The sequence below is a fragment of the Pseudomonas sp. DTU12.3 genome (genome assembly GCF_004124275.1).
GTDB classification, from domain to species: Bacteria; Pseudomonadota; Gammaproteobacteria; order Pseudomonadales; family Pseudomonadaceae; genus Aquipseudomonas; species Aquipseudomonas helmanticensis.
Window position 1 is genome coordinate 3,462,281 of record NZ_CP027218.1, and the last position, 114,455, is coordinate 3,576,735.

General features: G+C 59.2%; 109 protein-coding genes and 3 tRNA genes (2 of these 112 running past the window's edge). 62 read left to right on the forward strand and 50 right to left on the reverse strand.

Annotated elements, in window-relative coordinates:
• Positions 1-385, forward strand: the final stretch of a protein-coding gene (gene efeO, locus C2E19_RS15715) for an iron uptake system protein EfeO (RefSeq protein ID WP_129393939.1). 440 nt of this gene lie to the left of the window's left edge; the window shows 385 of its 825 coding nt (coding positions 441-825); its start codon lies off the left edge, out of view; it ends in the stop codon at positions 383-385.
• A gap of 123 nt (positions 386-508) precedes the next feature.
• Here efeO and pssA read toward each other — a convergent pair whose 3' ends face one another.
• Positions 509-1,852 (reverse strand): CDP-diacylglycerol--serine O-phosphatidyltransferase, encoded by a 1,344-nt coding sequence (gene pssA / locus C2E19_RS15720; protein WP_129393941.1) that lies wholly within the window; start codon positions 1,850-1,852, stop codon positions 509-511.
• Positions 1,853-2,068: 216 nt separating this feature from the next.
• Between pssA and C2E19_RS15725 the strand changes: the two genes are divergently transcribed.
• Positions 2,069-2,632, forward strand: coding sequence for a TetR/AcrR family transcriptional regulator (locus C2E19_RS15725; protein WP_129393943.1), 564 nt, complete (start codon positions 2,069-2,071; stop codon positions 2,630-2,632).
• 55 nt (positions 2,633-2,687) lie between these two features.
• Positions 2,688-3,167 (forward strand): nuclear transport factor 2 family protein, encoded by a 480-nt coding sequence (locus tag C2E19_RS15730; protein ID WP_129393945.1) that lies wholly within the window; start codon positions 2,688-2,690, stop codon positions 3,165-3,167.
• A gap of 116 nt (positions 3,168-3,283) precedes the next feature.
• On the opposite strand, the gene sfnG is transcribed toward C2E19_RS15730, so the two are convergent.
• The gene (gene sfnG, locus C2E19_RS15735) at positions 3,284-4,366 is read right to left on the reverse strand and encodes a dimethylsulfone monooxygenase SfnG (protein ID WP_129393947.1); all 1,083 of its coding nucleotides are present in this window, start codon (positions 4,364-4,366) and stop codon (positions 3,284-3,286) included.
• A gap of 360 nt (positions 4,367-4,726) precedes the next feature.
• Between sfnG and C2E19_RS15740 the strand changes: the two genes are divergently transcribed.
• Positions 4,727-5,506, forward strand: coding sequence for a TSUP family transporter (locus tag C2E19_RS15740; protein WP_129393949.1), 780 nt, complete (start codon positions 4,727-4,729; stop codon positions 5,504-5,506).
• Here the strand turns inward: C2E19_RS15740 and nudC are convergent.
• The 3 genes from nudC to C2E19_RS15755 form a co-directional block, all read right to left on the reverse strand.
• Positions 5,474-6,304: an NAD(+) diphosphatase gene (gene nudC / locus C2E19_RS15745; protein WP_129393951.1), complete on the reverse strand. Its 831-nt coding sequence runs from the start codon at positions 6,302-6,304 to the stop codon at positions 5,474-5,476. The two genes, C2E19_RS15740 and nudC, sit on opposite strands and share 33 nt — an antisense overlap.
• Before the next feature lie 6 nt (positions 6,305-6,310).
• Positions 6,311-7,123 carry a crotonase/enoyl-CoA hydratase family protein gene (locus C2E19_RS15750; protein ID WP_129393953.1) on the reverse strand — a complete coding sequence of 271 codons (813 nt, stop codon included), beginning with the start codon at positions 7,121-7,123 and terminating at the stop codon, positions 6,311-6,313.
• 177 nt (positions 7,124-7,300) lie between these two features.
• On the reverse strand, positions 7,301-8,071 hold the full coding sequence (locus C2E19_RS15755) for a class I SAM-dependent methyltransferase (RefSeq protein ID WP_129393955.1): 771 nt from the start codon (positions 8,069-8,071) through the stop codon (positions 7,301-7,303).
• A gap of 153 nt (positions 8,072-8,224) precedes the next feature.
• Between C2E19_RS15755 and C2E19_RS15760 the strand changes: the two genes are divergently transcribed.
• The 5 genes from C2E19_RS15760 (at position 8,225) to pncA (ending at position 11,328) form a co-directional block, all read left to right on the forward strand.
• Positions 8,225-8,785: a cytochrome b gene (locus C2E19_RS15760; protein ID WP_129393957.1), complete on the forward strand. Its 561-nt coding sequence runs from the start codon at positions 8,225-8,227 to the stop codon at positions 8,783-8,785.
• A 29-nt stretch (positions 8,786-8,814) separates the two neighbouring features.
• Positions 8,815-9,348 (forward strand): tetratricopeptide repeat protein, encoded by a 534-nt coding sequence (locus tag C2E19_RS15765; protein ID WP_129393958.1) that lies wholly within the window; start codon positions 8,815-8,817, stop codon positions 9,346-9,348.
• A 62-nt stretch (positions 9,349-9,410) separates the two neighbouring features.
• On the forward strand, positions 9,411-9,896 hold the full coding sequence (locus C2E19_RS15770; protein ID WP_372238484.1) for a sigma-70 family RNA polymerase sigma factor: 486 nt from the start codon (positions 9,411-9,413) through the stop codon (positions 9,894-9,896).
• Positions 9,893-10,651, forward strand: a complete 759-nt coding sequence (locus C2E19_RS15775; RefSeq protein ID WP_129393960.1) for an anti-sigma factor — start codon at positions 9,893-9,895, stop codon at positions 10,649-10,651. Before C2E19_RS15770 ends, C2E19_RS15775 begins: the two co-directional genes overlap by 4 nt.
• A gap of 50 nt (positions 10,652-10,701) precedes the next feature.
• Entirely contained in the window at positions 10,702-11,328 is a 627-nt protein-coding gene (gene pncA / locus C2E19_RS15780) for a bifunctional nicotinamidase/pyrazinamidase (RefSeq protein WP_129393961.1), read from the forward strand.
• A gap of 101 nt (positions 11,329-11,429) precedes the next feature.
• On the opposite strand, the gene C2E19_RS15785 is transcribed toward pncA, so the two are convergent.
• Together C2E19_RS15785 and C2E19_RS15790 are read right to left on the reverse strand one after the other, a co-directional pair.
• On the reverse strand, positions 11,430-12,728 hold the full coding sequence (locus C2E19_RS15785) for an ATP-binding protein (protein ID WP_129393962.1): 1,299 nt from the start codon (positions 12,726-12,728) through the stop codon (positions 11,430-11,432).
• A gap of 4 nt (positions 12,729-12,732) precedes the next feature.
• Positions 12,733-13,434 (reverse strand): response regulator transcription factor, encoded by a 702-nt coding sequence (locus C2E19_RS15790; RefSeq protein ID WP_129393964.1) that lies wholly within the window; start codon positions 13,432-13,434, stop codon positions 12,733-12,735.
• Between the two features lie 293 nt (positions 13,435-13,727).
• On the opposite strand from C2E19_RS15790, the gene C2E19_RS15795 reads away from it, so the two are divergent.
• The 4 genes from C2E19_RS15795 (at position 13,728) to C2E19_RS15810 (ending at position 19,368) form a co-directional block, all read left to right on the forward strand.
• Positions 13,728-14,885 (forward strand): efflux RND transporter periplasmic adaptor subunit, encoded by a 1,158-nt coding sequence (locus C2E19_RS15795; protein ID WP_129393966.1) that lies wholly within the window; start codon positions 13,728-13,730, stop codon positions 14,883-14,885.
• 15 nt (positions 14,886-14,900) lie between these two features.
• Positions 14,901-17,996: an efflux RND transporter permease subunit gene (locus C2E19_RS15800; protein WP_129393968.1), complete on the forward strand. Its 3,096-nt coding sequence runs from the start codon at positions 14,901-14,903 to the stop codon at positions 17,994-17,996.
• Between the two features lie 69 nt (positions 17,997-18,065).
• Positions 18,066-18,707: a DUF1345 domain-containing protein gene (locus C2E19_RS15805; RefSeq protein ID WP_129393970.1), complete on the forward strand. Its 642-nt coding sequence runs from the start codon at positions 18,066-18,068 to the stop codon at positions 18,705-18,707.
• A 163-nt stretch (positions 18,708-18,870) separates the two neighbouring features.
• The gene (locus C2E19_RS15810; RefSeq protein WP_129393972.1) at positions 18,871-19,368 is read left to right on the forward strand and encodes a hypothetical protein; all 498 of its coding nucleotides are present in this window, start codon (positions 18,871-18,873) and stop codon (positions 19,366-19,368) included.
• A gap of 67 nt (positions 19,369-19,435) precedes the next feature.
• Here C2E19_RS15810 and C2E19_RS15815 read toward each other — a convergent pair whose 3' ends face one another.
• From C2E19_RS15815 to C2E19_RS15825, 3 genes are all read right to left on the reverse strand, one after another.
• The gene (locus tag C2E19_RS15815) at positions 19,436-21,877 is read right to left on the reverse strand and encodes an autotransporter outer membrane beta-barrel domain-containing protein (protein ID WP_129393974.1); all 2,442 of its coding nucleotides are present in this window, start codon (positions 21,875-21,877) and stop codon (positions 19,436-19,438) included.
• Positions 21,878-22,131: 254 nt separating this feature from the next.
• Positions 22,132-24,207, reverse strand: coding sequence for a hypothetical protein (locus tag C2E19_RS15820; RefSeq protein WP_129393976.1), 2,076 nt, complete (start codon positions 24,205-24,207; stop codon positions 22,132-22,134).
• 99 nt (positions 24,208-24,306) lie between these two features.
• Complete coding sequence (locus C2E19_RS15825; protein ID WP_129393978.1) at positions 24,307-25,155, reverse strand: hypothetical protein; 849 nt, start codon at positions 25,153-25,155, stop codon at positions 24,307-24,309.
• A 208-nt stretch (positions 25,156-25,363) separates the two neighbouring features.
• Here C2E19_RS15825 and C2E19_RS15830 point away from each other — a divergent pair, with 208 nt between their 5' ends.
• From C2E19_RS15830 to C2E19_RS15850, 5 genes are all read left to right on the forward strand, one after another.
• Positions 25,364-26,389: a LacI family DNA-binding transcriptional regulator gene (locus tag C2E19_RS15830; protein ID WP_129393981.1), complete on the forward strand. Its 1,026-nt coding sequence runs from the start codon at positions 25,364-25,366 to the stop codon at positions 26,387-26,389.
• 151 nt (positions 26,390-26,540) lie between these two features.
• Complete coding sequence (locus C2E19_RS15835) at positions 26,541-27,323, forward strand: sugar phosphate isomerase/epimerase (RefSeq protein ID WP_129393983.1); 783 nt, start codon at positions 26,541-26,543, stop codon at positions 27,321-27,323.
• A complete protein-coding gene (locus C2E19_RS15840; protein WP_129393985.1) occupies positions 27,316-28,335 on the forward strand; it encodes a sugar kinase in 1,020 nt (339 codons plus the stop codon). The genes C2E19_RS15835 and C2E19_RS15840 overlap by 8 nt, the downstream gene beginning before the upstream one ends.
• 56 nt (positions 28,336-28,391) lie before the next feature.
• Positions 28,392-29,690 carry an MFS transporter gene (locus C2E19_RS15845; RefSeq protein WP_129393987.1) on the forward strand — a complete coding sequence of 433 codons (1,299 nt, stop codon included), beginning with the start codon at positions 28,392-28,394 and terminating at the stop codon, positions 29,688-29,690.
• A 13-nt stretch (positions 29,691-29,703) separates the two neighbouring features.
• Positions 29,704-30,681 carry a D-glycerate dehydrogenase gene (locus C2E19_RS15850; RefSeq protein WP_129393989.1) on the forward strand — a complete coding sequence of 326 codons (978 nt, stop codon included), beginning with the start codon at positions 29,704-29,706 and terminating at the stop codon, positions 30,679-30,681.
• Between the two features lie 118 nt (positions 30,682-30,799).
• On the opposite strand, the gene C2E19_RS15855 is transcribed toward C2E19_RS15850, so the two are convergent.
• The 4 genes from C2E19_RS15855 to C2E19_RS15870 form a co-directional block, all read right to left on the reverse strand.
• Entirely contained in the window at positions 30,800-31,987 is a 1,188-nt protein-coding gene (locus tag C2E19_RS15855; RefSeq protein ID WP_129393991.1) for a pyridoxal phosphate-dependent aminotransferase, read from the reverse strand.
• A 41-nt stretch (positions 31,988-32,028) separates the two neighbouring features.
• A complete protein-coding gene (locus C2E19_RS15860; RefSeq protein WP_129393993.1) occupies positions 32,029-33,654 on the reverse strand; it encodes a methyl-accepting chemotaxis protein in 1,626 nt (541 codons plus the stop codon).
• A 289-nt stretch (positions 33,655-33,943) separates the two neighbouring features.
• The gene (locus C2E19_RS15865; protein ID WP_129393995.1) at positions 33,944-35,083 is read right to left on the reverse strand and encodes a glycerate kinase; all 1,140 of its coding nucleotides are present in this window, start codon (positions 35,081-35,083) and stop codon (positions 33,944-33,946) included.
• Positions 35,084-35,336: 253 nt separating this feature from the next.
• Positions 35,337-36,452: a sugar diacid recognition domain-containing protein gene (locus C2E19_RS15870; RefSeq protein ID WP_129393997.1), complete on the reverse strand. Its 1,116-nt coding sequence runs from the start codon at positions 36,450-36,452 to the stop codon at positions 35,337-35,339.
• A gap of 171 nt (positions 36,453-36,623) precedes the next feature.
• Between C2E19_RS15870 and C2E19_RS15875 the strand changes: the two genes are divergently transcribed.
• The 3 genes from C2E19_RS15875 (at position 36,624) to rarD (ending at position 40,208) form a co-directional block, all read left to right on the forward strand.
• Positions 36,624-37,934, forward strand: coding sequence for an MFS transporter (locus tag C2E19_RS15875; protein ID WP_129393999.1), 1,311 nt, complete (start codon positions 36,624-36,626; stop codon positions 37,932-37,934).
• A 165-nt stretch (positions 37,935-38,099) separates the two neighbouring features.
• On the forward strand, positions 38,100-39,113 hold the full coding sequence (locus tag C2E19_RS15880; RefSeq protein WP_129394002.1) for an aldo/keto reductase: 1,014 nt from the start codon (positions 38,100-38,102) through the stop codon (positions 39,111-39,113).
• A gap of 213 nt (positions 39,114-39,326) precedes the next feature.
• Positions 39,327-40,208, forward strand: coding sequence for an EamA family transporter RarD (rarD, locus tag C2E19_RS15885; protein WP_129394004.1), 882 nt, complete (start codon positions 39,327-39,329; stop codon positions 40,206-40,208).
• A gap of 131 nt (positions 40,209-40,339) precedes the next feature.
• On the opposite strand, the gene hppD is transcribed toward rarD, so the two are convergent.
• Positions 40,340-41,416, reverse strand: a complete 1,077-nt coding sequence (hppD, locus tag C2E19_RS15890; protein ID WP_129394006.1) for a 4-hydroxyphenylpyruvate dioxygenase — start codon at positions 41,414-41,416, stop codon at positions 40,340-40,342.
• A gap of 244 nt (positions 41,417-41,660) precedes the next feature.
• On the reverse strand, positions 41,661-42,608 hold the full coding sequence (locus C2E19_RS15895) for a DMT family transporter (protein WP_129394008.1): 948 nt from the start codon (positions 42,606-42,608) through the stop codon (positions 41,661-41,663).
• 77 nt (positions 42,609-42,685) lie between these two features.
• On the opposite strand from C2E19_RS15895, the gene C2E19_RS15900 reads away from it, so the two are divergent.
• From C2E19_RS15900 to C2E19_RS15910, 3 genes are all read left to right on the forward strand, one after another.
• A complete protein-coding gene (locus C2E19_RS15900) occupies positions 42,686-43,558 on the forward strand; it encodes a LysR family transcriptional regulator (RefSeq protein WP_129394010.1) in 873 nt (290 codons plus the stop codon).
• A gap of 115 nt (positions 43,559-43,673) precedes the next feature.
• Positions 43,674-45,209 carry an EAL domain-containing protein gene (locus tag C2E19_RS15905; protein ID WP_129394012.1) on the forward strand — a complete coding sequence of 512 codons (1,536 nt, stop codon included), beginning with the start codon at positions 43,674-43,676 and terminating at the stop codon, positions 45,207-45,209.
• Between the two features lie 235 nt (positions 45,210-45,444).
• Positions 45,445-45,810, forward strand: coding sequence for a histone-like nucleoid-structuring protein, MvaT/MvaU family (locus tag C2E19_RS15910; RefSeq protein WP_105706642.1), 366 nt, complete (start codon positions 45,445-45,447; stop codon positions 45,808-45,810).
• A gap of 218 nt (positions 45,811-46,028) precedes the next feature.
• Here the strand turns inward: C2E19_RS15910 and C2E19_RS15915 are convergent, their stop codons facing one another.
• Positions 46,029-46,547 carry a DUF4946 domain-containing protein gene (locus tag C2E19_RS15915; RefSeq protein ID WP_129396135.1) on the reverse strand — a complete coding sequence of 173 codons (519 nt, stop codon included), beginning with the start codon at positions 46,545-46,547 and terminating at the stop codon, positions 46,029-46,031.
• Positions 46,548-46,685: 138 nt separating this feature from the next.
• Between C2E19_RS15915 and gloA the strand changes: the two genes are divergently transcribed.
• Positions 46,686-47,207: a lactoylglutathione lyase gene (gene gloA, locus C2E19_RS15920; protein WP_129394014.1), complete on the forward strand. Its 522-nt coding sequence runs from the start codon at positions 46,686-46,688 to the stop codon at positions 47,205-47,207.
• 124 nt (positions 47,208-47,331) lie between these two features.
• Here the strand turns inward: gloA and ahpF are convergent, their stop codons facing one another.
• The 3 genes from ahpF to C2E19_RS15935 form a co-directional block, all read right to left on the reverse strand.
• Entirely contained in the window at positions 47,332-48,894 is a 1,563-nt protein-coding gene (ahpF, locus tag C2E19_RS15925) for an alkyl hydroperoxide reductase subunit F (RefSeq protein ID WP_129394016.1), read from the reverse strand.
• Between the two features lie 123 nt (positions 48,895-49,017).
• Positions 49,018-49,581: an alkyl hydroperoxide reductase subunit C gene (gene ahpC / locus C2E19_RS15930; protein WP_007912224.1), complete on the reverse strand. Its 564-nt coding sequence runs from the start codon at positions 49,579-49,581 to the stop codon at positions 49,018-49,020.
• A 136-nt stretch (positions 49,582-49,717) separates the two neighbouring features.
• Positions 49,718-50,656 carry a site-specific integrase gene (locus C2E19_RS15935; RefSeq protein WP_129394018.1) on the reverse strand — a complete coding sequence of 313 codons (939 nt, stop codon included), beginning with the start codon at positions 50,654-50,656 and terminating at the stop codon, positions 49,718-49,720.
• A 177-nt stretch (positions 50,657-50,833) separates the two neighbouring features.
• On the opposite strand from C2E19_RS15935, the gene C2E19_RS15940 reads away from it, so the two are divergent.
• Positions 50,834-51,850 (forward strand): DNA-binding protein, encoded by a 1,017-nt coding sequence (locus C2E19_RS15940; protein ID WP_129394020.1) that lies wholly within the window; start codon positions 50,834-50,836, stop codon positions 51,848-51,850.
• On the opposite strand, the gene gorA is transcribed toward C2E19_RS15940, so the two are convergent.
• Together gorA and galU are read right to left on the reverse strand one after the other, a co-directional pair.
• Positions 51,847-53,205, reverse strand: coding sequence for a glutathione-disulfide reductase (gene gorA / locus C2E19_RS15945; protein WP_129394022.1), 1,359 nt, complete (start codon positions 53,203-53,205; stop codon positions 51,847-51,849). The two genes, C2E19_RS15940 and gorA, sit on opposite strands and share 4 nt — an antisense overlap.
• 129 nt (positions 53,206-53,334) lie before the next feature.
• Positions 53,335-54,174, reverse strand: a complete 840-nt coding sequence (gene galU, locus C2E19_RS15950) for a UTP--glucose-1-phosphate uridylyltransferase GalU (RefSeq protein WP_129394025.1) — start codon at positions 54,172-54,174, stop codon at positions 53,335-53,337.
• Positions 54,175-54,432: 258 nt separating this feature from the next.
• Here galU and C2E19_RS15955 point away from each other — a divergent pair, with 258 nt between their 5' ends.
• Entirely contained in the window at positions 54,433-54,618 is a 186-nt protein-coding gene (locus C2E19_RS15955) for a hypothetical protein (protein WP_129394027.1), read from the forward strand.
• A 146-nt stretch (positions 54,619-54,764) separates the two neighbouring features.
• Positions 54,765-55,046, forward strand: coding sequence for a hypothetical protein (locus C2E19_RS15960; protein ID WP_174823971.1), 282 nt, complete (start codon positions 54,765-54,767; stop codon positions 55,044-55,046).
• 3 nt (positions 55,047-55,049) lie between these two features.
• On the opposite strand, the gene C2E19_RS15965 is transcribed toward C2E19_RS15960, so the two are convergent.
• Positions 55,050-55,280, reverse strand: a complete 231-nt coding sequence (locus C2E19_RS15965) for a hypothetical protein (RefSeq protein ID WP_064390226.1) — start codon at positions 55,278-55,280, stop codon at positions 55,050-55,052.
• A gap of 72 nt (positions 55,281-55,352) precedes the next feature.
• Positions 55,353-55,709 carry a hypothetical protein gene (locus C2E19_RS15970; protein ID WP_129394030.1) on the reverse strand — a complete coding sequence of 119 codons (357 nt, stop codon included), beginning with the start codon at positions 55,707-55,709 and terminating at the stop codon, positions 55,353-55,355.
• 211 nt (positions 55,710-55,920) lie between these two features.
• On the opposite strand from C2E19_RS15970, the gene C2E19_RS15975 reads away from it, so the two are divergent.
• The 5 genes from C2E19_RS15975 to ada all read left to right on the forward strand — a co-directional run bounded on the left by C2E19_RS15975 (position 55,921) and on the right by ada (position 59,051).
• The gene (locus tag C2E19_RS15975) at positions 55,921-56,223 is read left to right on the forward strand and encodes a DUF1883 domain-containing protein (RefSeq protein WP_016984992.1); all 303 of its coding nucleotides are present in this window, start codon (positions 55,921-55,923) and stop codon (positions 56,221-56,223) included.
• Positions 56,224-56,250: 27 nt separating this feature from the next.
• A complete protein-coding gene (locus C2E19_RS29010; protein ID WP_164979434.1) occupies positions 56,251-56,424 on the forward strand; it encodes a hypothetical protein in 174 nt (57 codons plus the stop codon).
• 93 nt (positions 56,425-56,517) lie between these two features.
• On the forward strand, positions 56,518-57,228 hold the full coding sequence (locus tag C2E19_RS15980) for a 2OG-Fe(II) oxygenase (RefSeq protein ID WP_129394032.1): 711 nt from the start codon (positions 56,518-56,520) through the stop codon (positions 57,226-57,228).
• A 5-nt stretch (positions 57,229-57,233) separates the two neighbouring features.
• A complete protein-coding gene (gene alkB, locus C2E19_RS15985) occupies positions 57,234-57,914 on the forward strand; it encodes a DNA oxidative demethylase AlkB (RefSeq protein ID WP_129396136.1) in 681 nt (226 codons plus the stop codon).
• A 72-nt stretch (positions 57,915-57,986) separates the two neighbouring features.
• Positions 57,987-59,051, forward strand: coding sequence for a bifunctional DNA-binding transcriptional regulator/O6-methylguanine-DNA methyltransferase Ada (gene ada, locus C2E19_RS15990; protein ID WP_129394034.1), 1,065 nt, complete (start codon positions 57,987-57,989; stop codon positions 59,049-59,051).
• Here ada and C2E19_RS15995 read toward each other — a convergent pair.
• On the reverse strand, positions 59,048-59,506 hold the full coding sequence (locus tag C2E19_RS15995; protein ID WP_129394035.1) for a GyrI-like domain-containing protein: 459 nt from the start codon (positions 59,504-59,506) through the stop codon (positions 59,048-59,050). The genes ada and C2E19_RS15995 overlap by 4 nt on opposite strands.
• A gap of 63 nt (positions 59,507-59,569) precedes the next feature.
• On the reverse strand, positions 59,570-60,553 hold the full coding sequence (locus tag C2E19_RS16000; protein ID WP_129394037.1) for an MDR family oxidoreductase: 984 nt from the start codon (positions 60,551-60,553) through the stop codon (positions 59,570-59,572).
• A 187-nt stretch (positions 60,554-60,740) separates the two neighbouring features.
• On the opposite strand from C2E19_RS16000, the gene C2E19_RS16005 reads away from it, so the two are divergent.
• From C2E19_RS16005 to C2E19_RS16050, 10 genes are all read left to right on the forward strand, one after another.
• On the forward strand, positions 60,741-63,191 hold the full coding sequence (locus tag C2E19_RS16005) for an autotransporter (protein WP_129394039.1): 2,451 nt from the start codon (positions 60,741-60,743) through the stop codon (positions 63,189-63,191).
• Between the two features lie 96 nt (positions 63,192-63,287).
• Positions 63,288-64,346, forward strand: coding sequence for a nitronate monooxygenase family protein (locus C2E19_RS16010; RefSeq protein ID WP_129394041.1), 1,059 nt, complete (start codon positions 63,288-63,290; stop codon positions 64,344-64,346).
• Between the two features lie 178 nt (positions 64,347-64,524).
• Complete coding sequence (gene modA / locus C2E19_RS16015; RefSeq protein ID WP_129394043.1) at positions 64,525-65,292, forward strand: molybdate ABC transporter substrate-binding protein; 768 nt, start codon at positions 64,525-64,527, stop codon at positions 65,290-65,292.
• A complete protein-coding gene (gene modB, locus C2E19_RS16020) occupies positions 65,293-65,973 on the forward strand; it encodes a molybdate ABC transporter permease subunit (protein WP_129394045.1) in 681 nt (226 codons plus the stop codon).
• 3 nt (positions 65,974-65,976) lie between these two features.
• Positions 65,977-67,056 (forward strand): molybdenum ABC transporter ATP-binding protein, encoded by a 1,080-nt coding sequence (modC, locus tag C2E19_RS16025; protein ID WP_129394047.1) that lies wholly within the window; start codon positions 65,977-65,979, stop codon positions 67,054-67,056.
• Between the two features lie 72 nt (positions 67,057-67,128).
• Positions 67,129-68,166 carry a DNA topoisomerase IB gene (locus tag C2E19_RS16030; protein ID WP_129394049.1) on the forward strand — a complete coding sequence of 346 codons (1,038 nt, stop codon included), beginning with the start codon at positions 67,129-67,131 and terminating at the stop codon, positions 68,164-68,166.
• A gap of 145 nt (positions 68,167-68,311) precedes the next feature.
• The gene (locus tag C2E19_RS16035; protein WP_129394051.1) at positions 68,312-69,949 is read left to right on the forward strand and encodes an ATP-binding cassette domain-containing protein; all 1,638 of its coding nucleotides are present in this window, start codon (positions 68,312-68,314) and stop codon (positions 69,947-69,949) included.
• Positions 69,950-70,020: 71 nt separating this feature from the next.
• Positions 70,021-70,251 (forward strand): hypothetical protein, encoded by a 231-nt coding sequence (locus tag C2E19_RS16040; protein ID WP_129394057.1) that lies wholly within the window; start codon positions 70,021-70,023, stop codon positions 70,249-70,251.
• Between the two features lie 121 nt (positions 70,252-70,372).
• Positions 70,373-70,603 (forward strand): hypothetical protein, encoded by a 231-nt coding sequence (locus tag C2E19_RS16045; RefSeq protein WP_129394059.1) that lies wholly within the window; start codon positions 70,373-70,375, stop codon positions 70,601-70,603.
• Between the two features lie 110 nt (positions 70,604-70,713).
• Entirely contained in the window at positions 70,714-70,998 is a 285-nt protein-coding gene (locus C2E19_RS16050; RefSeq protein ID WP_129394061.1) for a hypothetical protein, read from the forward strand.
• An 80-nt stretch (positions 70,999-71,078) separates the two neighbouring features.
• Here the strand turns inward: C2E19_RS16050 and C2E19_RS16055 are convergent, their stop codons facing one another.
• The 6 genes from C2E19_RS16055 to C2E19_RS16080 all read right to left on the reverse strand — a co-directional run bounded on the left by C2E19_RS16055 (position 71,079) and on the right by C2E19_RS16080 (position 76,823).
• Positions 71,079-72,398, reverse strand: coding sequence for a cytosine permease (locus tag C2E19_RS16055; protein WP_129394063.1), 1,320 nt, complete (start codon positions 72,396-72,398; stop codon positions 71,079-71,081).
• A 111-nt stretch (positions 72,399-72,509) separates the two neighbouring features.
• On the reverse strand, positions 72,510-73,484 hold the full coding sequence (locus tag C2E19_RS16060) for a biotin-dependent carboxyltransferase family protein (RefSeq protein ID WP_129394065.1): 975 nt from the start codon (positions 73,482-73,484) through the stop codon (positions 72,510-72,512).
• Complete coding sequence (locus C2E19_RS16065; protein ID WP_129394067.1) at positions 73,481-74,353, reverse strand: allophanate hydrolase subunit 1; 873 nt, start codon at positions 74,351-74,353, stop codon at positions 73,481-73,483. The genes C2E19_RS16060 and C2E19_RS16065 overlap by 4 nt, the downstream gene beginning before the upstream one ends.
• Positions 74,350-75,723, reverse strand: coding sequence for an acetyl-CoA carboxylase biotin carboxylase subunit (locus tag C2E19_RS16070; RefSeq protein ID WP_129394069.1), 1,374 nt, complete (start codon positions 75,721-75,723; stop codon positions 74,350-74,352). Before C2E19_RS16070 ends, C2E19_RS16065 begins: the two co-directional genes overlap by 4 nt.
• A gap of 10 nt (positions 75,724-75,733) precedes the next feature.
• Positions 75,734-75,979, reverse strand: coding sequence for an acetyl-CoA carboxylase (locus C2E19_RS16075; protein ID WP_129394071.1), 246 nt, complete (start codon positions 75,977-75,979; stop codon positions 75,734-75,736).
• An 82-nt stretch (positions 75,980-76,061) separates the two neighbouring features.
• Complete coding sequence (locus C2E19_RS16080) at positions 76,062-76,823, reverse strand: 5-oxoprolinase subunit PxpA (protein ID WP_129394073.1); 762 nt, start codon at positions 76,821-76,823, stop codon at positions 76,062-76,064.
• A gap of 125 nt (positions 76,824-76,948) precedes the next feature.
• Between C2E19_RS16080 and C2E19_RS16085 the strand changes: the two genes are divergently transcribed.
• Both C2E19_RS16085 and C2E19_RS16090 read left to right on the forward strand, forming a co-directional pair.
• Entirely contained in the window at positions 76,949-77,866 is a 918-nt protein-coding gene (locus tag C2E19_RS16085) for a LysR family transcriptional regulator (RefSeq protein ID WP_129394075.1), read from the forward strand.
• 142 nt (positions 77,867-78,008) lie between these two features.
• Complete coding sequence (locus C2E19_RS16090) at positions 78,009-78,584, forward strand: hypothetical protein (protein WP_129394077.1); 576 nt, start codon at positions 78,009-78,011, stop codon at positions 78,582-78,584.
• Between the two features lie 238 nt (positions 78,585-78,822).
• Here C2E19_RS16090 and C2E19_RS16095 read toward each other — a convergent pair.
• From C2E19_RS16095 to C2E19_RS16130, 8 genes are all read right to left on the reverse strand, one after another.
• Positions 78,823-78,909, reverse strand: a tRNA-Leu gene (locus C2E19_RS16095).
• A gap of 195 nt (positions 78,910-79,104) precedes the next feature.
• Positions 79,105-79,178 (reverse strand) — tRNA-Cys (locus tag C2E19_RS16100).
• 47 nt (positions 79,179-79,225) lie between these two features.
• Positions 79,226-79,301: transfer RNA gene (locus tag C2E19_RS16105), tRNA-Gly, on the reverse strand.
• Positions 79,302-79,361: 60 nt separating this feature from the next.
• Positions 79,362-79,922, reverse strand: coding sequence for a CDP-diacylglycerol--glycerol-3-phosphate 3-phosphatidyltransferase (gene pgsA, locus C2E19_RS16110; protein WP_008080159.1), 561 nt, complete (start codon positions 79,920-79,922; stop codon positions 79,362-79,364).
• Between the two features lie 32 nt (positions 79,923-79,954).
• The gene (uvrC, locus tag C2E19_RS16115) at positions 79,955-81,778 is read right to left on the reverse strand and encodes an excinuclease ABC subunit UvrC (protein WP_129394079.1); all 1,824 of its coding nucleotides are present in this window, start codon (positions 81,776-81,778) and stop codon (positions 79,955-79,957) included.
• 2 nt (positions 81,779-81,780) lie between these two features.
• Positions 81,781-82,422, reverse strand: coding sequence for a UvrY/SirA/GacA family response regulator transcription factor (uvrY, locus tag C2E19_RS16120; protein ID WP_024012761.1), 642 nt, complete (start codon positions 82,420-82,422; stop codon positions 81,781-81,783).
• 127 nt (positions 82,423-82,549) lie between these two features.
• Complete coding sequence (locus C2E19_RS16125; protein ID WP_129394081.1) at positions 82,550-82,993, reverse strand: N-acetyltransferase; 444 nt, start codon at positions 82,991-82,993, stop codon at positions 82,550-82,552.
• Complete coding sequence (locus C2E19_RS16130) at positions 82,990-83,751, reverse strand: carbon-nitrogen hydrolase family protein (RefSeq protein ID WP_129394083.1); 762 nt, start codon at positions 83,749-83,751, stop codon at positions 82,990-82,992. Before C2E19_RS16130 ends, C2E19_RS16125 begins: the two co-directional genes overlap by 4 nt.
• A gap of 616 nt (positions 83,752-84,367) precedes the next feature.
• On the opposite strand from C2E19_RS16130, the gene C2E19_RS16135 reads away from it, so the two are divergent.
• Positions 84,368-85,444 (forward strand): 3-deoxy-7-phosphoheptulonate synthase, encoded by a 1,077-nt coding sequence (locus tag C2E19_RS16135; RefSeq protein ID WP_129394085.1) that lies wholly within the window; start codon positions 84,368-84,370, stop codon positions 85,442-85,444.
• Between the two features lie 62 nt (positions 85,445-85,506).
• On the opposite strand, the gene C2E19_RS16140 is transcribed toward C2E19_RS16135, so the two are convergent.
• Entirely contained in the window at positions 85,507-86,676 is a 1,170-nt protein-coding gene (locus tag C2E19_RS16140; RefSeq protein WP_256661208.1) for a hypothetical protein, read from the reverse strand.
• A gap of 337 nt (positions 86,677-87,013) precedes the next feature.
• Between C2E19_RS16140 and C2E19_RS16145 the strand changes: the two genes are divergently transcribed.
• The 10 genes from C2E19_RS16145 to C2E19_RS16190 all read left to right on the forward strand — a co-directional run bounded on the left by C2E19_RS16145 (position 87,014) and on the right by C2E19_RS16190 (position 100,074).
• Positions 87,014-87,892: a triacylglycerol lipase gene (locus C2E19_RS16145; RefSeq protein WP_129394088.1), complete on the forward strand. Its 879-nt coding sequence runs from the start codon at positions 87,014-87,016 to the stop codon at positions 87,890-87,892.
• 96 nt (positions 87,893-87,988) lie between these two features.
• A complete protein-coding gene (locus C2E19_RS16150) occupies positions 87,989-88,270 on the forward strand; it encodes a peptidylprolyl isomerase (protein ID WP_028622714.1) in 282 nt (93 codons plus the stop codon).
• Between the two features lie 133 nt (positions 88,271-88,403).
• Complete coding sequence (locus C2E19_RS16155; RefSeq protein ID WP_129394090.1) at positions 88,404-90,272, forward strand: extracellular solute-binding protein; 1,869 nt, start codon at positions 88,404-88,406, stop codon at positions 90,270-90,272.
• Positions 90,272-91,333 (forward strand): microcin C ABC transporter permease YejB, encoded by a 1,062-nt coding sequence (locus C2E19_RS16160; protein ID WP_129394092.1) that lies wholly within the window; start codon positions 90,272-90,274, stop codon positions 91,331-91,333. Before C2E19_RS16155 ends, C2E19_RS16160 begins: the two co-directional genes overlap by 1 nt.
• Entirely contained in the window at positions 91,333-92,355 is a 1,023-nt protein-coding gene (locus tag C2E19_RS16165; RefSeq protein WP_129394094.1) for an ABC transporter permease, read from the forward strand. Before C2E19_RS16160 ends, C2E19_RS16165 begins: the two co-directional genes overlap by 1 nt.
• A gap of 9 nt (positions 92,356-92,364) precedes the next feature.
• Positions 92,365-93,939, forward strand: coding sequence for an ABC transporter ATP-binding protein (locus tag C2E19_RS16170; RefSeq protein WP_129394096.1), 1,575 nt, complete (start codon positions 92,365-92,367; stop codon positions 93,937-93,939).
• A gap of 167 nt (positions 93,940-94,106) precedes the next feature.
• Entirely contained in the window at positions 94,107-95,522 is a 1,416-nt protein-coding gene (locus tag C2E19_RS16175; protein WP_129394098.1) for a sigma-54-dependent Fis family transcriptional regulator, read from the forward strand.
• Positions 95,523-95,808: 286 nt separating this feature from the next.
• Positions 95,809-97,200 carry a GntP family permease gene (locus C2E19_RS16180; protein WP_129394100.1) on the forward strand — a complete coding sequence of 464 codons (1,392 nt, stop codon included), beginning with the start codon at positions 95,809-95,811 and terminating at the stop codon, positions 97,198-97,200.
• 7 nt (positions 97,201-97,207) lie between these two features.
• The gene (hbdH, locus tag C2E19_RS16185; protein ID WP_129394102.1) at positions 97,208-97,981 is read left to right on the forward strand and encodes a 3-hydroxybutyrate dehydrogenase; all 774 of its coding nucleotides are present in this window, start codon (positions 97,208-97,210) and stop codon (positions 97,979-97,981) included.
• Positions 97,982-98,118: 137 nt separating this feature from the next.
• Positions 98,119-100,074, forward strand: a complete 1,956-nt coding sequence (locus C2E19_RS16190; RefSeq protein ID WP_129394104.1) for an acetoacetate--CoA ligase — start codon at positions 98,119-98,121, stop codon at positions 100,072-100,074.
• A gap of 6 nt (positions 100,075-100,080) precedes the next feature.
• On the opposite strand, the gene C2E19_RS16195 is transcribed toward C2E19_RS16190, so the two are convergent.
• Entirely contained in the window at positions 100,081-101,187 is a 1,107-nt protein-coding gene (locus tag C2E19_RS16195) for a PilT/PilU family type 4a pilus ATPase (RefSeq protein WP_129394106.1), read from the reverse strand.
• 130 nt (positions 101,188-101,317) lie between these two features.
• Here C2E19_RS16195 and C2E19_RS16200 point away from each other — a divergent pair, with 130 nt between their 5' ends.
• Entirely contained in the window at positions 101,318-103,855 is a 2,538-nt protein-coding gene (locus C2E19_RS16200; RefSeq protein WP_129394108.1) for a PAS domain-containing sensor histidine kinase, read from the forward strand.
• A gap of 51 nt (positions 103,856-103,906) precedes the next feature.
• Positions 103,907-104,182 carry a peptidylprolyl isomerase gene (locus C2E19_RS16205; protein ID WP_007912322.1) on the forward strand — a complete coding sequence of 92 codons (276 nt, stop codon included), beginning with the start codon at positions 103,907-103,909 and terminating at the stop codon, positions 104,180-104,182.
• A gap of 9 nt (positions 104,183-104,191) precedes the next feature.
• Here the strand turns inward: C2E19_RS16205 and C2E19_RS16210 are convergent, their stop codons facing one another.
• The 8 genes from C2E19_RS16210 to C2E19_RS16245 form a co-directional block, all read right to left on the reverse strand.
• The gene (locus C2E19_RS16210; protein WP_129394110.1) at positions 104,192-105,136 is read right to left on the reverse strand and encodes a sugar kinase; all 945 of its coding nucleotides are present in this window, start codon (positions 105,134-105,136) and stop codon (positions 104,192-104,194) included.
• A gap of 129 nt (positions 105,137-105,265) precedes the next feature.
• On the reverse strand, positions 105,266-106,480 hold the full coding sequence (locus C2E19_RS16215; protein ID WP_129394112.1) for an amino acid deaminase: 1,215 nt from the start codon (positions 106,478-106,480) through the stop codon (positions 105,266-105,268).
• A 39-nt stretch (positions 106,481-106,519) separates the two neighbouring features.
• Positions 106,520-107,284 carry an IclR family transcriptional regulator gene (locus C2E19_RS16220; RefSeq protein WP_129396138.1) on the reverse strand — a complete coding sequence of 255 codons (765 nt, stop codon included), beginning with the start codon at positions 107,282-107,284 and terminating at the stop codon, positions 106,520-106,522.
• A gap of 226 nt (positions 107,285-107,510) precedes the next feature.
• A complete protein-coding gene (locus C2E19_RS16225; protein WP_007912330.1) occupies positions 107,511-107,900 on the reverse strand; it encodes a RidA family protein in 390 nt (129 codons plus the stop codon).
• A 31-nt stretch (positions 107,901-107,931) separates the two neighbouring features.
• A complete protein-coding gene (locus C2E19_RS16230; protein ID WP_129394114.1) occupies positions 107,932-108,729 on the reverse strand; it encodes an amino acid ABC transporter ATP-binding protein in 798 nt (265 codons plus the stop codon).
• A complete protein-coding gene (locus C2E19_RS16235; protein ID WP_129394116.1) occupies positions 108,726-109,388 on the reverse strand; it encodes an amino acid ABC transporter permease in 663 nt (220 codons plus the stop codon). Before C2E19_RS16235 ends, C2E19_RS16230 begins: the two co-directional genes overlap by 4 nt.
• Before the next feature lie 9 nt (positions 109,389-109,397).
• Complete coding sequence (locus C2E19_RS16240; protein ID WP_129394118.1) at positions 109,398-110,060, reverse strand: amino acid ABC transporter permease; 663 nt, start codon at positions 110,058-110,060, stop codon at positions 109,398-109,400.
• A gap of 51 nt (positions 110,061-110,111) precedes the next feature.
• Positions 110,112-110,963, reverse strand: a complete 852-nt coding sequence (locus C2E19_RS16245) for a transporter substrate-binding domain-containing protein (protein ID WP_129394120.1) — start codon at positions 110,961-110,963, stop codon at positions 110,112-110,114.
• A 390-nt stretch (positions 110,964-111,353) separates the two neighbouring features.
• Between C2E19_RS16245 and C2E19_RS16250 the strand changes: the two genes are divergently transcribed.
• From C2E19_RS16250 to nrfB, 4 genes are all read left to right on the forward strand, one after another.
• Positions 111,354-111,758 (forward strand): hypothetical protein, encoded by a 405-nt coding sequence (locus C2E19_RS16250; protein ID WP_129394121.1) that lies wholly within the window; start codon positions 111,354-111,356, stop codon positions 111,756-111,758.
• A 96-nt stretch (positions 111,759-111,854) separates the two neighbouring features.
• Complete coding sequence (locus C2E19_RS16255) at positions 111,855-112,286, forward strand: thioredoxin domain-containing protein (RefSeq protein WP_129394123.1); 432 nt, start codon at positions 111,855-111,857, stop codon at positions 112,284-112,286.
• A 176-nt stretch (positions 112,287-112,462) separates the two neighbouring features.
• Positions 112,463-113,617: a non-hydrolyzing UDP-N-acetylglucosamine 2-epimerase gene (gene wecB / locus C2E19_RS16260; RefSeq protein WP_129394125.1), complete on the forward strand. Its 1,155-nt coding sequence runs from the start codon at positions 112,463-112,465 to the stop codon at positions 113,615-113,617.
• Positions 113,614-114,455: the 5' end (the start) of a cyclic di-3',5'-guanylate-activated glycosyltransferase NrfB gene (gene nrfB / locus C2E19_RS16265; RefSeq protein ID WP_129394127.1), read on the forward strand. 1,333 nt of this gene lie beyond the right edge of the window; 842 of the gene's 2,175 nt are visible here — the first part of the coding sequence; the start codon lies at positions 113,614-113,616; the stop codon falls past the right edge of the window. The genes wecB and nrfB overlap by 4 nt, the downstream gene beginning before the upstream one ends.

Consider the following 114,455-nt stretch of genomic DNA (forward strand, 5'->3'; position numbering starts at 1 on the left):
CGTCGCCGGCCTGACCTTCCCGCCTGAGAAAGTCGTCGGTGGCGCAGCTGCGCTGCTGGAAGAAGTCGCCGCGACCAAGATCTCCGGTGAAGAAGACCGCTATAGCCACACCGACCTGTATGACTTCCAGGGCAACATCGACGGTGCGAAGAAAATCGTCGATCTGTTCCGTCCGCAAATCGAAAAACAGGACAAGGCTTTCGTAGCCAAGGTCGACAAGAACTTTGCCACCGTCGACAAGATTCTGGCCAAGTACAAGACCAAGGATGGCGGGTTCGAGACGTATGACAAGGTCAAGGACAGCGACCGCAAGGCGCTGGTCGGGCCGGTTAATACTTTGGCGGAAGACCTGTCCACGTTGCGTGGGAAGTTGGGTCTGAATTAACGTTTTGTAGCGCCTGGTCTGGCCCCTTCGCGAGCAAGCCCGCTCCCACATGGGAATGCATTCCAACTGTGGGAGCGGGCTTGCTCGCGAAGGCTTTATCAGCAGCACTAGATCATTTTGATTTTAGAGAATCCGGTAGAGCAACCGCTCGATCCGCACCCGGCTCACGCGCTTGAGAAACTTGGCCACCGCGCCTGGGTACTCCGGCAGCGTCTCCAGATTCTGAAAGCTGTCGATCCGCGTGGTATGGCGGAAAATCTCTTCCAGCTCCTTCGCCCGTGGCGCCAGCCATTCTCCTTTCGGATCATCGATCAGCAAGGCATTTTCCAGATCGAGACGGAACGCCCGGGGATTGAGGTTGTTGCCGGTCAGCAGGGTATAACGCTGGTCGATCCACATGCCTTTGAGGTGATAGGTGTTGTCGCCATCACGCCACAGGTGCAGGTTCAACTGCCCGCTGTCGATCGTGCGCTGATGCCGCTTGGCAAACCGGCGCAGGCTGATTTCGTAGAGATACGGCAACGCCGCGATCACCTTGAACGGCTCGCTTGGCGGGATGTAGAAGTCGTTGGCGGTCTTGTCGCCGACCACGATGTCGATCTTCACGCCACGAGCCAGCGCGCGGTTGATCTCGCGGATCACCCCCAACGGCAGGTTGAAATATGGCGTGCAGATGGTCAGCTGCTTTTGCGCGCTGGCGATCAGTTCGATAATCGCGCGGTTCAGCGGGTTGTTCTTGCCGACACCCAGCAACGGCGTAACCGACAAGCCATCTCTGGCGGTGCTGCCAGTGGCCGTGTCGTAGGTCGCGTATTTGAGGCGACTGCGCAAATCACCGATGTCATTGCGCAGGCTGCGCGTGGTCGGCAGGTTCGGCAGGTCGAGACGATGCACGGCTTTCGATTCAATCAGGCCATGCTTGACCAGGTGATGCATCGAGTCTGCCAGCTCGTGGCTTTGCAGAACGTGATAACGGTCGAAGCGGTACTTGTCGAACTTGTGCAGGTAGACGTTGTTCAGGCTCGCACCGCTGTAGACCACACAATCGTCGATCACAAAGCCTTTCAGGTGCAGGACGCCAAACAGTTCGCGGGTTTGCACCGGGACGCCGTAGACCGGCACTTCGCTCTGGTGCGTGCGGGTCATCTCTTGATACCACGCCGCGTTACCCGGCTGTTTGCCGGCACCGATCAAGCCGCGCTGGGCGCGCAGCCAATCGACGACCACGGCGATTTCCAGCTCGGGGCGCTTGAGCCTGGCAGCGTGCAGGGCATCGAGGATTTCCTGACCGGCTTCGTCTTGCTGCAGATACAGCGCGACGATGTAGATGCGCTGGGTCGCCGTGGCGATTTTCTCCAGCAGGCAACGACGAAACTCGGCGGCGCCGGACAGAATGGTCACGGCCTCGGCGGTCAGCGGAAAGCTGCGCAGTTTGGGCAGCAAGGAACGTTTGAAAAGCAACGGCATAGGGCTCGCAATGGGTCGAATCCGAAGAACCCGAGAGCTTACACCATCACATCCTTCGGGTCTTGTTAGTGTCTGTAATAACCTCTTCGCGAGCAAGCCCGCTCCCACGTTTGAAATGCATTCCCATGTGGGAGCGAGCCTGCTCGCGAAGGCAATTTCACGGCCGATAAAAATGCCAGCTTGACCAAGAAGAACAACCGTTCTACTGTTTGCCGCATGAACGAAACCTCTAGCAACGACACACGTAACATCATCCTCGACGTCACCGAAAAGTTGATCTACAAAAGTGGCATCGCTGCCACCAGCATGGATCTCCTGGTGAAAACCGCCGGCGTCTCGAGAAAAAGCATTTACCGCTACTTCGCCGACAAGGACGCGCTGACCGTCGCCGCCCTGCAACGCCGCGACGAGCGCTGGATGCACTGGTACAGAAATGCTGTCGATCAGGCCGAAACCCCGGCCGGTCGCTTGCTCAACCTGTTTACCGTACTCAAGAGCTGGTTCGCCTCGGAAGGCTTCCGTGGCTGCGCGTTCATCAACACCAGCGGCGAGACCGGTGATCCACAGAACCCGGTACGGCGGGTCGCCAAAGAACACAAACAGAAGCTGCTCGACTACGTGTGCGAGTTGTGTACCGAACATGGCGCCGAAGATCCGCAACAGTTAGCCAGACAGTTGCTGATTCTGATTGACGGGGCCATTACCGTCGCGCTTGTCATGGGTGATCACAGTGCCGCCGATAATGCGCAATGCATGGCGCGTAAGTTATTGGACCTGTAACGCCTGAATAAGCCGGACTTGTTGTTGAATCGAAAATTTTATCGGGAGATCTGACATGTCTACTGCAGCCCAGGTACGTCCGCCATTGCCGCCCTTCAATCGTGAATCGGCCATCGACAAAGTTCGTTTGGCCGAGGATGGCTGGAACTCCCGCGATCCGGAAAAGGTATCGCTGGCTTACACCCTCGACACGAAATGGCGCAACCGCGCCGAGTTCGCCGACAACCGCGAAGAAGCCAAGGCTTTCCTGACGCGCAAATGGGCAAAAGAGCTGGATTACCGTTTGATCAAGGAGCTTTGGGCGTATTCGGACACGCGCATCGCCGTGCGTTACGCCTATGAATGGCACGACGATTCGGGCAACTGGTTCCGCTCCTATGGCAACGAGAATTGGGAGTTTGATGAGCAGGGCTTGATGTTCCAGCGCTATGCCTGCATCAACGACCTGCCGATCAAAGAGAGCGAACGCAAGTTCCGTTGGCCACTGGGCCGCCGCCCGGATGATCACCCGGGCCTGTCCGACCTCGGCCTGTAAGCCAAGCGCATGACCTCACCCTCTGTAGGAGCTGCCGAAGGCTGCGATCTTTTGATGTTGTTTTCAAGATCAAAAGATCGCAGCCTTCGGCAGCTCCTACAGGGGATGTGTTGCGATCAGGCTACTGCTGCGGTTTTTTTGGATTCAAGTTCGCGCACCAATGGCAACACGCGCTGGCCGAAGTATTCCACCTCTTCCTGAAAATGCAGAAAGCCCGCCAACACCAGATCCACCCCCACCGCTTTCAGCGCGACAATCCGCTCGGCAATCTGCAACGGTGTACCGATGAGGTTGGTCTTGAAACCATCGTTGTACTGCACCAGATCCTCGAACGTCGATTTCGCCCAGTTACCCTCTCCCTCCGGTGACGCCCTGCCCGCCTGTTTCGCTGCGTCGCCAAAGGCATTCACCGCTTCCGGATCGGCCTGATCGATGATCTGCGCCAGCACTGCCCGCGCCTCTTCCTCGGTGTCACGGGCGATGACGAACGCGTTGACGCCGATCTTCACCGAATGGTTATTCGCCGCCGCTTTGCCACGAATATCGTCAACCTGCGCCTTGATCCCTTCAACGCTATTGCCGTTGGTGAAATACCAGTCCGAAACCCTTGCGGCCATGTCCCGCGCCGCACGCGAGCTGCCGCCCTGAAAGATTTCCGGACGGCCCAGTGGTTTTGGCTTGAGGGTGTAATTGTCGAAACGGTAGAAGTCGCCGCGAAAGGTGAAGTTGTCCTGACTCCAGACACCCCGCAACGAGCGAATGAACTCCTCGGAACGGCGGTAGCGCTCGTCGTGCTCCAGCCAGTGTTCGCCGATGGCCTGGAACTCACCTTTGAACCAGCCGCTGACGATGTTTACCGCGATGCGCCCGTTGGTGAGTTGATCGATGGTCGCCAATTGTTTCGCCGCCAGCGCCGGTTGCCACGGCCCGGGCAGAATCGCCGCGATCACTTTGAGTTTGCTCGTTGCGGCCAGCAGGGCATGGCTGAACGCAACCGACTCGTGCTGGAACTCGGCGCCGTAACCGGCGGTGAAGCGGATCTGCGTCAGCGCGTATTCGAACCCGGCGGCTTCAGCGATCTGTGCGAGTTTGCGGTTGTAGTCGATGCCCCAGTCGGTGCGCTGTTCAATCTTACTGACCACCAGCCCACCGCTGACGTTCGGCACCCAGTAGGCAAATTTCACGGCTTGCTGACTCATTGGCGTGTCCTCGGGACATTTGGGGGAGATGGGAGTGATAGAGCAGCAAGCGTGCCAAGGCTGGAGTGCCTGATTTTTTTGGGTTTCCCGGCTATCAAGATGTTTTTTTAAGGGGGATTTGTTGGCTGGATGTTGAGTGGGCAACAGTAGGTTTTGCATTGGCTGGGATGCCGCCTTCGCGAGCAAGCCCGCTCCCACAGGGGATTTTTGGTGAATATTGATTTTGTGACCAACCCAAAAACTGTGGGAGCGAGCCTGCTCGCGAAGGCGTCAGACGGGTCGCCGCAAAAGTTGGATACAGGTAACATGACCGCCCTCCCCGCAGCTCCCGTTCTGCGCCCTGCCGAATAAGCCGATTCCATGCCTTTCGAACTCAGCGTTGACCTCACCACCCTGGCCATTCTGGCTATCGTCGCTTTCATTGCCGGTTTCATCGATGCCATCGCCGGCGGTGGCGGTCTGTTGACCACGCCTGCGCTGCTGACCGCCGGCCTGCCACCGCACCTGGTGCTGGGCACCAATAAACTCAGCTCGACGTTCGGCTCGGCCACCGCCAGTTTCACCTTCTACAAACGCAAGCTGTTCCATCCACGCCAGTGGGTGCACGCGATTGTCGGCACGCTGGTCGGGGCATTGACCGGCGCCATCGTCGCCCATTACCTGCCGGCGGAGTGGCTGAACAAGATGCTCCCGGTGATCGTCTTCGCCTGCGGTTTGTATTTGCTCTTCGGCGGTACGCCAAAAGCGCCGCTGGACAGCGACGCGCCGATCAAGAAGAAATGGCAATCGACCCAAGGCTTCAGCCTCGGTTTCTACGACGGTGTGGCCGGCCCCGGCACCGGCGCGTTCTGGACAGTGAGCAGCCTGCTGCTCTACCCGATCGATCTGGTCAAGGCCAGCGGCGTGGCGCGCAGCATGAACTTCGTCAGCAACATTGCGGCGCTGTCGGTGTTCGTGTTTTCCGGGCAGGTGGACTGGATCATCGGCCTGAGCATGGGCCTGTCGGTGATGGTCGGCGCATTCTTTGGCGCGCGCACCGCGATCAGCGGCGGCGCCAAGTTCATTCGCCCGGTGTTCATCACCGTGGTGCTGGGTTTGACCGTACGCTTAGCTTGGCAGCACTGGTTCAGCGTGGCCTAAGCGCCGCGCCACGTAGACGTCGATCAGATAACGGGCAATCGATTTGGACGCCGGCAACGGCGGCAGGTCGTGCACGTTGAACCACTGGGCGTCTTCGATCTCGTCTTCCTGACAGACAATCTCGCCACCGGCGTACTCGGCATGGAAGCCGAGCATCATCGAATGCGGGAAAGGCCAGCACTGGCTGCCGAGGTATTGAATGTTCTGCACCTCGATCTGCACTTCCTCGCGCACTTCGCGAATCAGGCAATCCTCGGCCGACTCGCCAGGTTCGGCGAATCCGGCCAGCGTGCTGTAGACCCCGGTGACGAAACGCGGTGAGCGCGCCAACAGAATCTCGTCGCCACGGGTAATCAGCACGATCATGCTCGGCGAAATCCGCGGATAACTGCGCAAATCACATGGCTGGCAATACATCGCCCGCTCACGTGGCACTTGCGTCATCGCCTGACCGCAATTGCCGCAGAAACGATGTTCGCGCGCCCAAGTGCCAATCTGCGCGGCGTAACCGAGGACTTTGTAGACCGTCTGATCGCCATCGAGCATGAACGCCCGCAGGCCTTTCCAGCTGCAACCCGGCACCTCGCTGGCACTGCGCAACTCCAGCAAATACACCGGCTCGCCATCGAGATGGCCGATGCCATGCTCGGCGAGGACTGACAAGTCCTGACGCTTGAGCCATTCGCGCGGGAACAGCGCGCCGTTGTCATCGAACAGAAAGCCTTCCGGGCCGCGCGCCACGGCCCAGCCGCCCGGTTGATCGGTGTCGAGTACTGCAGTGGTCCAGCGAGCTGTCATGGTTTCTCAGTCCAGAAATTCGGGTTTCTGTTTGCTCATGTGGGCGGCCATGGCCACGCGCAAATCGGTGGATTGCAGCATGGCGGCGTTCCAGGTGGCAACGTATTCGAGGCCGTCGTCGATGCGATGGTCGCGCATGTAGCTGATCATTTCCTTGGTGCCGGTCACCGCGATCGGCGACTTCGAAGCGATCTCGCGAGCGATGTCGATCACCCCTTCGAGCAACGCGTCCTTGTCGCTGTAGACGCGATTGACCAGGCCGATGCTGCGCGCTTCGTCAGCGCCAAAGGTGCGACCGGTGTAAGCCAGTTCACGCAGCATGCCGTCCCCGATGATCCGTGGCAACCGTTGCAAAGTGCCAACATCGGCGGCCATGCCGATATCGATTTCCTTGATCGAGAATTGCGCGTCTTCGGCGGCATAACGCATGTCGCAGGCCGCGATCAGATCGATCGCACCGCCCAGGCAGTAACCCTGAATCGCCGCGAGCACCGGTTTGCGGCAGTTGTCGACGGCATTGAACGAGGCTTGCAGGGTGAGGATCTTGCGGCGCAGCAGGCGCGCGTTGCGGCCGACGTCCTTGCCCAGTTCATTGGCGACGCCGGCGAGCATCATCAGGTCGATGCCCGAGGAGAAATGTTTGCCGTTGCCGCTGAGCACCACCACGCGCACTTCGTCGGTGTCGTCGATCCACTGGAAAATCTCGACGATCTCGCTCCAGAACGCCGCGTTCATCGAGTTGATCTTTTCCGGGCGATTGATCTGCACATGGGCGATGTTATCGGCCAGTTCGACGCTGAAGGCGGAGTATTGAGTCATGGCAGTGATCCTTTACCGGGCTGAAAATGAGGCCCGAACTATAACAAGGCATCACAGTGGCGGTTCAGCCAAATGCGGGACTCTCACACCGCCCCCTGTAGGAGCTGCCGCAGGCTGCGATCTTTTGATTGTGATTTTTAAAAGACCAGATCAAAAGATCGCAGCCTGCGGCAGCTCCTACAGGGATTTTTGCGTGACGAAGGCGGCGGTTTCGTAGGGCACCGTCACCACATCCCTGCCGCGCAGCTGCGGCTCGGACGCGATCAACGCGCGAATCTGCTCATCAACCTTCGCCCGTTGTGCGTCCGGCAGTGCGGCAATGAAACTGGTCGAACGCACTCGATTGAAAATCACGTCCTCCGTTGAGCCGGTATGGCCGTTGTGGAACTGCTGCAATTGCAACGGGCCGAAGCGCGGATGGGGGAACGCCTTGCGCCATTCGCCGGTGTAATAACGCGGCGTATCACCCTCCAGCGCATTGACGATGGCATCGAGTTTCGGCACCCAGCTCGCCTGCGTATCACGCAGGTTCCAGATCAGTCCAAGCTTGCCACCGGGCTTGAGCACCCGGGCGATTTCGGTCAACGCCGCCTGACTGGCAAACCAGTGAAACGCCTGAGCGCAAACCACCACATCGACCGACGCGTCCGGCAATGGCAGATCCGTCGCAGTACCGCTGACGGCCAGCACATCGGGCCATGCCTCATAGAGTTTCTCAAGCATCTGCGGCACCGGTTCGACGGCAATCACCTGCGCGCCCGTCGCCACGAGTCGGCCGGTGAATTTGCCGGTGCCGGCGCCGAGATCAATCACGGTCTTGTGAGCATCCAGCCCCAACGTCGCGGTCAGCCAGTCGGCGACCTGCGGCGGATATTCCGGCCGTCCTTTGACATAGGTGTCGGCAGCAGTCTTGTAGCCGGCGGCGGAGTGATGGAGCTGTTCGTTCATGGCAGTTTCCCCTTATGGCGAAGCATCGGATCGACGGCGGATGTTCACGAGCATAGCGCTTGAATTTACCGCGACCTTGAACAGTCACTGACAATGCAATGAATAAAAATTCACCCTCGGGTGTTAACCCTATATTGCCCACGAGGATGACCCATGAGCGTTACGACCACTGATATGCCCGTCCGTTACGACCGACTGACCATGACCCTGCACTGGCTGACTGCCGCGCTGGTGATCGGCCTGTTTGCCTGCGCGCAGATTTGGGAGCAATTGCCCAAAGGCACGCCATTGCGCAAAGAGCTGCAGGCATTGCACATCTCGTTTGGCATCTTGCTGGCCGTCATTGTTGTCGGCCGGGTGCTCTGGCGTTTGTTCAAGGGGCGGCGCTTGCCGCCGGCGAACAAGGGTGCACTGAACATTCTGGCGAAAACCGCACACCTGGCGCTGTACGCGCTGCTGTTGAGTCAGATCGTGCTGGGGTTCTTCTTGCGCTGGGCGCAGGCCGAACCGTTCAACTTCTTCGGGCTGTTTGATGTCCCAACCCTGATTGCCTTCGATAAAAGCATGAAGTCGGTGTTTGGCGGCCTGCATGAACAAGTAGCGTGGGCCATCATTATCCTCGCCTCTTTGCACGCGATCGTCGCACTGGTGCATCACTACGGCCTGCGTGACAACACCTTGCGGCGCATGTTGCCGGGACGTGTTTCCAACTGAAACGACACTTTCACTCTGGAGCCTTGCCCATGACTATCCGTTCCGTTATGTTCGCCGCCCCGCTGCTACTGGCGGCTGCCATGTCCAGCCATCTGGCCTTCGCCAATGGTGACGACGACGAGCCGGTGCAGAAGCCTGAATGCCCGAAAGGCCAGGTCTGGGACAGCAAAACGCAAAAATGCGTCTTGCAGACCAGCAGCCTGTTGCCCGATGCCGACCGCACCGATTACGCCTATCGTCTGGCCAAGGCTGGCCGCTACGAGGAAGCACTGGCGTTGCTCGACACGCTGAAACAGCCGAACACCGCCAAGGCGCTGAATTATCGCGGGTACGCCACGCGCAAACTCGGACGTACCGACGAAGGCATCAGCTATTACCTGCAATCGGTGAAACTCGATCCGCAGTACGCGCAAGTGCGCGAATACCTCGGCGAAGCCTACGTGATCAAGGGCCGCGTCGACCTCGCGCAAGAACAGTTGCAGCAGATCCGGTCGATCTGCGGCACGGCGTGCGAGGAATACCAGGACCTGGCGCAAGCCATTAACGACTCATCGAAAACCTGACATCAATAGCGGAGGCCATCATCGTCAGCGATCAGGCATTCAGAGCGGAACTCGGACAGCATCTGGCGCGATTGTGGCGCTACGGTCTGCTGCTGTCGCGCAATCGGCATGTCGCCGAGGATCTGGTGCAGGCGACCTGTGTGCGCGCGCTGGAGCGTTCTGCTCAATACATCGCCGGCACGCGCATGGACCGTTGGCTGCTGAGCATTCTGCATTCGATCTGGCTCAATGAAGTACGCGCGCGGCGTGTGCGTCAAGGCGCGGGCCAAGTCGATGCCGACGGCCAGTTGGCGTTCGATGGCGAATACGCCGCGCAAACCCATGTGCTGGCCGCGCAAGTGATACGCCGCGTCGATGCCCTGCCCGAGACCCAGCGTGAAACCGTGTATCTGGCTTATGTCGAAGGCTTGTCCTACCGCGAAGTCGCCGAGGTCCTGCAAGTGCCGATCGGCACGGTGATGAGCCGCCTGGCCACCGCACGCCTGAAACTCGCCGAATACCCGCCGCTGCAAGCGGTGCCGAAAACCACCGAAGGAGACCGGTCATGAACACACCTTCGGATGAACAACTGGTCGCGTACCTGGACAATGAACTCGACCGCGAACAGCGCAGCCAACTCGACAATGCGATCGCCGACGATCCGCTGCTCAGCCTGCGTGTGCAATGGCTCAGTCGCAGCAATCTGCCGTACAAAGCGGCCTACGATGAACTGGCGCAGCAAGCGCCATTGGAACGCTTGCAGGCTCGACTCGACGGCATTGCGTCACCGGAACATCCGGGCCTGAGCCGACGCCGGTTTATCGGCGCGACGGCCGCCACTCTGGTGGCTGGCGGCGTGTTGGCCGATCGACTGTTGCTCGGCTGGCAAGCGCAGCAAGACCACAACTGGCGTGAATTGGTCGGCGACTACATGGCGCTATATGTCCCGCAGACGCTCGATCATCTGCCGGCAGACGAGGCGAGTCAGCGCGCGCAGTTGCGTACGGTGGACGCGCGGCTGGGCCTGAGCCTCGCACCGGCTACGCTAAAGCTGCCCGGCGCCGAGTTCAAGCGCGCGCAAATGCTTGAATACGATGGCGTGCCGATCGCGCAAATAACCTATCTCGATGCCAGGCATGGCCCCATGGCCTTGTGCGTCACCCGTTCCAACAGCGGCAGTCAGCCGCTGGCTCACGAACGGCGGCACGCCATGAACGTGGTGTACTGGACCGAACGCGAGCACGCGTGGATGTTGATCGGGCATAACCCGGCGCCGGAGCTAGAGGTTCTGGCCAGGCATTTGATCGAACGACTGAGCGCATGACGGCCTCTGCCACTATCCTGTGCGGGTGATTATCCAAGGAGGACATACCGATGCAGATTTCCCCACGCAGCGCGCTGCTGGTCATCGACGTACAGAACGACTTCACCCCCGGCGGGCAATTGGCCGTACCTGAAGGCGATCAGATCGTCCCGCTGATCAACCGACTCGCCGGCCTTTTCAAGCAGGTCATCATTGCCCAGGACTGGCACCCTGCCGGGCATGCCTCGTTCGCCTCGAGCCATCCCGGGCGCAAGCCTTACGATGTGATTGAGTTGCCCTACGGCCCGCAGACGCTGTGGCCGGATCATTGCGTACGGGCCACACCCGGCGCCGGGTTCCATCCAGAACTGGACCTGCCCCACGCGCAACTGGTGATTCGCAAAGGCTGCAACCCGGACATCGACAGTTATTCGGCGTTTCTCGAAGCCGACCGCACCACGGTCACCGGGCTCGCCGGCTATCTCAAGGAGCGTGGCATCGACACGGTCTATATGGTCGGACTGGCGCTGGATTTCTGCGTGATGTTTTCCGCGCTGGACGCACGCACGGCGGGCTTCAACGCATTTGTCGTGCTGGATGCCTGTCGGGCGATCGATCTGCAGGGCTCGCTGGCAGCCGCGACCGAGCGCATGCAACTGGCCGGGGTCGGCCTGATCCAGTCAAACGACCTCATCTAACCCGGGTAGGAGCTGCCGCAGGCTGCGATCCTTTGATCTTAAAAACAACATCAACAGATCGTCCGATCGCGGCCCGAGCCTGCGGCAGCTCCTACATGGTTTCAGGGAGTGGGTAGCCATAGCCGGAAGCGGGCGCCGCCCAATGGGGAGGATTCAACGGTCAACGTGCCGCCCTGCGCTTCCAGTGCCCGGCGGCTGATGGCCAGCCCCAGGCCAAACCCACCGGTGGCCCGATCGCGGCTGCGGTCCAGGCGGTAGAACGGCTCGAAAATCCGTTCGCGCTCATCATCCGGGATGCCGATCCCGTCGTCGTCGACCCAGATCTCACACCCTTCGCCATTCACCTGCACGCCAATCTGGATGCGTTTTTCGCAATAACGCATGGCATTGCGCAGCAGGTTCTGGATAGCGCGGGCGGTCAGGCGCGGGTCCAGCGAGAAGCGTTCGAGCTGGCCATGCAGCAACACGTCAATGACGATTTCCGGCGACTCCAGTTCCTCGTCGACGCTGCCGAGAATGCTGTCGATGAATTCGTCCAGCGAGACTTCTATCTGCTCTGGCAATTGCGCCGGGTTTTGCAAGCGGCTGTAGGACAGCAGCTCAAGCACTAGCTCATCGAGTTCACGAATGTGCGCGACCAGACCCTGCAAACGCTCGCGGCTTGCGGTCGGCAAGTCGTCAGACAGCGCCAGCGCAAGGCCGAAATCGAGGCGCGTCAGCGGTGTACGCAGCTCATGGGAGACGGCGTTAAGAAGGTCGCGTTGCTGATTCAGGAGGTTTTCGATGTCGCCGGCCATGGTGTCGAAGACGTTGGCCAGACTGCCGATGTTGGAACTCTGGGCGATTTTCGTGCGTTCGCTCAAATGGCCTTTACCGAAGCGTTCGGCGGTGCCCTTGAGGCGTTCGAGATCGCGCCAGTGCGGGCGCAACCACAGCAGCAGGCACGCCAACAGGCTCGCGCCGATCAGCACGTTGATACTCCAGTACAACAGATTGACGTCCATCGGGTCCGGCGGCACGACCATTTGCACCGCCATGTCGTCATTCAGCGGCGTCACCGCTAACGTGCGCCAGCCCCAGTCACCGATGCGCACCACGTTTTCGCCACGGCGCAGGCGTTGCTGCTCGATCGCAGTGAAGTCGGCGTCGTCGATACGCGCGAGGACGATGTGCAACGGCTGGAAATCCTTGTCCATCGACGCCGCAATCGCCGGCCACTGATCGTGCGGCGCAGCATGGAACTGCTTGGTGATCAGCGATTGCAGGCCGCGCGAATAATCGAGGTTGTAGGTGACGAAACGATCACGGAACGCCATGACCACCAGGTCCGGGACCAGATAGATCGCCGCGCTGTACGAGATAATCGTCACCAGATACAGGCGAAACAGGATGCGAAACATCAGCTCAGCATTCCCACTCGGAACGGCTGAACAGATAACCCTTGCCCCACACGGTCTTGATCTTGCGTGCCTCGCCGGCGTGGTCGTCGAACTTGCGCCGCAGCTTGGAGATCGCGACGTCTACCGAACGGTCGGTGCCGTTGAATTCGATGCCGCGCAAACGTTGCAGAATCTGGTCACGGCTCAGTACTTCGCCGGCATGCCGGGCCAGCACGACCAGCAAGTTGTACTCGCCGCTGGACAGTTCGACCAACTGCTCGCGCCAGGTCACGGTGCGCTCGGACAGATCAATGCACAGGTTGCCCATGACGATGCGATCGTTGACCGTCAACGGCTCGCCGAGGCTGCTGCGGCGCAACAAGGTACGCACCCGCGCCAGCAGGACACGCGGCTCGCAAGGCTTGGTGACGTAATCGTCGGCGCCCATTTCCAGGCCCAGCACCTGATCGTGGCTGTCATCGCGGGCGGTGAGCATCAGGATCGGCAGCGTCGCCGAGTCGGCACGCAGCAAGCGGCACACTTGCAAGCCGTCGAGGCCCGGCAGCATCAGGTCGAGAATCACCAGATCCGGCGGATTGACTCGCGCCCGCTCCCGTACGTGATCGCCACGGCCGATGACGCTGACGGAATAGCCATTGCGCTCCAGATAGCTGGAAATCAGTTCGGCGAGGGCGGTGTCGTCTTCGACCAGGAGGATGTTGGGCATGGAGGTGTTCCAGAAAGTGCGGTGGCGACATTGAAGGCCTCATCGCGGGCAAGCCCGCTCCCACAGTGTTTTCGGTTGTTCACATGATTTGTGTCCACAACCGATCCCTGTGGGAGCGGGCTTGCCCGCGATGGCGATGCAACTGTCGCAATAAATTTCAAGGGCTAAAGGATATACGCCCTCACCCGTCCCTGAGTAAAACCCTTACACAATTTCACACAGCGCCTACAAAGCTTCACCGCTACTCTGCGCGACTGGCCGTAGGATGCGCGCATCAATATTGGGGGTGGTAAATGTCGAACAAACTGTTGGCCGGGCTCGGCCTGATCGCAATGGCGCTGACGCTGAGTGCCTGTGACTCGTCCTCGAAAGCCGAGGAACAGGCGCCACCGGCCACCGTGCGCATCGAAACCATCGAGGCCCATCCCCTGTCGATCAGCAGCGAACTCAGCGGCCGCGTCGCGGCGCCGCGCATTGCCGAAGTGCGCGCACGGGTTGCCGGCGTGGTGCTGCAACGGACCTTTCGCGAAGGCAGCGACGTGAAAAAGGGCGACGTGCTGTTCCGCATCGATCCGGCGCCATTCAAGGCTGACCTCGACAGCGCCGAAGCCGCGCTGCGCAAAGCCGAAGCCAATGCCTTCCAGGCGAAATTGCAGGAACAACGCTACGCGCAATTGATCGACGACAAAGCCATCAGTGCTCAGGACTACGACAACGCGCGCGCCAATGCCCGGCAAACCGCCGCCGATGTCGCGGCGAACAAAGCCGCCGTCGAACGGGCGAAACTCAATCTCGGCTACGCCACCGTCGTCGCGCCGATTTCCGGGCGTGTCGGTCGCGCACTGGTCACCGAAGGCGCGTTGGTCGGGCAGAACGAAACCACGCCGCTGGCGTTGATTCAACAGCTGAACCCGATTCACGCCGACGTCACGCAATCGACCCGCGAGCTCAACGAACTGCGTCGCGCGTTCCGCTCCGGGCAGTTGCAGGAGGTCGGTCAGGATCAGGTCAAGGTCACGCTGATTCAGGATGACGGCAGTCTCTATGCGTTACCGGGCAAACTGCTGTTCAGCGATATCACGGTTGATCCGGGCACCGGCCAGATCATCCTGCGCAGCGAATTCCCAAACCCCGATCTGGACCTGCTGCCAGGCAGTTTCATCCGTGTGCGCATCGAACAGGCGAAGATCCAGAACGGTATTACCGTGCCGCAACGCGCCGTTCAACGTGACAGCGCCGGCATCGCGCAAGTGCTGACCGTCGACGCGCAAATGCGTGTGGCGCAGCAACCGGTGCAACTGGGCGCGGTGCAAAACGATCGCTGGATCGTCACCGGCGGACTCAAGCCCGGCGACCGCATTGTCATTGAAGGCCTGCAGCACGCCCGTGCCGGCGAAAAAGTGCAGATCGACGACACCCCTCTTCCACTTGCCCAGACTTCTGGTCAGTAAGCAGGACGCTTTTCTATGCCGCAGTTCTTTATCGACCGCCCGGTATTTGCCTGGGTCGTCGCGCTGTTCATCCTGTTGGCCGGTGCGCTGGCCATCCCGCAATTGCCGGTGGCGCAATACCCCGATGTCGCGCCGCCGCAGATCGAAATCTATGCCGTGTACCCTGGCGCGTCGGCGCAAACCGTCGATGAAAGCGTGGTCAGCCTGATCGAAGAAGAGCTCAACGGTGCCGATCACCTGCTGTACTTCGAATCGCAGAGCAGCCTTGGCAGCGCGACCATCAAAGCGACCTTCCAGCCCGGCACCCATCCGGAACTGGCGCAGGTCGACGTGCAAAACCGTCTGAAAGTGGTCGAGTCGCGCCTGCCGCAAGCGGTCAATCAGCAAGGCTTGCAGGTGGAGAAGGTCTCTTCCGGTTTCCTCTTGCTGATCACCCTGACGTCCAGTGACGGCAAGCTTGATGACGTCGCGCTCAGCGATTATCTGGCGCGCAACGTGATGAACGAGATCAAGCGTCTGGATGGCGTCGGCAAGGCGCAGCTGTATGGCGCCGAGCGAGCGATGCGCATCTGGATCGATCCGCAGAAACTCATCGGTTTCAACCTGACGCCGGCTGACGTCAACGCCGCCATCGTCGCGCAGAACGCCCAGGTTTCCGCCGGCAGCATTGGCGATTTGCCAAACCCGTCCAGCCAGGAAATCACCGCGACGATTCTGGTCAAGGGCCAGTTGTCGACGCCGGAAGAATTTGCCGACATCGTGCTCAAAGCCAATCCCGACGGCTCGACCGTGCGCATCGGTGACGTCGCCCGGGTCGAGGTTGGCAGTCAGGAATATCAGTTCGGCACGCGCCTCAACGGCAAGCCGTCGACCGCCGTCGGCGTGCAGCTGTCGCCGGGTGCCAACGCGCTGAACACCGCGACGCTGGTGCGGGCGAAGATGGATGAGCTGGCGCGCTACTTCCCGGCGGGCGTGGAATACAAGATCCCGTACGACACTTCACCGTTCGTCAAAGTCTCGATCACCAAAGTGGTCTACACCTTGGGTGAAGCAATGTTGCTGGTGTTCGCAGTGATGTTCCTGTTTCTGCAGAACGTGCGTTACACGCTGATCCCGACACTGGTGGTACCGGTGGCATTGATGGGCACGTTCGCGACCATGCTGGCGCTGGGTTTCTCGATCAACGTGCTGACCATGTTCGGCATGGTTCTGGCCATTGGCATTCTGGTGGACGACGCGATTGTCGTGGTCGAGAACGTCGAGCGGATCATGGCCACCGAGGGTTTGTCGCCCAAGGAAGCCACACGCAAGGCGATGACGCAGATCACTGGCGCTATCATCGGCATCACGCTGGTGCTGGTGGCGGTGTTCATTCCGATGGCGTTCATGCAGGGTTCGGTCGGGGTGATCTACCAGCAGTTCTCGCTGTCGATGGCCACCTCGATTCTGTTCTCGGCGTTCCTCGCCCTGACCTTGACCCCGGCGTTGTGCGCGACACTGCTCAAGCCGATCGCCAAAGGCGAACACCACGAAAAACGCGGGTTTTTCGGTTGGTTCAACCGCCGCTTCGAACAGCTGACCGAGCGCTATCAGGGCTGGGTCGGTTATGCGCTGAAACGCACCGGTCGCTATCTGCTGATCTACGGCGTGTTGCTGGTCGGTCTGGGTCTGCTTTTTGCGCGCCTGCCCTCCTCGTTCCTGCCGGTCGAAGACCAGGGTTACACCATCACCGATATTCAGCTGCCACCCGGCGCGACCAAGAACCGTACGGTGCAGGTGGCCGAACAGTTCGAGGCGCATAACGCTGGCGAACCGGGGATCAGCGACAGCGTGGTGATTCTCGGTTTCAGCTTCTCCGGCAGCGGGCAGAACGCAGCCTTGGCGTTTTCGACCTTGAAGGACTGGTCGCAGCGCGGCAGCGACGACTCGGCAAGCTCGATTGCTGATCGCGCCAATATCGCCCTGAGCCAGATCAAGGACGCCATGGCTTTCGCCGTGCTGCCACCGCCGGTCGACGGCCTGGGCACATCGAGTGGTTTCGAATTCCGCTTGCAGGATCGCGGCGGCCTCGGCCACGCAACATTGATGCAGGCGCGCACCGAGCTGCTAGCCGCCGCCGAGAAAAGCCCGGTGCTGATGAACGTGCGTGAAAGCGCACTGGCCGAAGCACCGCAAGTGCAACTCGAAGTGGACCGCAAACAGGCCAATGCGTTGGGCGTGTCGTTTGCCGACATCGGCAGCGTGCTGTCTACCGCCGTCGGCTCGAGCTACATCAATGACTTCCCCAATCAGGGACGGATGCAGCGCGTGGTCGTACAGGCCGAAGGCAGCCAGCGCAGTCAGGTCGATGACCTGCTGAAGATGCACGTACGCAACAACAACGGAAAAATGGTGCCGCTGTCGGCATTCGTGCAGGCCAAATGGATTCAGGGCCCGGCACAGTTGACCCGTTACAACGGTTATCCGGCGATTGCCATTTCCGGCGAGCCGGCACCGGGGCACAGCACGGGCGAAGCCATGGCCGAGATTGAACGTCTGGTTGCCCAAGGCCCGAAAGGCCTGGGCCAGGAATGGACCGGGTTGTCGTTGCAGGAGCGTTTGTCCGGCAGTCAGGCACCGATTCTGCTCGGGTTGTCGTTGCTGATCGTATTTCTCTGCCTGGCGGCACTGTATGAGAGTTGGTCGATTCCAACTTCGGTGTTGCTGGTGGTGCCATTGGGTGTGCTCGGCGCAGTACTCGCGGTGACACTGCGCGGGATGCCCAACGATGTGTTCTTCAAGGTCGGCCTGATCACCATCATTGGCCTGTCGGCGAAGAACGCGATCCTGATCATCGAGTTCGCCAAGAGCTTGTATGACGAAGGGCACGACCTGATCGATGCGACGTTGCAGGCAGCGCGTCTGCGTCTGCGTCCGATCGTGATGACGTCGCTGGCGTTCATTCTCGGCGTGGTGCCACTGGCCATCGCCACTGGCGCCAGTTCCGCGAGCCAACAAGCCATCGGCACCGGCGTGATCGGCGGAATGATCACCGCGACGCTGGCAGTGATCTTCGTCCCGGTCTTCTTCGTCGTCGTCATGAAGCTCGTACAACGATTCACCAGGCACTGATGCGGCAGCGCCTACAAAAGCAAGGTTGTGTGAGCTATGGTGCTGGGACAGTCCACCAAGTGAGTCGCCATGCGCTTTCTCGCCCGTACCCACCCTCGCCTCTCCGCCGCCGCGCTGGTCGGTCTCGCCACCGGGCTGCTCGCTCCCGCTGACTCGATCGTCAGCAAAATCCTCATCGGCTGGAATGCCGGGGTCTGGACGTACCTGATCCTGATGCTTTGGCTGACCATCCGCGCCAAAGCGCCGGACGTCAAACGCATTGCCGAAGTCGAGGATGAAAATGCCGGACTGGTGCTGTTCGTCGTCTGCATCGCCGCTTTGGCCAGCCTGGCCACCATTACTGTCGAGCTGGCTGGCAGCAAGGACCTGGAGACCACCCGTAAACTGCTTCACTACGGTTTTACCGCGCTGACGGTGATCGGCTCATGGATGCTGATCGGGGTGATTTTCTGCGTCCACTACGCCCGGCTGTTTTACACCTGGGACGGCAAGGAACCAGCGCTGCGCTTTGCCGAAGGTCTGACGACGCCCAACTACTGGGACTTTCTGTACTTCTCGTTCACCATCGGCGTGGCGGTTCAGACGGCGGATGTCGGCGTGGCAACGCGGGATATACGCAAGATCGTGCTGGCGCAGTCGTTGATAGGTTTCGTATTCAACACAGCGATTCTGGGGTTTTCGATCAATATTGCGGCGGGGTTGTTCGGTTAAAAACCCAAGCGTTTCGCGAAGTCAAAAATCACAGAAAAAAGGCGCTGTAAACTGTCAAAGCTGACAGTTTACAGCGCCCCTGAGTTCAGGCTTCCATACAACATCCAGAAGTAGGACGGGTCAGTCTTTGGATGTCCTTAACCATTATGTATGGAGAAAAAACATGAGCTTCGCAGCCCGAGCCTACGCGGCAATCCTTCCGACTTCAGCCCCAGCCTATTTGTCCGCCACGATCAATGGCGATGCCAATCCGAGCTTCAGGTTTGTCAAAATTCCTGAATTCAAGGAGTTTCGCTCAACCTCTATCCCTTCTCTCAAGCTGGAGCACTACCCCGAGGGCAAGTTTTACGTACTGACTGCAGGACAGACCGAAAATGGCAAGACGCAGACGATCCAGTTTGTTTTCGCCACCAGTCCTCAAACAGGCACCTATTCACTGTCGAAGGACATCGACGATGTGAGAAGTACCTACTACTCTGATCCTGCGAATGGAAGTCTTCACGTCTGTGAAAGCGGAAGCATCACAGTGCAATATGACGACATCGAAAAAACCCTGAGCGGAACCTGGACCGGCGCTTATGACCATGGTGGCGCGGATGGCGATCAACTCTTCCCAATCACTGGGGAATTTACCGCTGACGCCGATCTGAATCGAAAATGAATCACCGGTTACAATCAATAAAAAAGGAAGCTGTAAGGCTTCCTTTTCTTTGTAACGCGGATCAGCCTCAGAGGCTAATGCTCAACCCGACACTCCCTCCCAACTCCTGATCAACCTTGCTACCACTGCTGGTTCCAACTTCGGCATACACCTGCCATTTGCTATTGGCTGGAATCCAGTTCAGGCCGCCGGTGAATTCAAGGCTGGTACTGGACAAGTCATTATTGAAATCAGTGTCGTTGACGCTGACGCGGTTGTTATTGACGAACTCGTGGCTGACGGCGGCGCGAAGTCGCGGCTGCAGCTTGCTGCCATTGTCCAGCGTGAGCTCACGTCCCACCGTCATGCCGACCTTGCCAAGTACCGAGCGAGTCTCGTCGCTGTCTACTTGCAAGCCATTGTCCAGGTGGTAACGCTTGCCCTCAACGGCCGCTACACCCAATTGTGCGGAAGGCTCGATGAAATAACCGCGGTTCAAGGGAATGTGCTTGCCGACTTCGACGGACCCACTCAAACCCAGGTTATCGAAATTGCCTTTGGTTCGAGTGTCATCGCTCAAGGTGACTTTGACATCGTTTTTGAATCGGTTGATTTTGCCAACGGTATCCACGTAATACCCTGTCGCTTGATCAAACCAGGTCAAGTAAAGACCTGCATAACCGCTGTCAATCTTACCGGAACTGCCTCGCGCCAGATCCAGACGCGTACTGCTGTACCCGCCAAAGACACCGATCAACCACTGACCATCCCAAAATGGCAATGCTCGATCCAACCCCACCGAGACACCTGTCTGGTTTTGATTGAAGCCGTTACCGTAGGCGCCTTTGACGTTGTACTGATTGCCGTAGGTTCGAACCCAGAGGCCTGATGAAGAATCTTGAGCATTAGAGTTCAGTGCCCCGGCCGATTGTGCCCTTGGCTGAGTGCCGGCCATGCGCCGGTCGCCCAGACGGGTATTGAGGGTGGTCATTTCGGAATAAATGACCGTGGGCGCGGTGCCGGCAATGGCCATTGCTGTTTGTGAACCTGTGCTCGGAGTTGTCGCATCGGGTCGCAGGAAAAGTCCTTCGCCCTCCCTCACCAGTTTGTAGGCCAGAGCGCCAACATCCACCTGCCCGTTCCTCAGGGAAAACTGCGCATCCCCAGCAGCAATGTTGGCCACTCGGACTTGCGTACCGTTGACAGCCTCGCTCGCAGTAGCAGCAACCACCAGTTCGTGCTGGCCGGTGGCGGATTGCGTGACATTAAGAAAGTCAGTTGCGCCCGTGGCTACGTCGGCATCCATGAGGAATCGACCGTTGCCGGAAAGGTTGGCTATATCCAGGCGGGTGTACTCCAACGGCGCACCAAAACGCACGCTGCCCCCCTGCATTGCAAGGTTTGCCAACGAATTGTTGCCGATCATGTGCCATTCCGCACCACGGCTGATGGACATGGCACTCACGCCGGTAACTGCACCGTGCAGGAGCGAGTTGTTGTCCAGCGTCACCACACTGTTTCCGGAACCCTGAATATTACCGGTGAGTGTGCTTTGAGTTTCGAGCGAAACGGAGGCAACGTTGAGCAGATTGCCGTCAAGACTGGCATTATTCCGCAAGAAAACCTCGGCGCTTCCACCGTCAGCGACATCTATGTTGCCAGCCAAAGTACTGTTATCGACCTGAAATCGAGCCGCTGCCCCATCGATGACCTCGAGGATATTGCCGTTGCCGCCGATCAAGCTCGAGCGGTTACTTATTTCAATCAACACGGGTTGACCGGCGGGCGTCGCAAAATCGACATTGATCGCTGCGCCCGTGCGGCCTTGTACGGTTGAACCATCCACCTTCAGTACGCTCTGTGCAGTCACATCGGCGGGGTTCAACAAAGTGTCCTGCCCGAACATGACGCCGTTAAGCTCGCCAATGACCCGACTGCCCGCACTGACGTTGGCGTTGCCGCCGTACAACTCCAGGCCAATCCCATCGGCATCGGTTCCTTCTGCATGGGTACCGACCAGATTCAATGTGCTGAGAGATGTAACCGCTGCACCGGATGCTCCCCCTAGCAGCGTACTCCCCGTAACGGTTGCAGTTGATCCAACCGGAATTTGCAGATCACGAGCCAGCGACATGGCCCGGCCATCGCTGGTCAGCGTACTACCGGTCACGGTCGCTGTGCTGTCGGTCAAGCTAAGCGCGGAGTCGAAATTGCTACCGGTCACCGTGGATCCGTCCAGGGTCACACGGGTATTTGCAGAGGCGTCAATCTGAGAAGTGATGGCGGAAACGGCATTTAATGCGCCACCGCTGGCAACGATGTTCAGTGCGCCAGCACCATCGATGTTGAGAGTGGCGGTAGCAGGAATAAACCAGGCTTCCGGTATGGTGCCGGCGGAGACGGTTTCCACCTCGCCAGGATTAAGATTTCGTGAAAAGGCAGACGCTGAAAGCGCCATTAGCATCGCCGCGTACGAAAGCATGCCAGTAAATTTTAAAACTGTCGGCCTTAGTCTCTTTTCAAACGTCATAGTCACTACTCTTTGAGTTCTATCGGGACGGAAGAAAGAAGGGTTCAAAAATGCACTCCATCGGACGACCGTCGTTCGCGGCGTCGGAGGATACCTACAAACTAGAACCATCTATGTAGGACTAATCCTTTTTATAGGTGGGTTTAATCCTTCACCCTCGAAACACACTGCGTAATTTTATCCAGCAGAGAGATAGCACCGCCGGAGAAAGCCCTTCTCCCCCCGGCGAATGCAGTCAGTTTTTTGACTTTGGATTATGGAGCAGGCTCCCAGCCTGGTTCCGATTCGCAGTACAAGAAGTCCGCGTTGAGCAAGTAAACAATCATCTCCGCGACCTCCGACGTAGGCACGGTCGGTGTAGAGTTCCAGACCTTCACATAACCAGCATAAAACTCGGAGGGATCCGGAGTGGCATCAGGTGGTCGTGGAAGATCGCGGACATTGGGCTTATACGGCACTTTGAAAAGCATACCCGCCGTCAGTTCTGGCCCGGTGATAGCGCGGGTCTCGGTGAATACCGTATTCACAGGTGCATCGATTGTATAAGCAGCGTCATGCCATCCTTGCCAATGGAAGGTGATGTCCATTCCATCGACATAATGGGCATTGGGTAGAACTCGAAATACCGCCTCGTGAGTTGGGCCGGGCAAACTTTCGCAAATAATGAGGTCAGGATCCGAGCCATCGGACGGCGGCCGTACGAATTCCGGCTTTTCAAGAACAATCACTACAGTATTGACAATTAACGGCGTTTTAGCCGCCGCCAGAATATTGTTGCGACCAGGATTCTCATACATCCACCAAACTTGTTTCGTCCCCAGCCCGCCTGGGCCGACAATGCTGTACGGCAAAGGCACTCGAATGACGGTGTTGATATTTGTGTCGTCCAGCGGCGTTGAACTGACAACAATTTCGCCCTGGTCCCCCAGGTACATCAAAGTGGCCAGATCACCCGCTTCGGGATCTGGGAACGTCCCGCCACTAGCAGGCGACAGATCGATAAGAGCCGTGGCCGTTTGATTGACGTCCTGTGGGCCGAGTGTGTTGTCCACTACAGGCGGCTGTCCGCGCACGATCAGTGGCCGGAACTCGGGATTGACCTCAGGGGGTGGCGTAGTAGGGTCGACGGTATAAGGTGGGTGCGTCGAAAAGTCCGTTTTTACGGTAATCAAATTGTCATCGATTGATAACCCGGCACGCATCAAATCAGCTTTGACCAGCGCATCCACCTCATAATCCGTGCCAGTCTGATTGGCGAAATACTCGGTGCTCAGATCCGCCCAGGCAATCTGGAAAACCAGTTTGGTGAGGGCGCCGAATGGCAGATCCCGGGCTGGTTGGGCTCCCCACTTGAGGCTCACGACATCAGTGTTCAGTGTATCCACCAACCTCGTGACTTCCACAGTGACACCTGCGCGCGCGTCCTTTAACTCGATCAGACCATCGGCGTTTGCCGGGACGGTCACTACACCCAGTTTGGGAAGTGGCAGGAAACGTACGTTTCTGAAATTCACAGCCCACGCGCTTACGTTGCCCGCGACATCAGTAATGATGAACCAGATGAATACCCTGCCGGTGACCACTTTACGTAGCTCCACAGTCGGAATGACCACCTCACCGTTGGCGGGCATAGGCCCGTCAAAAAAGGGCGCGACCTGCGGAGGGTTGGTACGCTGACCTGCTACGTACAGGGTCACGTGGTCATCTGGTTGAGGGTTGGCGTAAGACCTATCAATCGCTACTCGCAAGCCGGCTGCATTGCCCGGGAGATTCGCCCACGTGTCGTCAAGGTCCCCGGGGGCATTGGGAAACGTAAATACCGGAGGTGTCTTGGCGCCGGGGGTCTGCCCGGGATTCGTACCCGTCTGCAGAGGCTTCGCCTGCCCGACCGCCGTACGGTCGATGAACAGCTGCTTGACAGGGCCGGTCAAAGGATTGAGCCCGTTCTGGTAAAGCACGGAACGGACCCAGATAGGCGTCGGACCTGCCGGAGTGGCATCTTCGCCTAGAAACTGGGTGGGCACTGTGATCGGGAAGTCCAGAGGTCGGCCACTCACGGCACCGAGAGAAACACGCGGCAGCCGCGTGAATTCAGATGGCTGTGGGTTAGCGGATGGCTGGGTTCGCGTGACATCCAGAGCAATCTGATCCCTGTCGACGGGAGCCGACCAGACGTTGGTCTTGACCGTAAGTGTCAGCGCGCCTCCCACGGGAATTGCAGCAATTGGAATGATATCTGCGTTTGGGCCGCGGCCATCCGGTAACTCGGGAGTTGGCGCCACCAATATTGCACCGACCTGCCCCGCAGTTCCAGCTTGAAAACTTGTCATGTGTGTTCTCCAATACTCTGAAAAATGGATTTGAATACTTCCTTCTTCGACAAGGGCGTTATCGCCGACAACAGTCGCCTTTCTGTTACAGCAACATCGTTATGTAATCCAATTTGCATTCGAACAAAAACCACTACTACCCGGAATCACTCTGTCTATTTTCACCGGGCCTGTAAAAGAGCTGAAAATTCCAACTCCATTTCGCACTAACAAATATTTAGCCGTCGCTGAATCGTTCTCACGCATAGGTTCGATGTGTGCAGCGAACGGTCTTATTACAATCAAGACCGGTCGTTTGTTGGCTACATCCGTTACAGGAGCGGTAAATATAAACTCGGGAGTTAAAGCCGCCCCCGATCCGTTCAGTGAATCCCACCCTTGCCAGGCAAGCCTGATCACATCGCCTGGCTGAAACAGGTCATTGAACGGAATCAGAATACGTACTCCCTCCCAGATGAATAATGAATCAGGATCCAGAGGGTTGTTTTTTTTGCAGCCGATATATCCCCAAAGAGTTGCATCGGGAAACGTTGCCTCTTTCAACAACTGCGGAGGCGGTGTAATCGCAAACGTCAGGCGTCGTGATGGCGAAGTTGTCAGGTTGACCGAGCGTACGGTGTAATTAATTACGAATGTAGCCAGATTGGGAAGCAAACCCGGCCCGATCCGAATACGAAACTCGGGGGCATTGTCGGCAGCACCATATTCGGCCCACGCAACGAAGTTCGGATTTCCGACGATAAAGATCTCGACACGGTCAATACGCGTATTTGGAAGTGCAGGAAACGCTGGCCAGATATCGATGATGCAGACAATTCCGTTTTGCTTCGCATCCGGTGGCAATGTCCCGGCCGGATCCGACGGGTCGACCCCTTCAAATCGCGGCAGATCGAGTAAAATGCCCGCGTTGAAGGCGCTGCTTTTGGCATTGGGGTCATTGGCTGACATGGATAATTTCTCGTTCTTCATTCGCCCTTCACATGCAAGAAATTAAGCGCCCGTATCCAGTAGTTGCCTACTGTCAGATCTGACAGGTAAAACCACCGCTCGTCGGAAACGGTAAGCAGATTCAACTTCCCTCCAAACACACCAGTTGACGACTACCGCAACAATGGTGTTTCCTGAAACCGGTTTCAGACAATAAGAAGACCCAATCGTGAACGATTTCTCCGCCGCCCAGCGCAGCCGCGTCACCATGCTCGACGTCGCCGAACACGCTGGCGTGTCCAAGGCCAGCGTCTCGCGTTTCATAGGCGATGACCGTGCCCTGCTCTCCGATGCCATTGCCCAGCGCATCGAGCAGGCGATCGCCGAACTCGGCTATCGCCCCAATCAGATGGCCCGAGGTTTGAAACGCGGCCGCACGCGTCTGATCGGCATGCTGGTGGCCGATATCCGCAACCCTTATTCGATTGCCGTGATGCACGGGGTGGAGACCGCTTGCCGGCGGCACGGCTACAGCCTGGTGGTGTGCAACACCGACCGCGATGACGAGCAGGAACGCCAGCACCTGGCGCTGTTGCGCTCATACAACATCGAAGGGCTGATCGTGAACACCCTTGGCCATCACCGTGACGAACTGCATGAATTGCACCGCGAAATGCCGCTGGTGCTGGTCGATCGCAAGGTCGATGGCCTCGACAGCGATATGGTCGGACTGAACAACCCGCAAGCCGTTGAGATGGCGTTGACGCACCTTGAACAACGCGGCTATCGCGATGTGCTGTTGGTGACTGAGCCGTATGACGGCACCAGTTCGCGGATCGAGCGGGTCAGTAGTTTTCAGGCGCAGGCAGCTCAACGCTCGCGACTGAGCGGGACTGTGCTGGAAACCAGTGATGATCTGGGCACGCGTCTGCAGAACTTCCTCAACACGCCGGCAGTCGGGTCAAAAGCGTTGTTCTGCGCTAACGGCGTAGCGGCGTTGGCCGCGACCCAGGCGTTGCGCGAGATTGGCTGCCGGTTGTTCGAGGATGTCGGGCTGATAGCCCTGGATGATCTGGATTGGTATCCGCTGGTGGGCAGCGGGATTACCGCGCTGGCGCAGCCGACGCAAGAGATTGGCGCGCGGGCGTTTGAGTGTTTGCTCAGGCGTTTGCGTGGGAATAATGAGGTGGCGCAGGTGGTGGATTTCGCGCCGGTGCTGATTGAGCGTGGGTCGACCCTTGGGGTCGGTGGTTGAACTGACGCCTTCGCGAGCAGGCTCGCTCCCACAGGGTGATCGCATTCCATTGTGGGAGCGAGCCTGCTCGCAAAAGGGCCGGCAAGAACATCGCAGAAACATCGAATATTTTTTTGAACAAAAATGAAACCGGTTTCAGAGGTCAATAACAATGAATAAACCCGCCGTTTCCATCAGCCTTTCCAGCTACGGCGCCGACCTGGTGCGCCAGCGCGGCCAAGGCTCTTTCATCGAAATCCTGGCGAGCGCCGGGGCGAATCGCATCGAATGGCGCGAAGAACTGCTGACGCGCGAAGACCCCGCCCAACTGGCTGAGGCCAGCCAATCCCACGGCTTGCAAAGTATCTATTCGTCACCGACCGAACTGTGGCTCGCCGGTCAGGCGCGGCCCAATCCCGAGTTGATCACTGCCCTGCATCAGGCCGAAGCATTCGGTTCGAAATGGCTGAAGGTCTCTCTCGGGTACTTTACCGACAACAATGATTTACAGGCCTTGGCTGAACGCTTGAAGCTCAGCCCGGTGCAGTTGCTGGTGGAAAACGACCAGACCTTGCACGGCGGACGCATCGAACCGTTTCAGCGCTTCTTCGCGGCTGTCGAGCAGCACAATCTGCCGATCAAAATGACCTTCGACATTGGCAACTGGCAGTGGCAGGACCAGTCCGCCGCCAGTGCCGCACGCCTGCTCGGTCGACATGTCGGCTACGTGCATTGCAAAGCCGTGGCGCGCCGCGAGGACGGCAAACTGGTCGCGGTGCCGCCAGCGGTGAGTGACCTGCATCTGTGGGAACAACTGTTGCGGCACATGGCCCAAGGCGTTATGCGCGCGGCGGAATATCCGTTGCAGGGCGATGACCTGCTGCAACTGACGCGCGAACACGTCGCCGCCCTCGCCCGCCTGGGTCAATCGCGTCTGGAGCCTGCTCATGTCTGAGATCGATATTCTCTCGTTCGGCGAAACCATGGCGATGCTGGTGGCCGAGCAGACCGGTGACCTGGCCCGCGTCGAGCAATTCCACAAACGTATTGCCGGGGCGGACAGCAATGTCGCGATCGGCCTTTCGCGCCTGGGTTTCAACGTCGCGTGGCTGAGCCGGGTCGGCAACGATTCACTGGGTCGCTTTGTGGTCGAGACGTTGATCAAAGAAGGTCTGGATTGCCGCCATGTCGATGTTGATAAACAACATCCGACCGGGTTCCAGTTCAAATCGCGCAATGACGATGGCAGCGACCCGCAGGTCGAGTATTTCCGGCGCGGTTCGGCGGCCAGTCATCTGTCGCCGCAATCAATCAGCGCCAGCCTGCTGAGCGCTCGCCATCTGCACGCCACGGGTATTCCTCCGGCACTCTCGGCCTCGGCGCGGAAGATGTCGTTCGAGCTGATGACCCGCATGCGCAACGCCGGGCGCAGCGTGTCGTTCGATCCCAACTTGCGCCCGAGCCTATGGGCCAGCGAGCGCGAGATGATCACTGAAATCAACCGTCTCGCCGCCCTCGCCCATTGGGTACTGCCGGGTTTGAGCGAAGGCCGTCTGCTGACCGGTTTCGACGACCCGGCAGACATCGCCGCGTTTTATCTCGACCAAGGCGCCGAAGCGGTGGCGATCAAGCTTGGGCCGCAAGGCGCTTACTACCGCACACAACTCGATCAAGGTTTTGTCGCTGGCGTGCCGGTGGCCAGCGTTGTCGATACGGTCGGTGCCGGTGACGGCTTTGCGGTGGGGATGATCAGTGCCCTGCTGGAACATCGGAGTTTTGCCGAAGCGGTGCAGCGCGCGAACTGGATTGGCAGTCGCGCGGTGCAGAGTCGCGGGGATATGGAGGGTTTGCCGACTCGCCTGGAATTATCTGTTGAATTTGAGGCCGCCTTCGCGAGCAAGCCCGCTCCCACTGTTGAATCGCATTTCAATGTGGGATCGGGTTTGTTCGCGAAGAGCTCCGCCTAGGCACCGCAAATAATTGAACCTGCTGCGACAAAAACAACAAGCTCAGGAGCAAAACCATGAAAACCGCAACCCTCGCCAGCCGTCGCTGGTGGTACATCATGCCGATCGTGTTCATCACCTACAGCCTGGCGTATCTCGATCGCGCCAACTACGGCTTCGCCGCCGCATCGGGCATGGCTGCCGACCTGATGATCACACCGGGGCTGTCGTCCCTGCTCGGTGCGCTGTTCTTTCTCGGTTACTTTTTCTTCCAGGTACCCGGCGCGATCTATGCGCAAAAGCACAGCGTGAAAAAGTTGATTTTCGTCAGTCTGATCCTCTGGGGCGGGCTCGCGACGTTAACCGGCGTGGTCTCCAACGCCTATTGGCTGATCGTCATTCGCTTCATGCTCGGCGTGGTCGAAGCGGCGGTGATGCCAGCGATGCTGGTGTATCTGTGCCACTGGTTTACCCGTGCCGAACGCTCGCGGGCCAATACCTTCCTGATCCTCGGCAACCCGGTAACGATGCTGTGGATGTCGGTGGTTTCGGGGTATCTGGTGCAGCATTTCAGCTGGCGCTGGATGTTCATCATCGAAGGTTTGCCGGCGGTGATCTGGGCGTTTATCTGGTGGCGTCTGGCCGATGATCGTCCAGCTCAGGCGAAGTGGCTGAGCGATGAGGAAAAGCACGATCTGGAAAGTGCCCTGGCTGCCGAGCAGGTCGGGATCAAAGCCGTGAAGAACTATGCCGAGGCATTCCGGTCGCCGAAGGTGATCATTCTTGCGCTGCAGTTTTTCTGCTGGAGCATCGGCGTCTATGGCTTTGTCTTGTGGCTGCCATCGATTCTCAAGGCCGGCGCGCAAATGGACATGATCGAGGCTGGCTGGCTGTCGGCGCTGCCGTATCTGGCGGCGGTGATCGGCATGCTCGGCGTGTCGTGGGGCTCGGACAAACTGCAAAAACGCAAACGCTTCGTCTGGCCGCCGCTGCTGATCGCCTCCATTGCGTTCTACGGCTCTTACGCCTTGGGTGCAGAACACTTCTGGTGGTCATACACGTTGCTGGTGATTGCCGGCGCCTGCATGTACGCACCGTACGGGCCGTTCTTCGCGATCGTCCCGGAGATCCTCCCGGCCAACGTCGCCGGCGGCGCCATGGCGTTGATCAACAGCATGGGCGCGCTCGGTTCGTTTGGCGGCTCGTATCTGGTCGGCTACCTGAACAGCTCCACCGGTTCGCCCGGCGCTTCGTATCTGCTGATGAGCGGCGCACTGATGCTCTCGGTGGTGCTGACGATTTTCCTCAAGCCCGGCGCCAGTGATCGCGTCGTGGCCAAAGCCGCTGCCACGCGTGTCGTGCCGGCGCACTCTTGAAGAGACTTTTGCCATGAAAAAACACGTCGTGTTGTACAAGAAACTCTCGCCAGCGTTGATGGCGCGTCTGCAAGACCAGTGCGAGGTGACGCTGATCGAACGCCTCGACGCCGACGGCCTGATGCAATTGCGTGACGCCCTGCCCCGCGCCCACGGTTTGCTCGGCGCCAGTCTGAAACTCGATGCCGCGTTGCTGGATCTCGCACCGCAACTGCAGGCGATTGCCAGTGTGTCGGTGGGCGTCGACAACTACGACAGCGACTATCTGAGCCGGCGCCAAATCGTCCTCACCAACACCCCGGACGTGCTCACCGAGACCACTGCCGACACCGGTTTCGCGCTGATTCTCGCGACTGCGCGCCGTGTCGTGGAACTGGCGAACATGGTGCGTAGCGGTCAATGGAGCCGCAACATCGGCCCGGCACATTTCGGCACCGATGTGCACGGCAAGACCCTGGGGATCATCGGCATGGGCCGGATCGGTGAAGCACTGGCGCAGCGTGGGCATTTCGGTTTCGGCATGCCGGTGCTCTATCACAGCCAGTCGCGCAAACCGGCGGTCGAGGCGCGATTCGCTGCGCAATATCGCAGTCTTGAGGACTTGCTCTCGCAGGCCGACTTCATCTGCCTGACCTTGCCGCTGACGGTGCAGACCGAAGGCTTGATCGGTGCCGAGCAGTTTGCATTGATGCGCCCGGAAAGCATCTTCATCAATATCTCGCGGGGCAAGGTGGTCGATGAGGCGGCGATGATCGATGCGTTGCGCAACAAACGGATTCGCGCGGCCGGGCTGGATGTGTTCGAGCGTGAGCCGCTGAATCATGACTCGTTGTTGTTGCAGCTCGATAATGTCGTGGCGACGCCGCACATGGGTTCGGCAACGTATGAAACGCGTGAGGCGATGGCGCGCTGTGCGGTGGAGAATCTGCTCGCGGCGTTGGCTGGGCAGAAGCCGGCGAATCTGGTGAATCCGGCTGCCTGGCAGGGCTGAGGTTTTGTAGCGTTTTTAAGGCCGCCTTCGCGAGCAAGCCCGCTCCCACATGGGAATGCATTTCAAATGTGGGAGCGGGCTTGCTCGCGAAGAGGCCGGTGAAAACAACACACATCTATCAGGCACTACGCGCCTGCAACAGCTGCGCCGCACACAGCGCAATCCGCGCGCAAGCGTCCGCCAGTTTCACCCGGTCCACCACCAGGCCGATGCGAATATGCCCCGCCGCACTCGGCCCGAAGGCCTCGCCGGCCAACACTGAAACCCCGTAACCTTCCAGCAACTGCTCGGCAAACGCCTGCGCACCCAACCCGGTCTCGCGCACGTCGACCATGACAAACATGCCGCCATCCGGGCGGATCGGGTACAGCCCCGGGCAGCCACGCAAACGTTCGCACACCAGATCCCGACGCAAACGGTATTCCTCGCGCATCTGCGTGACTTCCGGCAGATCCGAGGCCAGCGCGACCTCGGCGGCTTTCTGCACGAAGTCCGGCAGACCAAACAGCATGCTCAACGACAGATTGACCAAGTGTTCCGCCAACGGCTTGGGGCCGATCATCCAGCCGATGCGCCATCCGGTCATGGCGTGGGATTTCGACAGACTGTTGATCGTCGCCGTGCGCTCGGCCATGCCCGGCAGACTCGCCGGGCTGATGTGCTGGCCTTCATAGAGAAGTTCGCTGTAGACCTCGTCGCTGATCAGCCACAGATCATGCCGCACGCACAGCGCCGCCAGTTCCTGCCAGATCAACAACGACAGGCTGGCGCCACAAGGATTGTTCGGACTGTTGAGGAGCATGGCACGGGTCTTCGCAGTGATCCGTGCGGCGACGTCGGCGGGATCGACGCGAAAACCGTTTTCCGGCCGCACCGGCACTGGCACTACCGTCGCGCCGCAAGCGCCAAACACGCCTTCGTAGGTGACATACATCGGCTCGGCGACGATCACTTCATCGCCCGGATCGAGCAGGCATTGCGCCACCGAATACACCGCGCATTGCGCGCCGGGCATAACGATCACATGCTCGGCATCGACCGCATGGCCACTGTGGCGCCGATGCCGTTCGGCAATCAGCTTGCGCAGCGCCGCGCGACCGCGCACTTCGGAGTAATGCGTATCGCCAGCCAACAGGCTGTCGATGGCGCCATGAACAATCGGCAGCGGCGTATCGAAATCCGGATCGCCAACGCTCAGCAGCAGGATATCGACACCCTCGGCGCGCAACTCCAGCGCTCGGTCATGAATCTGCCAGGCTGCGGCTCCGTCCCCGGCGATTCGTTGGGTCAAGGCTGAATAGCGCATGCACGTCTCCTGATTGCGCGGTCTCCAGCCTTCACCCTATCTCAAATCACAAAACGCGCCACCATGGCATTCAAATCTACCGCCAGACGCGACAGTTCATGGGTGGCGGCGCTGGTCTGGTTGGCCCCAGCAGCCGATTGCGTGGCCAGATCGCGAATATTGACCAGGTTGCGGTCAACCTCACGCGACACTTGCGCCTGCTCTTCGGAAGCACTGGCGATGACCAGATTGCGCTCGTTGATCTGATGGATCGACTGGGTAATCTGCTCCAGCGCAACGCCGGCCGCACGGGCCATTTCCAGGGTGGACTGGGTGCGCTGGTTGCTCTGCTGCATCGACGAAACGGCTTCACCGGTGCCGTTTTGAATGCCGGCGACCATTTTTTCGATTTCCTGGGTCGACTGCGCGGTGCGATGAGCCAGCGCGCGAACTTCGTCGGCGACCACGGCAAAACCACGACCGGCCTCACCGGCACGCGCGGCTTCGATGGCGGCGTTGAGTGCGAGCAGGTTGGTCTGTTCGGCGATGGCGCGGATCACGTCGAGCACCTTGCCGATATCACGCCCTTGGGCAGCCAGACCTTCGATCATTTGCGCGGTGTTCTGCACGTCGTGGGTCATGGTCTGGATCGCGTCGACGGTTTTCACCACTTGATCGCGACCTAAACGCGCGGCCTGGGTCGACTGGTTCGACGCTTCGGAAGTGGACACGGCATTGCGTGCGACTTCTTCGACAGCGGCGGTCATTTCGTTGACTGCTGTCGCGGCTTGTTCAATCTCGTTGTTTTGCTGTTGCAGGCCACGGGAAGCCTCTTCGGTCACGGCGCTGAGCTCTTCGGCAGCAGCGCCGAGTTGCGTGGCGGAACCGGCGATCTGTTCAATGGTTTTGCGCAGGTTGGTCTGCATCGCGACCAAGGCTTCAAGCAGGCGGGCCGGCTCGTCGTTGCCGTCGACTTCGATGACTTTGCTCAGGTTGCCATCGGCAATCGTTCGCGCGGCAGCCACTGCACGGTTGAGCGGCGTGACGATGCTGCGGGTCAGCAACCAGGCCAGCAGCACGGTGGCCAGTGCGGCAATCACGGCGACAATGATGATGCCGGTGATAGCGCTGTCGTAGTGTTCACCAGCCTGAATCGACGCAGCTTTGGCATCGGCGGCGTTGATCGCGATCAGTTTGTTGAGCTGTTCGCCCATCTGGTCGGTACCGTCCTTGATCCGCGTGTTGATCAGGGTGCGCATGTCATCGAGCTTGTCCTGACGCGACAGCTCCATCATCTGGTTCTGCGCTTGCAGGTAGTTGTCCAGCGTAGTGGCGAAGCTCTGGTACAAGGCACGCTCTTCAGCGCCGGCCGGCAATGCGGCATAACTGGCCTGGGCGCTGCGGACCTTGTCGACCAGGGCGGCGATGCGGGTCTGCGCTTCCTGCAAACCGGACGGCTCACGGTTGACCAGCACGCGGAACGAGAGGATGCGCAAACGCAAGACGTTTTCCGTCACCACGCTGAGTTGGGTCACGCTGGGCAGTTGCGTCGAATCCATGTCGACGGAGGCCTGACGAATGATCGACATGCGATTGACGGCGAACACGCCGAGCACGATCACCAGCAAGGCGATAAAGGCAAAACCGAGGAAAGCACGGGGCGCGATATTGAGGTTACGCAAGGACATAGTTGGACTCTCGGATGATAAGAACTACGAGCGTCCATGCCGTGATCACTGGCCCATGGGCTGGGCTTCAGTCCGGCGTCACTGTTTTGCGAAGGTTTTGTGCGCGCCTGTTAGCTGTATCGGCCAGGCTTTAGGAAGATTGCGGGTCAAGTGCAATTATTTTTCAAGTTGTTACAACAATGCCCCCCCTCGCCCACCGTAGGAGCTGCCGCAGGCTGCGATCTTTTGATATTGCTGTTAAAAACAAAATCAAAAGATCGCAGCCTGCGGCAGCTCCTACAGGGGTGGGTCATGCTCTGATGGCGAGTTGCCAGACGCGGGCGATGTCGGTCGCACGCTCGCGCAGCAGCCGTGGTGCTTCGGCGCAGGCCTGCTCCAGCGACATCGGGCCGCTGGTCACGGCGAATGCGGCATCGATGCCATGCTCGTAGAGTGCCTGATAACCCTCACCCAGCGTCCCGGCAATGACGATCACCGGCACGCCATGTTGCTTGGCAATCCGCGCTACGCCAAACGGGGTTTTGCCACGCAAGGTCTGGGCATCGAAGCGCCCTTCGCCGGTAATCACCAGATCCGCGCCTTTGACTGCTTCGGCGAGACCGACCAGTTCGGCGACCACTTCAACCCCGGCCTGAAACTGTGCAGCGAGAAACGCCTTCGCAGCGAAACCCAAGCCACCGGCCGCGCCACTGCCCGGCTCGTCGCGAACGTCTTTGTGCAATGCCTGCGCGCACCGTTCGGCGAAATGCCCCAAGGCTTGATCCAGCTGCTGAACCTGGGTTGGCGACGCGCCTTTCTGCGGGCCGAAAATCGCCGAAGCACCGTGCGGGCCACACAACGGATTGTTCACATCGGCGGCAATGTCAAAACGCACCTGCGCCAGACGCGGGTCGAGTTCGCTCAAGTCCAGACGCACGAGTTGCGCCAAAGCCAGGCCACCCGGCACTAACGGCTGACTCTGCGCATCGAGCAACTTCAACCCCAAGGCCTGCATCGCGCCGGCGCCGCCGTCGTTGGTCGCGCTGCCGCCAATCGCCAGAATCACCCGTTGTGCGCCAGCATCGAGCGCGGCGCGGATCAATTCGCCAGTGCCGAACGTGCTGCTGATACAGGCATCGCGTTGCCCCGGCGGCACCAGTTGCAAGCCGCTGGCCTCGGCCATTTCGATGATCGCGGTGTGGTTGTGCGGCAACCAGCCCCACGCGGCGTCGACCGGCGCGCCCAATGGGCCACGCACTCGGGTGCGGCGCAGCTCTCCTTCACAGGCTGCAAGAATCGACTCGACCGTGCCTTCGCCACCATCGGCCATCGGGCATTTGACCAGAGCGGCCTGCGGCCAGACTTGCGCCAGGCCCAGGGCAATGGCTTCGGCAACGCCTTGGGCACTCAGGCTGTCCTTGAACGAATCGGGGGCGATGACGATTTTCATACGAATTCTCCAGTTCCAATGCTCCTCATGCTGCCAGTCGGCATGCGCATTGACGCCGGTCCGTTGCACAAGCGGCGCAGGCGTTTATTGTTCATTTCCACAAAATGGATTGCACCCACAACCCACTTACTACTCCACACTCCATCTGTAGGAGCTGCCGAGTGCAACGAGGCTGCGATCTCTTGATCTTCAAAAACAAAATCAAAAGATCGCAGCCTCGTTGCACTCGGCAGCTGCTACAGGGGCGATGAGGTCATGGCTCGGTTTGCGGCAGGAGTTGCACGCCAAGATACAGCGCCAGCATCCCGTCCAGCCGCAGCGGATCAACCCCGCTCAGCTCGGCAATCCGCTCCATCCGATAACGCAGGCTGTTGCGATGGATCCCCAACGCATCCGCGCACGCCTGACTCTGCCCGTCGTGTTCGCACCAACTGCGCAACGTCGCCAGCAACTGACCGTTGCCGTCCTTGGCGATCACTTTGCGCAACGGCTTGAGCAATTCATCCAGCGCGTCATCGTTGCGATGGCGCCACAACATCACCGGCAGGCGATATCGGTTGAGCGTCAGCAGTCGCGAGTGCGGCAACACCTCACGACCATAGGCGAGCAGATCGCCGACCCGTCGATAACAACGGCGCAACCCGATCAGCCCTTCTGCCTGACCGCCGACGGCAATCCGCAGGATCTTCCAGCCCAGGCCATCGAGTTTCTCCAACAGGCGATCATGCTCGACGTTCTGACTCGCCGGCCGACACCAGAGCAGCGACGACTTCGCCGAACTCACGCACCAGCTATCGGGGTAGCGCGACGTCAGCCAGGCGCTCAGTGCCTCGACGGTTTGCCCCGGCGCATGTTCAAGGCCCAGCTCGAACAGATACGGCACCCGCGTCAATTGCGGTTTAAGCCCAAGCTGCTGCGCCTCGTCGACCAGACGCGGCGAATCCCCGGCCTCGCTCAACAGCAAGGCCAGCAGATCATCACAACGCTGGCGCCGCCATTGCTGCTCGGCCTGCTGATTGCGCTGGCCGACGAGCATTTCGGCGGTCATGCGCACCAGTTCGGCGTAAGTGCGCAATTGCTCAGGCTCGCCGGTGATGCCGAGCACACCGATCAGGCGCTGATCGAGCAGTAGCGGCAGGTTGATCCCCGGCTGCACGCCTTTCAGATGCACCGCCGTCTGTGCGTCGATTTCCACCACCCGACCGTTGGCCAGCACCAGTTGCGCACCCTCATGACGGGTGTTGATGCGCTCCGGTTCGCCGCTGCCGAGGATCAACCCCTGGCTGTCCATGACGTTGACGTTGTAGGGCAAAATGGCCATGGCGCGGTCGACGATGTCCTGGGCGAGGTCGTGATCGAGTTCAAACATAGAGGGCAAAATCCTTGAAAACACGCGCGGGCGGTTGTTCACCCGCACAGGGTCTGGCGGCAAACCCTGTGCTCAGGCACAAAGACAATCCGGCCAAAGGTGGCCGAGACTCTCGGGACGATCAACGTTAACCTTTGGATCGCAAAAAATCATAATAAAGAGAGAGCCGCTATGTCGCAGAGCGCCGCAGCTACCCAGACCATCGAAGACGATAAAAATGCCGTTTACAAACGCATCACCCTGCGTTTGATCCCCTTCATCTTCATCTGCTACTTGTTCAACTACCTCGACCGGGTCAACGTTGGATTCGCCAAACTGCAGATGCTCGACGCACTGAAATTCAGCGAAACCGTGTACGGCCTCGGTGCCGGGATCTTCTTCATCGGCTACGTGCTGTGCGGCGTACCGAGCAACCTGGCGTTGACCAAGTTCGGTCCACGGCGCTGGATTGCGGTGATGATGATCACCTGGGGCACGCTGTCGACCTGCCTGTTGTTCGTCACCACACCGACTGAGTTCTATACCCTGCGGCTGTTTACCGGTGCGGCCGAAGCCGGGTTCTTCCCGGGCGTCGTGCTGTATCTCTCGCAGTGGTTCCCGACCTTCCGTCGTGGCCGGATCATGGCGCTGTTCATGTCGGCGATCCCGGTATCCGGTCTGCTCGGCAGCCCGTTCTCTGGCTGGATCCTCAATCACTTCGCCGCAGGCCAGGGCGGTCTGGCCGGCTGGCAGTGGATGTTCCTGCTGCAGGGCATTCCGACGGTGATCCTCGGCGCCCTCGCCTATTTCCTCCTGAGCGACAGCTTCGCCAACGCCAAGTGGCTGACGCCGCACGAGCGCGCGGTACTTGAGGCCGATCAGGCACAGGACCTGGCGAACAAACCGAAAACCACTTCCGACTCGCTGCTGGCGGTATTCAAGAACCCGGCAATCTGGGCGTTCGGCCTGATCTACTTCTGCATCCAGAGTGGCGTGTACGCGATCAACTTCTGGCTGCCGTCGATCATCAAGAACCTCGGCTTCAGCGACAACCTGGTGATTGGCTGGTTGAGCGGGATCCCTTATCTGCTGGCAGCGGTGTTCATGCTGCTGGTGGGTCGTTCGGCGGATCTGCGCAAGGAACGTCGCTGGCATCTGGTGGTACCGATGTTGATGGGCGCGATCGGCCTGGTGATCGCGGTGAATTTCGCCGCCAACCCGGCGATTGCGATTGTCGGCCTGACCATTGCCACCATGGGTGCGCTGACCGGTCTGCCAATGTTCTGGCCAGTACCAACGGCGATGTTGAGTGCAGGCGCTGCGGCCGGTGGCCTGGCGTTGATCAACTCGATGGGGCAGATGGCGGGTTTCCTTAGTCCGTACCTGGTCGGTTGGGTCAAGGACAGTACTGGCTCGACGGATGCGGCGTTGTATCTGCTGGCGGGGGTGATTGTTGGCGGGAGTCTGTTGGCGTTGCGGATGACGCGAACGTTGCGCGCTTAATAGCAAAGATCGCAGCCTTCGGCAGCTCCTACCTTGGAATGTGTTCCTTGTAGGAGCTGCCGCAGGCTGCGATCTTTTTACGTTTAAACGCCACAATAATTCACTTTGCGCCCCGTTACGCATCTGGTATTTGTTGGGGTTTCCCACCGACAAAAGGATTTCGGCATGAGCTATCGCACACTGGGGCAATCGGGGTTGCAAGTGTCTACCCTCACCCTCGGCACAATGATGTTCGGCGAGCAGACCAGCACCGAAGAGTCGTTGCGCATCATCGACAAGGCCTGGGATCAGGGCATCAACTTCATCGACACCGCCGACGTCTACACCAACGGTCGTTCGGAAGAGATCGTCGGTGAAGCGATTGCCGGCAATCGGCATGAGTGGGTGCTGGCGACCAAGGTCGGTTTCGGCCCGGTGGACGGTGTGCCAAACCGCAGCGGCCTCAGCCGCAAGCATATCTTCAATGGTCTGGACGCCAGCCTGACCCGGTTGGGCACCGACTACCTCGACATCTATTATCTGCACCGCGAAGATCACAACACGCCGCTGGAAGTGACGGTTTCAGCGATTGGCGATCTGATTCGTCAGGGCAAGATCCGTTATTGGGGCTTATCGAACTATCGCGGCTGGCGGATTGCCGAGGTGATTCGTATTGCCGACAAACTGGGCGTCGATCGGCCGGTGATCAGCCAGCCGTTGTACAACATCGTCAACCGTCAGGCCGAGACCGAGCAGATTACCGCCGCGCAAACCTACGGCCTCGGTGTGGTGCCTTACAGCCCGTTGGCCCGTGGCGTGCTCAGTGGCAAGTACGCGCCGGACGTGACACCGGATGCCAACAGCCGCGCCGGGCGTCAGGACAAGCGCATTCTGGAAACCGAATGGCGCGTGGAATCGCTGCGCATTGCCCAGCAGATTCAGCAGTACACCGAGCAACGTGGCGTCGGCATCGTCGAGTTCGCGATTGCCTGGGTGTTGAACAACAGCGCGGTGACCTCGGCAATTGTCGGGCCGCGTACCGAAGCGCAGTGGGATGCCTACACCAAGGCGCAGGCGGTGAAGATCACCGCTGAAGATGAAGCGTTCATCGATTCGCTGGTGACACCGGGGCATGCATCGACACCGGGCTTCAACGATGTCAGTCATTTTGTGTCCGGCCGCAAAACCCACTCAGCCTGACGCCTCCATGTAGGAGCTGCCGCAGGCTGCGATCTTTTGATCTGTTTTTTTAAAATCAAAAGATCGCAGCCTGCGGCAGCTCCTACAGTTGAGTATGTGGTGTGTGTGTGTGGGAGTGTCGGAGTGTGGGAAATAATGAGCATCCGGCCAATATTCAGCACAAAAACCACGTATCCTTCGCGCCCCGTTTGATCACCCACCCGCGAGGACAGTTTGTCTAAAGGTATCGCTTTATCGGTTTCAGCCTCGGTGCTGTTTGCCGTCATGTATTACTACACCTCGCTGCTCACACCCTTGAGCGGCGTGGAAATTTTCGGCTGGCGGATGCTGTTGACGGTACCGTGCATGACCGTGTTCATGCTGGTGTCCGGCGAATGGCGACGCGTGCTGGAGCTGGTTCGGCTGATGGTGGCGAAGCCGAAGCTGATCGCCGGCTTGATCGTCTCGGCCGGATTGCTCGGTGTGCAGTTGTGGCTGTTCATGTGGGCGCCGCTCAACGGCTACAGCCTCGATGTGTCGCTGGGCTATTTCCTGCTGCCGCTGGCGATGGTGCTGACCGGGCGGATTGCCTACGGCGAGAGCCTGTCGTACCTGCAAAAAGTTGCGGTGTTCTTCGCCAGCCTCGGCGTGTTGAACGAGTTGTATCAGGTCGGTGGTTTTTCCTGGGCGACACTGGTGGTGGTCATCGGTTACCCGCTGTACTTCGTCCTGCGCAAATACCTGAAAACCGATCACCTCGGTGGGCTGTGGGTCGACATGACCCTGATGCTGCCGGTCGCCTACTGGTTTGTGCACGGTGGCGAGCAAGGCTTGGGCGTGTTCGATCAATACCCGGGACTGATGTGGCTGATTCCGCTGCTCGGGCTGATCAGTGCATCGGCGTTGGTGGTGTACATCATTGCCAGCCGCTTGCTACCGTTCAGTCTGTTTGGGCTGTTGAGTTACGTTGAGCCGGTGTTGTTGCTCGGGGTCGCGTTGCTGCTCGGTGAGAGCATCAAGTCCGGCGAATGGCTGACGTACATCCCGATCTGGATGGCGGTTATTGTGCTGGTCTTCGAAGGCTTCAAACACCTGATGCGCCAGCGCCGGCCATAAAAGCAAAAGATCGCAGCCTTCGGCAGCTCCTACAGGAAAAATGCATTCCAAATGTAGGAGCTGCCGAAGGCTGCGATCTTTTGATCTTGAATGAAGCCCGACCGGCTTAAACAGGCCGGGCTTTTTACTGGTTACTCGGTAGCCAGTACACCACGACGCACCTGATCGCGCTCGATCGATTCGAACAGCGCCTTGAAGTTGCCCTCGCCGAAACCATCATCGCCTTTACGCTGGATGAATTCGAAGAATACCGGCCCCATCAGGGTTTCCGAGAAAATCTGCAGCAGCAGACGCTTGTCGCCCTGATCCGATGCGCCGTCGAGCAGAATGCCGCGCGATTGCAATTGATCAACTGGCTCGCCGTGGTTCGGCAGGCGGCCTTCGAGCATTTCGTAATAGGTTTCCGGCGGCGCGGTCATGAAGCGCATGCCGATCTTCTTCAACTGATCCCAGGTCTTGATCAGGTCGTCGGTGAGGAACGCAACGTGCTGGATGCCCTCGCCGTTGAACTGCATCAGGAACTCTTCGATCTGACCGGCGCCCTTGGACGACTCTTCGTTCAGCGGGATACGGATCATGCCGTCCGGTGCGGTCATCGCTTTCGAGGTCAGGCCGGTGTATTCGCCCTTGATGTCGAAGTAGCGGATTTCACGGAAGTTGAACAGCTTCTCGTAGAAGTTTGCCCAGTAAGCCATACGACCGCGATAGACGTTGTGGGTCAGGTGGTCGATGATTTTCAGGCCGGCACCGACCGGGTTGCGATCGACGCCTTCGATGAACACGAAGTCGATGTCATAGATCGAACTGCCTTCACCGAAACGGTCGATCAGGTACAGCGGCGCGCCGCCAATGCCTTTGATCGCCGGCAGGTTCAGCTCCATCGGACCGGTTTCGATGTGAATCGGCTGTGCGCCGAGTTCCAGTGCGCGGTTGTAGGCCTTTTGCGAATCCTTGACGCGGAACGCCATGCCACAAACGGACGGGCCGTGCTCGGCCGCGAAGTACGAAGCGACGCTGTTGGGTTCGTTGTTGAGGATCAGGTTGATCGCGCCCTGACGGTACAGGTGCACGTTCTTCGAGCGGTGGGTCGCGACTTTGGTGAAGCCCATGATCTCGAAGATCGGCTCCAGGGTGCCAGGCACCGGCGACGCGAGTTCGATGAATTCAAAGCCCATCAGGCCCATTGGGTTTTCGTATAGATCGGTCATGGTGACGCCTCATCATTCTTATCAAATTAACCAGGGTTATTTGTCAGTCTGCGAGGTCGGTGGGTGGCGCACAGGAGATGCCACGCACACTGCGGGCGAGGAAGTCACCGTAGATCAGTTGAAACCCGAATATCTTCATTGTCGACCCAAGGCTCTTGCGGGCGAGGCTTCTGCTGCCAGAAGACGATTATTATTGTATGCGTAACCCGATTCTACACAGCGTAAATAGGCTTGTCTGCCCTCTCTATAAAATCCGCTTTTTTGCCGACGGCGCAAGGGGTTTGTTGCACAGATAAATGCCCGTCAGGATCAATGCACCGCCCAAGCCCATGGTCAGCGTCAGCTGTTCACCGAGCAGCAGCGCGCCCAGCAGCACCGCCGTCAAAGGGTTCAAGGCGATAAATACCCCTGAGCGCGTCGCGCCGATTTTGCGAATGCCATCGTAATAACCGATGTATGCCAGCGCCGAACCGAGCACGCCTAAATAGACAAGGCTCAACCACTGTGGCGTGCCGAGGTTGAGCAACGCCGCCCAGCTCAGCTCGCCACGCACCGCCGCCAACGTCCACAGCATCAGCGTGCCGATCAGGATCGAATACGTCACGGTCTGCACCGGGCCGAGTGCCCGATTGAGACTGCGGGAAAACAATGAATAAACACCCCAGCCCAGCACGCAACCGAGGATCAGCACGTCACCGAGCCAGGCGTCGGGCGTTGCTGCCAACAGTTGTGGATTGCGGCTGACGATCACCACACCTGCACCGACGATGCACACCGCGATGCCAGCGACTTTCACGCGGCCGAGACGTTCTTTGAACAGCAACCACGACGCGAGGCCGATCACCGCCGGATTCAACGCAACAATCAATGAAGCGCGCGAGGCGTTGATGTATTGCAGGCCATAAAAGAAGCACAGGTTGTAGAAGAAAATCCCGAAGAACCCCAGCATTGCCAGTTGTAGCCATTGCCGTGGCGTCGGCCGTGCCAAGGGAATTCGCGCCAGCCACAGGAACCCGAGCAACGCTGCACTGGCGAGCAGGAATCGCAGACTGGCAGCGAACATCGGGCTCAGGCTGCCGGCGAGAAAACGCCCGGCAACGAAGGTTCCGCCCCACACCATGGTGACTGCCGCCAACGTCAGATAGACCGGCATCTCGGCGGCTGTCGTGTGGGTTTGCTCGATATTACGCATAGGGCATGAGACCGGATGACTGGAGGATGGCTTATCATTCACCTCATTCCTGATCATCGTAAAATGAGCAATTACTCATGACCCTTACACAGCTGGAAATCTTCTCGCTGGTGGCCGAGCTGCGTGGATTCACCCTCGCCGCCCATCGCTTGGGCATTTCCCAGTCGGCGGTATCCCACGCGCTGAAATCTCTGGAGCAGGAACTGGGCGTCGAACTGCTGCGTCGACATCAGTCATCCGTTGAACTCAGCGATATCGGCGAACAACTATTGCTGCGCGCCCGGGCCATGCTCGGTCTGGCCAATACGTTGCGTCAGGAGGCTGCCGATGCCCGTGGCATGAAGCGCGGCACGTTGCGCATCGGCTCGTTCGGTCCGACTTCATCGATCAAACTGTTGCCAGGGATTTTGCAGCGCTATCGCGAGGCGCATCCGGGCATCGAAGTGCATATAGATGAAGGACCGGATCGACAGGTGATCCAGTGGCTGGAAGAGCGGCGGATCGACGTCGGTTTCGTGGTCCTTCCCGAAGAGCGCTTCGACACCTTTGCCTTGATTGAAGATCAGATGCTTGCCCTGCTGCCGATCAACCATTCCTTGGCGACACGCTCGGCGTTGAGCCTCAAGGATTTGTGCAACGACCCGTTCGTGCTCACCGAAGCGGGATCTTCCGAGCTGGTGTCGCGACTGTTCAGCGCGGCTCGGCTGCAACCGAACATTCGATTTCGCTGCTCGCAACTGCTCAGTACCCTCGACACGGTCAGTCGTGGCGATGCGATCACCGTCGTCGCCGAAAGCTCACTACCGCAGGCGCAAAATCCGCAGTATGTGAAAGTCGCGCTGTCGCCACAGGTCAATCGTCAGGTCGGCCTCGCAGTCCTCGATCAGCGCCAGGCCTCACCCGCCACACTGGCCTTTATCGAGTTGGCCACGCAGATGAATCATTCATGAGCGGCGCAAGCGGCATCTGCCATCTATCCTCCCCTCTGGCTCAAGTGTTTTTCAGCGGCGCGCCGTTATCCGGCCTGCATTGCGCAGCCCCACTTCATCGCGACAGGATGCGCCCATGCCGTTAACCGTCAGACCTCGCCGCAAACGCAGCACGCGCATCGCAGTGACCTTGCTCAGCGGGTTGCTGCCAGTGGCGCTCGGGAGTGTGATTCTCTATATGCAGGCCGAGCGCACTTTGCAGCAAAACACCGGGCAGACTGCCACCGAGGCGTTGCGCCAGTTCGAGTTGATGCTCGACAACACCGCGCAGGCGGCCAGGGAATTGCTGCCGCTGGCCGGAAAAACCTGCGAAGACGTCAAACTGGCGTTGCGCGAGCAAGTCACCCGCCGGCCGTTCGTGCGCTCGACCAATCTGGTCTGGGACAACAACCTCTATTGCAGTTCACTGTTCGGCGACTACAAGGAAGCGGTCAATTCCGGCGATTACCACGAGGGTAAGTTGTGGCTCATGAACGGCAACCCGGTGACGCCCGATACCGCGCTGCTGGTGTACCGTTTGAGTGACGGTCGCGGCGGTGCGCTGACCACGCTTGACGGTTATCACTTGAGCAACATTCTGCGCTTGATTGGCCGACAAACTTTGTTGTTGCTGCAGGTCGGCGACAACTGGTTGTCCGCCGACGGCAAAGTGCATCAGGACGCCCTGCCCGCGCCGCCAGTTGCACAAAGCATGCTGCAGTCGTCGCGCTATGCCTTCAGTGTCGCCGCTGGTTATCCGCAAGGCGAAACATGGCGCTATATGGCGAAGGAATATCCGCCACTGTTCAGCCTGTTGATGTTCTTTGGCGTGGTCTCCGGTGCGATCGGTCACGTCCTGCAAAAACGCTCGACGTCTCCCAGCCATGAAATGCTCCGTGCGCTGGACGCCGGCGAGTTCATCCCCTACTTCCAGCCAGTCGTGCATGGCGACAGCAAGAAATGGTCAGGGGCCGAGGTGCTGATGCGCTGGAACCATCCGAAAGAAGGCCTGGTACGCCCGGACCTGTTCATTCCGTTTGCCGAACACTCCGGATTGATCGTGCCGATGACGCGTTCATTGATGCAGCAGACCGCCGCCGTACTGGGGCCGCTGTCATCAACCTTCGCCACGCCCTTTCACCTCGGCATCAACATCACGGCGAGTCATTGTCGCGATCTGGAGCTGGTTGACGGCTGTCGCAAGTTTCTCGCGGCATTCGTCCCTGGCAGCGTCAGCCTGATCCTCGAGCTGACCGAGCGCGAATTGATTGAACCCACCGACATCACGCATCAACTGTTCGACCAGTTGCACACCCTGGGCGTGAAGATTGCCATCGACGACTTCGGTACCGGCCACTCAAGCCTCGGTTACTTGCGCAAGTTCAACGTCGATTTCCTCAAGATCGACCAGAGTTTCGTGGCCATGATCGGCATCGACGCGCTGTCGCGGCATATTCTCGACACGATTATCGAACTCTCGGCCAAGCTTGATCTGGGGATTGTTGCCGAAGGTGTCGAAACTCAAGCACAGGCCGATTATCTGACCGCGCATCACGTCAACTTTCTGCAAGGCTATCTTTTCGGCAAACCAATGCCGGCTGCGGACTTCATCAGCGCATTAAGTCACCATTAACTTGCTGGGGTTAAGCTTGAAACGCCGACCAAGCGCACCAAACTGATACAAAACACCGCTGTTGTTACATGAAGACAAGATCAGGATTTACTCTTGGCGCATTAACTACTACAATTTTTTCAACCTGAGCAAAAATTCGCAGGTGAGCCATTTATCACCGAGTCGTTTCAAGGCTCTTGGCTTATAGCTTTGTTTGCGGTTGGTATCAGCCAAACACACTATTGGAGTAAAGATATTGTCCAGACTCGCTGAATTTCGTGCAGCTGAAAAGGCCCTTCAGGAACAGCTCAAGCAGCTGGAGTCGCTGAAGAACGATGCCGGGCTGAAGAAAGAAATCGAATTCGAAGAAAAGCTCCAGGGGCTGATGAAAACCTACGGCAAAGGCCTGAAAGACATCATCTCCATTCTCGATCCGAATCCGGCAAAATCCGCTCTGCAAACCTCTGCAGCACCGAAAACCCGCCGTGCACGCGTGGTCAAGGTTTATCACAACCCGCACACCGGTGAACTGATCGAGACCAAGGGCGGCAACCACCGCGGCCTTAAAGCCTGGAAGGAACAATACGGTGCTGCCACCGTTGATTCCTGGTTGCGCGGTTAATCTCACGCCAACAAAAAAGCCCTGCTCGATGCAGGGCTTTTTTATTGACAATATCTAACAAATGAAATGAATTTCATCGAACAAGTTAGGAATAGTCTGTAACGTTCGTGAGCGGATTGCTAAACATTTCGCTGCGGGATGTTGCCATTCGCGATCAACGTTTAACTTTGTGCTTAATCCGTTCGGGTATCTAGTCACGTCATGCATAGAACAGACGGCTAAAGTTTCAGACTGTTTCTTACCGCCACTATTTCGTCGGCACTCGCCTTATAAACCTCGGCCTGCCCTGCGTAGGAAAGAACATAAGCCTTGTCCGCCTCGACCGCAGCAACCAGGGTTTGCGACAACACGTGTCGACCGTTTTCAGTGATCGTGCAAGTGGTCTCCAGCGCGGACAAAGAACCCAGCGTTGCCGGATGAATTTTGTTACAGACACTCTGGTAGCCACCCTGGAAGAAATCCTTCTGAATGGACTTGCGCATCTCCAGCAACACCCCCTGCAAGTTGACCTGATGGCCGGTCTCGACCTGCGTCATGGTCAACTCCATCACCATCACCTGATTGCCCTCGGTATCGTTTTTTACCGCTCGTTGCCGGGATACCTGCGGCGACGTTTGCGGCAACGCTTCAACCTCCCAGCCAGCAGGCCAGGTCACGCCCGGTGCGTCCGCCAGCGCGCAAGTTGCGGCAAGCGATAAAGCGGATAAAACAAACAGGGATTTGAACAGTCGGATCATTGCCGGGCGCACTCGCGGATTGAGCCGTAAAGTCTGAGCCTCGCCCACGCGCAGGGCAAGCCCGCCTTTCATTTGGCGATGCCGGCAGGCATGCGTATCATTGCGCCCATTCACTCGCCCATAGTTATTGGAGGGCCCATGAGCCTGCACGAACTGAACACTTTCCCCGGCGTCACCGCCACGCCAGACAGCGCAACCCAGCAATTTGTCTTCAACCACACCATGCTGCGTGTGAAGGACATCACCAAGTCCCTGGACTTCTACACCCGCGTGCTGGGTTTCTCGCTGGTCGAGAAACGTGATTTCGCCGAAGCCGAGTTCAGCCTGTACTTCCTCGCACTGGTCGACAAGGCGCAAATCCCGGCCGACGCTGCTGCGCGCACCCAGTGGATGAAGTCGATCCCGGGCATTCTCGAACTGACGCACAACCACGGCACCGAGAACGACGCGGAATTCGCCTATCACAACGGTAATACCGATCCGCGTGGCTTTGGCCACATCTGCATTTCGGTGCCGGACATCGTCGCTGCCTGCGCACGTTTTGAAGAGTTGGGCTGTGATTTCCAGAAGCGCCTGAGCGATGGCCGCATGAAGAGCCTGGCGTTTATCAAGGATCCGGACGGTTACTGGGTCGAGATCATCCAGCCAGCGCCGCTGTAAAAAGATCGCAGGCTTCGCCAGCTCCTACACAATCTCTGTAGGAGCTGCCGCAGGCTGCGATCTTTTACGTCAGGCATAAAAAACCCGTGATCGCTCACGGGTTTTTTCATTTCTGGCCTGACGTTTACGCCGGGGCCGACGTGCGGATCAGGTGATCGAAAGCACTCAGCGAAGCCTTGGCGCCCTCGCCCACTGCAATCACGATCTGCTTGTACGGCACCGTAGTGACGTCGCCAGCCGCGAAGATCCCCGGGATCGAGGTCTCGCCGCGGTTATCGACAATGATCTCGCCCCGTGGCGACAGCTCGATGGTGCCCTTGAGCCAGTCAGTGTTCGGCAACAAACCGATCTGCACGAAAATCCCTTCCAGCTCGACCGTGCGCAGCTCGTCAGTGTTGCGATCCTTGTAGCGCAGGCCGTTGACCTTCTGCCCATCCCCAGTCACTTCAGTGGTTTGCGCACTGGTGATCACAGTAACGTTCTTGAGGCTGTGCAGTTTACGTTGCAGCACAGCGTCAGCCCGCAGTTGCACATCGAACTCCAGCAGCGTTACGTGAGACACGATGCCAGCCAAGTCGATGGCCGCTTCAACGCCCGAGTTACCGCCGCCGATCACCGCGACACGCTTGCCCTTGAACAGTGGACCATCGCAGTGCGGGCAATACGCCACGCCTTTGTTGCGGTAATCCTGCTCACCCGGCACGTTCATTTCACGCCAGCGCGCACCGGTCGCCAGGATCACGCTCTTGGCTTTGAGGGTCGCGCCGCTCGCGAAGCGCACCTCATGCAGCGCGCCGCTCTTGCCCGGGATCAGCTTGTCGGCACGTTGCAGGTTCATGATGTCGACGTCGTACTGTTTGACGTGTTCTTCCAGCGCCATGGCCAGTTTCGGCCCTTCGGTTTCCTGCACGGAAATGAAGTTTTCGATGGCCATGGTGTCGAGCACCTGACCGCCGAAACGCTCAGCGGCGACGCCGGTGCGAATGCCTTTACGTGCAGCGTAAATCGCTGCCGAAGCACCCGCCGGGCCACCGCCGACCACCAGCACGTCAAAAGCTTGTTTGGCGCTGATCTTTTCGGCCTGACGCTCGATGGCGCCGGTGTCGAGTTTGGCGAGAATTTCTTCCAGGCCCATGCGACCCTGACCGAAGTTTTCCCCGTTCAAGTAAATGCTCGGCACGGCCATGATCTTGCGATCGTTGACTTCGTCCTGGAACAGCGCGCCGTCGATGGCGACGTGGCGGATGTTCGGGTTGAGCACGGCCATCAGGTTCAGCGCCTGGACCACGTCCGGGCAGTTCTGGCAGGACAGCGAGAAGTAAGTCTCGAAGCTGAACTCGCCTTTGAGCGAGCGAATCTGCTCGATCACTTCAACGCTGGCTTTCGACGGGTGGCCGCCGACTTGCAGCAAGGCCAATACCAGCGAAGTGAATTCGTGGCCCATCGGGATGCCGGCGAAACGCAGACTGATGTCAGCGCCCGGGCGGTTGATCGAGAACGATGGCTTGCGGGCATCGTCACCGCTGTCGATCAGAGTAATCTGGCTCGAAAGACTGGCAACGTCTTTCAGCAGTTCCAGCATTTCACGGGATTTCGCACCGTCGTCGAGGGAGGCAACGATCTCGATCGGCTGGGTGACCCGTTCCAGGTACGATTTCAACTGGGCTTTAAGATTGGCGTCCAACATACGGGCGATTTCCTTTATTTGAGGCGAAAAAAAGCCCGAGCGAATCTCGCCCGGGCATTTTTTTGGGCGGTGCAGCGTACTTAAGAAGGTGCGGCGTACCGCCCTGAGTTGCGTGTCACAGACTTAGATCTTGCCGACCAGGTCCAGGGACGGAGCCAGAGTGGCTTCGCCTTCTTTCCACTTGGCTGGGCAAACTTCGCCTGGGTGAGCAGCAACGTACTGAGCAGCCTTGATCTTGCGCAGCAGCTCGGAAGCGTCACGGCCAACGCCGCCATCGTTCAGTTCAACGATTTTGATCTGGCCTTCAGGGTTGATCACGAAGGTGCCACGGTCAGCCAGGCCAACTTCTTCGATCAGTACGTCGAAGTTGCGGGAGATGGCGTGGGTCGGGTCGCCGATCATGGTGTATTCGATTTTGCCGATGGCTGGCGAAGTGTTGTGCCAGGCAGCGTGGGCAAAGTGGGTGTCGGTGGAAACGCTGTAGATCTCTACGCCGAGTTTCTGGAAAGCAGCGTAGTTGTCAGCCAGGTCTTCCAGCTCGGTTGGGCAAACGAAGGTGAAGTCGGCTGGGTAGAAGAACACGACCGACCACTTGCCTTTCAGGTCAGCGTCCGAGACTTGAACGAAGTCGCCGTTTTTGAACGCGGTAGCTTTGAACGGTTTTACTTGGCTGTTGATGATAGGCATTGATGACTCTCCGTCAGGGTTGTGAATTCGATGGGTGAATCCTACCCACTCGTTCGACGGATGGCTCATTGGCAAACCTGATGCTGCTGATTTGTTTTCGCTATTAGCGGACTGTATTAATAGAAGAAAACGATATCTACGACGAAGCCGGGTTATCCGTAATCCGAGCCATCCCTTGGAATGGGCTGGCTTCAACATAGCGCATCGCCGACTTCATATCCTTCCAGCCGACGTAACTCATCAACGATTTCAGGTCCCAGCCACTCTGATGCGCCCACGTGGCAAAGCCTCGGCGCAGGGAATGGCTGGTGTAGTTTTCGGCGGCAATCCCGGCGCGCTCCAGCGCCTGACGCAGCAACGGGATGATGCTGTTGGCGTGCAGCCCCTCCTCGTTCAGATTGCCCCAGCGGTCGATGCTGCGAAAAACCGGGCCACGCACCAGCGCCGCTTCGGTGATCCAGTCGATGTAGGCCTGTACCGGGCAAAGCTTGAGCAGCGCCGGGGCTTGATAGGTCTGCCCGAGGTTTTCCCGGTCCCCTTTACTGCGCGGCAAATACAAGGTGATGCCTTTGCCGGCGTGCGCTTGCACGTGTTCGATCTGCATGCGGCACAACTCGTCGCTACGGAATCCACGCCAGAATCCTAGAAGAATCAGTGCGCGATCACGGTAAGCCTTGAGCAGTAATGGTCGATCCTGCTGCTCCCTCGCGATTTGCGCCTCTTGCTCCAGCCAATCGATGACGCGCTGCAGATCCTGCAACTGCAATGGCTCGGCCTGCTTCTCCTGCGCCGGGTGCAGAGCACGAATGCCTTTGAACACCTTGCGCACTACCGGCGCCTTGGTCGGATCGGCAAACCCTTGGCTGTTGTGCCATTGCGCCAGCGCCGACAGACGCAACTTCAGCGTATTGATCGACAACTCTTCGGCGTGCGCCACCAGATACCGCGCGACGCTGTCGGCCGTGGCCGGCAGGAACCCGCCCCACTTCACTTCGAAATGCTCGATGGCCGCGCGATAGCTACGGCGCGTGTTGTCACGGGTGGCGGCTTGCAGATAGCGATCCAGATCGCTCATGGGCTGTTTTCTCGCTGGTGTACGGATACAGGGATGCAGACGTGCATTTTGCCGTCTGACACTGGGTAATACCAGTATATCCCGCCTCTTGTCCTGCAATCATTTACCTTTATTTTCAGCATGGTACACTGCGTACTTTAGTGGCATGTACCACAGTACGTAATCGTAGGAGTTCACATGGCCCGTGGCGGCATTACCAAAGCACTGGTGCAGATCGCGCGCACAGCGATTCTTGCTCGCGGCGAACACCCAAGCATCGATGCAGTACGCATCGAAATGGGCAACACTGGCTCGAAAACCACGATCCATCGGTATTTGAAAGAGCTGGATGACGGCGCGCAACCGGTAGAAGCCTCGGCAGAACCGATCGATGACGAGCTGACCGCTCTGGTATCACGACTCGCGCAGCGCCTCAAAGAGCAGGCGCAAGAGCCCATCGAGCAAGCTCGCGAGCAGTTTGAGGAGCAGCGCGAGGCGCTGGAATCGGAGCTGAAGCAGATTCGCCAGGCGCTGGAAAAGCTTGAACAGGCGCACGACATTCAAGGCGCAGCGCTGGAGCGCGAGTCCGAAGCCCTGAACAGCACGCGCTCAATGCTGCAGACCGAGCAAACCCGTAATGCCGGTTTGAATCAGGCACTGGCTGACTTTGAGCTGCGACTGCAAGACAAGGACGAACAGATTCGCTCGCTGGAAGAAAAACACCTGCACGCCCGCGACGCGCTGGAACATTACCGCAACGCCAGCAAAGAACAGCGCGAGCAGGAACAGAGCCGTCACGAAGGCCAGGTGCAGCAAATTCAGGCCGAACTGCGTCAGGCACAGCAAAGTGCACTGGTTCGCCAGGACGAAATCACCCAGCTGCACCGTGACAACGAACGCCTGCTCACGGAAAACCGTGGCACCCTGCGCGAACTGAATCTAATGCAGGATCAGCTCAAGCAGAGCAATCAGCGTCAGGATCAGCTGCTGGAACAAGCGACCCGTGTCGATAGCGAACGCACCCTTCTCCAGGAACGTTTACGTGTAGCAGGATTGGAAAGTCAGGCACTCAAACAGAGCGTCGATGAGCAAACGCTGCTGAATCAGTCATTGGAAAAGGAATTGAACAAGGCTCAGGCAAGCCTGGAAGAAAGCCAGCGCCTGGCAGCTACCGTAGCGGCAGCGCCAGACTCGGCCAAATCGAAAGACGCTTAAGCGCCAACTGGCGTACGCATGGTGACAAACTCTTCGGCGGCCGTCGGGTGCACCCCGATCGTGTCGTCGAAGTCACGCTTGGTCGCGCCAGCCTTCAACGCAATCGCCAGACCCTGGACGATTTCGCCGGCGTCCGGGCCAACCATGTGGCAGCCGAGGACTTTGTCGGTCTTGCCGTCGACCACCAGCTTCATCAGGGTTTTCTCCTGACACTCGGTCAAGGTCAGCTTCATCGGGCGGAAGCGGCTCTCGAAAATCACCACATCGTGACCTGCTTCGCGCGCCTCTTCTTCGGTCAAACCCACCGTGCCGATGTTTGGCAGGCTGAACACTGCGGTCGGGATCATCTTGTAATCTACCGGACGATATTGCTCCGGCTTGAACAAGCGTCGTGCCACCGCCATGCCTTCGGCCAATGCCACCGGAGTCAATTGCACGCGACCGATCACATCGCCCAGCGCCAGAATCGATGGCTCGCTGGTCTGGTATTGCTCGTCGACTTTGATGAAGCCCTTGTCGGTGAGTTGTACATCGGTGTTTTCCAGCCCCAGATTGTCGAGCATCGGGCGGCGGCCGGTGGCGTAGAAAATGCAATCCGCCTCCAGTACGCGACCGTCCTTCAGGGTGGCTTTCAGGCTGCCGTCAGCCTGCTTGTCGATGCGCGCGATGTCGGCGTTGAATTGCAGATCGAGGCCACGCTTGGTCAGCTCTTCGTGCAAATGCTTGCGCACCGAACCGTCGAAACCACGCAGGAACAGATCACCGCGATACAGCAGCGTGGTGTTCGCGCCGAGGCCATGGAAAATTCCGGCGAACTCGACCGCGATGTAACCACCACCCACAACCAGCACGCGCTTAGGCAACTCTTTGAGGAAGAACGCCTCGTTCGAACCGATCGCGTGTTCGCACCCCGGAATCTGCGGAATCTGCGGCCAGCCACCGGTGGCAATCAGAATGTTTTTCGCGGTGAAGCGCTCACCGTTCACTTCAACTTCATGCGGGCCGACGATTTTCGCGTGAGCCTCATGCAGGGTGACGCCACTGTTGACCAGCAGATTGCGATAAATGCCGTTGAGGCGATTGATCTCGCGATCCTTGTTGGCAATCAGCGTCGGCCAATCGAAATTCGCTTCGCCCAGGCTCCAGCCGAAACCGGATGCCTGCTCAAAATCTTCGGCAAAATGCGCGCCATACACCAACAGCTTTTTCGGCACGCAGCCGACGTTGACGCAGGTCCCGCCCAGATAACGGCTCTCGGCTACCGCCACTTTCGCGCCGAAACCAGCCGCAAAACGCGCAGCGCGCACACCGCCGGAACCGGCACCAATCACATAAAGGTCAAAATCGTAGGCCATTTCTATCTCCTCGGCAGGGGATCAGCATACCCGGAGTCATCCTTTGGGCAAGCGCTGCTATCCATATAGGGGCGGAAAATGAAAAAGCCACCCGAAGGTGGCTTTTTCATGCAGACCAATCAAGCGCTCTTAATAAGCCTTGCCAGTCTTGTAGAAGTTCTCGAAGCAGAAGTTGGTCGCTTCGATGTAGCCTTCAGCACCACCGCAGTCGAAACGCTTGCCTTTGAACTTGTAGGCCATGACGCAGCCGTTCTGGGCTTGTTTCATCAGCGCGTCGGTGATCTGGATTTCGCCGCCCTTGCCTGGCTCGGTTTGTTCGATCAGGTCGAAAATGTCCGGGGTCAGGATGTAACGACCGATGATCGCCAGGTTCGACGGCGCGTCTTCCGGTTTTGGCTTCTCGACCATGCTGTGCACGCGATAGATGTCGTCGCGGATCATTTCGCCAGCGATAACGCCGTACTTGCTGGTTTCCTGCGGATCGACTTCCTGGATGGCGATGATCGAGCAGCGGAACTGCTTGTACAGCTTGACCATCTGGGTCAATACGCCGTCGCCTTCGAGGTTGACGCACAGGTCGTCCGCCAGAACCACGGCAAACGGTTCGTCACCGATCAGCGGGCGGCCGGTGAGGATCGCGTGGCCGAGGCCTTTCATTTCGGTCTGACGGGTGTAAGAGAACGAACACTCGTCGAGCAGCTTGCGGATGCCGACCAGGTATTTCTCTTTGTCGGTACCCTTGATCTGGTTTTCCAGCTCGTAGCTGATGTCGAAGTGGTCTTCCAGAGCGCGCTTGCCACGACCGGTAACGATGGAGATTTGCGTCAGGCCAGCGTCCAGTGCTTCTTCGACGCCGTACTGGATCAGTGGCTTGTTTACCACCGGCAGCATTTCTTTAGGCATGGCTTTAGTCGCTGGCAGGAAGCGAGTACCGTAACCGGCTGCTGGGAACAAGCATTTCTTGATCATATAAGTCCTTGAAAGGGCTGTGTGTACGAGTTTCGGCGCAGTCTAATCAGGCGGCGTGCACCTTACAATGCCCCGCACTGGCTAACCGATGCCATCATAGAGAAATATTCTCGCCGATAGTTCCCTCGGCTTCTGCGCAGAGTCAGAACAGCGTAGCTCAAAGGCGCCGGCAAACTGCACAACCATACGCTCATCACACCCCAATGGGAGCATTTGCCGGTATCATGACGGCTTTGAACCAGCGAACGAGATAGACAGATGGCTGCGGTAAAAATCGTCAATGGGTATGTGATCGACAAGAAGGACGGCAAGTGGACACTGACCACTACCAATGGCGAACACATCGCCGGGCCTTTCGACAGCGAGCAAATGGCGACTGACGTGGCGTCCGTGTTCACCGACACCCCCGCATCGTCGAAGCGCCGCGGCAAAGATCAGGACTGATCTGCTCCGACACGTGCCGAGCCCTGCCTTTGCGCAGGGCTTTTTTGTACCCGCGCAAAAACAAGTGGCCAATCGCTATAACCTTTTCATACCGGCGCTGTCAGAGCGTCTAGTCCCCCTCGCTGAAGACGAACATAACCATGAACATGAACAGATTGCTGCCCCTTCTCGCGGTATTGGCGCTGAGCGGCTGCGCCACGTCCGAAACCACGTACCTGAACAACGGCGAGCAGGGGTTGAGCATCGATTGCTCCGGCGAAGCCAATTCCTGGGCCACCTGCTATGAAAAAGCCGATGCTTCGTGCGCAGGCACCGGTTATCGCATCGTCGGTACCGACGGCACGCCACAGCCCAAGGAAAGCGACAAGACCCTGGGCGTCGACGTCGGCAACTATAAAAACCGCAGCGTGGTGGTGGTCTGCAAGTAAACCTTACATGTGAATTTCGGCGAACTTGATCCCGAGGCCGCGCACCACTTCGATCAAATCGTCGAGCCGGCCGAAAGATTCGACTTCATCGTTGTCATCCACCAGGAAATAACTGCGCCCGGCGCTTTTCTTGAAAAACACGATCCACTCCCCCGGGTTCGCCGGGTTCTGGATTACATGGGTGGCAGAGATCAGGCCCTCTGCGTGGCGTTCCCGTACTTGCTCTCGCTTCATCGCGACTCCAGAAATGAAAATGCCGCCACAGCATCACTGTGACGGCATCGATACTGATGACTGAACAGTCTATCAGCCGGAAATACACGCGTTGGCCGCGTTACGCACATCTCGTGGACGTACCGGCACGTTGGACATGCGCTCATGCAGCTTGATGCTGCTGCCGCCGGAGCGATCTTCAATATCAAATACGGCGGCCGGGCCTGAGGAAAACTTCCCCGGAACGATCACGCGAACGCCGTCCTTGTGCGGCTGCATCTGCAATGCGCCACGGCTGTCCGCGAGTTTTTCGGCCAGGCATTGAGCATATTCATGGGGCTTCTTGCCGGAGATCACGCTCATGGTCGGCAATGTTTCATTGATTTCGGAAACATTCGCACAACCAGCCATAGCCAAAACCAACGGCACACACACCACACCCCACTTCATACAAAACCTCCGTTAAAGACCGTCCGACAGCACAAATGCCGTTTTTCTCCGGGGCCTTCTGCATTTAACCCGCATCCGATTGCGAATATCTGTTCAAAATTGTCAAACCAACGCCCGACGGCCAGATAATAACCCGTGCGGGCTGATAAACTGCGCCCAATCGACAAGCTATCGTTTTGATTTTGTAGAAAAAGCCCTTCTGGAGGCGCCCATGAAATTCATTCACCAGCGCGAACACCTCAACGAAGACGACATCGTCGTCATCCAATGCTCGCAAATGTGCAACATCCGTCTGATGAACGACGCCAACTTCCGCAGCTTCAAGAACGGCGGTCGTCACACCTATCACGGCGGCGCTTTCGACACCTTCCCGGCACGTATCACGGCGCCGAGCACCGGTTTCTGGAACATCACCATCGACACCGTCAACCGTCGGCCAATCAGCGTCACGCGCAAGCCGACCCTGACCCATTCGATCAAGATCATCCGCCGCTCCAGCACCAAACTCAGCTGAGACGCTCTGCCCATTCAAAAGGAATGCATGACCGTGGCCCAAACGACCAAATACGTCATCAAGTACAAACTCAACGGTGAGCGCCGCTTCGAGTTCGCGCAACTGGTAAACGGCACCGAAGCGGAAGCTCGGGCCGAACTCGACAAAATCCACGGGAAGGAAGACCTGATCAGCGAAATTGCTGTGAGCAAAGCGCTGTAAGACACCGACAGCAATTTGACCGCAAGCGGCGGAGTGTTCTGCCGCCCGTCCTCGCTCAGACTGATCGCCTCGACCTTGCGTCAAGGAGTCAGTATGTCGATGTCACCTTCCCGGCTGGATACCCTCGATTGGGCAGACCTGGAACAACAGCTGGATGAACACGGTTGCGCGGTCATTCGCGCGCTGCTGTCGAGTGAACGCTGTGATCGTTTGAGTGCGCTATATCCGCAGACCGAACCGTTTCGCGCGCAGGTAATCATGGCCCGCCACGGTTTCGGTCGTGGCGAGTACAAATACTTCCGCTATCCGCTGCCCGCAACGGTCGAGCGCCTGCGCACGGCCCTGTATCCGCGCCTGGTGCCACTGGCGAATCGCTGGTACCAACGAATGAATCTACCCGGTCAGTTTCCGCCAACGCACGGCGAATTTTTACAGCGCTGCCATGCGGCTGGGCAGTTGCGCCCTACTCCGCTGTTATTGCAGTACGGCCCGCAGGACTACAATTGCCTGCATCAGGATCTGTACGGCGAATCGGTGTTTCCACTGCAAGTGGCGATTCTTCTGTCAGAACCGGGGCTGGACTTTACCGGCGGTGAATTCGTCTTGACCGAGCAACGCCCGCGCATGCAAACACGCCCGCAAGTGCTGGACCTGAAAAAAGGTGACGCGCTGATCTTTGCCGTGAACCAGCGCCCGGTAAAAGGCACGCGCGGCGACTATCGGGTGACCATGCGTCATGGCGTCAGTCGCCTGCACAGTGGAAAACGGCATACCCTAGGCATCATCTTTCACGACGCGTCATGACTCTCATGCAACCGAGCAATTTCGACTTGTTCGCCGACCACGAACCCGAACAACAACCCCGTGCCGAGCAGATTGGCGAACAGTCATGGCTACTGCGCGGTTTTGCCATGCCGGTGGTCGACCTACTGCTGCCGGAACTGGACAGGATTCTGCTCGCAGCACCGTTGCGCCATATGATGACGCCCGGCGGCTTCAGCATGTCGGTGGGCACCAGCAGCTGCGGAAAACTGGGTTGGATCACCGATCGCAGCGGTTATCGCTATGCAAGCGCCGATCCGCTCAGCGGCTTGCCGTGGCCGGCGATGCCAGCGGTGTTTGCCGATCTGGCACATTCGGCGGCAGCGCGAGCGGGGTTTGCAGATTTCGCGGCAGATTCCTGCCTGATCAACCAATATATCCCCGGTGCGAAGATGTCATTGCATCAGGACAAAGACGAAAACTCCTACGCGGCACCGATTGTTTCGCTGTCGCTCGGGTTGCCGGCAATGTTTCTTTTCGGTGGGTTCAATCGCAGTGACAAAAGCCAGCGGATTGCGCTGTTGCATGGCGACATGGTGATCTGGGGCGGCGTTGATCGGTTGCGCTTTCACGGCGTGTTGCCGATCAAGCACGGTCGACATCCACGTCTGGGCGAACAACGGATCAACCTGACCTTTCGCGTCGCCGGCGAAACTCCGAAAGTTTGACCGCAAGGCCCGGAGTGTTGCGCTTGCTGACTCTGGTTAACCTGAATCAAACAGGTCAACGGAAGAATCCACATGAAAACGCTTGCGCCTCTCAACATCGAAAACGATCCACGCTGGGCTGCCGTGGTTGCGCGTGACCCACGAGCAGACGGGCAGTTTGTCTATGCGGTGAAAACCACGGGCATCTATTGCCGCCCAAGCAGCCTTGCGCGGTTGCCGAAACCGCAGAATGTCGAATTTTTCGAGACTGCCGAACAGGCTGAAGCGGCCGGCTATCGGCCGAGCAAACGCCCCAGCAAGGATCAAACCGAGGTCAGCGCGCAACACGCCGCCACTGTGGCAACAGCCTGTCGGCAGATTGAAGCCGCTGACACGCCACCGGCGCTGAATGAACTCGCCGAAACCGCCGGCTTAAGTCCTTTTCATTTTCATCGGGTATTCAAAGCCGCTACCGGCCTGACTCCCAAAGGCTATGCCGCCGCCCATCGTTCCCGCCGCGTGCGTGAGCGCCTGGCAGATGGCGGTTCGGTCACCGACGCGCTATACGATGCCGGTTTCAACTCCAATAGCCGTTTCTACGAATCAGCCGATCAGGTGCTGGGCATGAAGCCCGGTGATTTCCGCGCGGCCGGGCAGAACAACGATATTCGTTTTGCCGTTGGCCAATGCTCGCTCGGGGCGATTCTGGTAGCGCAGAGCCAACGCGGGGTGTGCGCGATTCTGTTGGGTGACGACCCGCACCAACTGGTCTGTGATCTGCAGGATCAATTTCGCAAAGCCAATCTGATCGGTGCCGATAGCGGCTTTGAGCAATTGATCGCCAAGGTTGTGGGATTTATCGAAGCGCCGGCGATTGGCCTGGATCTGCCCCTGGACGTCAGAGGCACCGCATTTCAAGAACGCGTCTGGCAAGCGCTGCGCGAAATCCCGGCGGGCAGCACAGCCAGTTACGCCGACATTGCCCAACGCATTGGCGCCCCCACCTCGATGCGCGCGGTGGCCCAGGCTTGCGGCGCCAACCGTCTGGCCGTGGCGATCCCTTGCCATCGAGTGGTGCGCAGCGATGGCAATCTCTCGGGTTATCGCTGGGGTGTCGAACGCAAGCGGCAGTTGCTTGAGCGCGAAATGCAGCCTTAACGAATGCCGATGTAGACCGCGACTGATTCGGGGCCGGTATAGGCTTCGAAGTCAGTCGCGTAACGCCGTTCAATCTTCGGATTGGCTTCGAAGAACGTCCAGATTTTCCCCCAGGTCGCAATCACCGCGTCGGGCAACGATCCCTGTGCTTCGAACACCAGATAATCGCCAGCTTCAACCACTACAGCATCGAAACCTTCAGCAGGCTGAGTGACAGCAACGCCGGCGGTCACGTCGAACTGACCCGAAGCATCCGATTCGTAAGCTGAGTACACGCCGTAGACCGGAGAATTCACTTGCTTGGCGGGTATGTTGTCAGCCAGTCCGCAAGCGAAAAACTCACCCCACATCGGACCGATTTTTGCTGTCTCGGCCACATGCTCTGCAGCATTGCCGGTGCGGACACGCAAGCCTGAAACCGTGAACGAGTCGATCTGCTGTCGTTTCAAATCCATCGAAAATGCCACTCCCTGTCAATTGAAGTGCAGCGGGTAAGCGCCGCAATGGCGCCTACTCTGTCAGCGATTGACGTCGACCACAACCCTGCCCCGCAGCTTCCCGGCGAGTAGTTTTGGCGCCGCCTCGATGGCTTCGCTCAAGCCGATTTCGTCACTGATCAACGCCAGTAACGAGAAGTCCAGATCCTTGGCCAGACGATCCCAGGCCTCTAACCGGCGCGCCTTGGGCTGGGTCACGCTGTTGATCCCGGCCAGCGTCACACCGCGCAAAATGAACGGCGCCACCGACGCGGGAAAGTCCATGCCCTGAGCCAGGCCGCAGGCTGCGACCGTGCCTTCCGAGCGGGTGCTGGCGCAGGCATTCGCCAGCGTGTGACTGCCGACCGAATCGACGACCGCTGCCCAACGTTCTTTGGCCAGAGGCTTGCCCGGCTCGGACAACGTCGCGCGATCGATGATTTCGACAGCGCCCAACTGTTGCAGATATTCATGCTCGGAGACCCGGCCCGTGGACGCGACCACGCGATAACCAAGCTTGCTCAGCAAGGCGATGGCAAAACTGCCGACACCGCCGTTGGCGCCTGTCACCAGCACTTCGCCCTGATCCGGCGTCACCCCGTTGCGCTCCAGCGCGAGGATGCACAGCATTGCCGTGTAGCCCGCCGTACCGATCGCCATGGCTTGCGCCGCCGTAAAGGCTTTGGGCAATGGAATCAACCAGTCGCCGTTGAGCCGGGCCTTTTGCGCCAGCCCCCCCCAATGGTTTTCACCGACGCCCCAGCCATTGAGCAACACCTGATCACCGACCTTGTAGTCCGGGTGCGAGCTGACCTCGACAGTGCCCGCCAGATCGATCCCCGGCACCATCGGAAACTTGCGCACCACCGGGCTGCTGCCGGTAATTGCCAGGCCATCCTTGAAGTTCAGCGTGCTGTAGGCAACCCGCACGGTGACATCGCCAGCGGGCAACTGGTCTTCGTTGATCTGCTGCAGGCTGGCGCGGTAACCGCTGTCGTCCTTGTCGATCAATATGGCGTTGAACATGACGGCCTCACTTGACTGGTTTGAAGATTTCATCCCTTGAAATAGCACATCGCAACACGTTGCCACACTCGACTTTCCGCCAATCCAGCAATCCGCCGGGTATTTCCATGGCGGGCGGCTATGCTTTTTCGACGGTCGTACTTTCGCCGTTATTCCTTTTGAAATCGGCCTGTCGATGGAGCTGACGATGTCTTACCCGCGTTCGTTGTTTGTGATGTTGATCCTGTGTCTGCTGGCCTTTGGCAAGGCGTGGGCAGCCGCCGACGCTACGCCAGCGCAAACCGCCCCGGCGGCGCCGTCGTGGCCGCAAGTCATCACCAGCGGCAAGGCCAAATTGACGGTGTATCAACCACAACTCGACAGCTGGGATGGATACACCCTCAATGCCCGCGCGGCCGTTGAAGCCACCGGTGCCGATGGCAAGTCCACTTACGGCATCGTCCAGTTCAGCGCCCACACCCTGGTCGACAAAGCCACACGCTGGGTCGCGCTCGATCAATACAAGATCATCAAAGCGGATTTCCCCGCCGATGCCAGTCAGGCCAACACCTGGCTCGCAGCGCTGCAAAAAGATGCCGAAAGCCGCAAGAAAACCATTTCGCTCGATCAGCTGGAAGCCGCTGTCGGCGTACTCTCGGCCGAACAGAAAGCCGACAGCGCGCCAATCGAAAACACGCCGCCGACGATCATCAGTTCCGAGGTTCCGGCACTGCTCGTCTATATCGATGGCGACGCCGCGTATCGCCCCGTCGACGGCACCGCGCTGCAACGCGTGATCAATACTCGCCCGTTGTTGCTGAAGGATGAACAGGGTAAGCACTACCTGCACGTCTTCGATGGCTGGATGGTCGCTGACCGGTTGAACGGCGATTACACGCGCCTGGCTTCGCCGCCGACCGATCTGGAGAAGGCCAAGCAGGCCGCGATCAAGAGCCGGCAAGTGGATCTGCTGACCGGGCAGAGTGATCCGAAAGACAAGATCCCCAGCCTCGCCAAGCCGCCACAACCAAAGATCGTTGTCGCCACCACGCCCACCGAGTTGCTGGTCACCGATGGCGCGCCGCAGTGGTCACCGATTCAAGGCACGGGCCTGTTGTACGTGAGCAATACCACCGGGCACATCTTCAAGGAAATTGGCGACCAGAACAGCTATGTGCTGATTTCCGGTCGATGGTTTCGCGCCAGCGACATGAACGGCCCGTGGACGTTTACCCCGGCGGACAAATTGCCGGCAGATTTTGCCAACATCCCCGATGACAGCCCGAAAGAGAACGTCAAGGCGTCGGTGGCAGGCACCCCGCAAGCCAAGGAAGCGGCGATTGCCGCGAGCATTCCGCAGACCTCGGCGATCAAGAAAAGCGCGGTCGAAATGACCGCGCCGCAGTTCGACGGCGAACCGCAGCTCAAGGCGATCGACAGCACGCCGCTGCAATATGTGGTCAACAGCGCTACGCCGATAATCCGGGTCGACAACAACAGTTGGTGGGCGGTAGAGAACGGTATCTGGTTTAGCGCGACAACAGTGAATGGCCCTTGGGCCGTGGCCAGCTCGGTGCCGGCGGTGATCTATTCGATTCCGCCGAGCTCGCCCATGCATTACCTCACTTACGTCAAAGTCTATGAGTCCAGCGGCGATACCGTGGTTGTCGGTTACACCCCGGGTTATCAGGGCTCGAACCTCGATCCGGCGACCGGCGTCGTGGTCTACGGCACCGGTTATCCGTATACGCCGTGGGTCGGCAGTGTCTGGTACGGCCCGCCAGTCACCTACGGTTTTGGTGTCGCCATCCGCTACACACCCTGGACCGGCTGGACCTTCGGTTTCGGCTTCGGCTGGAGCTGGGGCGGCAGCACTGTCGCGATGGGCTGGGGCTGGGGCGCGTACCCATGGTGGGGCAATTACGGTTGGGGCTACGCCTGGGGGCCGCACTTGTATCCGGCGCCACTGGCCTGGGGCGGCGCCGCTTACGGTTATCACGGCGGCGCGGTGGCATGGGGACCCGGCGGCTGGGCCGGGACGACCGGCAATATCTATCATCAATGGGGTGACCGGGCGACCGTCAGCCGCTCTGGCGCCGGGTACAACGCCTGGACCGGCAATCGCTGGGCCGGTCAGGTCGGATCGTCCTATAACTCTCGCACCGGTGTTGCCGCCGCCGGCCAACGCGGCGCCGTTCACAACGTCTACAACGGCAACTACGCCGCCGGGCGCAGTGGCGAAGTGGTCGGCCCCAACGGCGGCGCCATTGCCGGCGGGCGTGTCACCGCCGGCAATGCCCGTAATGGCAGCCAGGTCACCGCCAATCGCGGCGCCGTGTACAACCCCAACACCGGCAATACCACGCAGTTCGGCGGCATTCACGGGCGCAACGGTGGCGCCGCGCACGTTGGCGACAACGTCTACGCCGGCCACGATGGCAACGTCTACAAACGCACCGACAGTGGCTGGCAATCAATGGTCGGCGGCAACGCTACGCGCACGGCGCCGATCAACAACAACGCACAACTGCAAAACCTCAATCGTGAATCCGCCGCGCGCAACGTTGGCAATCAGCGCACCAACAACTTTCATAACTCGTCGCAATTCATGAACCATTCGTTCGGGGGCGGCGGAGGTGGTGGATTCCATCGACGCTGAAAAACTGCACAGGCTGTTCTGAATTTCAGACTGGCTGCTGAGACGGTTTTGCTGTTAAAAAACTGCCTCCGTTTCGTTGTTCGGAGAACCGCTGTAATGAGCCAATGGCCAGACACCCGCATTCTTGATCTGCTTGGCATTCAATTGCCGATCATCCAGGGCCCGATGGCCGGGGCGACGAACTCGTCCATGGTGATCGCCGTGTGCGATGCCGGGGGCCTCGGTTCGATGCCGGCCGCCATGCTGAGCATCGAGCAATTGCGCGAAGAGCTGAAAACCATTCGCCAGCACACCGACAAACCGTTCAACGTCAATTTCTTCTGCCACCAGCCTCCGGCCGCCGATGAGCAACGCGCACAGGCGTGGAAAAATTTGCTGGAACCGTATTACCGCGAACTGGGCGCCGATTTCGATGCACCGACACCGGTGTCCAACCGCGCGCCGTTCGATGCGGCTGCGTGTGAAGTGCTGGAAGAGTTTCGTCCTGAGGTGGTGAGCTTCCACTTTGGTCTACCGGAAAAGTCCCTGCTCGATCGGGTCAAGGCCACCGGGGCAAAGATCCTCTCGTCTGCGACCACGGTCGATGAAGCCATCTGGCTGGAAAACAATGGCTGCGACGCGATCATCGCCATGGGTTATGAAGCGGGTGGCCATCGCGGGATGTTTCTCAGCGAAGACTTGAGCAGCCAGGTCGGCACGTTTGCGCTGGTGCCACAGGTGGTCGATGCGGTGAACGTGCCGGTGATTGCTGCCGGCGCAATTGCCGATTCGCGGGGGGTTGCCGCAGCGTTGATGCTTGGCGCGGCGGCGGTGCAGGTCGGCACCGCCTACTTGTTTACACCGGAGGCGAAAGTCAGCGCCGCGCATCACCAGGCATTGCGCACCGCCAAGGAAAGTGAAACCGCGATCACCAATATTTTCACTGGGCGCCCCGCACGGGGTATTCTCAACCGCGTCATGCGTGAGCTGGGACCGATGTCGTTGAAAGCACCGGCATTTCCATTGGCCGGTGGTGCGTTGATGCCGCTGCGAGCCAAGCGTGAGGCAGAGTTTGCCAACCTCTGGGCCGGCCAGGCATTCACGCTAGGCAAAGAGCTCGGCAGCGCTGAATTGACCCGGCAATTGGCGGATGGGGCTTTGGCGAAACTCAAGTAGCGACGGGCTTGAGTCGGCGCCGCTGTCCAGCGGCGCTCACCCGTGTTTGAACCAGTACTTCCCGTTTGGCGGCATTTCGCTATATATTTCGCTATATAGCGAATTCACCCCCTCGCATCGGCGCAGTCCACCTCCAACAATAACTGCCCAGTGCACACGCCAACAACGGAGCTGTTACATGACCATTCGTGCCTCACGTTTTGCCCCTACCTGCCTGGCCGCTTTGCTGGCGACCTTCGCCATTGGCGCTGCCCAGGCAGATGAAGTCCAGGTAGCGGTAGCCGCCAACTTCACTGCACCGATCCAGGCGATCGCTGCCGATTTCGAAAAAGACACCGGGCACAAACTGGTTGCAGCCTATGGCGCTACTGGTCAGTTCTATACCCAAATCAAGAACGGCGCACCGTTCGAAGTGTTCCTCTCGGCTGACGACACGACCCCGGAAAAACTCGAAAAAGAAGGCGACACCGTTAAGGGCTCACGCTTCACCTACGCCATCGGCACCCTTGCGCTGTGGTCGGCAAAAGAAGGTTATGTCGACGCCAAGGGCGAGGTTCTGAAAAAGAACGAATACCAGCATCTGTCCATCGCCAACCCGAAAGCCGCGCCATATGGCCTGGCCGCCACCCAGGTGCTGGAAAAACTCAAACTGACCGAAGCGACCAAAGCCAAGATCGTTGAAGGCCAGAACATCACTCAGGCCTACCAGTTCGTTTCCACCGGCAACGCCGAACTCGGCTTCGTAGCGCTGTCGCAGATTTACAAGGACGGCAAAGTCACCAGCGGTTCGGCGTGGATCGTGCCTGCCAGCATGCACGACCCGATCAAACAGGACGCCGTGATTCTCAACAAAGGCAAGGACAACGCCGCCGCCAAAGCACTGGTTGAATACCTCAAAGGCCCGAAAGCCGCTGCGGTGATCAAGTCCTACGGCTACCAGCTCTAAATGTCGCTGACGAGTGCCGATTTCGCGGCGATCTGGCTGACCCTGAAACTGGCGTCCCTGACCACCGCAATCCTGCTGGTTGTCGGCACTCCGATTGCCCTGTGGTTGTCGCGCAGCCGTTCGTGGTTGCGCGGCCCGATCGGGGCGATCGTCGCCCTGCCCCTCGTGCTGCCTCCCACCGTCATTGGTTTCTATCTGTTGCTGATGATGGGCCCGCACGGTTTTCTCGGCCAGTTCACCCAATGGCTGGGGCTGGGCACTCTGACTTTCAGTTTCACCGGCCTGGTGATCGGTTCGGTGATCTATTCCATGCCGTTCGTGGTGCAACCGTTGCAAAACGCGTTCTCGGCAATCGGCACCCGCCCACTGGAAGTGGCCGCAACATTGCGTGCCAATCCCTGGGACACTTTTTTCAGCGTGATTCTGCCTTTGGCGCGCCCCGGTTTTGTCACCGCGGCGATCCTCGGATTCGCGCATACCGTCGGCGAATTCGGCGTGGTACTGATGATCGGCGGCAACATTCCCGACAAGACCCGCGTGGTCTCGGTGCAGATCTATGACCACGTCGAAGCGATGGAATACGCCCAGGCCCATTGGCTGGCCGGGGCGATGCTGGTGTTCTCGTTCCTCGTATTGCTGGCGTTGTACTCCAGCCGCAAAACCCGCGCAGGCTGGAGCTGATCGATGATTGATGCACGTTTGCAACTCGCCTATTCAGGCTTCAGCCTCGACGTCGATCTGCATCTGCCGGGTCGCGGAGTCAGCGCGTTGTTCGGCCATTCCGGTTCGGGCAAAACCACTTGCCTGCGCTGCATCGCCGGGCTGGAACGCGCCGAGCACGGCTTTGTGCAGATCAACGATGAAATCTGGCAGGACAGCGACAACGGCATTTTTGTCCCGCCGCACAAACGCGCGCTCGGTTATGTGTTTCAGGAAGCCAGCCTGTTTCCGCACCTGTCAGTGCTGGCCAATCTGCAATTCGGTCTCAAACGGATAACCAAGTCGCAACGCCGGGTCGACATGGAGCAAGCCACCGAACTGCTCGGTATCGGTCATCTGCTGGAGCGTCATCCGCAACACCTTTCCGGTGGTGAACGCCAACGGGTCGGCATCGCCCGCGCCTTGTTGACCAGCCCGAAACTGCTGCTGATGGATGAGCCGCTGGCCGCCCTCGACAGCCAGCGTAAAAACGAAATCCTGCCATACCTGCAACGCCTGCATGACGAACTGGATATTCCGGTGTTGTACGTCAGCCATGCGCAGGACGAAGTCGCACGGCTTGCCGATCACCTGGTGCTGCTTAGCGACGGCAAAGCCTTGGCCAGCGGACCGATCGGCGAAACCCTGGCGCGCCTCGACTTGCCAATGGCGCTGGGCGACGACGCCGGGGTGATCATTGAAGGTCAGGTCAGCGACTACGATACCGAGTATCAATTGCTCAGCCTGCAACTGCCGGCCACCGAAATTGCCATTCGTGTGACGCACGCACCGATGGCGGTGGGTCAGGCCTTGCGCTGCAAGGTGCACGCACGCGACATCAGCCTGACCCTGCAAAACAATGAGTTCAGCAGCATCCTCAATCGACTGCCGGTGACGGTGGTCAGCGAGCAGGCAGCGGACAACGCTGCGCATGTGCTGATCCGTCTCGACGCTGCCGGCACACCGTTGCTGGCGCGGATCACGCGGTTCTCGCGGGATCAGTTGGGCGTGCATCCGGGGCAGCGGCTTTGGGCGCAGATCAAGGCAGTCGCGGTCCTCGCCTGAATCATTCGGCACGACGGCAACGGCGTGCGGTCAATCGTTTTACAGACCGCCGCGCCACCGAAGGAAGCCGCCATGCCCGACACTGCACTGACTGACGCATTGCCATCCGACCTGCATTACGTCGACGACACCCAGCCGGGGATTACCCGCAAGAAGCTGCGTGGCAAGTTCAGCTATTTCGAGCCGTCGGGCCAGCGCATCAGCGATCCCGATGAAATCAAACGCATCAACGCCCTCGCCGTGCCGCCGGCCTACACCGACGTGTGGATCTGCCCCGACCCGCGCGGTCACCTGCAAGCCACCGGCCGCGACGCCCGCGGCCGCAAGCAATATCGCTATCACTCGCGCTGGCGCGAAGTACGCGATGCCGACAAGTATTCGCGCCTGCGTGAATTTGGCCTGGCGTTGCCGAAACTGCGCAAACAGCTGGAAGCACTGTTGGCCGCACCCGGTTTCAGCCGGGACAAGGTCATGGCCACGGTAATCACGTTGCTCGACGCGACGTTGATCCGGGTCGGTAACACGCAGTACGCCCGCGACAATCGCTCCTACGGCCTGACCACGTTGCGCAGCCGACATGTCGAGATCAACGGCAGCGCGATTCTGTTTCAGTTTCGGGGCAAGAGCGGCATCGAACACCAGATCACCATCAAAGATCGACGTCTGGCGCGCATCATCAAGCGTTGCCTGGAAATTCCCGGGCAGAACCTGTTCCAGTACCTGGATGAAAACGGTGAGCGGCACACGGTCAGCTCTTCCGACGTCAACACCTACCTGCAAACCCTGACCGGCGCCGACTTTACCGCCAAGGACTACCGCACCTGGGCCGGCAGCGCGCTGGCCTTGGCGGTGCTGCGCCAACTGACCCACGAATCCGAAACCGAAGCCAAGCGCCATGTTGTCGAGATGGTCAAAGGCGTGGCCAAGCAGTTGGGCAACACGCCGGCGGTGTGCCGCAAGTGCTATATCCACCCTGCCGTGGTGGAAAAATTCATGCTCGGTGCCCTCGCCGAACTACCGCGACCCCGCGTGCGCAAAGGGCTGCGTGCCGAGGAAGTGGCGCTGGCGATGTTCCTCGAACAGATGAGCGAAATGACCGACGCACCTTGATCATCGTTTCAGCGTGAACTAGGCTAGCCACCTTTCCCCTCTCAGGACGACCGCAGAAGTGAATAACCCGGCCTTCTAAAAATGCCTTCGCGACACGCCGTTTCTGGCGCTTGTCGGTTTTCACGACATTTTTCTGGAGGTGCCGATGACTCACGTCTGGCGTACGCCCGCACTCGTCTCCCTGAATCAATCGAGCTTTCATTTCGCCAATGGCGAGACGATTTTCGACGCCCTGAATCTCAAGTTCGATCATTTGCCGACCGCTATCGTCGGCCGCAACGGTGTCGGCAAAAGCGTGCTCGCGCGCCTGATTGCCGGACATTTGCAGCCTACCACCGGCACGATCACCCGCTGTGCAACCGTGCATTACGTCGCGCAATCATTCATCGCCACGGCCGGGCAAACCGTGGCCGAGGCGACTGGCACCGCCACGGTGCTGGCGGCGCTGCACAGGCTCAATCAGGGCAGCGCCTCGGCCGAGGATTTTGACCTTGTCGGCGAGCGCTGGGATCTGCCGGATCGCTTGCGCCACAGCCTCGACGACGCCGGCCTCCGCGAGATCGCCGCCAACGATCTGGCCGAGCATCTAAGCGGCGGTCAACAGGCAAAAATCGCCCTGATCGCTGCGTTGTTGAGCGACGCGCAATTGCTGGTGCTGGATGAGCCGAGCAATCACCTCGACAGCAGCGGTCGAGAATGGCTGATGCGCAGCCTTGAACAATGGCGCGGCGGCTTGATTGTCGTCAGCCATGATCGACAGATGCTTGAGCAGATGCAGCGCATCGTCGAACTCACGCCGTTGGGCGCGAACGGATTCAGCGGCAGCTATGCGCAATTCGTCGAGCAGCGTCGAATCCACCAAGCGGCGGCGCAGGCTCATCTCGACCAGACGCGCAACGAGCGCCAGCGCGAGCGATCACGGCTGCAACGCGAGCACGACACGATCCAGCGCCACGCTGCAGGCAGTCGCCGTAACGCCGAAACTGCAAACGTCTCCGGCTTCGAACGAGCGGCGCTGAAAGCCGCCGCGAAAGAGATCATGGGACAGGTGAAAGTCGGCCATCAGGCGCGCAAATCTGATCTGGACGCGCGCGTCCGCGAGGCCTACGCGAAAGTACTGCCTGAGGATGGCGTGCTGATCAACCTGCCGGGAAGCGTGGTGCCGAGTACCCGCCAGGTCTGCACGTTGATCGATGCCTGTCTGCCATGGTTGCCTGAAGATGCGCCGACATCCCGCCTGAATCTTGCCATTCATGGGCCGATGCGCATTGCCGTCAGCGGGCCAAACGGTTGCGGCAAATCGACCCTGTTGCGGATGCTCGCTGGAGAACTGCGCCCGGCGAGCGGTGAGTGCGTCACCCACGTGCCTTTGGCTTTTCTCGATCAGCAATTGCGCCTGCTCGATGAACGAACTGCAATTGTCGAACAGTTGCAGGCGCAGCGATCACCGTTGGACGAAGGCACCTTGCGCAGCTACCTGGCCCATCTGCAACTGGATGCCCGGCGGGTGACCCTGCCCTGCGCGTCACTGAGTGGCGGCGAACGCTTGAAAGCCGCGCTCGCCCTGGCGTTGTGGCGCCAGGTACCGGCGCAATTGCTCTTGCTCGATGAGCCGAGCAATCACCTCGACCTGAAATCGGTGGAAGCTTTCGAACACGCCTTGCAGACTTTTCCCGGAGCAATTGTCGCGGTTTCCCACGACAGGGCATTTCTCAAGGCGTTGAATCCCAGCCATGTCCTGAGCTGGCACCCGACTGGCTGGCAGTGGCAACCGACGAGCTGAGCCGGGTATTTTTTGCACGATTGCCGCGGCCTTCTATAGTTGATGTGACACGAATCAGCTGCGGTGACGCCATGGAAGACATTTTCGTCGTGAAGCGTTGCAACAAGATCATCATTCACGGTCGACGCGCCGGAGAAAGCCAGCATGATCCTGCCGAAGCCCACAGCTGGTTCCGCATCTGCGATACGCGTACCGGCGGTTTCATCGGCGACGGCTATGACGCGCAAGAAGATGCCCGGCGCGAATGCCAGCGCCTCAACGCAGCCAGTTCGCCACTACCGGCCCGCCAGTCCTCCGGCTGATGCCGTGCAAAAGCGGGTCTATACTGAAACCAGCTGACGGAGCAGCACCCCAACGGCACAAGGCTCGCGACTCGCGGGCTTTTTGCTGCAGCTCAGGTTTCATGAAAAACGGAGGTGTCCCATGTCCGAAAAAGAGTCCATCACCACCCTCCTCACCCTGCTCGACGCCCGGCAGGCGCGCCTCGCGGCCGCTTGCAAAGAGATCGCCGACTGGGTCGATCACCAAGGCGGGCACCCGACCGCCCTGCGCATCCGCGATCGTCTGAACGACATCGAGAAAGACGCGCCATTGATCCGCAACACGCTGTCGACGCTCAGGCCTGCCGACCGGCCGCTGCCACGGTTCAGGTAAGCGCTGTACGCGCCAGAGTCGCTTGCGGGTGTTCTACCGGTGGTTCATTTTGCTGAACGCCTGCTGTCGTGCGTGGTCGAAAAAGATACACGTCACGAAGGAGGCGTCTGATGGTTATTCATTTCAGTGTTGAAGGACATCTGGCCTGTGGTCACAAGGGCCAACATCTCACGGCGAGCCGCGAACTGAACCGCGTCAAGTGCCGCAGCTGCCGCAATACCGATGCGTATAAACAAGCCCGCAAGGATCAACGCAACGCCGCACGCCGAGCGTCGCGTCAGCCCAAAACCAGCCACAGCCTGGTGAACTGGCGCACCGAGTGGCAGGAACGCCTCTCTGCGATGGGCGGCCGCCAGCGTTTACCGCGCGGCTTTGCTCAACAACGCTTCGTTTAACGCACAAAAAAGGGTCGATTTTTTCGACCCTTTTTTATTCGCCAACAACCCGCGTACCGTCAGTGCGCAATATCCGCCGCTTACACCGCAATCCTGGGCGCCAGAACGCGTCGGGACAGCCCAGCTTGTAACGCAAACGCGACCAACACCGTCGACGGCGCAGAAAAACTGCTCAGCCCGGCCCCGGCAAACATCAACGCAAGCCCCAGCGCCGTAGCGCCAAACCATGCGGTCAACCCTGCCGGATTGAATGCCGTCACCTCCTCAAGCGTTGCAACGTCGTTGCGCCCGTAGAGAATCTGCGCCAGCGCCACTCCGACCCAGGCCACAACGAAAATCCCCTGATAGGCCAGCGCCTTGAGCAAGTAGGCGAACACGTCCGCAAGCATCAAGCCGTACACAATTACCCCGACTACCAGTGCCCAGAGCAAGTACGAACCGCGCACACCAAAACGCCCGAAGAACGCCTGCATGTTCAACGTCGCCAGGTAGTAATTGGCGGTGTTGATCCGGGTTTGTGTCGCCCAGACAAACAGCAGTCCCCACAAGCCCATCAACTGCAGGATCGCCATCACCACCGACACTTCGTTCAACGCACCTTCGTGGGGAATGCTGCTGACCAGATAGATTCCCGCCGCGCCGTTGAGCAGAAACGTCACCGCGTAGAACGGCATGCCGAAGTTCCAGCGACCGTGATACTCGGCGTCTTCAGCCTTGCCGAAACGGGCGTAATCGAAGGTGAACAGCATCAGCACCCAGACGCCCATGTAGGCGACAAAGCAATGCCACCAGCCGAATGCGTCAGGCGTTTGCGGGCCGAAATCCAGCCACTGCGGCTGGTAGCCATAACGACTGATCGACAGCCCCACCGCCACCAGCAAACCGCCGAGGTAGACCGGCAGCAACACGCCGTTGAGCTTGTCCAGCCAGTGCTGCACGCTGCCGAGGATCATCGGCACGCTGTACAACACCACCGCCAGTGCGGCCAATGGATAGACCAACTGCGGGTACAGATGATGCAGCGCCACGGCGATCACCGAACCTTCGAACACGGCGTAATAGATCGCCGTGGAAAAGAAGATCAACGTCGCCAGACACGCACCCGTGCGGCCAAACAACAGTCGCGAGAACAATGCCACCGACAAGCCGCTGCGGATCGCGAAGCGACTGAGCACACTGTTGACCAGGCCGTAGCTGATCACCGACAGAACCATACCGATCAGCGCATTGCGCGCACCGAACGACAACGCCAGCGAAGCGCCGACAACGATGTAGAACATCGCACTGCACACCGCCCACCAGGCCATGGTCAGCGACAGTCGGCCCATGCGTGCTTGCGCGGGTACGGGATGCTGGGCCGGGTCTTGCCCGGTTTGACTCGATTGCGATAAAGCGGCCATATGCGTGAACTCCAGAACCAGTCAGAGGTTGAAGCGCGGGCAGCCGTCACCGCACCGAAGTGCGGCGTTGGCTCACCGTTTGGCATGGCCCGCGCGATGCGGCGGGCAGAATCAGGAAGGGAACAGCTTGCTCAGGCAGCTGAGTTTTTTCTTGTAGGAACGTCGCGCTTCCAGCGCCTCTTCGAGGGTTACCGCGACAAAGCGGGCCTTCTGGTTGGGTTGCATCTGGCCGATCAAATCGAGGTCGGCGCTGATCACTGTGCCGATCATCGCGTAGCCACCACCGGACACCGCATCGCGGTGCAGGACGATGGGTTCGAGCCCGGCCGGCACCTGGATCGAACCGATCGGGTAGCAACTGTCGACGATGTTCGAGGGATCGGAACCGGCACCGAAAGGCTGCTCACGCGGCTGAAAAGTCAGTGCGCTGCCGCCCTTGAAGCGATAGCCGATACGGTCGGCTTCCGAACCGACCGTCCACGGCTCGGCGAAAAAGCTTTTTGCCGCCGCTTCGCTCAGGCGCTCGTAATACAGGCCTGGTACCACCCGCAGGGTGATTTCACCACCCAGCGATTGCCGTAGCGCCATCGGCAAACTGGCGCCAACGCGACCTTTGCCGCTTGCCGTGCCGATCGGCAATTCATCGCCCGCCATCAGCCGCCGGCCTTGAAAACCGCCGAGTGCACCCAGCGCGTAGGTTGAACGACTGCCGAGCACCAGCGGCACATCAACTCCTCCCGCCACCGCCAGATATGTGCGGGCGCCAGCCTTGGGGAAATCAAAACGCAGCACCTGCCCGGCCTTCACCGTGAAGGCCGTGTCGTGGTGCATTTCCACGCCATCGACCCGCGGCGTCATGTGCGCGCCGCACACCGCCACCAAAGCGTCCTGCTGAAACTTCAGTTCAGGCCCGAGCAGCGTGCATTCCAGCGCGGCAAAACCTGCGGAATTGCCAACCAGTTGATTGGCCGCACTCAACGCGTACTGATCAAGCGCCCCGGAAGGTGGAATGCCCAAGTGGTAATAACCTTCGCGACCCAGATCCTGTACTGAGGTGGCGAGACCGGGTTTGAGTACCTTGATCATGCCAGCACCTCCTGCAGCGACTTGGGATATCCGATAGGGTCGGCGAGAAATGCATCCAGCGAAAACTCCACCGGGCGAATCCGTAGATCAAAGCGCCCTGCCTCCACTTCAGCCACGGCGTGATCGTAGGCTTCACGGTCCATCGGCTTGAACTGCACGATGTCGCCCGGACGGAAAAACACCATGTGTTCTTTTAAATAGGCGAGGTTCTGTTGCGGGTCATAAATGGGCGCCGGCGTGACGCCGAACATCTGATAACCACCGGCACCGCGCACCGAGTAAATGCAGCCAAAGCAACCGCCATGACCGAGGGTCAGCTTCGGCGTGTCGGTGCGTGGCCGCAGGTATTTCGGCACCTGCAACTGACGCTCGCGCTCGACCATCTGGAACATGAAGGGCAGCCCGGCGACGAAGCCGACCATCGAGACAAACCACGGTGCTCCGCTGTGTGCGGCAATAAAGGCGTCGACGTCCGCCAGACCGTTGATCCGCGCGGCGTACTCCAGATCCGTGGCGCTGGGATCTTGATGCCGGTCGCGAAAACGCATCAGGGTTTCATGGGTCCACGGATCGTTGTAGAGCACCGGAATCTCGATGATCCGCGTGTGCAACGTGCGCTCGGCTACCGCTTGCGCCTCGGCCCCTTTCACGGCTTCGAGCAAGGTGTGCGGGGCGATGCGATCCGGGTCGAAACGAATCTGGAACGAAGCGTTGGCCAGGCACACATCGAGCACGCCATCCAGCGCCAGCCGTTCCACCGCGCGCGTGACGGCCAGGCCTTTGAAAAACGCATCGAGGGACATGCTGTCGCTGACTTCGGCAAACAAATGCTCGTCGGCGCCAAAGCTGTAACGGATCGGCGTACTCATGCGGCACCTCCGCTGCGGCGCGTGGCCAGCCAGGTTTCCAGGGTGCCGGTATGAAAATCGGCGCTGTGTAGCCAAGGCTGCGCGAGCAGTTCGCCGTGCAGCGCCAAGGTGCTGGCCATGCCGCTCAGCGTGGTTTGCTCGACCGCGAGCCGCGCCCGGGCCAACGCTTCGGCCCGATCAGCACCGTGCACGATCAGCTTGGCCAGCAGCGAGTCATAGTAAGGCGGCACGCGGTAGCCTTGATACAGGTGAGTGTCGACGCGAATGCCCTCGCCTTGCGGCCAGATCAGTTCCTCGACCAGCCCTGGACTCGGGAAGAAGTCGCGCTGCGGGTCTTCGGCGTTCAGGCGCATTTGCACGGCAGCGCCATTCAGGCAAATGTCACTCTGCTGGAGACCCAGCGGCGCGCCGCCGGCAATGCGCAACATCGCCTGCACCAGATCGATGCCGGTGATCAGCTCGCTGATCGGGTGCTCGACCTGAATCCGCGTGTTCATTTCGATAAAGAAGAACTCACCGGTGGCGTCGTCATACAGGTATTCCAAGGTGCCGGCGCCCTTGTAGCCCAACGATTCGGTCAGGCGCACGGCACTGGCGCAGAGGGTTTCCCGCTGTTGTTGGCTGAGGACCGGCGACGGCGCCTCTTCGAAGATTTTCTGTCGGCGACGCTGCAGTGAACACTCGCGCTCAAACAGATGCACCGCGTGTTCACCGTCACCCAAAACCTGCACTTCAATGTGCCGCGCCCGGCTGATAAACCGCTCCAGATAGACTGCGCCATTGCCGAACGCGGCTTGGGCTTCACGCTGCGAGCGAGGAAATTCTTCTGCTAATTGCTGCGCGTTTTCTGCCAGGCGAATACCGCGTCCACCGCCACCGGCCGAGGCCTTGATCAATAGCGGGTAGCCCACGGTTTCGGCAGCTTTCAGTGCCGATTCAGCGTCAAACAGTTCACCCGGCGAGCCCGGCACCACTGGCACGCCGGCCACCTGCGCGGTGCGGCGGGCTTCGGCTTTATCGCCCATACGCCGGATCGTCTCTGCGTTCGGGCCGACAAAAATTGCCCCGGCGGCAACTACCGCTTCGGCAAAATCAGCGTTCTCCGAGAGAAAGCCATAACCGGGATGCACCGCGTTGGCGCCCGTGGCTTTCAGGGCGCCGAGCAATGCCTCGACGTTCAGGTAACTTTTATCAGCACGGGCCGGGCCGAGAACATGCACCTCGTCGGCCATGCGCGCCGCTTGCGAGTCGACGTCCGCCTCGCTGCACGCGGCAACGGTGGGAATCCCCAGCGCTTTGGCGGCACGGATAATCCGCACCGCGATCTCGCCACGGTTAGCGATCAACAGTTTATGAATGCCTTGAGTCATGATCACGCCCTCACTCGTCGTCGAGTGTTGCGATGACTTGACCCGGCTCCACCGGATCACCGTCTTCTACCAGGAATGCACTGAGACGACCGGCCATCCCGGCGGTCAGTTCGGAAAACTGCTTCATGACCTCGATCAGGCCGATCACCGTGTCGGCACTGACTTGCGCGCCCACCTCGACGAAGTTCGCCGATTCCGGTGTGGCTTTGCGGTAGAAGGTCCCTGGCAACGGGGTGATTACAGTGTGTTCGGCCATGTCTGTTCCTTTTTGGAATAGTTGTAGAAAGGCAGGCAAAAAATCCATCGTGGGTACAACCCTGGCGTCTGTGCGCCAAGTGTTAAGGGCGTGGTGCGCGGACGTTGATCCCCGCGTCATCGAGGGCTTTTCGCGTGGCTTCGACCAACGCGAGTGCGCCCGGTGTGTCGCTGTGCAGGCAAATCGAATCGAACTCGATCGGCAGATCCTCACCTTCAACCGTACGTACAACGCCTTGTTGACAGGCGCGCAGTACGCGCGCAGCGACCTGCGCCGGGTCGTAGGCGCGCACATTGCGGGTGAAGACTATGGAGCCGCTGAGGTCGTATTCGCGGTCGGCGTAGAACTCGCGAATCACCGGTTGACCGAGCTCCGTTGCAACGCGCCAGATCACCGAATCGGGCATGCAATACAGCAACAGTTCCGGTTCCAGACGCTGCAGGTTTTCCACCAGCAAACGGGCGGCCTCTTCGTCTCGGGCCAGGTGCATGTAGAGCGCGCCGTGGGGTTTTATGTGTTGCAGGGCTACACCTTGAACCCGGGCGAGTTCACGCAACGCGCCCAACTGGTAAAGCATGTCGTCGACCAGTTCCTGCGCCGGTGCGTTGATGTGGCGACGACCGAAACCGACCAGATCACGAAACCCTGGATGCGCGCCGATGGCCACGCCCAACCGCTTGGCGTGCTCTACGGTACGGCGCATGGTGCCGGGGTCGCCGGCGTGAAAACCGGTGGCGATGTTGGCGGAACTGATGAAGCCCATCAGCTCATTGTCGACACCGTCGCCGATGGTCCACGGGCCGAAGCCTTCACCCATGTCCGAGTTGAAATCTACTGCTTGCATGACGCTTGCTCCTGACGCTTGTGACTTCATGTAGGCCACGTTAGATTCCTGCCAACCCCTTGGGAAGATCTATTATCAGAGGGGCTATCTTCTGAAAAACAGATACTTCAATGCCCGGAGTCTGCATGTCCCTGACCTTGCGCCAAATCCGTTATTTCGTTGCCACGGCGGAGATCGGGCAAATTTCCCAAGCGGCGATTCATTTGAATATTTCGCAATCGGCCGTGACCACGGCGATCAAGGAACTGGAAGGCATACTCGGCACGCTGTTGTTCCAGCGCTCGGCGCAAGGCATGAGCCTGACCGATGCCGGCCGGCACTTTCTCAATCGCGCCTACGTGATTTTGCGCAGCGTCGATGACGCGCTGAACAGTCCGTTGCCGGACATCCGCGCCAGTGGCGTGTTGCGCCTGGCGGCGAGCTACACGGTGATCGGATATTTCCTGCCCCACCATTTGCAACGCCTGGAACACTGGCACCCCGACGTCACCATCGAAGTCCACGAACAGGAACGCCACGCCATCGAACAAGGTTTGCTGGAAGGTCGATTCGACATGGCGGTGGTCCTCACCGCCAACCTCACCCATGCGGACATCGTCTCGGAAACACTGTTCAACTCCGAACGCCGGCTATGGCTGCCCAGCCACCATCCACTGTGCGAACGCTCGGCCATCAGCCTTGCCGACGTGGCGAAAGAACCCTTCATCCTGCTGACCGTCGACGAGGCCGAACAAAGCGCCATGCGCTACTGGGAAAACGCCCGCCAACAGCCAAACGTAAGGGTCCGCACCAGTTCCGTGGAAGCGGTGCGCAGCATGGTCGCCAATGGCAGCGGCGTGGCCATCCTGTCAGACCTCGTGCATCGCCCGTGGTCGCTGGAAGGCAAACGTATTGAAACGCTGACGATCACCGACAAGGTGACGCCGATGAGCGTGGGTTTGGCGTGGCATCGGGAGCGGGAGTTCAGCCCGGCGATGCAGGCGTTTCGGAATTATTTTCACGATGCGTTTTTGGCGCCGCAGCAGCATATGGCGCGGCGTTGAGGTTTGAGGGGTTGCTACGAGAAGCATCCGAATGTGAGTGAACAATACGAATTACTTCGCCGACACCCTCAATCGCGGCGTACTGATCTAGCTAGAATGATGCCGATCTGCCAAAAACGACTAATGGAGTAGTTTTCACAACATGAAGCTAGAAACGATCAAACAATTTACTCGTAAGGGTTACGTCAGAGCCGGGGGGATAATCACGCTTATCGCGGGCATCGCGACAATTTACGCTGCGTTCCATGACTCAGGCCCAGAACACAATCCAGCTTTCCTCGGGCGCTGGGAAAGCAACTACCAACATCCTGTCCCGGGCGGGTCTGTTGCCTTCAACGGTATTACCGAATACTTCCGTAACGGGCGCTACAACGTGAACGGAACCCTGAAATTCTCGGGTGGCGCTGCCGACAAGCCGTTTTCTGCTGTAGTGCTTACAAAGGGGTCAGGAACCTGGACGGCTGACAATAAATTCCTGACCTTTACACTGACAGGCTTACACACTGAACCCACGAGTTTCAAAAGCGGCGAGCTAGAGATGCCGATTCCACTTCTGGAGAAACTGAGCGGTTACTCACTACCTGACCTGAATAAACAGTATGTTCCTGGCAGTTCAGATGAGTACGAAATCGTGAGCCAGGAACGGCAACGAATCGTGCTCGAAGGAAAGGACCCATTCGGCAATCCATTTACAGTGGTAACTTCCAGACCTCAGTGAGCCACACCGGCAGGCATGAAAAATGTCTGCCGATTTAAATGCCAGCGGCTCAAAACTTCACATTTGCGCCTGCTTCAACGGCACAAAATTTCGATCCAGATGAACGAGAGGTACATCTGCAATCGCATGGGCAAGAAGGTTACTCCCGCCAAGTGAATTGCGGACCAACATCAAAATTGCGGACCAGAAACAAACAAGGGTTTGCATCAGCTTTCGCTCGCAAACCCTTGATTTAAGATGGTGCCCGAAGCCGGAATCGAACCGGCACGCCCTTACGAGCGGGGGATTTTAAGTCCCATGCGTCTACCAGTTTCGCCATTCGGGCGGTAGCGCGGTGTTGCACTTTCCAGCTGTTGAGTCGCGATCCTGGCAGGATGCAGGCTTGAACAGCCGAGCGGGAAATATATACATCACGTCCCGGTGAAGCAAGTTCGCAATGGCTGAATTCAAGACTAAATTTTGCAGCGCATTGAAAATAAAAAAGCTCCGTAAATCATGGATCTACGGAGCTTGTTTATAGTGGAGGCCGAGGTCGGAATCGAACCGGCGTAGGTGGATTTGCAATCCACTGCATAACCATTTTGCTACTCGGCCTCAAAACATTTGTCATCAGTAGCACAACAACAAACGCGTTTTTAACTTGGAGCGGGAAACGAGACTCGAACTCGCGACCCCGACCTTGGCAAGGTCGTGCTCTACCAACTGAGCTATTCCCGCTTGGTGATGCGCATTCTATAGAATTAAGAAGCTCCGTCAACCCCTTGATTCAAAAAAGTTTTATTTCTTTTCAACATCGGTCTTCAGATGCGGCCAGGCGGCGCGCAGGTACTGAACCATCGACCACAGCGTCAAGCCGGCGGAGACCATCAGCAAGGCATAACCGAGAACAACCCAGAAACTGAAGTCGCGTGGATTGGCCAACAGGATCACCAACGCGAGCATTTGCGCGGCGGTTTTCCATTTGCCCAGGTTCGACACGGCAACATGTGCACGGGCGCCGAGTTCGGCCATCCATTCACGCAAGGCCGAAACGACGATCTCGCGACCAATGATGACAGCGGCTGGCAGTGTCAGCCAAAGATTGCCGTGTTCCTGAACCAGCAGAACCAGTGCGACGGCGACCATCAGCTTGTCGGCGACCGGATCGAGAAACGCTCCGAACGGCGTGCTTTGCTCCAGTCGGCGAGCCAGATAACCATCCAGCCAGTCCGTTGCTGCCGCGAAGGCAAACACCGAGGCGGAGGCCATGTAACTCCATTGGTAAGGCAGATAGAACAGCAAAATGAAGATCGGAATGAGCAGGACGCGTAGAACGGTAATCAGATTAGGGATATTCATCGGCACAACTGGCTACGAGGTGAAGGGGCATTCTACTCGCTATGCAGGTTTGCATAAATCGACTCTGCGAGCTTTTTACTGATCCCCGGGGCTTTGGCGATCTCTTCGATGCTTGCACGAGTCAGCTCCTGCAATCCACCAAAATGTTTCAACAAATCGCGTCGGCGGGTCGGCCCTACTCCCGCAACGCCTTCCAGCGTTGACGTACGGCGGGTTTTGCCACGACGCGCGCGGTGTCCGGTAATTGCAAAACGGTGAGCTTCATCGCGGATCTGCTGAATCAGGTGCAGTGCCGGCGAGTCGCCGCGTAAGGTGAACTCGTGCGCTGCATCATTCAGATACAGAGTTTCGAAGCCAGCCTTGCGCGTCGCCCCCTTTGCCACGCCGAGCAGGATCAGATCCGGCACGGCCAGTTCGTTGAGCACGTCGCGGGCCATCGACAACTGGCCCTTGCCGCCGTCCACCAGCAGAATGTCCGGCAACTTGCCCTCGCCGTCCTTCAGTTTGCTGAAGCGCCGGGTCAAGGCCTGATGCATGGCAGCGTAATCGTCGCCCGCTGTTACACCTTCGATGTTATAGCGACGGTAATCCGACTTGATCGCCCCTTCCGGGCCGAACACCACGCAGGACGCGACAGTCGCTTCGCCGCTGGAGTGACTGATGTCGTAGCATTCAAGGCGCTGTGGCGGTTCATCCAGGTTCAGCACTTCTGCCAAAGCCTCGAAACGTGCAGCAGTGTGCTGACGGTTGGCCAGCCGCGCACCCAGTGCCTGTTCGGCGTTGGTCACAGCCAATTGTTGCCAGCGCGCTCGTGTACCGCGAACCCGGTGACTGATCGCCAGCTCGCGGCCACGCAACCCGTGAATCGCTTCGATCAGCGTCGGGAAATCTTCGTGGACAACGTTGACGATCAACTCGCTTGGCAGGTCGCGCTCCGGACTGCTGATGAAGTATTGGCCGAGAAACGCCGCCATGACTTCCGAGACGTCCTCTTCTATACCCACTTGCGGGAAGAAGTTCTTGCTGCCCAGCACGCGTCCGCCGCGCACGCTGATCAAATGAACGCAGGCGCCGCCCGGGTTGACGAACGCCGCGATGACGTCGATATCGCCGGTGCCGCCTTCCATGCTCTGTTGATCCTGCACCCGGCGCAGCAGTGCGATCTGGTCACGCAATTCAGCGGCGCGCTCGAACTCAAGGTTGATCGCCGCCTCTTCCATTGCCGTTGAAAGCTCGTTGGTCAGTGCATGACTGCGCCCTTCAAGGAACATCACCGAGTGACGCACATCCTCGGCATACACCTCAGGCTCGACCAGCCCGACACAAGGGGCCTTGCAGCGCTTGATCTGATATTGCAGACATGGGCGGGTGCGGTTCTTGTAATAACTGTCTTCACACTGCCGGACAAAAAAGGTCTTTTGCAGCAGGCTCAGGCTTTCACGAATGGCACCAGCGCTCGGATACGGGCCGAAGTATTTGCCTTTGGCCTTCTTGGCGCCGCGATGGATACTCAGACGCGGGAATTGGCCGTCGGACAGAAACACGTAAGGGTAGGATTTATCGTCGCGCAACAGAATGTTGTACGGCGGTCGCCATTCCTTGATCAGCGTCTGCTCAAGCAACAGCGCTTCGGTTTCGTTGGCGGTGATAGTCGTTTCGACCTGAGCGATACGCCCGACGAGTGCCGCGGTCTTCGGCGCCAGCCCGGTCTTGCGAAAATAGCTGGCGAGACGCTTCTTGAGATTCTTGGCTTTGCCGACATACAGCAGGCGCGCGTCGCTATCGAACATACGATAGACGCCGGGGCGCCCACTGACGGTCGACAGAAAGGCGCCGGAATCGAATACTTCAGTCATGATCAGGCGCTGGCATCAACCATGCCGTGACGCACCGCCAGAAGCGTCAACTCGACGTCACTGCTGATCGAGAGCTTCTCGAATATGCGATAACGGTAGGTGTTGACGGTCTTCGGCGACAGACACAACTTGTCGGAAATGATCTGTACCTTCTGACAGCCGACAATCATCAAGGCGATCTGGATCTCCCGTTCGGACAAGGCATCGAACGGCGAATCGTTGGTCGGCTGGAAGGATTTGATCGCCAACTGCTGAGCGATCTGCGGGCTGATATAACGCTGGCCGGCGAATACCAGGCGAATGGCCTGAACCATCTCCGGCAATCCTGCGCCCTTGGTCAGGTAACCCGCGGCGCCAGCCTGCAACAACCGTGTAGGAAAAGGATCTTCTTCACACACGGTAACGGCAACCACCTTGATGTCCGGGTGACTGCGCAACAGTTTGCGCGTGGCTTCCAGGCCACCGATGCCAGGCATCTTGACGTCCATCAGGACCACGTCCGGTTTCAATTCTCGCGCCTTGATCAGGGACTCTTCACCTGACTCGGCCTGCCCCACCACCTGCAAGCCATCGATATCGGCCAGCATCCGTGTAATGCCTGTACGAACGAGATCATGGTCATCGACCACTAGCACCCTAATCAAGCAGACACCTCGCGATATGGTCTTATTGGGATGCCGGACACCTTAGCAAAAACTGCCAGACAGACCTAGCGGCAAGCAGCATTTAAAAAGTTTCAATTCATCATTGAGGGCTTGCAGGCCGTGGGTTTCAGAGCACAGGTGTACTGATATCGAGCTGCATCCTCAGGAAACACTCGTCCTCGCCCTGCACGACGAAGCCTTTTCTCAGATACAAGTTTTTTGCCAGATTATTTTTGAATACCGTTAGACGCACTGCAGGGTTGCCGTCGCGGCGAGCCATGGCAATAACCTGATCAATCGCCCAGGAACCCGCGCCCTGGCCCTGAAATGCCTGCGCCACCTGCAATTCGCGGATATACAGCGCCCGCGCATCGCGACTGAGGCTGAAGAAACCCAACGCCGCCTTATCACTGATCATCAACCAGTTCTCACGCCCGGCCCAGGCAACGTCGAACGCCTCATCCTGCCACAACAATTCGTAATGAATGTAATAGCTCAGCATGTTCTGGCAGGTCAAAGTTCGCACAAATGCCAGGTCATCCTGCGTGGCCCGGCGCATTTGAAAGGTCATTTATCCCCCGCGAGGCTGACGACCTGCCCCTGCCACGCGCCGGCATTACGACGAGCGATCACCAACTCATCACCAGCACCGGGGGCCGCAACGATTAACGCACCCTCTTCAGACCACACGGCGCTGCGCCCGGCCGATTGCCAGCCTCCGGTAAGACCGCCATGGTTGGCCATCAACACCACCATCGCGTGTTGCCGGGCATACCCCCGCAGCAGAGCGGTGTCAGGCTCATAACCTTTCTCGCTGATCAATACGCCCGCCGCGTACAGGCCGGCGCCGAGTTCGGCAGCCGCCGCCGCGTGGCTAGCGTGAGAAAAATCGGCACAGACTGCCAAAGCCACTGTGTCCGCGCCGATTTGCAGTGCCGCACCACCCTTCCCGGCCGTATAAATAAGCTCTTCACCTGAATGCAGGTGCTGTTTGCTGTACACATCCAGCGTACCGTTGGCGCCCAACACCAAAGCACCAATCAATACTGCCGAACTGCCCTCCTGACGAATCGGCATGCCGACGACAGCCGTGACGCCGCGCTTGTGCGCCAGCCTTCTTAAAGGTTGAAGCACGGCGTCTTGCGGATCGATGGCCAATGCCGCCGCCACTTCGCCCTCATAGCCAGTCAGCGACAACTCGGGAAACACCAATAACTCGACACCGTGTAGCGCCGCCAATTCGATGAAATCCATGTGCCGGGCAATGTTCGCGGCGAGATCACCAGCAATGGAGACCGATTGAGCAGCAGCGATGGTCAGAGTTGACATGTTTCATCCTTGGTTTCAGGCAAAGCGCTGAGTGTGTCACAACTGTTGCAGCGCTCAAGCGATAGGCATTCTGCTCTGCACGCGATAGCATTTTCTGATTGCTGATGCGTATCGGCCTCTAGTAAGCTCGGCGCCTTCATCGGAGACAGACCATGTTCAACACCCCAACTCAGCTACGTACCGCAAGCGCCTCGCGCTCGGTTGCGGCTGCCCGGGTGCATGACGCCTGCGCTCCTGCAAGCTTTTATTTTGGGTATTGGTTTAGCCACTAGCGCGCCTGATACCCCACACGGCGCCCATGAAAACGGGTCGCCACCTGAGAAATCTCAACCCCCGGTCGGCCTCCCGACCGGGGGTTTTGTTTTTTCAGGCACAAATTTTCCAGCAACACACCAGACACTTTGAGGATTTAAGACATGAACTACGCCACTTATTACCGTCACGACAGTTTTTCCGCCTGGCGATTTACCAGCCTCCGCTCGGGACAGCCTGCCGCCTCCGATCGGTCACCTACAGGTGGCAAGCACACACACGTAGCCAATACGGCCAACTGTCGAACACCCCAATAGGGCCGTGCGAGCGGGAAGCACCCGCCGCCTGCCCAGGAAGACTGAACATGAACTCGTCCGTTTCTGCTTTGCCACTGTCAACTCTTGATTCTGCCAACGAAACACTGACCCTGCGTCTGCCCAGCTCGTTGCAACTCAAACAGCAATTGCCTCTGACCAACGCCCTGAGTCAGCAGATTGCCGCCCACCGCCAAGCGGTGCGGGCCATTCTTGATGGCGACGACCAGCGCCTGCTGGTGATTGTCGGACCTTGCTCGATCCACGACCCGCAGTCCGCCATTGAATACGCGGACAAACTCGCACGCCTCGCTGACGACGTCAGCGATGAAATGTTGCTGGTCATGCGCGCCTACGTCGAAAAACCGCGCACCACTGTTGGCTGGAAAGGCCTCGCCTACGATCCGCATCTGGATGGCAGTGATGACATGGCTGCAGGCCTGACACTGTCCCGCGAGCTGATGATCGAAATGATCCGCCGCGGGCTGCCAATCGCCACTGAAATACTGCAACCCATGGCGGCCGGGTACTTCGACGATTTGCTCAGCTGGGTCGCGATCGGTGCGCGCACGACCGAGTCGCAGATCCACCGCGAGATGGCCAGCGGCCTGAGCATGCCGGTCGGCTTCAAGAACGGCACCGATGGCGGCGTCACCGTCGCGGTCGACGCGATGCGCTCCGCCTCCCATCCGCACCGACACTTCGGCGTTGATAGCCAGGGCCATCCGGCCGTTGTCCAGACCACCGGCAATCCTGATACCCACCTGGTGCTGCGCGGCGGTCATCAAGGGCCGAACTTCGACCGGGCAAGCGTCGCCCGGATACACGCCGACCTGACTCGCTTGAAGATTCCGAGCCGAATCATGGTCGATTGCAGTCACGCCAACAGCGGTAAAGACCCACTGCGCCAGCCTGGGGTATTCAACGAAGTGCTGGAGCAGCGGCTTCAGGGCGACCGCTCGCTGATCGGCATGATGATCGAATCTCACCTGTTCGAAGGTTGCCAGCCTCTCAGTGCCTCGTTGCGTTATGGCGTATCGGTTACCGACGGCTGCCTGGGTTTCGCCGCAACGGAACATCTGCTGCTTACCGCTGCGGAACGGCTTCGCACGCAACCTCAGGCCTGACCTCGCCAACAGCCTTTGCGGACACCTCTTCCGCAAAGGCTTGATTGCCAATCAGCACATCGTTACTCACGCACACGGATCCGGGTAACGTCGGAGGCCTGACTGACATCATCCAGTCGTTCCACCGTGTACGATACCTGCACCACCGTTTCCCGGTGCTCTCGCCAGAAACGGTACGGCACGATGAACACCAGCGGCTGTCCGGCGGTTTCTCGGGTGATATCGCGATCATCGCGATGATTGAAGTTCTCACCGTCACAACGCAGGTATACCAACTCGCCCTCCTCTGCCTGGGCACCAACGATGACCACAGTCACGCCATCAATCGAGTCAGCGACGTAGAGTTCGTCATCTTTCGCCTCCAGAACTTGTGGTGCTGAAAGCTCGCCTCGAACCAGGGGAGCGATCAGGATTGGCGCAAGTGCGGACTTCCTCAATTCACCAGCCGCTGATTTAACCTGATAGCTGAGACTCACCGTTTGTCCGGTGTGCGCAGCGAAGAGTTCGTGTGCGATCCAGAAAGAAAGCTCGTCGCGTACGGCAAAAGCTTCGACCGTCAACTCGTCACTGAAAGTCTCTTCGCCTGTTTCACCTTGCCAGCGGAGCAAAACATAATCACCCGTTGCCATTCGCGCATAGGGACGCACGATTACGTTGGTACCTTTATCGACACGTGCCGGATCCAGCGTCCCGCCCACGGTCTCCTCAATAAAGGGCGCCAGCAGATCAGGTTCGGGATCACCTACATTCAGTTGCAGGCGATTGGACGAAATCGGCTCCGGCAGATCTACGCTGTAAAGCGTCCAGTGAATTTCCACCGAACCTCCCTCCAGCAACGCGATGTGCACGCCCTTGATGACGAACACAACCTCCTGCCCAACTTGCGCGGAACTGATTACACGAGAAGTCTCATAATCGTAAGTCAGTCCATCGGCATCGAGCCCGCGCCAACTCAACAGCAGTTTGTCGCCACATTTCATCTGCGGATATGGCGCAACCCGGACGAACGCTCTGTCCAGCGAGGAATCGAGCATTCCACCCTCCAACACCGCGAGAGTCGGCGCGATTAACCGCTTGGCGATGAAGGGTTCTGACACGTTACATGGTCGGTAGCTGAACTCGAGACTCTCTCCCTGCACCCTGAATCTCAGCTTTGCGTGCCGACATGAATCGGCCGGCACCATAGAAGTGTCTGTTGCGAGTGCATCGGTATTAGCGTCATACGTAGTCATTCGTGGCTCCATTCCCTGGATATGACGTCGCTGGACAACGACGTCGAATGAGAACAATTGAATACCCTTCCCTGAAACACCGATGTCAGTCCAGGCATCTACCTATTGGAGGCAAATACGCCGGTGAGCGTAGGTTCCCGACAATGAAAAAACAAAAACAGCGCTATAGATTGCTGAATGTTCCGACCATGCCCGCAAACAGAGCTGAAAAATCGTACATCTCTTAGTCCTTTTTCACCTCAATACTGCGGTGTTTTCAGACACCGACTGCATGACGACGTGATTTACAGTGCTCCGCTGGAATCACCTATGAACGTCTGTAAAAAGAGGTAGGAACATGCAACGGAATGCAACAACTCGCCACCCCATCCTGTTGGTCCACGGTCTGTTCGGTTTTGAACGAATAGGCCGTTTCGAGCTGTTCCATGATGTCAAGCAGGCATTGCAAGATGCAGGCAACCGAGTGTTTGTGCCGCAGCTATCGGCGACCCATGACAACGAAGAACGTGGCCAGCAATTATTGATGCAGATCACGCGGGTGTTGAAAGGCACAGGGGCAGACAAGGTCAATTTGATCGGGCACAGCCAGGGCGCCCTCGCGTGCCGTTACGCTGCGGCGCTGGCCCCGGACAGCGTTGCGTCTGTCACCTCGGTCAGCGGCCCCAATCATGGCTCGGAACTGGCCGATCTATTGCGCAAGGCCCTGGTTCCGGGGCAGATACCGGAGCGTCTGGCCGAGGAAATCGCCACGCAGTTCGCGAATTTCCTGTCTTTGCTCAGCGGGCAGCTCGCGTTGCCGCAAAACGCCATTGCGGCACTCAACGCGCTGACCACGGAAGGTGTTGCGCGTTTCAATCGGAAATACCCGCAAGGTCTGCCTTCGACGTGGGGCGGCCAGGGTGCCGAAGAGGTCAACGGCGTTCGGTACTATTCGTGGAGCGGCACGCTGCCGGAAGATCCACTGGCCAATCCTCGTCCGTTCGACGCTTTACATGCGGTGTGCCGTGCCCTCTCCGGAAACTTTGCCACCGACGCCTGGCAAAACGACGGTTTCGTCGGCCGCTACAGCTCGCATCTGGGCAGCGTGATCCGCTCGGACTATCCTTTCGATCACCTCGACAGTCTGCGCAGGCCCACGGTATTGCGACCACTTACGCCTGATCCGGTGGACCTTTATATAGAGCACGCCATGCGTCTGCAGGCCGTGCACCTGTGAACCGAGGCGAACCCACTGAATGGAACTTTGCCGAGAATTCACCCACTGAATCCGGTAGGCTCCACACTTTACTGAAATAGATCGGAGATTTTCCCCATGGCTAAAGCCACTGCCCGCCACATCCTGGTTGCCAGCGAAGACAAGTGCAACGAACTCAAAACCCAGATCGAAGGCGGCGCTGATTTCGCCGAAGTCGCCAAGGCCAATTCCACCTGCCCATCCAGCCGTCAGGGCGGCGACCTGGGTTCGTTCGGTCCTGGCCAGATGGTCAAGGAATTCGACACCGTGGTCTTCAGCGCACCGATCAACGTCGTGCAAGGCCCGGTGAAGACCCAGTTCGGTTATCACCTGCTGGAAGTCACCAGCCGTCAGGACTGATTCGTCGTCCGACTGCTCTGCAACGGCCCGCCTTTTGGTGGGCCGTTGTGTTTCAGTTACACATACGGCTGGCGACTGGCGCGCCTCTCGCGTACAACTTGCGCTTATCGATTACCCGGTTCCAAGGCTGACAATGCGACTGGTTTTCCCCACATTGATGCTCACCGCCCTCGCTCTGTTGTCGGGCGCCGGCGTTGTAAACGCTGCACCGCAACACGCGCTGACCGTATATGGCGAGCCCGCCAAATACCCTGCCGGTTTCAGCCATTTCGACTACACCAACCCGCAAGCGCCGAAAGGCGGGACGATGCGTCGTTCGGCGATTGAAATCGGTCACTTCGACCATTTGCTGCCGTATATCGACAAAGGCATCGGCGTCACGCAGATCGACGGCCTGCTGTACTCGCCGCTGGCCCAGCGTTCGATGGACGAGCCCTACACCGTCTATGGTCTGGTGGCGCAGAAAATCGAGCGCTCGGATGACGGACTGTCGCTGCGCTTCTTCATCAATCCCAAGGCACGCTTCGCCGACGGCAAAGCGATCACCGCCGAAGACGTGCGTTACACCTACGATCTGTTGATGACCCAGGGCAGCCTGCGCTATCGCACCCAGTTTGCCGACGTCAAAGGCGTCGAAGTGGAAGCGCCGCTGACCGTGCGTTTCGACTTCAAGAACAATGAAAACCGTACCCTGCCGCTGGATATCGCGACCCTGCCGGTATTCCCCGAACACTGGTGGAAGAGTCGCGACTTCGCCGGCGGGGGTGGTTATGAACCGCCGCTGGGCAGTGGACCGTACCGTGTCGGCAAGGTCGACTCCGGACGCAGCATCACCTTCGAACGCAATGCCGACTGGTGGGGCAAGGACCTGCCGGTCAGTCGTGGCCTGTACAACTTCGATCACTTCAGCATCGAGTACTTCGGCGACACCGACGTCGCCCGCCAGGTGCTGCGCGGCGGCGCCTATGACTACAACCGCGAGTTCTCCGCCACCGGTTACTCGATCGGCTACGACAGCCCGGCGTTGAGTGACGGGCGCTTGCAAAAAGCCCACCTGGCCACCGAAGCGCCGCAATCGGCCCAGGGTTTTGTATTCAATCTGCAGAAACCGATGTTCCAGGACCGTCGTGTGCGTCAGGCGCTGGCCATGCTCTGGGATTTCGAGTGGAGCAACCGGCAGATGATGCGCAACCTGTACATCCGCCAGCAAAGCTACTTTTCCAACACCGACCTTGCGGCGCGGGAGTTACCCGATGCCGCCGAGTTGAAAATCCTCGAACCGCTGCGTGGGCAGATCCCCGACGAGATCTTCACGAAAGTCTTCGAAGCGCCGAAAACCGATGGCAGCGGCATCATCCGTGACAAGCAACTGCAAGCCCTGGAATTGTTTGAGCAGGCCGGCTGGAAACCGGATGGCGATCGACTGGTGAATGCCGAAGGTGAGCCGCTCAGTTTCACGTTTCTGGTCAGCCAGAACGGCATGGATCGCCTGCTGCTGCCGTACAAGCGCACGCTGAAACAGATCGGCATCGACCTCAACATCCGCCGGATCGACTCCTCGCAGTACGTCAATCGCATGATGAGCCGCGACTACGACATGATCGTCACCGGTTATCCGGTCACCACCTCTCCGGGCGGTGAGTTGCTTAACTATTTCGGCTCCGCGTCGGCCAACGATCCGGGCGCCAACAACTACATGGTGCTGAAAAATCCGGCAGTCGATACGTTGATCAATGGTCTGATTCGCGCCTCGACCCAATCGGACATGCTGCATTACGCGCATGCCCTCGACCGGGTGCTGCAATGGAATTACTACTGGATTCCCAATTACTACCCGCCGGGCACGTCGACCGTCTGGTGGAACCGTTTCGGCATACCGACGGTTCAAGCCAGCAACGACGAGGCCATCGACAGCTGGTGGGAAATCAGCCCCACGGCGCTGACCAATCAACAGATGACCGCTGAAAAAATCAGTCGAAGCAGACCCGGAGGGCCGCGCTGATGTGGGGTTACATACTGCGGCGCCTGCTGCTGATCGTTCCGACGCTGGTGATTATCCTGCTGGTCAATTTCGTCATCATCCAGGCCGCGCCGGGTGGCCCGGTGGAACAGGCGATTGCGCATTTGCAGGGGATCGGCGGTGGCAATGTCGGCGGCGGCTCGAGCGAGACCATGAGCAGCACTTCGCGCGCCAGCCGTGGCCTCGATCCACAACTGATCAAGGACATCGAAAAACAGTACGGTTTCGACAAGCCGGCCCACGAGCGCTTGTGGCTGATGCTGAAAAACTACGCGCAACTGGACTTCGGCAAAAGCTTCTTCAGAGGCGCCACGGTCACCGACCTGATCCTCGAAAAAATGCCGGTGACCATTTCCCTCGGGCTCTGGGCGACGCTGATCACGTATCTGGTGTCGATCCCGCTGGGCATCCGCAAAGCCGTGCACCACGGCAGCCATTTCGACATCTGGAGCAGTACGGCGATCATCATCGGCTACGCGATGCCGGCGTTCCTGTTTGCGATGTTCCTGATCGTGGTGTTTGCCGGCGGTACGTCGTTGAACTGGTTCCCGGTGCGCGGACTGGTCTCGGACAACTTTGATTCGCTGTCGACCCTGGGCAAGATCGCCGACTACTTCTGGCACCTGGTGCTGCCGGTAACCGCGCTGGTCATCGGCGGCTTCGCGACACTGACAATCCTCACCAAAAACTCCTTCCTCAATGAAATCACCCGCCAGTATGTGGTCACGGCGCGCGCCAAAGGCTTGAGCGAGCGCCGCGTGCTGTACGGGCATGTGTTTCGCAACGCGATGTTGCTGGTGGTCTCGGGCATTCCGCAGGCGTTCATCAGCGTGTTCTTTGCCGGCTCGTTGCTGATCGAAGTGATCTTCTCCCTCGACGGCCTCGGACGCATGAGTTACGAGGCGGCGGTATCGCGGGATTACCCGGTGGTGTTCGGTTCGCTATTCATCTTCACTCTGTTCGGGCTGCTGATAAAACTGATCGGCGACCTCTGCTACACCTTCGTCGACCCGCGTATCGACTTCGCCGCGAGGAATGCCTGATGTTCAAGCTCTCGCCGTTGGGCCGCAGGCGTTTTGAACGCTTCAAGAAAAACCGAAGAGGCTGGTGGTCGTTGTGGCTGTTTATCGGTTTGTTCTTGCTGACGCTGGGAGGTGAATTGATCGCCAACGACAGGCCGCTGATGGTCAGTTATCAGGGCCAGTGGTATTTCCCGGTGTTCAAGCGCCACACCGAACAGGAATTCGGCGGGCAACTGCCGTTCCAGGCCGATTACCGCAGCGACTATGTGCAGAACCTGATTCGCAAGGACGGCGGCTGGCTGTTGTTTCCGCCGATCCCGTTCAGTGACGACACGCCGAACTACGACCTCAACAAGCCGGCGCCAAGCCCGCCTACAGGCGTCAACTGGCTGGGCACTGACGATCAGGCGCGCGACGTGTTGGCGCGGGTGATCTTCGGTGCGCGGGTATCGATTCTGTTTGCGTTGATGCTGACGTTTGTCAGTGCGCTGATCGGCATTGCGGCCGGCGCTTTGCAGGGCTATTACGGCGGCTGGGTCGACCTGCTCGGGCAACGATTACTCGAGGTCTGGTCAGGGTTGCCGGTGCTCTACCTGCTGATCATCCTCTCGGGCTTCGTCGAGCCGAATTTCTGGTGGCTGCTGGGGATCATGGCGCTGTTTTCCTGGTTGGCGCTGGTCGATGTGGTGCGCGCCGAATTCCTCCGTGGGCGCAACCTGGAATACGTCAAAGCGGCGCGCGCGTTGGGCCTGACTGACCGCAAAGTGATTGTCCGGCACATCCTGCCGAATGCCATGAACGCGACGCTGAGTTATCTGCCGTTCATCCTCACGGGGGCGATCTCGACCCTGACGGCACTGGATTTCCTTGGTTTCGGCATGCCCGCCGGCAGCGCTTCGCTGGGCGAGCTGATCGGTCAGGGCAAGCAGAACCTGCAGGCACCCTGGCTTGGCTTGACCGCGTTTTTCACCCTGGCGCTGATCCTTTCCTTACTGGTGTTCATCGGCGAAGCGTTGCGCGACGCGTTCGACCCACGATCCTGAAGCGTGACCATGACTGAAAACCTGATTGAAATTCGTAACCTCAATGTCGCTTTCCATGGCCAGAACGTGGTGCGCGACCTGTGCCTGGATATTCGCCCCGGTGAGTGCCTCGCGCTGGTCGGCGAATCAGGTTCGGGCAAATCGGTGACTGCGCATTCGATCCTGCAATTGCTGCCCGAAAGCGACGCGCAAACCACGGGCAGCATTCGTTATCGCGGCCAGGAACTGGTCGGCGCCGATCCGAAAGTGTTGCGTGAATTGCGTGGTAACCGCATCGCGATGATCTTCCAAGAGCCGATGACTTCGCTCAACCCGCTGCACACCATCGAGAAACAGATCGGCGAAACCCTGTTGCTGCACCGTGGCCTCGGCGGCAAGGCGGCGCAGCTGCGCATCCTTGAATTGCTCGGACTGGTCGGTATCCAGAAACCCGAGGAGCGGCTCAAGGCGTATCCGCATCAGCTGTCCGGCGGGCAACGGCAACGCGTGATGATCGCGATGGCGTTGGCCTGCGAACCGGAACTGCTGATTGCCGACGAGCCGACCACCGCACTCGATGTGACGGTGCAGCGCAAGATCCTGCTGCTGCTCAAATCCTTGCAACAGCGCCTGGGCATGTCCCTGCTGTTGATCAGTCACGACCTCAATCTGGTGCGCAGCATTGCTCAGCGGGTGTGCGTGATGAAGGCCGGGCAGATTGTCGAGCAGGCGCCGTGCGAAACGCTGTTTACCGAGCCGAAACACCCTTACAGCTGCGTGCTGCTCAATGCCGAGCCCGAGGGTGAAGCGTTACCCCGCGATGAGCGCGAGAATGTCCTGCAAGTCGAGGACCTTAAGGTCGAGTTTGTCATCGGTGGCGGGCTGTTTCAGCGCAAGCAATACCTGCGTGCGGTCGATGGCATCAGCCTGAGCATCCAGCGCGGCAAGACCTTGGGCATCGTCGGTGAATCCGGTTCGGGAAAATCGACATTGGGTCAGGCGATCCTGCGCCTGCTCGATTCCGAGGGCAGTATCCGTTTCCAGGGCAGCGCACTCGACGGTTTGAACCAGAAACAACTGCGGCCCTGGCGGCGACAGATGCAGGTGGTGTTTCAGGACCCGTTCGGCAGCCTCAGCCCGCGCATGTCGGTGGCGCAAATCATCAGCGAAGGCCTCGAAGTGCATTGCGAATCGACGGCCGATGAGTGTGATGCGCAAGTGATCCGCGTCCTCAAGGAAGTCGGCCTCGACCCGGAAAGCCGCCATCGCTACCCGCACGAATTTTCCGGCGGCCAGCGCCAACGCATTGCAATCGCCCGCGCCCTGGTGCTGAAACCGGCGCTGATCCTGCTCGACGAACCGACTTCGGCGCTCGATCGCACCGTGCAGAAACAAGTGGTCGCCCTGCTCCGTGATCTTCAGGAAAAGCATGGCCTGACGTATCTGTTCATCAGCCACGACCTGGCGGTGGTACGCGCCCTCGCCCACGACATGATCGTGATCAAGGACGGCAAAGTGGTCGAGCGCGGCGCCAGTCACGAGGTGTTCGAGGCGCCACAGCATCCATATACCAAAGAGCTGTTGGCGGCGGCGCATCAGCGGTAGGCATAATCGCTGTTCGACCTGGAACCGAGTCGCGGCCTTCGCGAGCAAGCCCGCTCCCACAGGTTTCCTCAGTGCACGGCACATTTGTGCACAACCGAAACCCCGTAGGTGCTGGCTGCCAGCGATGAATCCCCCATTAACAACCCGAATTCCGGACCTGCCTGCACATGAACACCACCGAAAGCCTCAAGGACTACCAACGGGTGCGCACCCTGGCGATCCGCTCGCTGTTCGAGATCATCGAGCAATCGAGCGAAGGCACGGTGATTGTCGATCGTGACGCCAATATCGTCTGGATGAACGAGCGTTATGCCCGGCGCTTCGGTCTCGAGTCCGCTGCCGGGGCGATCGGCAAACCCTGCGAAAGCGTGATCCCCGGCAGTCTGCTGCGTGACGTGGTGCGTACCGGACGGCCGATTCTGCTGGACATGCAGGACACGCCGAAAGAGCCGCTAGTGGTGATGCGCCTGCCGATCCACGATGATGCCGGCAGCGTCATCGGCGCGATTGGTTTTGCCCTGTTCGATGAATTGCGCACCCTGTCGCCGATGCTTAAACGCTACCTGAGCATGCAGGAAGAACTGGCCTCGACCCGTTCACTGCTGCGCGCCCGCCAGACCAAATACAACTTCGCGCACTTCATCGGCACCAGTGCGGCCAGCCTCGAAGTCAAACGGCGGGCGCGGCGCAGTGCCAGCGCCGATTCGCCGGTTTTGCTGCTCGGGGAAACCGGCACTGGCAAGGAGTTGCTCGCGCAAGCGATCCACAGCGCTTCGCCACGGGCGCACAAGGCCTTCGTCAGCATCAACAGCGCGGCGATTCCCGAGGCATTGCTGGAAGCGGAGTTCTTCGGCACCGCGCCGGGCGCATTTACCGGGGCTGACCGCAAGGGCCGCACCGGCAAACTGCAGATTGCTCAGGGCGGTACGTTGTTTCTCGACGAGATCGGCGACATGCCGCTGCCGCTGCAAAGCAAGCTGCTGCGCGTATTGCAGGAAAAAGAGTTCGAACCGGTCGGCTCCAACGAAGTGATCCAGAGCGATGTACGCGTGATTGCTGCGACATCGACCGACCTGCAAGCCGCGATTAAACGCGGCGAATTCCGCGCTGACCTGTATTACCGCCTCAACGTGCTACCGATCCAGGTGCCGCCGTTGCGCGAGCGCCTCGATGATCTGCCGGCGCTCAGCGAAGCGATCCTCGAAGAACTGCGCAGCCAGCACGAGTTGCACCGCGACGCGCTGGCATTGCTCGGCCAGCATGCCTGGCCGGGGAACATCCGCGAGTTGCGCAATGTACTGGAACGGGCGGCATTGCTCAGTGATGACCTGATGCTGACCGAGAGCGATATTCGCGCGGCGATCGGCACATTGACCCAGGTTGAACGCAGCTCCACGCCGGTGATTGCAGCGGCGCCCGTGGAAACCTATGCGCAGGCGCGAGAGCGCTTTGATCGGCAGTTGATCCAGTCGATGCTGGCGCAGTGCGCGGGGAAAGTGCCGGAAGCGGCGGTGAGGTTGGGGCTTGGGCGGTCGACGCTGTATAAGAAAATGGTTGCGTTGGGGATTGCTGAGTCTCAATAACGAGACCTGATCTCTGATTTGAGATTGAGCATTTCAGGATCAAAAGATCGCAGCCTTCGGCAGCTCCTACACGGCTTCACACATCCCAATGTAGGAGCTGCCGAAGGCTGCGATCTTTTGATCTGAAGCCACAGTCTCAAAACGGAGACAAATCATCAAAACAACCTTCACAAAAATCTATCTAAACCCATATAAATCAGCACGTTAAGCTTCTGGCACAAATCTCGCTATAGCCTCTCCCACACCCGTTTCAACCACAAAAATAACAATTCTGGAGAGACACACCATGAGTGTGATCATTGCCTTGGCAGCCCTCGCGCTGCTGATGCTGGCGGCCTACCGTGGCTACAGCGTTATTCTCTTTGCTCCGATCGCCGCCCTCGGCGCCGTGCTGCTGACCGATCCTTCTGCCGTCGCCCCCGCCTTCACCGGGGTGTTCATGGAGAAAATGGTCGGGTTCATCAAATTGTATTTCCCGGTATTCCTGCTCGGTGCGGTGTTCGGCAAGCTCATTGAGCTGTCGGGTTTCTCGCGCTCGATTGTTGCGGCGGCCATTCGTCTGCTCGGCACCAAACAGGCGATGCTGGTAATCGTGCTGGTTTGCGCCCTGCTTACCTACGGTGGCGTATCGCTGTTTGTCGTGGTGTTTGCGGTGTATCCGTTTGCCGCCGAAATGTTCCGCCAGAGCAATATTCCCAAGCGCCTGATCCCGGCGACCATCGCCCTCGGTGCGTTTTCGTTCACCATGGATGCCCTGCCCGGCACCCCGCAGATCCAGAACATCATCCCCAGCACATTCTTCAACACCACCGCCTGGGCGGCGCCTTGGCTGGGTGTGATCGGCACGATTTTCGTCTTCTGCACTGGCATGCTGTTCCTGCAACGCCAGCGCAACAAGGCGCAGCGTGCCGGTGAAGGCTACGGGACCGAACTGCGCAACGAGCCGGAAACAGCCGAAGACCTGAAGCTGCCGAACCCATGGATTGCGCTGTCGCCGCTGCTGGCAGTGGGCATCATGAACCTGCTGTTCACTCAGTGGATTCCACAGTGGTACGGCAAGACCCACAGCCTCGCGCTACCGGGCATGGCTACGCCGGTTACCACCGAAATCGCCAAACTCACAGCGATCTGGGCGGTGCAGGCAGCGCTGTTGATCGGCATCCTCATGGTGCTGGTGTTTGGCTTCAAGGCGATTCGCAGCAAATTGGCCGAAGGCAGCAAAAGTGCGGTCAGCGGTGCGTTGCTGGCAGCAATGAACACGGCCTCGGAATATGGTTTCGGTGCGGTCATCGCTTCGCTGCCGGGCTTTCTGGTGCTGGCCGACTGGCTCAAGCAAATCCCCAATCCACTGGTCAACGAAGCGATCACCGTGACGCTGCTGGCCGGCATCACCGGTTCGGCATCGGGCGGCATGAGCATTGCGCTGGCGGCGATGTCCGAGCAGTTCATCAGCGCCGCGCACGCCGCGAACATTCCATTGGAAGTGCTGCACCGTGTCGCGGCGATGGCCAGTGGCGGCATGGATACCCTGCCGCATAACGGCGCGGTTATTACTCTGCTCGCGGTCACCGGCCTGACCCACCGCGAAGCCTATAAAGACATTTTCTGTATTACGCTGATCAAGACCCTCGCGGTTTTCGTAGTGATCGGCACTTTCTACGCCACTGGCATTGTGTGAGGTATTCATGACCACTCTTTCCGGCAAGACCGCACTGGTTACCGGCTCCACCAGCGGCATCGGCCTGGGTATCGCATTGAGTCTGGCCAAGGCTGGTGCCAACCTGATCCTCAACGGTTTTGGCGACGCGTCGAGCGTCATCGCCGAAGTTGGCCAGTTCGGCGGCAAGGTCGGCCATCATCCGGCCGATGTCAGCGACCCGGCGCAGATTGCCGAGATGATCGCCTACGCCGAGCGCGAGTTCGGTGGCGTCGACATTCTGGTCAATAACGCCGGCATTCAGCATGTCGCCGCCGTCGAAGAGTTTCCGGTCGAGCGCTGGGATTCGATCATTGCGATCAACCTGTCGTCGGTGTTTCACAGCACGCGCTTGAGTCTGCCGGGCATGCGCGCGAAAGGTTGGGGGCGGATCATCAACATTGCCTCCGTGCACGGTCAGGTCGGTTCGACCGGCAAGGCTGCGTATGTCGCGGCCAAACACGGGGTGATCGGCTTGACCAAAGTGGTCGGCCTGGAAACCGCGACCAGCAATGTCACGTGCAACGCGATCTGTCCGGGCTGGGTGTTGACGCCGCTGGTGCAGAAGCAGATCGATGATCGCGCGGCCAAGGGTGTCGATCCGCAGCAGGCGCAGCATGACCTGCTGGCGGAGAAGCAGCCGTCGCTGGAGTTCGTCACGCCACAGCATTTGGGCGAGCTGGTGTTGTTTCTGTGCAGTGAGGCGGGTAGCCAGGTAAGGGGGGCGGCGTGGAATATTGACGGTGGGTGGTTGGCGCAGTAGTCCATTGAGAGACCGCGTTATCGTTCATCGCGCGCAAGCCACGCGCCCACAGGTACAGGGTGACATCAAAATCTGCTGACAACCTGTGGAGTGTGGCTGCCCGTGTCTGGATCTGAAGCTAAAACAAGAGGCACACAATGTCCGACATCCTCTGGCAACCCGACGCCAACCGTATCGCCCACTCGCGCATGGACACGTTCCGGCGCGCGGTCAATCAGCGTCATGCGCTGAAGCTCGACGACTACCCTGCCCTGCACCAATGGAGCATCGAGCAGCGTGCGCAATTCTGGCAGGACATCGTCGATTTCTTCGACATCCGCTTTCACACTCAACCTGATGCGGTATTGCGTGAAGGCGCACAAATGCCCAGCGCCGAATGGTTTCCCGGCGCCACCTTGAACTTCGCTGAACACCTGCTGCGCCGGCGTGACGATGCCGTGGCAGTCATTTCTGTGGCAGAAAACGGTCAGCGCGAACAACTGAGCTGGGCCGAGCTGGCCGAACACGTCGCCGGCTTCCAGGCCAGTTTGCAGGCTTGCGGCGTCGGCCTCGGCGATCGAGTGGCCGCGTGCATGCCGAATACCTGGCAGACACTGGTGGCCATGCTGGCGACCACCAGCCTCGGCGCCATCTGGTCGTGTTCTTCGCCGGATTTTGGCACGCATGGCGTCATCGACCGTTTCGGTCAGATCGAGCCGAAGGTGCTGATCACCTGCGCCGGCTATCGCTATGCCGGCAAGGAGATCGACCAGACCAGCAAGCTCAATGAAATTCTCCAACGCCTGCCAACACTGAAGCAGTTGATCGTCGTGCCTTACGCCCGCCCGCAAGCGCACATCGCGGATTACCGGACGCGCGCCGAAGTGACGCTGTGGGATGACTTTTATCAACCCGGCGGCGATCCGGATTTCGTCCCGGTGGCGTTCAATCATCCGCTCTACGTGCTGTATTCGAGTGGTACCACCGGCGTGCCGAAATGCATCGTTCACAGCACCGGCGGCGTGTTGTTGCAACACGTCAAGGAGCACGGCCTGCATTGCGATCTTGGCCCCGGCGAGCGGTTGTTCTACTACACCACGTGTGGCTGGATGATGTGGAACTGGCTGGTGTCGGCCCTCGCGGTCGGCAGCGCGATCGTGCTGTACGACGGCTCGCCGTTCTACCCGGATCACCAACGTCTGCTCGATCTGATCGACGATGAACGCATCAGCGTGTTCGGCACCAGTCCGAAGTATCTCGCAACCCTGGAAAGCCACGGCAGCAAACCGCGCGACAGCCATGATCTGCGCAGCCTGAAAACCCTGCTGTGCACCGGTTCGGCGCTGTCGCCGCAAAGTTATGACTTCGTCTACCGCGACGTCAAAGCCGACGTGTGCCTGGCGTCGATGTCCGGCGGCACCGATATCGTCTCGTGCTTCGTCAACGGCAATCCGCTGTCAGCGGTGCGTCGTGGCGAAATCATGGGCAAAAGCCTGGGCATGGCCGTTGAAGTCTGGAACGACGCCGGCCAACCGGTGGTTGGCGAGAAAGGTGAACTGGTCTGCACTCGACATTTCCCGGCGATGCCGATCGGCCTGTGGAATGACCCGGATGGCAGCAAACTGCAGCAATCCTATTTCAGCCTGTTTCCCGGGGTCTGGGCGCAGGGCGATTACGCCGAACAACTGCATCACGGCAGCATGATGATTCACGGCCGCTCGGATGCCGTGCTCAACCCCGGTGGCGTGCGCATCGGCACCGCAGAGATCTATCGTCAGGTCGACAAAGTCTCGCAAGTGCTGGACAGCGTGGCCATTGGTCAACAATGGCAGGATGACGTGCGCGTGGTGTTGTTCGTGCGCCTGGCAGACGGCGTAACCCTCGACGAAACCCTGCAACAGCAGATTCGTCAGGTCATCCGCGCCAACACCACGCCCCGGCATGTGCCGGCGAAGATTGTCGCGGTCAGCGACATTCCGCGCACGATCAGCGGCAAAGTCGTCGAACTGGCGGTACGTAATGTGGTGCACGGCGAGAAGGTCAAGAACACCGACGCGCTGGCCAATCCCGAGGCGCTGGAACAGTTTCGCCAGCGTGCCGAACTCAACGACTGAGTCCACTCAATCCATCAGGCCCCACTCACCCGAGGTGGGTGGCGCCGGGGCGGCATCGGCCTGCAATTTCAAACGCAGGCGCAGGTTGTTCACCGAGTCGGCATGCTTGAGCGCCTCGTCTTCGCTGATCGCGCCCTCCAGCACCAACGCGTGCAGCGCGCCGTCGAACGTCTGCATGCCGAGCTCGGTGGATTTTTCCATGATGCCCTTGAGTTCGCCCAACTCATTGCGCCGGATCAGGTCGCCGATGGTCGGTGTGCCCAGCATCACCTCGACGGCAGCCCGTCGTTGGCCATCCAGCGTGCGCACCAGGCGTTGAGAAACAAAGGCTTTGAGGTTGTTGCCCAAAGCGTGCAACAACTGCGGCCGGCGCTCCTCGGCAAACAGGTTGATGATTCGCTCGAGCGCCTGATTGGCGTTGTTCGCGTGCAGGGTCGACAGCACCAGATGACCGGTTTCGGCAAATGCCAGCGCATGCTCCATGGTGTCGCGGTCGCGGATTTCACCGATCAGCACCACGTCCGGCGCCTGACGCAGGGTGTTTTTCAGTGCTGCATGAAAACTGCGTGTGTCGACACCGACCTCGCGCTGGTTGATGATCGACCGCTGGTGCCGGTGGATGTACTCGATCGGGTCTTCAATGGTCACGATATGCCCGCTGCTGTGACGATTGCGATGATCGATCAGCGCCGCCAGCGACGTCGACTTGCCGGAATCGGTGGCGCCGACGAACAGGATCAGCCCCTGTTTGAGCATCACCGCATCGAGCAGCACCGGCGGCAGCTTGAGTTCCTCAAAACGAGGAATGTCGAGTTTGACATTGCGGATTACAATCGACACGTCATTGCGCTGTTTGAACAGGTTGACCCGAAAACGTCCGATGCCGGTGCGCGAGATCGCCAGGTTCATTTCCAGATCGCGGTCGAACTCCTGGCGCTGCTCGGCGTCCATCAGTGAATTGGCGATGATCGCGACCTCACCGGGTTTGAACGGCTGCTCACTCAGCGGCGTCAGTACTCCCTGGAAACGCGCACTGGGCGGCGCTCCCGTGGACAAGAACAGGTCCGAGCCGTGCTGCCCGGCAAAACGTGTTAACAGTGCATCGATTTCCATGGCCACAAGCACCCGCGAAGCTTCCTGAATTCAGACATGCCCTGCTGCCGTGACGCAGCAGTACATTGAGCGTCTACCGTCCTGAAGGATAGTAGACGCCGCTTAACGAACGACACGCAGGACAGACGTGATGAATGCCGTACCCACCCACGACGATGCGCAGGCACTGATCGCCCGCACCGATTGGAGCCGTAGCCCGCTGGGCGATGCCAGTGCCTGGCCACAAAGCCTGCGCACCGCGGTGGACATCGTGCTGCACTCGCCAATGCCGATGCTGTTGCTCTGGGGCCCGCAGCTCACGCAGATCTACAACAACGGCTTCGCCATGCTCGCCGGCAACAAACATCCGCATGCTTTCGGACAACCGGCGCACCTTGTATGGCCTGAACTTCGAGACTTTACCGACCCGATTTACAGCGCCGTCCTACAAGGTCAGGTGCGCACCTACAGCGAGCGACGCTTTACCCTGCAACGTGAAGGGCAAGAATCCGACTTCTGGCTGGACTTGACCTACAGCCCGATCCGCGATGAAACCGCGCAAGTGGCCGGCATTCTGGTCACCGCCATCGAAACCAATGAACGGCGACGGATCGCCCTCGAACTGAAGCAACGTTCGGAAGACAGCCTCAAGGCCCAGCGCGAATCCGAGGAGCGCCTGCAATTGGCGCTGGCCGCCACTGACGCAGTCGGCACTTGGGATTGGGACATCGGCGAAGACCGTTTCATCGCTGATGCGCACTTCGCGCAGTTGCACGGCGTCGATCCGGCACTCGCCGATCGGTTGCCGATCAGCGACTACCTGCAAGGCGTGCACCCTGAAGACCGCGCGATGATCGCGCGCAGCATCAAACACTGCATCACCCACGGCACCGAGTACGCCGAGGAGTATCGCCTGCTGAGGCCCGATGGTGAGTTGCGCTGGGTATTTGCCCGAGGCCGCTGCTACAAGGATCATCATGGCCGGCCAGTGCGCTTTCTTGGCGCCGCGCTGGACCTGACCGAGCGCAAACACACCGAGCAGGCGTTGCGCCAGAGCCAGACAGAATTGCAGCTGATCATCAACGCGATGCCGATCCTGATCAGCTATGTCGACCGCGAAGAACGCTTCCGGCTGAACAACGCGGCGTATCTGGACTGGTACGGCCTGACCCCGCAAGAACTCTATGGTCGAACCATTCGCGACGTTATCGGCGAGGAAGCCTACTTCCTGCGCGCGCCGTACATTGCCGAAGCGCTGGCCGGCAGATCCTGTTCGTTCAGCCTGTACACCACGCACCGCGACGGCAGCAATCGACACGCCTTGATGAACTACTTGCCGCGCCACGGCGCGGACGGCGCGGTCAATGGTTTCTACATCTTCGTGATCGATGAAACCGAGCGCAAGAAAACCGAAGAAGCCCTGCGCAACCTCAATGAAACCCTCGAAGAACGGGTCAGCGCCCGCACCGAGCAACTGGCGCAGGCCAATCAGCGTTTGCAGAACGAAATGTTCGAACGCGAACGCGCCGAGGATGCCTTGCGCCATGCGCAAAAAATGGAAGCGGTCGGCCAGCTCACCGGCGGCATCGCCCATGACTTCAACAACATGCTCACCGGAATCATCGGCAGCCTCGATTTGATGCAGCGCTACATTGCCGATGGCCGCGCCGACGAGATCGGCCGCTTTACCGAAGCAGCAGTGTCCTCGGCCAATCGTGCCGCGGCCCTGACCCACCGTCTGCTGGCGTTTTCACGACGCCAGTCGCTGGATCGCAAGCAGCTCAACGTCAATGAGCTGATTCATTCACTGGAAGATCTGATCCGCCGGACCAAGGGCGATCCGATCGAACTGAAGTTGCGTCTGGCCGCTGACCTCTGGCCGGTCAGCACCGACGTCAGCCAGTTGGAAAACGCCCTGCTCAACCTGGTGATCAATGCGCGTGACGCGATGCCTGAGGGCGGTGAGCTGTTGATCGAAACCGCCAACGTCTACCTTGATGGCAGCGACATCACCACGCTGGAGCCGGTCAAGGCTGGTGATTACCTGATGCTCGCAGTCAGTGATAACGGCACGGGCATGACACCGTCGGTCAGGGCCAAGGCCTTCGATCCGTTCTTCACCACCAAACCGATTGGTCAGGGCACCGGTCTTGGCTTGTCGATGATTTACGGGTTTGCCCAGCAATCGGGTGGGCATGTGAGCCTCGACAGTCTGCCGGGGCAAGGCACTTGCGTGCGCCTGTACTTGCCGCGCCTGCATAGCCTGGAGCGGGAGCATCCGGCCGTCGCACCGGTCCGGCAGCCAGTGCCGTCGGCGACCGGTGAAACCGTGATGGTGGTCGAGGACGATCCGGCGGTGCGCATGCTGGTGCTCGACCTGCTCCGGGAATTGGGTTATCAGGCCTTTGAGGCCGAAGACGCGAAAAGCGCATTGCCGCTATTGGAGTCGGATCTGCGCGTCGACCTGCTGGTCACGGATGTCGGTCTGCCGGGCATGAATGGCCGGCAACTGGCGGAGATCGCCCGCCAGCATCGCCCAGGCCTGAAAATATTGTTCATGACCGGTTACGCGCAGAAGGCTGCCGAGCGCCAAGGCTTTCTCGAAGACGGCATGGACATGGTCGCCAAACCGTTTGCAATTGAGCTGCTGGCGAACAAGATCCGCACGATGATCAGTCAAAAGCCGTGACTTGAGGCATAATCCGCGCCCCGCCGTCACCCCGTTATCAGGTACCGCAAGATGAAAGCCCAAGCTCGCCACATTCTGGTGAAAACCGCCGAAGAGGCCGAACAGCTCAAACAGCGCATCGCCAAGGGTGAAGCGTTCGATGTCCTCGCCAAGAAATTTTCGACCTGCCCGTCCGGCAAACGCGGCGGCGATCTGGGTGAAGTGCGGCCGGGGCAGATGGTCGGCGCGATTGACGCGGTGATCTTCAAGAAACCCTTGCGCACCGTGCATGGGCCGATCAAGAGCAAGTTCGGTTATCACCTGGTGCAAGTGTTCTACCGCGACTGACAACATGGGTTATTGCTTCGCTTGCTTGGGGATGAGGGCACCGGGGACTTGAATCACTTGGCTGGCCAATTGATGCCCGGCCTCGGCAGCTTCGACCGGGCTGCCGCCGAGTAAACGACTGGCCAGATACGCGGCACTGAACGAATCCCCCGCCGCCGTGGTGTCGACGACTTTTTCGACCTTGTGCGCTGGCACCGCAAACGCTTCGCCATCACAACGAATCAGACACGCCTCGGCGCCACGCTTGAGGACCACTTCCGGCGTGCCGATCTGCGCATACGCCTCGAACACGGCAGCGTCATCGACATAACCGTACAATGCCTGCTCGTCATCGACCGTCAGCAACGCCAGATCGACATACGGCAAGACACTGCGATAAGCCGCCTGCGCGTCTTCCCGTGAGGCCCACAGACGTGGCCGGTAGTTGTTGTCGAAGACGATGCGGGCGTCACGTTGCCGGGCTTCGATCAGCGTCTGAATCAATTTCTCGCGACCGAGCGCACCCAGTACCGCGAGGGTGATGCCGCTGAAATACAGCACGTCATAGTCGGGCAATGCCGCAAGAATCGGCTCGGCGGCCGGGGTGGTGAAGCAATCGCGCACCGCCGCTTCGTTGCGCCAGTAAAGGAAACGCCGCTCGCCATTGGCGTCGGTCTGAATGCAATACAGGCCCGGCAAGCGTCCGGGCAGGCGCTGCACCCGTTCGAGGCCGATGCCTTCGCTGGTCCAGATCGCGCACATGGCATCGCTGAAACTGTCATCGCCCAGCGCGGTGACGTAATCGACCTGCGCCTTGTCGCCCATGGCGCGGGACAGGTAAACCGCCGTGTTGAGCGTGTCGCCGCCGAAGCTCTGTTGCAGGCTGCCATCGGCGCGCTGCTGGAGTTCGATCATGCATTCGCCGATCAGGGCGATGCGCGGGGTGTTCGGGCCCAAGGGGCTGAGGGTGTTCATCTTGTGGTGTCTCTGTTGTTCGATGGTGTCTGGACTGGCGCCTTCGCGAGCAAGCTCGCTCCCACAGGGGAATGCATTCCAAGTGTGGGAGCGAGCTTGCTCGCGAAGGCCGCGACTCGGTCTCACGCCTTAGAAACAGGTTTCCATGCTTTCGATCACCGACAACTGCTCATCCACCAGCAAGCCCACTCGCCACTTGTCAAACGTCAGGCACGGGTGCGAAGTCCCAAAGGAAATGATATCGCCAACACGCAATTCAACGCCCGGCGCCACGCTCATGAACGCATGCTGATCCATCACCGCCGTCACCTTGCAGGCGCCGACATCGTCGCCCACCGCCGGCACAACGCCCGCCTTGTAGCGCAACAACGGCACCGGCAAGCCAGCGTCGTAAGCGACATCACGCTTACCCAGTGCAATCACCGCAAAGCCCGCTTCCGGCAGCGACTGCACATGCGCCCAGACTTCCAGCGCCGGGCGTAAACCTTCGTGCAGATCGCTGCGGCGGTCGAGCACGCAGCACTGCGCTTCCTTATAGATGCCGTGGTCGTGCGCCACATAACTGCCCGGACGCAACACGCTGAGGAACCGCCCGCCGGCGTTCTGCGCTTCGAACGATTCGGCAATCAGGTCGTACCACGCCGAGCCCGACGCGGTAATGATCGGCTTGCCGATGGCAAACGCGCCGCTGTCCTGCAACTGCACCGCCAGACGCACCAGCGACGCGGCAAACTGCCGAATCCCGCTGACCGCGTGATCGCCGTGAATCACCCCTTCGTAACCTTCGATACCGGTCAGGGCCAGCGCCGGCTGTGCGTTGATCGCCTTGGCCAGTTCGATGACTTCCTTCTCGCTGCGGCAACCGCAACGGCCACCGACCACGCCGTACTCGATCATCACGTTCAACTTCACCCCACGCGAAGCGAAGAACGCCCCGAGATCGGCGACGTTGTCCGGGTGATCGACCATGCAATAGAAATCGAACGACGGATCAGCCAGCAGATCGGCAATCAACGCCATGTTCGGCGTGCCGACCAGTTGATTGGCCATCAGCACCCTGCGCACGCCGTGGGCATAGGCCGCTCGGGTCTGCGTGGCGCTGGCCAGAGTGATGCCCCACGCGCCGGCGTCGAGCTGACGCTTGAACAGCGCAGGGGTCATGCTGGTTTTGCCGTGAGGCGCGAGTTGCGCGCCGCTGTCACTGACAAACTTCTGCATCCAGCGGATGTTGTGCTCCAGCGCTTCGCGATGCAGCACCAGCGCCGGCAGGCTGACGTCGCGCGCCAGGTGTGCGCCGATGGCAGCGTCGCCTTTTTCCCCGGCAGTATTGATGGCAGTCGTCATGGTCGAACTCCTCACTTTCGCGGCCGCAGGCAGCCGCGGTTATTCGTTGATGCGCCGGGCGAGGCTATTGGCGCTCTCGATCAGCACCCGGCGATAGTCGTTGTAATTGTTCTTCGCATCGGCCCGTGGAGCGACGATGCACAGGGTGCAAATGGCCACGCCGTTACGGTCTTTGACCGGGGCGGCGAAGCAATGGGTAAAGGTGTCGGCGACACTGTCGAAGGAGAAAAATCCGTCGATGCCGGCCTGACGGATTTCCGCCAGAAAGCGCTCCAGCGGCAGGCGTTCGCCGTCGGGCAGGATGTAATCGCCTTCGTCGATCAGGTCGATGATCTGTTGATCGCTCAAATGCGCGAGCAGCAAGCGCCCGGAAGCGGTCCAAGGAATTGGCGCGTTTTCACCGATATCAGAGGAAATGCGGAAATGCCGCTCGCCCTCCTTCATCAACGCCACCGTGTATTTGCGCCCGTTGAGCAGGCACATCTGCGCGGTTTCATGGGTCTGGCTGACGATTTCCTGCAAGGCGTGATCGGCCTCGCGACTGAGGTCGAAATGACGCAAATGCGCCTGACCGAGGAAGTACAACTGGCGCCCCAGATAGACATGACCGTCCTTGCCCACCGGCTCGAGAATCCGTCGTTCGAGCAGGGATGCGACCAGTTCGTAGACGGTGGATTTCGGGCTGCCGATGCCGTTGGCGATGTCATTCGGACGCAACGGCTGGCCGATCTCTTTGAGGAAATCGAGAATATCGAACGCCCGGTCCAGACCGCGTGCCCGGCGCTTGATGGTGTCTTCGGTCATTTCATTGGTTCCCATTCAAAGTCGCCGGATGGTAACTGGCCCGTGAGGTTGTGTCAGTTGGATTGCTGCCCTCACCCCCCGCCCTCTCCCAGAGGGAGAGGGAGCCTGACTGTATCGATGCACATGTTGTGATCAGCCGCCAAAACCTGCATCGATACAGATCAGTCCCCTCTCCCTTGGGAGAGGGTTAGGGTGAGGGGCTGCGGCCTAAGCAACGCAGCAATTTTCAAGCCTTTTTCTTGTACGCGATGCAGTCGATCTCGACCTTGCAGTCGACCATCATGCTCGCCTGCACACAGGCCCGCGCCGGTGCGTGCTCCGGTTTGAAGTACTCACCAAACACTTTGTTGAAACTGCTGAAATCCCGTGGATCGTCCAGCCACACGCCGGCACGCACGACATCTTCCAGGCCATAACCGGCCTCTTCGAGAATCGCGATCAGGTTCTTCATGGTCTGGTGGGTCTGCTCGACGATGCCGCCAACGATAATCTCGCCATCAACCGCCGGCACCTGCCCGGAAACGTGCAGCCAGCCATCCGCTTCAACAGCGCGCGCGAAGGGACGTGGCTGGCCGCCAGCGGCGGTGCTGCCGGTGCCGTAACGAGTAATGCTCATGGGTATTTCTCCTGATTACAAAAGTGAAAAGTCAGAACCGCGTGCTTTTCAGAAACTCAGCCAGACGCGGCGATTGCGGGCGTTCGAACAAGTCTTTGGGAGGCCCCTGCTCTTCGATCCGCCCCTGATTCATGAAAACGATCTTGTCGGAAACCTCGAAGGCAAACCGCATCTCGTGGGTCACCAGCAACATAGTCATGCCGTCTTCGGCCAGCCCCTTGATGACGTTGAGCACTTCGCCGACCAGCTCCGGGTCGAGCGCCGAAGTGACCTCATCGAAAAGCATCAGGCTCGGATTCATTGCGATCGCCCGGGCAATCGCCACGCGCTGTTGCTGACCACCGGACAACTGGCCGGGAAAGTGATTGCGCCGCTCCAGCAGGCCGACGCGCTCCAGCCATTTCTCGGCGAGCACCACGGCTTCGTCCTTGTGCATCTTCTTCACCTTCAGCAAGCCGAGGGTGACGTTCTGCAACGCGGTCAGATGCGGGAACAGATTGAATTGCTGGAAAGCCATGCCCGTCATCGCGCGATGCCGAGCGATGACTTTTTCCGCATGACGCACACGCTTGCCGTTGGCCTCGTCATAGCCGATGGATTCGCCATCGAGCAGAATCTGCCCGCCCTGGAATTCTTCGAGCATGTTCACGCAGCGCAGCAGCGTGGTCTTGCCCGAACCGCTGGAACCGATCAGCGTCACCACGTTGCCGCGCTGCATGCTCAGGTCGACACCCTTGAGCACTTCGACCGCGCCGTACTGTTTGTGCAGGCCACGGATATCCAGCAGCGGCTGGACGTTTTCAACGTTGGAAACTTGAGCTTGAGTCATGGCAAGGCCACCCGCTTTTCAATGTGCCGGCCGAGTAATTCGATGCCGTAGTTGATGACGAAGAACAGAAAACCGGCGAACAGGTAGAACTGCAAAGTCATGAAGTTCCGGGCGATGATCTGTTGGGTGCTGAGGAGCAATTCGGCGACGCCGATCACCGAAAGCAAAGTCGAGGCCTTGACGATTTCGGTGGACGAGTTGACCCAGGTCGGGAGGATCTGCCGCAGCGCCTGAGGCAACAGCACGTAGCCGAGGGATTGATAAAACGTCAGGCCGATGGCTTTGCCCGCTTCCATCTGCCCGCGCGGCAACGCTTGCAACGCACCACGGACAATTTCTGCGACGTGCGAGCCGCAGAACAGCGTCAGCCCCAAAGCGCCCGCCTGAAACGCACTGATCTGCCAACCCAACGCCGGGGCCATATAGAAGCAGGCCAGCACCAGCACAAACACCGGCGTGCCGCGAATCAGATCAACGTAAAAGCGGAACGGCGCGCGCATCCAGAACTTGCCGTAAGTCAGCACCAGGCCGGCGACCACGCCAACCATCGTACCGAGCAGAATCGCCAGGGCCGACACTTGCACGCTGGTCAGGAAACCCTGCCACAGCGGCTCGCGCGCGACCCACAATTCATGTAACCAACTGGGAGATTCGTACATCGCAGGCTCCTATCGGCGAATTGCCAGACGCTGCTCGAGGTAACGCAGCAGCAAGGCAATGAGGTAACAAGCCGCGACATACAGCGCCGTGGTCACCAGCCAGGTTTCGATCACCCGGTAGCTCTCGACGTTGATCTTGCGCGCGTAATAGGTCAGCTCCGGCACCGCAATCGCGGCGGCCAGCGAAGTGTCCTTGAACAGTGAAATAAAGTTGTTCGACAGCGCCGGCAGCACGTTGCGCAGCATCACCGGCACGGTGACGTAAGCCTTGACCTGCCACTCGCCGAGACCGATCGCCAGCCCGGCTTCGCGCTGACCTTTGGGAATGCTCAGCAAACCGCCACGAAACACTTCGGTCAGGTACGCCCCGGCATACAGTGACAACGTAATGATGAACGAGGGGATCTTGTCTAGACGGATCCCCAGGCTCGGCAGTGCAAAGTAGATCAACAGAATCAACACCAGAATCGGCGTGTTACGCACCACCGTGACGTACACCGAGGCCAGCACCCGCAAGGCGCGATGCTTCGAGAGCAAGGCAAACGCCATCAGCAGGCCGATCACGCAGCCGATGGCGATCGACACCAGCGCCAGTTCGAGGCCCAGACCGAGCCCCGCCAGCAAGGTGTCGAAATCGCGCCACACGGCGGCAAAATTCAACTGATAGTTCATGGTCAGCAGTACCTTGAGCGGGGCGACGACAATCGCCCCACTCTCACGGGATCATTTGAATTCGACTGGGAAACCGATGGCTGGCGACGGCAGATCGACGCCGAACCATTGCTTGAAGGAGGCGGCGTAGGTCGGGAACTCAACGCCGGTCATGGCTTCATGCAGCGCGGTGTTGACGAAGTTCAGCCAGTCCTGATCGCCGCGTTTCACCGCACACGCGTAGGTTTGCGGACTCCACGCATAGGTCGGGCTGCGGTAGCGGCCAGGGTTCTGCACCATCAGGTATTTCACCGAAGACTGATCGGTGGCGGCGGCATCGGCGCGGCCGGAGTTCACTGCCTGATACATCAGGTCAACGCTGTCGTACTGATCGACCTTGGCCTTGGGTAGTGCCTGATGCACCAGTTCTTCGGCATACACGTTTTGCAGCACCGCCACGGTCACGCCGTCGCCAGCGGCTTGCAGATCTTCGATTTCCTTGTACTTGCTGTTGTTCGGCAGCAACAGGCCAACGCCTTCGCGGTAGTACGGCAGCGTGAACGCGACTTGCTGCGCACGGCTGGCGGTCACGGTGATGAACTGGCAGCTCATGTCGACCTTGTCGGTGAGCAGATTGGGAATCCGCGCATCGGACGACTGCACCACGAACTCGACCTTGCTCGGGTCGTTGAACAGACCTTTGGCGACGATCCGCGCGATGTCGATATCAAAACCCTGCAACTTGCCATCCGCACCCTGGAAGTGCCACGGCGCATTGGTGCTGCCGGTGCCGACAATCAATTTGCCCCGGGCCAGCACACTGTCGAGCTTGCCGTCAGCCGCCTGGGCGGACATGCCCATGACAGCGGACGAAGCCGCGAGAACAAAAACACACGCTTTGAACAAAGAAGGTCGGCGATGCATGGCAAGCACTCCAGGGTTGTTTTATTCCGCTATACCGGAACACGGTTTGTTACTACGGAATAGACAGCAGAAAGTGTGCCACAGGAATTCAAATAAATCCTGAGGCTTTAAATATTAAGAAAATTCAACGGGTTGGAATTAATCTTTGGTGGGGCAAGGCGATTCGGCTCAAACGGTTTTCAATTTGCGAAGCCTGGTCATGGGAAGTAACGCCACATTGAGGTGCAGCAATGTGCGCATTCGAAGCAGATCATGGCCTGAGCCACTCATCGGATTTTCAGTTTGACCTGTCAGAGTTGACAGTTGTCGATGGCGATTTGAGGGGGCTTACTGACCTGGCTTTGAAAGCTCTCGTACAGCTCATTAACCAGATCAATAAGGATGGATGAAATGGCCAACTTGATAAAAAACGGGGATTTTTCCCAGCAAGGCACCCATTGGACGGCAAGCAATCCTGGGAATGTAAGTTACGACTCCGGCGACTGCGTTATTGCCCAGCCAGGTTCAATCAGTCAGGAAGTCCTCACCGCTAACGGACAGGGGGGCAGTTTCATGGTGTCAGCCAGAATGAAGACCATTCTCGGCTCTGCAGGTCGTGTCACCGTGCAGCCAATTCCTTCGGGAACCCCGGTTTTTCTGGATGTCCCAGGCGCTCAGGAATGGATAGTCAAGAGCACCATTATCACCGCACCAACGGCCACTATCGCGTTCAAGGTGACGTTGGCAGCCAATGATGGTGAAAGCGGCAAACCGGGTTCGTACTTCGCCGACCTAACGCTTTCGAAGTTAAATTGATTCCACGGCGAAGCTGAAGCGCGAGTCAGTACCCAGGTCTGACTCGCTTTTTTTGCCCTGTGAACGAGTGGCCGACGTATGAAAAAGGAGATTTCAATGAATTCGAGCGCCCCTTTCGCTGCCCTGCCCCCGACTTATCGCAAGGCCCTGAAAACCTGGCGCCCGGTGATCCTGTATTTCGCCAATGAGCACTGCCCGGCGTGCGAATGGGCGGGGCCAATATTTCGCCAAACAGCCGAGCCCTATCGGCATCGCGCCAATATCTACATGCTCGACACCTGCCAATCGCCGCGCCACCCGCTGGTCACCGGCACTCCCACAGTGCTGTTCTACAAAAACGGCAAACTGCTGAAAAAGCTCAAAGGCATCGGCAATGAAGATACCCTCGCGCGGGATTTCGCCCTGCACATCGGCAAAACCAAAGCACCGACCGCCCCGCGCAAACCACAGCATGATCTGAACTGGTTGCGCCGCACTTTTCGTTCCCTGTGCACCGTCCCGCGTGCACATCGATGGAACTTTTCCTGAAAGTGCCACCTAAGAGCCATCAACCGATGGCACTTTCGTTCCAAATCATCGGTAACAAACTAGCCTGAGGCCGGATTGGACAAGCTCCCATCCGGCTGCTTTCCTTTATTTCTCAGCAACAGAACACACGTCAAAGGTGCTTTTGCCCTGGCGTTGCCATGTCCCAGGAGGGGTCAATGTCTTTCAAAGTCATGATGGTTTTCGGTACTCGTCCGGAGGCCATCAAAATGGCCCCGCTCGCTCGGGTTCTGCGTCAGTGGCCGGACATCCAACTGAACATCTGTTCTACCGGCCAGCATCGCGAGATGCTCACGCAAGTACTCGATGCCTTCGAACTTTCGGTCGACGAAGACCTGCAAGTGATGACTCAGGGTCAGACCCTCAACGGTCTTTCGCAAAATCTGCTGGCGCAGCTGGATCAAGCCTATGCACGGGTCAAACCCGACATCGTGCTCGTCCACGGCGACACCACCACCAGCTTCATTGCCGCCCTCGCCGCCTTCAATCGGCAACTGCCCATCGGTCACGTTGAAGCAGGCCTGCGTACCGGCAACCTGCGCGCGCCCTGGCCGGAGGAAGCCAATCGGCGCCTGACCGGTGTCATCGCTGACCTGCACTTTCCGCCGACCTCGAAATCCGCCGCCAACCTGCTGCGCGAAGGCGTGCCTGAGGACAACATTGAAATCACCGGTAACACCGTCATTGATGCCTTGCTGTGGATGCGCGCGCAACAGCAGCAAACCGGTTGGCACCCGGCAGCGGATTCGCCGTTGGCCGTACTCGATGATCAGCGCAAGATGATTCTCATCACCAGCCATCGACGGGAAAACCTCGGCGACGGTTTCCGCAACATCTGTGAGGCGCTGGCCGAACTGGCCGAGCGCTATCCGCAGGTGCAATTCGTTTATCCGGTACACCTCAATCCGCTGGTGCAGGAAGTGGTGTACGGCATGCTCGCCAATAAACCGAACATCTATCTGGTTGCGCCGCAGGACTACCCGAATTTCGTCTGGCTGATGGGCCGTGCGCACTTCATCCTCACCGATTCCGGCGGTGTACAGGAAGAAGCGCCGGCGATCGGCAAACCGCTGCTGGTGCTGCGCGATGTCACTGAACGGCCATCGGTGCTGGAAAGCGGCACCATGCTGCTGGTCGGCACCGACAAGGCCCGCATCGTCAAGGAAGCCGCACAACTGCTCGACGACGAAGAGACCTATACGCGCATGAGCCGTGTGCATTTCCCTTATGGCGATGGCCACGCCAGCGAATTGATTGCCACCCGCCTCCACGCCTGGCTGAGCACTCGCTCGGCGGCGGGTGAAGGGGTATGAGTCTGGGTTGGGTCGACTTTTTTGCGTATGTGCTGTTCGGTCTCAAATATGTGGCGATTGCCCTCGCCCTGCTGATGTTCGTCCTCGGTCTCGATGATCTGTTCATCGACCTCGTGTACTGGTCCCGCAAGCTGATCCGGCGCTGGCGGATCTACGAAAAATTCGACCGCGCCGATGAAGAGCGCCTGTACGCAATCCCGGAAAAACCACTGGCGATCATGGTGCCGGCATGGAATGAAGTCGGTGTGGTCGGCGAAATGGCGCGCCTGGCCGCCTCGACCATCGACTATGAGAACTACCAGATTTTTGTCGGCACCTATCCCAACGACGCCGAAACTCAAGCGGACGTCGATGCGGTCTGCCAGCACTACCCCAACGTGCACAAAGTGGTCTGCGCGCGCCCCGGCCCGACCAGCAAGGCCGACTGCCTGAACAACATCATCGACGCGATCCTGCGCTTTGAAAGCGAGGCGAAAATCCAGTTCGCCGGGTTCATCCTGCACGACGCCGAAGACGTGATTTCCCCGATGGAATTGCGCCTGTTCAACTATCTGCTGCCGAACAAGGACCTGATCCAGATCCCGGTCTACCCGTATGCACCGGAGTGGAAAGGCTTCACTGCCGGCCACTATGTCGATGAGTTCGCCGAGAACCACGGCAAGGACGTCATCGTCCGCGAAGCCTTGACCGGTCAGGTGCCCAGCGCTGGCGTCGGCACCTGCTTCAGCCGCAAGGCCATCAGCGCCCTGCTCGAAGACGGCGACGGTATCGCTTTCGATGTGCAAAGTCTCACCGAGGACTACGACATCGGTTTCCGTCTTAAGCAAAAAGGCATGAA

Coding starts and splice junctions, on each gene's coding strand:
- C2E19_RS16240 (WP_129394118.1), bottom strand. CDS start 110,060: ATGAACTATCAGTTGAATTTTGCCGCCGTGTGGCGCGATTTCGACACC.
- C2E19_RS16055 (WP_129394063.1), bottom strand. CDS start 72,398: ATGGCCGCTTTATCGCAATCGAGTCAAACCGGGCAAGACCCGGCCCAG.
- C2E19_RS15955 (WP_129394027.1), top strand. CDS start 54,433: ATGGCTGCGGTAAAAATCGTCAATGGGTATGTGATCGACAAGAAGGAC.
- C2E19_RS15760 (WP_129393957.1), top strand. CDS start 8,225: ATGAGCGTTACGACCACTGATATGCCCGTCCGTTACGACCGACTGACC.
- C2E19_RS15810 (WP_129393972.1), top strand. CDS start 18,871: ATGAGCTTCGCAGCCCGAGCCTACGCGGCAATCCTTCCGACTTCAGCC.
- C2E19_RS15880 (WP_129394002.1), top strand. CDS start 38,100: ATGAGCTATCGCACACTGGGGCAATCGGGGTTGCAAGTGTCTACCCTC.
- sfnG (WP_129393947.1), bottom strand. CDS start 4,366: ATGAGTCAGCAAGCCGTGAAATTTGCCTACTGGGTGCCGAACGTCAGC.
- C2E19_RS15750 (WP_129393953.1), bottom strand. CDS start 7,123: ATGACTCAATACTCCGCCTTCAGCGTCGAACTGGCCGATAACATCGCC.
- galU (WP_129394025.1), bottom strand. CDS start 54,174: ATGATCAAGAAATGCTTGTTCCCAGCAGCCGGTTACGGTACTCGCTTC.
- C2E19_RS15730 (WP_129393945.1), top strand. CDS start 2,688: ATGTCTACTGCAGCCCAGGTACGTCCGCCATTGCCGCCCTTCAATCGT.
- C2E19_RS15935 (WP_129394018.1), bottom strand. CDS start 50,656: ATGAGCGATCTGGATCGCTATCTGCAAGCCGCCACCCGTGACAACACG.
- C2E19_RS15875 (WP_129393999.1), top strand. CDS start 36,624: ATGTCGCAGAGCGCCGCAGCTACCCAGACCATCGAAGACGATAAAAAT.
- modB (WP_129394045.1), top strand. CDS start 65,293: ATGTCGCTGACGAGTGCCGATTTCGCGGCGATCTGGCTGACCCTGAAA.
- C2E19_RS15865 (WP_129393995.1), bottom strand. CDS start 35,083: ATGAAAATCGTCATCGCCCCCGATTCGTTCAAGGACAGCCTGAGTGCC.
- C2E19_RS16205 (WP_007912322.1), top strand. CDS start 103,907: ATGAAAGCCCAAGCTCGCCACATTCTGGTGAAAACCGCCGAAGAGGCC.
- C2E19_RS16200 (WP_129394108.1), top strand. CDS start 101,318: ATGAATGCCGTACCCACCCACGACGATGCGCAGGCACTGATCGCCCGC.
- C2E19_RS16215 (WP_129394112.1), bottom strand. CDS start 106,480: ATGACGACTGCCATCAATACTGCCGGGGAAAAAGGCGACGCTGCCATC.
- C2E19_RS15940 (WP_129394020.1), top strand. CDS start 50,834: ATGGCCCGTGGCGGCATTACCAAAGCACTGGTGCAGATCGCGCGCACA.
- C2E19_RS16220 (WP_129396138.1), bottom strand. CDS start 107,284: ATGACCGAAGACACCATCAAGCGCCGGGCACGCGGTCTGGACCGGGCG.
- uvrC (WP_129394079.1), bottom strand. CDS start 81,778: ATGACTGAAGTATTCGATTCCGGCGCCTTTCTGTCGACCGTCAGTGGG.
- C2E19_RS15970 (WP_129394030.1), bottom strand. CDS start 55,709: ATGAAGTGGGGTGTGGTGTGTGTGCCGTTGGTTTTGGCTATGGCTGGT.
- C2E19_RS16090 (WP_129394077.1), top strand. CDS start 78,009: ATGAAGCTAGAAACGATCAAACAATTTACTCGTAAGGGTTACGTCAGA.
- C2E19_RS15895 (WP_129394008.1), bottom strand. CDS start 42,608: ATGCGTAATATCGAGCAAACCCACACGACAGCCGCCGAGATGCCGGTC.
- gorA (WP_129394022.1), bottom strand. CDS start 53,205: ATGGCCTACGATTTTGACCTTTATGTGATTGGTGCCGGTTCCGGCGGT.
- C2E19_RS15805 (WP_129393970.1), top strand. CDS start 18,066: ATGCGCTTTCTCGCCCGTACCCACCCTCGCCTCTCCGCCGCCGCGCTG.
- C2E19_RS16005 (WP_129394039.1), top strand. CDS start 60,741: ATGTCTTACCCGCGTTCGTTGTTTGTGATGTTGATCCTGTGTCTGCTG.
- wecB (WP_129394125.1), top strand. CDS start 112,463: ATGTCTTTCAAAGTCATGATGGTTTTCGGTACTCGTCCGGAGGCCATC.
- C2E19_RS15840 (WP_129393985.1), top strand. CDS start 27,316: ATGTCTGAGATCGATATTCTCTCGTTCGGCGAAACCATGGCGATGCTG.
- C2E19_RS16000 (WP_129394037.1), bottom strand. CDS start 60,553: ATGTTCAACGCCATATTGATCGACAAGGACGACAGCGGTTACCGCGCC.
- C2E19_RS16225 (WP_007912330.1), bottom strand. CDS start 107,900: ATGAGCATTACTCGTTACGGCACCGGCAGCACCGCCGCTGGCGGCCAG.
- C2E19_RS16160 (WP_129394092.1), top strand. CDS start 90,272: ATGTGGGGTTACATACTGCGGCGCCTGCTGCTGATCGTTCCGACGCTG.
- C2E19_RS15845 (WP_129393987.1), top strand. CDS start 28,392: ATGAAAACCGCAACCCTCGCCAGCCGTCGCTGGTGGTACATCATGCCG.
- C2E19_RS16155 (WP_129394090.1), top strand. CDS start 88,404: ATGCGACTGGTTTTCCCCACATTGATGCTCACCGCCCTCGCTCTGTTG.
- C2E19_RS16130 (WP_129394083.1), bottom strand. CDS start 83,751: ATGTCAACTCTGACCATCGCTGCTGCTCAATCGGTCTCCATTGCTGGT.
- C2E19_RS15995 (WP_129394035.1), bottom strand. CDS start 59,506: ATGGATTTGAAACGACAGCAGATCGACTCGTTCACGGTTTCAGGCTTG.
- C2E19_RS29010 (WP_164979434.1), top strand. CDS start 56,251: ATGACCGTGGCCCAAACGACCAAATACGTCATCAAGTACAAACTCAAC.
- hppD (WP_129394006.1), bottom strand. CDS start 41,416: ATGACCGATCTATACGAAAACCCAATGGGCCTGATGGGCTTTGAATTC.
- modC (WP_129394047.1), top strand. CDS start 65,977: ATGATTGATGCACGTTTGCAACTCGCCTATTCAGGCTTCAGCCTCGAC.
- C2E19_RS15740 (WP_129393949.1), top strand. CDS start 4,727: ATGCCTTTCGAACTCAGCGTTGACCTCACCACCCTGGCCATTCTGGCT.
- C2E19_RS16235 (WP_129394116.1), bottom strand. CDS start 109,388: ATGTACGAATCTCCCAGTTGGTTACATGAATTGTGGGTCGCGCGCGAG.
- C2E19_RS16050 (WP_129394061.1), top strand. CDS start 70,714: ATGGTTATTCATTTCAGTGTTGAAGGACATCTGGCCTGTGGTCACAAG.
- C2E19_RS16195 (WP_129394106.1), bottom strand. CDS start 101,187: ATGGAAATCGATGCACTGTTAACACGTTTTGCCGGGCAGCACGGCTCG.
- nudC (WP_129393951.1), bottom strand. CDS start 6,304: ATGACAGCTCGCTGGACCACTGCAGTACTCGACACCGATCAACCGGGC.
- C2E19_RS15870 (WP_129393997.1), bottom strand. CDS start 36,452: ATGTTTGAACTCGATCACGACCTCGCCCAGGACATCGTCGACCGCGCC.
- C2E19_RS16145 (WP_129394088.1), top strand. CDS start 87,014: ATGCAACGGAATGCAACAACTCGCCACCCCATCCTGTTGGTCCACGGT.
- C2E19_RS16070 (WP_129394069.1), bottom strand. CDS start 75,723: ATGACTCAAGGCATTCATAAACTGTTGATCGCTAACCGTGGCGAGATC.
- C2E19_RS15775 (WP_129393960.1), top strand. CDS start 9,893: ATGAACACACCTTCGGATGAACAACTGGTCGCGTACCTGGACAATGAA.
- C2E19_RS15855 (WP_129393991.1), bottom strand. CDS start 31,987: ATGCGCTATTCAGCCTTGACCCAACGAATCGCCGGGGACGGAGCCGCA.
- C2E19_RS16080 (WP_129394073.1), bottom strand. CDS start 76,823: ATGCAAGCAGTAGATTTCAACTCGGACATGGGTGAAGGCTTCGGCCCG.
- C2E19_RS15800 (WP_129393968.1), top strand. CDS start 14,901: ATGCCGCAGTTCTTTATCGACCGCCCGGTATTTGCCTGGGTCGTCGCG.
- C2E19_RS15765 (WP_129393958.1), top strand. CDS start 8,815: ATGACTATCCGTTCCGTTATGTTCGCCGCCCCGCTGCTACTGGCGGCT.
- C2E19_RS16140 (WP_256661208.1), bottom strand. CDS start 86,676: ATGACTACGTATGACGCTAATACCGATGCACTCGCAACAGACACTTCT.
- C2E19_RS16245 (WP_129394120.1), bottom strand. CDS start 110,963: ATGCATCGCCGACCTTCTTTGTTCAAAGCGTGTGTTTTTGTTCTCGCG.
- C2E19_RS16135 (WP_129394085.1), top strand. CDS start 84,368: ATGAACTCGTCCGTTTCTGCTTTGCCACTGTCAACTCTTGATTCTGCC.
- C2E19_RS15755 (WP_129393955.1), bottom strand. CDS start 8,071: ATGAACGAACAGCTCCATCACTCCGCCGCCGGCTACAAGACTGCTGCC.
- C2E19_RS16060 (WP_129394065.1), bottom strand. CDS start 73,484: ATGATCAAGGTACTCAAACCCGGTCTCGCCACCTCAGTACAGGATCTG.
- C2E19_RS15835 (WP_129393983.1), top strand. CDS start 26,541: ATGAATAAACCCGCCGTTTCCATCAGCCTTTCCAGCTACGGCGCCGAC.
- C2E19_RS15815 (WP_129393974.1), bottom strand. CDS start 21,877: ATGACGTTTGAAAAGAGACTAAGGCCGACAGTTTTAAAATTTACTGGC.
- C2E19_RS15975 (WP_016984992.1), top strand. CDS start 55,921: ATGAAATTCATTCACCAGCGCGAACACCTCAACGAAGACGACATCGTC.
- C2E19_RS16250 (WP_129394121.1), top strand. CDS start 111,354: ATGGCCAACTTGATAAAAAACGGGGATTTTTCCCAGCAAGGCACCCAT.
- ada (WP_129394034.1), top strand. CDS start 57,987: ATGAAAACGCTTGCGCCTCTCAACATCGAAAACGATCCACGCTGGGCT.
- C2E19_RS16035 (WP_129394051.1), top strand. CDS start 68,312: ATGACTCACGTCTGGCGTACGCCCGCACTCGTCTCCCTGAATCAATCG.
- C2E19_RS16085 (WP_129394075.1), top strand. CDS start 76,949: ATGTCCCTGACCTTGCGCCAAATCCGTTATTTCGTTGCCACGGCGGAG.
- C2E19_RS15915 (WP_129396135.1), bottom strand. CDS start 46,547: ATGATCCGACTGTTCAAATCCCTGTTTGTTTTATCCGCTTTATCGCTT.
- alkB (WP_129396136.1), top strand. CDS start 57,234: ATGCAACCGAGCAATTTCGACTTGTTCGCCGACCACGAACCCGAACAA.
- C2E19_RS15790 (WP_129393964.1), bottom strand. CDS start 13,434: ATGCCCAACATCCTCCTGGTCGAAGACGACACCGCCCTCGCCGAACTG.
- C2E19_RS15860 (WP_129393993.1), bottom strand. CDS start 33,654: ATGTCCTTGCGTAACCTCAATATCGCGCCCCGTGCTTTCCTCGGTTTT.
- C2E19_RS16075 (WP_129394071.1), bottom strand. CDS start 75,979: ATGGCCGAACACACTGTAATCACCCCGTTGCCAGGGACCTTCTACCGC.
- C2E19_RS16065 (WP_129394067.1), bottom strand. CDS start 74,353: ATGAGTACGCCGATCCGTTACAGCTTTGGCGCCGACGAGCATTTGTTT.
- C2E19_RS16255 (WP_129394123.1), top strand. CDS start 111,855: ATGAATTCGAGCGCCCCTTTCGCTGCCCTGCCCCCGACTTATCGCAAG.
- pssA (WP_129393941.1), bottom strand. CDS start 1,852: ATGCCGTTGCTTTTCAAACGTTCCTTGCTGCCCAAACTGCGCAGCTTT.
- C2E19_RS15980 (WP_129394032.1), top strand. CDS start 56,518: ATGTCGATGTCACCTTCCCGGCTGGATACCCTCGATTGGGCAGACCTG.
- C2E19_RS16125 (WP_129394081.1), bottom strand. CDS start 82,993: ATGACCTTTCAAATGCGCCGGGCCACGCAGGATGACCTGGCATTTGTG.
- C2E19_RS16230 (WP_129394114.1), bottom strand. CDS start 108,729: ATGACTCAAGCTCAAGTTTCCAACGTTGAAAACGTCCAGCCGCTGCTG.
- C2E19_RS16165 (WP_129394094.1), top strand. CDS start 91,333: ATGTTCAAGCTCTCGCCGTTGGGCCGCAGGCGTTTTGAACGCTTCAAG.
- gloA (WP_129394014.1), top strand. CDS start 46,686: ATGAGCCTGCACGAACTGAACACTTTCCCCGGCGTCACCGCCACGCCA.
- C2E19_RS15905 (WP_129394012.1), top strand. CDS start 43,674: ATGCCGTTAACCGTCAGACCTCGCCGCAAACGCAGCACGCGCATCGCA.
- C2E19_RS16180 (WP_129394100.1), top strand. CDS start 95,809: ATGAGTGTGATCATTGCCTTGGCAGCCCTCGCGCTGCTGATGCTGGCG.
- modA (WP_129394043.1), top strand. CDS start 64,525: ATGACCATTCGTGCCTCACGTTTTGCCCCTACCTGCCTGGCCGCTTTG.
- C2E19_RS15965 (WP_064390226.1), bottom strand. CDS start 55,280: ATGAAGCGAGAGCAAGTACGGGAACGCCACGCAGAGGGCCTGATCTCT.
- pgsA (WP_008080159.1), bottom strand. CDS start 79,922: ATGAATATCCCTAATCTGATTACCGTTCTACGCGTCCTGCTCATTCCG.
- C2E19_RS16010 (WP_129394041.1), top strand. CDS start 63,288: ATGAGCCAATGGCCAGACACCCGCATTCTTGATCTGCTTGGCATTCAA.
- C2E19_RS15850 (WP_129393989.1), top strand. CDS start 29,704: ATGAAAAAACACGTCGTGTTGTACAAGAAACTCTCGCCAGCGTTGATG.
- C2E19_RS16170 (WP_129394096.1), top strand. CDS start 92,365: ATGACTGAAAACCTGATTGAAATTCGTAACCTCAATGTCGCTTTCCAT.
- C2E19_RS15725 (WP_129393943.1), top strand. CDS start 2,069: ATGAACGAAACCTCTAGCAACGACACACGTAACATCATCCTCGACGTC.
- ahpF (WP_129394016.1), bottom strand. CDS start 48,894: ATGTTGGACGCCAATCTTAAAGCCCAGTTGAAATCGTACCTGGAACGG.
- C2E19_RS15785 (WP_129393962.1), bottom strand. CDS start 12,728: ATGTTTCGCATCCTGTTTCGCCTGTATCTGGTGACGATTATCTCGTAC.
- C2E19_RS16040 (WP_129394057.1), top strand. CDS start 70,021: ATGGAAGACATTTTCGTCGTGAAGCGTTGCAACAAGATCATCATTCAC.
- C2E19_RS15820 (WP_129393976.1), bottom strand. CDS start 24,207: ATGACAAGTTTTCAAGCTGGAACTGCGGGGCAGGTCGGTGCAATATTG.
- C2E19_RS16030 (WP_129394049.1), top strand. CDS start 67,129: ATGCCCGACACTGCACTGACTGACGCATTGCCATCCGACCTGCATTAC.
- C2E19_RS16150 (WP_028622714.1), top strand. CDS start 87,989: ATGGCTAAAGCCACTGCCCGCCACATCCTGGTTGCCAGCGAAGACAAG.
- ahpC (WP_007912224.1), bottom strand. CDS start 49,581: ATGCCTATCATCAACAGCCAAGTAAAACCGTTCAAAGCTACCGCGTTC.
- C2E19_RS15900 (WP_129394010.1), top strand. CDS start 42,686: ATGACCCTTACACAGCTGGAAATCTTCTCGCTGGTGGCCGAGCTGCGT.
- C2E19_RS16175 (WP_129394098.1), top strand. CDS start 94,107: ATGAACACCACCGAAAGCCTCAAGGACTACCAACGGGTGCGCACCCTG.
- hbdH (WP_129394102.1), top strand. CDS start 97,208: ATGACCACTCTTTCCGGCAAGACCGCACTGGTTACCGGCTCCACCAGC.
- C2E19_RS16045 (WP_129394059.1), top strand. CDS start 70,373: ATGTCCGAAAAAGAGTCCATCACCACCCTCCTCACCCTGCTCGACGCC.
- C2E19_RS16190 (WP_129394104.1), top strand. CDS start 98,119: ATGTCCGACATCCTCTGGCAACCCGACGCCAACCGTATCGCCCACTCG.
- C2E19_RS15795 (WP_129393966.1), top strand. CDS start 13,728: ATGTCGAACAAACTGTTGGCCGGGCTCGGCCTGATCGCAATGGCGCTG.
- pncA (WP_129393961.1), top strand. CDS start 10,702: ATGCAGATTTCCCCACGCAGCGCGCTGCTGGTCATCGACGTACAGAAC.
- C2E19_RS15960 (WP_174823971.1), top strand. CDS start 54,765: ATGAACAGATTGCTGCCCCTTCTCGCGGTATTGGCGCTGAGCGGCTGC.
- C2E19_RS15825 (WP_129393978.1), bottom strand. CDS start 25,155: ATGTCAGCCAATGACCCCAATGCCAAAAGCAGCGCCTTCAACGCGGGC.
- C2E19_RS16210 (WP_129394110.1), bottom strand. CDS start 105,136: ATGAACACCCTCAGCCCCTTGGGCCCGAACACCCCGCGCATCGCCCTG.